Genomic DNA, 115343 nt, shown 5'->3' with positions numbered 1-115343 from the left:
GCCGAGTTGGCTCGCGGTCAGCTCGGTACGCTCCCCGGTCGCATCGTCGTAGTAGGTCAGCAGCGGACGGCCCGCCTCGGGGACAGCAGCTGCCGGGATCGGAGCAGGCACAGCCACGTTCGTATCCATCAGGCACCCCTCGGTACGGATCGTTCCACCCTACTGTCGGGGCTCGCCCGGTCTGGACCGCACGCGCGACCGGATGCCGGAGGCATCGACTTTGGTTCGTCGGCGTAGACCGACGGCCGTTACGTCGGCACCGGTCGACACCGGACAGTGACGTGAGTGGGGCCGGCACATGCCCGGGCTCGTGAGCTGGCCGACCAACCTGGGGGGGCACGTGGCCGTCGATCGAACTCCCGCCGTCGAGGGCGCCGCGGCACCCGACGCGCCGGCACCGCCCTCCCGCTGGCGACGGGTCGGACCCGTCCTCGCGCTCATGGCGCTCGCCCCGTGGACCGCCGAGTGCTCCTGGGGAGGTTTCACCGCCGTCGACGCCCTGGTGGTCGTGGTCGTCCTGGCCCCCATGTACGGGGGCGCCGCGGTGCTCATCAGGGAGACGGCCCGGCGTACCGGCGGCGGCTGGCCGGCGGTCGTCCTGCTCGCCGCGGCGTTCGGGTCGGTCCAAGCCGGCCTGGTCGACCAGTCCCTGTTCAATCCCGCCTTCCTGGCGGACACCGAGTTCGCCGACACGCAGGCCACCGCAAACGCGACCCTGGTGCCCGGTCTCGGGTTCAGCGCCCAGCAGGCGGTCGACTACATCGGCAACCACATCATGCTGAGCATCTGCGCCCCGATCGCGATCATCGAGTCGTTCCTGACACCGGGACACCGCAGGCAGCCCTGGCTCGGCCGGCTCGGCCTGGTGGTCGTGGGTGCCCTCTATCTGCTCGGCAGTCTGCTGGTCTTCTCCGACGACGGCGGCCGCAAGGGCTTCCTGGCCAGCCCGGTGCAACTGTCCTTCGCGGCGCTGCTGACCCTCGTCCTGATCGGCGCAGCCCTGCTGCCCCGATGGCGGCACCGACCGGAGCGCAGGCAAGGACCGGAGCGCGGGCGCGGACCGGCGGGTGCTCGGGCCCCGCGGCCGATCTGGCCGGCCCTGGTGGTGCTGGTCGCCTATCTCGGCACGGCCCTGGTGACGGGCTGGATCGGGGTCGGTTTCAAGGCCGCCGTGGCCGGGATGGCCGCTGCGGTCATCGTCGCCTGGTCGAGGCGCAGCGGCTGGCGTCAGCGCCATGTCCTGGCCGCCTGGGCGGCCGGCGTCGTCGGTGCCGCCGCGCTCGCGTACGCGGCCCCGAGCTACAAGCCCGCGTCGCCGGCCGAGGCGCTGATCGGCGACATCACCGTCAGCGTGATCACGATTGCCCTGGTCGGCGGCGCGTTCTGGCGCCTGCGCGGGCGACCCGGGCGCTGACCTCAGACCGGCAGTTCGGGACCGCCGTCGAGCAGCGGCGCCAGCAGGTCCCCCCACTTCTCCACCCGCTGCAACACCTCACTGGCGGTGTACGGCTTCACCGACGGCCGCTTCCCGGCCGCCCCGGCCCCAACCTCGTCCCACGTCAGCGGCGTCGACACCGACGGCACCGACTGGGCCCGCAGCGAGTACGGCGCCACCGTCGTCTTCGCCGCGTTGTTCTGGCTCCAGTCGATGAAGACCTTCCCCGGCCGCAGGTTCTTCGCCATCCTCGACACGATCAGCTTCGGGTGCGCCTTCTCCAACTCCTGCGCGATCCGCTTCGCGTAGTCGGACACCACGTCGGAGGACTGCGTCCCGGCGATCGGGCAGCAGAGCTGCATCCCCTTCTTGCCTGACGTCTTCGGGTACGCCTCGATCCCGTCAAGAGCCAGCCGGTCCCGCATCAGCAGCGCCACCTGGCAGCACTGCTTCAACGCCGCCGGCGCGCCCGGGTCCAGGTCGACCACCATCATGTCCGGGTGCGCGCCGATCTTCCACTGCGGCGTGTGCAGCTCCAGCGCGGCGAGGTTGGCCAGCCAGACCAGGGTGGGCAGGTCGTCGGCGACCACGTAGTCGATGGTCTCCCGCCCCTTGCTCGACCCGGGCGCGGGCAGCGTCTCAGTGCGTACCCAGTCGGGGGTCGCGGCCGGGGCGTTCTTCTCGAAGAACGAGCCGCCGGTGACCCCGTTGGGGAAGCGGATCCGGGTCAGCGCGCGGTCGGCCAGGTGCGGCAGCAGCACCGGGGCGATCCGGGTGAAGTAGTCGATCACCTCGCTCTTGGTGAACCCGGCCTCAGGAAAGAGCACCTTGTCCAGGTTGGACAGTTCCAGCGTCCGCCCCTCGACCTCCACCCGGAACCGCTCAGCCGGCATCCTCGACCTCCTCCGGTGGCTTGTCCGGCCGCAGCCGCAGCACCCGGGGGAACCGCAGCCGCCCGTCCGGGGTGCGCTGGCCGTACTTCACCTCCACCACGACCTGCGGTGTCACCCAGATCGCACCCCGGGCATCCTCGCGCGGCATGTCCCCGGCGAACGGCGATTCCGCCCCGCGCAGCGGCTCCAGCTCGCGCAGCAGCTCCCGCTCCAGCGCCGCGCCGATCCCGCCGCCGACCCGTCCCCGGTAGGTGAGCCGCCCGTCCGGCCGGGGCACCCCGACCAGCAGCCCGCCGATCTTCCGCGCGCCGGGCCGCCAGCCGCCGATGACGAAGTCGCCGGTCACCTCCAGCTTGACCTTCACCCAGTCCGGCGCGCGCACCCCGGGCCGGTAGACCGAGTCGACCCGCTTGGCCATCACCCCCTCCAGCCCGTGCTCGCCGGCCGCCTCGTAGGTGGCCGCGCCGTCGGGGAAGGCCGGGGGCACCGTCCACCGGGCCGCGCCGAGCCCGAGCGCCTCCAGGGCCGACCGCCGCTCGCGGTAGGAGCGCCCGGTCAGGTCATCGCCGCGCAGCCGCAACAGGTCGAAGATCATGTACGTCACCGGGGCCGCCGCCGCGAGCCGGGCCGCCTTGGCCCGGTCCCGGACGTGCATCCGCTCGGCCAGCGCGGTGAACGAGGGCTGCCCGGTCTGGTTGAGCAGCACCACCTCGCCGTCGAGCAGCGCGTCGTCGACCTGCTCGGCCAGGGTGATCAGCTCGGGGTACGCGACGGTGATCTCCACGCCGCTGCGCGCGTACAGGTGCTGGCGGCCGCCGGTGATGTCGGCCAGCGCGCGCACCCCGTCCCACTTGAACTCGTACGCCCAGCCGTCACCCACCGGGAGCTGCCCGGTCATCGCGAGCATCGGCTTCAGCGGCGCGCCGGGCACCTTTCGACTGTAGTTGCACAGCGAAGAGCGTGCGCCCCGTTCGATCGTTTGCCATCCTGGGCAGAACCGGGGAGAGGAGCGCGGCATGCGGGCGATCTGGAAAGGGGCGGTGTCGTTCGGGCTGGTCTCGATCGGGGTGAAGCTCTACTCGGCCACCGAGGAGAAGGACATCCGCTTCCACCAGGTGCACCGGGACGACGGTGGCCGGATCCGCTACAAGCGCACCTGCTCGGTCTGCGGCGAGGAGGTGACCTACGACGACATCGCCAAGGGGTACGACCTCGGCGGCGGCGAGATGGTGATCCTGACCGACGAGGACTTCGCCGAGCTGCCGCTGACCACCTCGCACGCGATCGACGTGCTGGAGTTCGTCCCCGCCGAGCAGGTCGACCCGATCCTCTACAACAAGGCGTACTTCCTGGAGCCGGAGGGCGCGGCGACCAAGCCGTACGTGCTGCTGCGGGACGCGCTCGCCGACTCCGAACGGGTGGCGATCGTCAAGGTGGCGCTGCGCCAGCGCGAGCAGCTGGCCACCCTGCGGGTCCGCGAAGGCGTGCTGCTGCTCAACACCATGCTCTGGCCGGACGAGGTGCGTACCCCCGACTTCGGCTTCCTGGACGAGGACCTGAAGGTCCGTCCCCCGGAGCTGGCCATGGCCAGCTCCCTGATCGACTCGATGGCCGGCGAGTTCCAGCCGGACGCCTTCACCGACGACTACCGGGCGGCGTTGCAGGAGGTCATCGACGCCAAGGTCGAGGGCCGCGAGGTGGTGCAGCCGGAGGAGGTGGAGGCCGCGCCGGCCGCCGCGGTGGACCTGATGGCCGCGCTGAAAGCCTCCGTCGAGCGGGCCCGGACGGCCCGGGGCGAGCAGCCGGCCGGCGGCGCGGGCGAGCCCACGCCGATCTCCGCGGCCCGTTCGGCACAGAAGGCGGCGAAGAAGGCCGCCAAGGCACCGGCGAAGAAGGCGGCCGAGAAGAAGGCCGCCGCCAAGAAGGCGGAGCCGGCGAAGAAGGCCGCCGCCAAGAAGACCGCGGAGAAGAAGGCCGCCAAGGCACCGGCGAAGAAGGCCGCCCCCCGCAAGACGGCCTGAGCACTTCGCGCGGGCCCTGCCGTACGCCCGGGGCGCCTCCCAGGTCAGCCGCGGGCGAGCTTCTGCGTCGGGGTGATCCGGACGATCACCCGCTCCTCGCCCGGCTGCCGGAACGGGTAGGTGTCCTGCCCGAGGTACTTCTTGGCCATCCGGTCGATGTGCTCGTCGGCACCCTCGATGACCAACTCGGCGGTGCCCTTCACCCACAGCGTGCGGAAGTCGTCGGCCTTGTCGACCACCGAGACCGCCACCGCCGGGTTGCGTTCGATGTTGGTGTACTTCTGCCGCCCCTTGGCGGTGTTGAACACGATGTGCTCGCCGTCGGTGTCCACCCAGACCGGGGTGACGTGCGGGGTGCCGTCGGCCTCCACGGTGGCCACGTGGGCCAGCTGGGCCTCGGAGAGCAGGGCCAGGTCTTCATCGGTGAGGATCGCCATGGTCCAGAACCTACCGCCGGACGGTCCACTGCGGCACCCCCTCCACACAAGGCCCACTGCCGCAGGCGCGGAATGGGGGCGGTGGCCGTCGCCGGCCGCCGCCCCCATTCCGCGATTCCTCGTTCAGCCGTTCATCGTCGCGCGATGTCCGGCTTCGGCATGTCACCCGGGGTGGGCTCCGCGGGCGGAGCGCCCGTGGTGAGGCCACGTACGGTGGTGCTTGAGGTACCCGGGTAGAGCCAGAAGGTGCCGACGACGTCGGCGACCACGCCCGTGGTGCCCGAGTTGTTGTAGACGTTGAACCGGTCGGTCGGGCCGATCAGGGTGACCGCCGCGTTGGCCACCGTCTGCCCGGCCGCGGCGTTCAGGTTGCTGACGTCCGGCCGGTCGATGCCCTGGATGCCGTTCGGCCACACCTTCAGGAAGGTGCTGGCGGTGGGGGCCACCGCCGTGACGTTGAGCGCCAGCGCACGGGTGTCGGTCGTCGCCACCGCGGCGGGCGTGGTGACCACGCCGGTCTTGCCGGCACCGAGGTTGGCCGGCAGGCCCTGGCCCACGCGGCTGTCCACGATCCGGGTCGGCGTCCGCGGGTTGAAGCGCAGACCGTTGCGCAGGCCGGAGTCGTCGATGAAGCCGACGATGTCCACGACGACGTGGGTGTCCTTCAGCGTGTAGACGCCGAAGGTCGGGTACTCCGAACCCCACGGGCAGTCGTAGCAGTGCCGGACCGGCACGACCGCCAGGTTGGGGGTGATGGACTTGGCCCCGTAGTTGACGGTGGACGTCTTCGGCTCCGGCCATGCGCCGTTCCATGCGGTCAGGAAGCCGGCGGACGTCGGCGACACCGCGGTGATGTTGACGACCACGGCCCGCATCCGCCAGTTGGCGTCGGAGCCGTAGTTCACTGCCAGCCGCACCTGGTTGTCGGCCGGCAGCTTCTGCTTCCAGTCGCTACGGCTGTCGAAGAGCCGTCGCGGGACCACCGGCAGGAACTGCCCACCGAGGCCACGGTTGGTGGACATGAAGCTGTTGTCGCTGGCGTAGAAGCCGACCACATCGACGATCGCGTGGGTGTAGCCGGAACTGTTGTTGATCGCCACCTTGCCGCCCGAGCCGACGGCCACCGTCACCGAGTTGGACCTGATCCAACCCTTCTTGAAGTTCAGCGACGAGGCGTTCGGCTTCGCCTTCCCCGACGGGTACACCGTCAGGAAGCTCGACGCCGTCGGCTCGGTGACGGTCACGTTGAGCACCACCGCGGACACGCCGGTGGACGGGACGCCGCCGCGCCCGGTCACCTGGAGGTTGACCGTGCCGTTCGGGCCCAGCTTCGCCTTCGCGGCGCCGTTGCCGGTACGCGTGTCCATGATCCGCGCCGGCGACACCGGGTAGTAGGTACCGCGGGAGCCGACCACGCCGTTGACGGTCAACGGCACCGTGCGCGGGGTACTGAGGCTGTTGTTCGGCAGTTCCAGGACCGCGGTCCGGATGCCCGCGCCGGCCGGCGTCGGCGCGACATCCACCCGGCAGGTCTGACCCTTGGCCAGCGTCGCGCCCTTGCAGGTGTCGGCAGTGACGACGAACGACGCAGTGTCGGTGCCGGTGATCCTGGCCGCCCCGAAGGTGGTCGGCTCCACGCTGGTGCCGGTCACGGTGACGGTGTTCGCCGGGCCCCGGTCGGCGATGTACTGGTCGCCGAAGGAGAGCGAGGCCGGGGAGACGCCGACCGTACGCGGGTCCAGGCCGTTGACGCCGAGCTGCACGTACCGCTTGCCGAGCACCGTGTTGTCGGGGAGCTGGAGCCACGTCCAGTCGCCACCCAGCTTGGTCGGCGCGGCGCTGATCGTGATGGTGCAGGTGTCGCCCTGGGCCCGGGTGGTGCCCGAGCAGGTGTCGCCGGTGATCGAGAAGGCGGTCGTCGGGGAGAAGAAGCCGGCCGTGCCGAACACCGCCGCCGCCGACCCGGTCGACGTCACCGTGATCGTCCGGGTCACCGGCGGGCTGCCCACCAGCCGGTCACCGAAGTTGTGCGACATGACGTCCGTCGCGGCGGCGGCGTAGTCGACGGACGAGTTCCACCGGATCTCGCCGTGCAGGTCGTTGTAACTGGAATAGCAGGAGATGACGTACGACGCCGCGAAGGCGGTCAACGCGCCCGTCTCCGGGTCGGTGGTGGCCTCCCGGACGGTGAGCGTGCCTGGGGCCTCGTCACAGGTCGCCCCGGCGTGCTGCACGTCGGCGAGGGCGTAGTCGGCGCTGGGATAACCGGCCAACTGGTAGGTGGTTCCGGCGGTCCAGGACGCGCCGGTCGGCGGGGCCAGTCGCCACGTCCAGTTGTCGCCGCCTCGGTCGGCGCGAAGGTCGAGCTCGCCACCGGCGGCCGCGCCGACGGTGAAGGTGGCGCCGTCGGCCTGGTCGAACACCCGGGATCCCTGGTACCACCAGGAGTTGGGGTGGCCGTCGACGGACAGAGCGGTGTGGGGAGCGGTCGCTGTCGGGGCCGCGCTGGCGGGACCCGACACCGCCGTCGTCGCGACCACCGTGGCGATGACGCCCGAGAGGACGCCACGGATGTTGGGCAAGAAAGACCCCCGTAACTCTGGAAGAGTGAATGCCAGCGGACCATAGGCGGGGGATCCATCGACAGGCAACACAGTATCCGCACAACTGACCGAAAAGATCATCCGAGTCGGTCCGGTCGTGTCACCACAGCCTCGACCCGCCCGGGATCCGAGTGTTGGAAAGCGGGTCCTGCTCACCGCGACCACTGGCGTCGCATCGGCGTGGAGCCACGTTCGCCACCCGGACGAACCGGGATGACGGTGAGCCGCCGGACGGCGGGTGGGAGAGCGGGCGGGCGCGGGGACCCCGGCGGCATTGATCCGGGTACCGTGTGCGCTGGCCACGGCACCGGGTCGACGGGCCGGTCACCCACACCAGCAGGGAGTCGAGGACGTGAGCGAGCGTACGCAGAACCGGTCGACGGGCCAGGGCCCGGAGACGAAGGCGCAGCGGCGGCTGGCCGCCCAACTGGCGGCGCAGAAGGCCGCCGAGGCGAAGAAGCGCCGGCAGGCCTGGCTGGGGGCGCTCGCCGGCCTCGCCGTCATCGCGGTGATCGTCGGGGTCTTCGTGGTGACCCGGAGCGGTGATGAGAAGCCGAAGACCGCCGCCGCGCCCGCCGGCTGCCCGGGCGGCTACCCGACCCTGCCCGACGGCGCCGACCGGGCGCTGTGCACCAAGCCGCAGGCCGGCAAGGGCGAGGGCGAGCTGACCGGCCTGAAGGCCACCCCGCTGATCCGGGGCAACGGCGCCGCCGCCCAGAGCGGCCAGCAGATCACGGTCAACTACGTCGGGGTGTCGTACCGGACGGGCGAGGAGTTCGACGCCTCCTGGAAGCGGTCCGAGCCGTTCTCCTTCGGGCTCGGCCAGGGCAACGTGATCCCGGGCTGGGACCAGGGCCTGCAGGGGCAGACCGTGGGCAGCCGGGTGCAGCTGGACATCCCGGCCGACCTCGCGTACGGCGACAAGCCGCAGCGCCCGGGTGCGCCGTCCGGCCCGCTGCGCTTCGTCGTCGACGTGCTCGCGGTGCAGTAGCCCACAGGGGTCTTCCCGGCCGTCACCTACGCCCAGTAGGTTCGGGGTCACCGTGGGCGGTTGCCGCCGCGCCACGGTGACCCCTCACCATCGCGGAGGTGCGCGTGCCGGCGCTGGACGACCCCGGGCGGACCGCCCGGCTGATGTGGACGCACGTCGAACCCGTACACGCGGTCACCTACTTCCATCCGCGTGCCCGCGCCGCGTACGAGGCGGTCGGGCTGCGCGGCTACTGGCGGGGCTACTTCGCCGGCCGGGCCGCCCCGCTCGGGCCCACCGAGGCCGCCCCGGTGATCGCGGCGTTCTTCAACTTCGCCCCGCCGATGGTGACCCGGGCGCTGCCGGCGGTCTGGCGGCTGGCCACCCCGCAGGAGGCGCTGCGGGCCCGGCTCACCGGCGCCGTGCAGGCCCTGGCCGAGCTGACCTACGAGCTGCCCGAGGCACACCTGGCCGAGGCGGCGGAGCTGCTGGAGGAGGCGGCCGGGGCGGTCGAACCCGCCGGCCGGGTGCTCGGCGCCGCCAACGCCGCCCTGCCGCGTGGTGAATATCCCCTGGCCAGGCTCTGGCAGGCGGCCACCACGCTGCGCGAACACCGGGGCGACGGGCACGTCGCCGCCCTGGTCGCCGCCGGCCTCGATCCGGTGGAGACGCTCGCCTGGCGGGTCGCGGTGGACATGCCCCGGCAGAACCTGCTCGGGCGGGGCTGGTCCGAGGAGCAGTGGCACGCGGCCCGGGGCCGGCTGGCCGAGTGCGGCTGGCTCGGCTCCGACGGTGAGCCGACCGACCTCGGGCGGGCCGGTTTCCAGGCCGTCGAGGACGCCACCGACCTCGCCGCCGCCCGTCCCTGGCAGGCGCTCGGCCCGGACCGCACCGACCGCCTCCGCGAACTGCTCGAACCGATGGCCCGCGCCTGCCACACGGTGATCCCGGAGAACAGCCCCATCGGCCTGCCCGCCCTGCGGAGCTGACGCCCCGACCTGGGTCGGGGAGCAGGGTGCGCCGGTGGGAGGTGGAGGGTCGGATCACGGCCCGTCGTCTGCCGTCCGGGCAGCGGTATTTCGACGATTCGGATGTGCGCAGGGTGCTTCAGTCGGGCTTTGACGCCGGGCGGCGGAGGGTTGTGGTGTACTGCCGTGTCTCGTTGCCGGGTCAGAAGTCCGAGTTGGTCTCGCAGGTGGCGGCGATGCAACAGTTCTGTCTCGCTCGTGGTCTGGCCGTGGATGAGTGGATCAGCGAGGTCGGCGGCGGGATGAACCTTCGCCGCAAGAAGTTCCTGGCGTTGATGGACGCCGTCGACCGGGGTGAGGTCGCCACTCTGGTGGTGGCGCACCAGGACCGGTTGGCCCGGTTCGGGTTCGACTTGCTGGAGCATCTGGCGGCGCGCGGCGGCTGCGAGATCGTGGTGGCCAACCAGGAGTCCCTGTCCCCGCAGCAGGAGCTGGTCGAGGACCTTTTGGCCGTCGTGCACACCTTCTCGTGCCGGCTGGACGGTCTGCGCCGCTACGAGAAGGAGTTGAAAAGGGCGGACTTGACCATGGAGGGTGACCGGTGAAGGTCACCCGGATCGCCTACTCGGCCCGACTGAATTCGGGCAAGTACGCCGCCCTGGTGGAGCAGGCCTGTCGGTTGGGTCGGGTGCGTAGCGAGGTGTGGCAGCGTTACGGCTCGGTCCTCGGAGTCGGGTCCGGGTTGAGAGACCGGCAGGTGCGGGACCGGTGGCTGGCCGACGGCACACACGCGTTGTTTGGTGTGCTGGCGAATGCGTGGAAGGAAACCGTCCGCGACGCCATGGCCGACATCGCAGCGAACCTGGAGGCGGCCAAGGTCGACGTCCGGCGGGCGATCAGCCGAGGCACCAACGATCCGGCCGAGCGTAAGCGGATGTTCACCGCGCTGAAGGCGGACCAGTGGGCCAGTGACCCGTTTCTGGCCCGGCAGATGCGTAAGCATTGGAAGCGGGGCCGCAACCGCACACACGATCAGATCGTGGTGCGCGCCGACAAGTACAACACGCTCGTTGACGGGCGGGGCCGGTTGTGGCTGGCGATTGCCGGTCTCGAGCCCCGCAAGATGGTCAGGATCCCGTTGTCCACGACGGTCGCGCCGACGGGTACCTTGCGGCTGATCCTGCGCAGCGGCCGGGTCGAGGTGCACTACCAGATCGACGCGGCGCAGATGCGGTCGTCGCAGCGGCCGTGCGGCGACCGGACGTTGGGTGTGGACAAGGGCTACACCGAAGCCCTGACCGACTCCGACGGCCAGCCCCACGGTGTAGGGCTCGGCGTGCTGCTGACCGCCCAGTCGGATCGGTTGAAGGAACGTAACCGGCGTCGGGCGAAGCTGCGCTCGATCGCGAACACCGCCGCCCTGCGTGGTGACCACGCGAAAGCGCACCGGATCAAGGCCGACAATCTCGGCACGGTGAAGCGGGATCGGCAGGCGGCCCGGCATCGAGCGCGGGTGCGTACGGAGGTCTTCACCGCCGTACACGAGGTCGTCGACGAGGCCGTCACCGTGATCGCCGAAGATCTCACCAAACGCTTCACCGGACGCAAGAAGCTTCCTAAGAACATCAACCGGCGTCTCGCCGCATGGACCAAAGGAGTCACCGCCGAGGCCCTGAAAAGCGTGTCGGAGCGTAGAGGTTCTACGCTCGTTCCCGTCAACGCCGCCTACACCTCACAAACCTGTCACCGCTGCGGCGCCTTCGGCCGACGTAGCGGGGACCGGTTTCACTGCACCCGCTGCGGGGTGGTGTGGCAGGCCGACGTGAACGCCGCGATCAACATCCTGCACCGAGCCGGCGACCCCGACATCGCCCTGCACACCCCACACCACACGGTGAAGCAGATCCTGCAGGACAGGACCGATCGCCACCGGACCAGACTGCCGGTCCAGGACTCCAGCCCAGCCACCGCTGGGCGGAGAGCGAATCATCCGAACCGCTCAACTATGAGCAACGAGTAGGAAGCAGGATGGGCGGGTGACGGTGGATGCGGTGGTGTTCGACCTCGACGGCGTGATCATGGACTCCGAGCCGGTCTGGGAGGAGGTCCGGCGGGCGTACGTGGCCGCGCACGGGGGCACCTGGCAGCCGGACACCCAGCGCCGGCTGATGGGGATGAGCACCGCCGAGTGGGCCGACCACCTCAGCGGCGAGCTGGGCGTCGACCGCGACGCCGGGCAGGTCGCCACCGAGGTGGTCGAGGAGATGACCCGGCGGTACGCGCGGCACGTACCGCTGATCGACGACGCCGACCGGGTCGTGCGCCGGCTGGCCGGGCGGTGGCCGCTGGGGCTGGCCAGCTCGTCGCCGACCCGGCTGATCGCCGCGGCGCTGGCCGCCGCCGACCTGGCCGGCGCCTTCCGGGTCACCCTCTCCACCGAGGAGACCGCGCGCGGCAAGCCCGCGCCGGACGTCTACCTGGCCGTCGCCGACCGGCTCGGCGTCGACCCGGCCCGCTGCGTCGCGGTGGAGGATTCCTCCAACGGGGTACGCTCCGCGGCCGCCGCCGGCATGCGGGTGGTGGTGGTCCCGCACGGGTCGTACCCGCTGGACCCGGACGCCCAGGCGCTCGCCGCCGTGGTGCTGCCGGCGGTGCACGACCTCAACCCTGACCTGGTGGACCGGCTCGGCTGATCCGCCCCCGCAACGCCGTCGACGAAACTCACCGGGACACCTCCGGGGCGTGGACGCCGCCGGACACGCCGCCCGGGCCCGGGCGGGATCGGCGAAGATGGGGACGCGACTGTCGGAGGGAGACGGGGATGAAGGCGATCGTGTACGAGCAGACCGGTGACCCCTCGGTGCTGAAGCTGGTCGACCGGCCGGTGCCGGAGCCCGGGCGCGGCGAGGTGCTGGTCCGGGTGGCCGTCTCCGGGGTGAACCCGACGGACTGGAAGGGCCGCCGGCAGTGGCCGCTGCCGGCCGGCTGGCAGACCCCCGGCCAGGACGGCGCCGGGGTGGTCGAGGCGGTCGGCGAGGGCGTCGACCAGGGCTTGATCGGCGAACGGGTGTGGATCTGGGAGGCCGCCTGGCAGCGCCCCTGGGGCACCGCCGCCGAGTACACCGTGGTCCCGGTCCGCCAGGCGGTACGCCTCGGCTCCGCCTCCTTCGACCTGGGCGCCTGCCTCGGCATCCCGTTCCTCACCGCGCACCGCTGCCTCACCGCCGGGGAGTACATGCCGGACTCGCTGCACGTCGGCGCGCTCAGCGGCCACGTGGTGCTGGTGCAGGGCGGCGCGGGGGCGGTGGGCAACGCGGCGATCCAGCTCGCGCGCTGGGCGGACGCGTGCGTGATCACAACGGTGAGCACCCCGGAGAAGGGGCAGCTCGCGGCGGCGGCCGGGGCGTCCTTCGTGGTCAACTACCGGGAACAGGACGTGGTCGAGGAGGTCCGCAAGATCGCGCCGGACGGGGTGCACACCATCGTCGAGGTGTCCGCCGCGCGCAACGCCGCCACCGACGTCCAGCTGCTCCGTCCCGGCGGCGCGGTCTGCGTGTACGCCGACGACGGCGGGGACGAGGTGACCCTGCCGATCCGGCCGCTCATGGTGCCGAACGCCCGCTGGCAGTTCGTGCTGGTCTACACCGAGCCCAAGGCGGCCAAGGCGCAGGCGGTCACCGACGTGACGGCGGCGGTGACCCGGGGCGGCGTACGGGTGGGCGCGGAGGTCGGCCTGCCGCTGCACCGCTACCCGCTGGCCGAGACCGCCGCGGCCCACCAGGCGGTGGAGGACTCGGTGGTCGGGAAGGTGCTGGTCAGCACCGCCGAGGAGTAGTTCGTGAGCCCATTTCGCGATCACCCGGACAGAGGTGAGCAATTTTCGCGACAATGACGGTGCGGGTCGCCCCGCAGGAACGGGCGGCCCCGGCGCGGTGCGAACGCCGGGGCCGCCCCTGGGGAGCGATGCTCCAGGAGCCGTCCCTACCCGCTAGGGCGACGGGTCGCCGGAAAACGTTACGGCCCGGTCAGCTCCCGGACCTCCAGGCCGCCCTCGGCGTACCGGGACCGGACCACCTTCTTGTCGAACTTGCCGACGCTGGTCTTCGGCACCGCGTCGATGAACGCCCACCGCTCGGGCAGCTGCCAGTGCGCCACCGACTTCGCCAGGAACGCCCGCAGCTCCTCCGCGGTCACCGAGGCCCCCTCGCGGACCACCACGGTGGCCAGCGGACGCTCGTCCCAACGCGGATCGGGCACCCCGACGACGCAGGCCTCCTGCACGTCCGGGTGGGCCATCAGCGCGTTCTCCAGCTCCACCGAGGAGATCCACTCCCCACCCGACTTGATCACATCCTTGGCGCGGTCGGTGAGGGTGATGTAGCCGTCCGGCGAGAGCGTGCCGACGTCCCCGGTCCGCAACCAGCCGTCGCGGAACTTCTCCTCGTCCGGGGTCTCGTCGCCGACGTACCGGGCGGTCACCCACGGCCCCTGGACCTCCAGCTCGCCGACGGCCGTCCCGTCGGCGGGCAGCGGCTCGCCCAGCGGGCCGACGATCCGCGCGGCGACCCCGGCCGGGACCCGGCCCTGGGTGTAGCGGTAACGCCAGGCGTCGTCGCCGGTGGCCCCGGCCGGGGACCGGGCCACCGAGCCCAGCGGCGACGTCTCGGTCATCCCCCAGGCGTGGATCACGTCGATGCCGTGCCGCTCGGCGAAGGCGTGCATCAGCGCGGGCGGGCAGGCCGACCCGCCGACGATCACCTCCTGCACCGAGGAGGTGTCCACGTCGTGGCTGTCCAGGTAGGCCAGCAGGTCGTTCCAGATGGTCGGCACCGCGCCGGCCAGGGTCGGCCGCTCGGCGGCGATCATCTCGGCGATCGGCGCGGCCTGGAGGAAGCGGTCCGGCATGACCAGCGACGCGCCGGAGAGGAAGGCCGCGTACGGCAGCCCCCAGGACATCGCGTGGAACATCGGCACGATGGCCAGCTCCCGGTCGACCGGCCCGAGACCGAAGCCCTCCGGCATGCAGACCTGCAACGAGTGCAGATAGATCGACCGGTGCGAGTACGCCACGCCCTTGGGGTTGCCGGTGGTCCCGGAGGTGTAGCAGAGCGCGGCGGCGTCCCGCTCGTCCACCTCCGGCCACGGGTAGCTGTCGGGGCGGCCGGCCAGCAGCTCGTCCCAGTGGTGCAGGGTGATCCGGTCGCCGGCCGCCGCGACCAGCGGGGCGGGGTCGCCGCCGCCGACCACCACCACGTGCCGCACCGTCGTCATCTCGCCGATCACCCGGGCCAGCAGCGGGATCAGCGTCGCGTCCACCAGCACCACCCGGTCCTCGGCGTGGTTGGCGATGTAGGCGACCTGGTCCGGGAAGAGCCGGATGTTCAGGGTGTGCAGCACCGCGCCCATGCTGGGCACCGCGAAGTACGCCACCAGGTGCTCGTTGTTGTTCCACATGAAGGTGGCGACCCGTTCGTCGCCGGTCACCCCGCACTCGTCGCGCAGGGCGTGGGCCAGCCGGGCGGCGGTGCGGCCGACCTCGGCATACGACATCCGGCGGGGCTCGGCGCCGGTCCAGGTGACGACCTCGGCCGCGCCGTGCACGGTGGAGCCGTGTTCGAGGATCCGGGAGACCTGGAGAGGGGCGTCCATCATCGTGCTACGCATGGGTAACAAGCTAGTGTCGCCAGTCACAGGTTGGGAACCCCCGGAACGCCGGAGGAGCCCAGGGGAAGCTGCGTAAATTGTCGAGGGTGAGCATCTCATGGGCCGACTCGTACGTGGGGCAGCTGCGCGCCCTGGCCGGTGACCGGACGCTGATGTTCGTCGGGGCCCGCGCCGTGGTCCGCGACAACGCGGGGCGGGTGCTGCTGATCCAGCGCTCCGACAACGGCCACTGGGCGCTGCCGGCGGGCGCGATGGAGTTGGGCGAGTCGATCGCCGACTGCGCGGTACGCGAGGTCCGCGAGGAGACCGGCCTGCGCGCGTTGCGGGTCAGCGCCTTCGCCCTCTACACCGGCCCGGACCGCACCCACACCAACATGTACGGCCACACCTACCAGATCTTCACCACCGCGTTCCGGGCCGAGGACTGGGACGGCGACCTGATTCGGGTCACCGACGAGACCACCGACGCCGGCTTCTTCCCCCGCGACGCGTTCCCGTCCCCGCTGTCGGCCTCGGTGCCGGAGACCCTCGCCGACCTCGACGTCTTCGAGCAGACCAACCGGCTCATCCTCAAGTAGTCCCGACCGCGGCCGGCTCCGGCCGACGCGCCGCGACCGGCTCGGACCGCGCGCCGGTGCGTTCGGCTCCGATGCCGGCGGCCACCACGAAGGCGATCCCGACCACCGCCCCGACGCCCGGCACCTGATGCAGCGCGACCAGGCCGATGACCAGCGCGATCGCCGGCTCCAGGCTCATCAGCGTGCCGAAGGCGGCGGTGGTGAGCCGCCGCAGGGCCAACAGCTCCAGCACGAACGGCACCACGGGCAGGAGCACGGCCAGCCCCAGCCCGGCCAGCAGCACCCGCCAGGTGAGGTCGCCGAGGACGGCCGGCCCGACGACGACGGTGGCGACCACGGCGGCCACCGGCATCGACACCGCGAGCCCCCGGATGCCGGAGACCTCGTCGCCCACCCGCTGGGTGAGCAGGATGTACGCCGCCCAGCAGACGCCCGCGGCCAGGGCAAAGCCGACGCCCACCAGGTCCGCCCCGCCCCGCCACGGCTCGGTGAGCAGCAGCACGCCCACGGCGGCCAGCGCCGGCCAGAGCTTCGTCCCGCCCCGCCCCCGGGCCACCGCCACGCCGAGCGGGCCGAGGAACTCCAGCGCGCTCGCCGTGCCCAGCGGCAGGCGGGCCACCGCGGCCATGAACAGGATGGTGACCCCGGCGGTCACCACGCCGAGCGCGACGCAGGCCAGCAGGGCGCGCCGGGTGAAGCCGGACGGGCGGGGGCGGACCAGGACCGCCAGCAGCACGCCGGCCCAGGCCAGCCGCAGCCAGGCGGCCCCCTCGGGCCCCACCTCGTCGAAGAGGGAGACCGAGGCGGCCAGGCCGAGCTGGACGAACATCATCGACGCGACGGCCATCACCGCGCCGGTACGGGTGGGAGCCATGCCCCCAGTAGAGCGACTGCGCACCGTTCACGTCCACGTGTAATTACTGGACGAACCGTTCGGCGATCCTGAACAATCACGGGCATGGACCTCCGCCGCCTGCGACTGCTGCACGAGCTGGCCCGGCTCGGCTCGATGCGCGAGGTCGCCGACGAGCTGGGCGTCACCACGTCGACGGTGTCGCAGCAGCTCGCCACGCTCTCCCGCGAGGTCGGCGCCGCGCTGGTCGAACCGCAGGGCCGCCGGGTGCGGCTCACCCCCGCCGGCCGGCGGCTGGCCGAGCACGCGGTGACCATCCTCGCCGCCGTCGAGGCGGCCCGGCTGGACCTCGACCCGCACGCCGAGCCGGCCGGCACCGTCCGGGTCGCCGGCTTCGCGACCGCCGTCCGCCGGTCGTTGCTGCCGGTCACCGCCGACCTCGCGGCGCGCCACCCGGCCGTCCGGCTGCGCATCCACGAACACGAGCCGGCCGAGGCCTTCGCGCTGCTCGCGACCGACGACGTCGACCTCGCCCTGACCTACGACTACAACCTCGCGCCGGCGCCCTTCGACCGCACGGTCGAGGCGACCCCGCTCTGGTCGGCCCCGTGGAGCCTCGGCGTACCGGCCGACGCCGCCACGGGCCGGCCCGCTCCGGCCACCGCCCCGAAGGTTTTCGCCCGCTTCCGGGAGCACGACTGGATCGTGAACTCCCGCAACACCGCCGACGAGGTGGTCGTCCGGGCGATCGGGGCGATGGCCGACTTCGAGCCCCGGATCGCGCACCGGGCGGACAGCCTGGACCTCGTCCAGGACCTGATCGTCGCCGGCCTCGGCGTCGGGCTGCTCCCGGCCGACCAGCCGACCGTCCCCGGCGTACGGCTGCTCCCGCTCACCGACCCGGAGGCCCGGCTGCGGTCGTACGCGGTCACCCGCCGGGGCCGCGCCGCCTGGCCCCCGCTGGCCCTGATCCTCGCCCTCCTCACGGCGCCCGGTGCCGTGCCCCCGCGCTGATCGATTCCACGTCGAAGACCTGGCGGGGGCCGACACCGCCGGACGCCACCAGGTCGCCGAGTCGATCAGCCGGCGGTCAGAGCATGGTCTGGGACTTGGCCTCCATGTCGGCGGCGGCCTCCTCCTTCGACTCCTTCGACAGGGGCTTGCCGCCGGGGGCGGCAGCCTTGCCGCCGAGCGGGTCGGCGCCGCCGACGGCACCCTGCGGGCCGGCGCCGCGCAGCTGGTGGTCGGGCAGGGCCAGGGTGACCAGCACCGCCAGGATGGCGATCAGGCCGGTGGTCAGGAAGACCATGTGCAGCGACTCGACGAAGGCGGCCTGGATCGCGGCCCGCACCGGCCCCGGCAGGGCCAGGATCGTCGCCGGGTCGTTGATCGAGATTTTCGCCCCGCCCCTGGCCACGACGGCGGCCCGCTCCTGCGGGGGCAGCTGGGCGATGGCGGCCGGCAGCCGGTCGGCGAGCTGCGCGGTGAGCCGGGTGGAGAGCACCGTGCCGAGGATCGCCACCCCGAACGAGCCGCCCAGCGAGCGGAAGAACGTCGCCGAGGAGGTGCCCGCACCCAGGTCGCGCACGTCGACCGCGTTCTGCACCGCGAGGATCAGCGACTGCATGCTCAGGCCCAGCCCGACGCCGATCACCACCATGAAGCCGAAGGCGATCCAGAGCGAGGTGCCCACCTGGAGCCGGGTGAAGAGCAGCATGCCGGCCAGCAGCACCACCGAGCCGGCCACCGGGAACCACTTGTACCGGCCGATCCGGCTCATCGCCCGGCCGGTGAGGACCGAGGTGACGATAATGCCGGCCATCATCGGCAGCATCAGCAGACCGCTGCGGGTCGGCGAGGCGCCCTTGACGATCTGGAGGTAGAGCGGGATGAAGATGATCGACCCGAACATCACCAGACCGAGCACGAAGCCGGCCGAGTTGGCCAGCGCGAAGGTGGCGCTGCGGAACAGCCGCAGCGGCAGGATCGGCTCGGCGACCCGGGCCTCCTGGACCACGAAGAGCACCCCGAGCACCACCCCTGCGACCAGGAGCCCGACAATCACCCCGGAGCCCCAGGCGTACTCGCTGCCGCCCCAGCTCAGCGCGAGCAGCAGGGCGCTCACCCCGGCGACCAGCAGCCCGGCCCCGGCCCAGTCGATGGCGTGCTGGCGCCGGGTGAACGGGATCAGCCGCATGACGTGATAGCAGACGACGATCGCCAGGATCGCCAGCGGCACGTTGATGTAGAAGATCCACCGCCAGTTCGTCTCGGCGAAATAGCCGCCGACCAGCGGCCCGGCCACCGACGAGAGCCCGAAGACCGCACCGAAGAGCCCCTGGTAGCGGCCACGCTCCCGGGGCGAGACCACGTCGGAGATGATGGTGAACGCCAGCGTCATCAGGCCACCCGCGCCGAGTCCCTGGATGCCCCGGGTGACGATCAGCTGGGTCATGTTCTGCGACAGGCCGGCCAGCAGCGAGCCGAGCAGGAACGTGCCGATCGAGAAGAGGAAGACCGGGCGGCGTCCGTACAGGTCGGCCATCTTGCCGTACAACGGGGTGGAGGCGGTGGAGGCGAGCAGGTAGGCGGTCACCACCCACGAGTAGTGGTTGATACCGCCCAACTCGCCGACGATGGTCGGCAGCGCCGTACCGACGATGGTCTGGTCGAGCGCGGCCAGCAGCATCCCGGTCATCAGGCCGAACATGAGCAGGCGGATCTGACGGGCGTTGAGCAGCGGACGGCCCTGGGCTTCCGTGGTCATCCCGCCTTCTATCCCGGACCGTGCGGAACATGCGCCCCGAGCCGGAAAACCCGCCGACAGGACGATCGACCCTCGGCCACCATGCCGGCCGTGACCCTGCTCCGCCGCCGGAGATGTTTGGCCCGGGACCCGCGGGGGAGTCGGCAAGGCATGGCAGGAGCAGCAGCGGAACAGCGCCGGCTCGCCACCGTCGTGGAGAGCTGGCTCGGGCGTCCCGTCCTGGTCGTCGGGGACGCCATGCTCGACGAGTGGCGCTTCGCCGAGTCCGACCGGCTGTGCCGCGAGGCGCCCGCCCCGGTCCTCACCCTGCGCCGGCGCATCTCCGCGGCCGGCGGCGCCGCGAACACGGCGGTCAACGTCGCCACCCTCGGCGGCCGGGCGCTGCTGGTCGCCCCGGTCGGGGCCGACGTGGCCGGCGACGAACTGCACGACTGCCTGGACCGCGCCGGGGTCTGGGACCGTACGGTCAGCCAGCCCCACCGGCCGACCCCCGTGAAGCGGCGGATGCTCGCCGGCAACCAGATCCTGCTCCGGGAGGACTCCGGTGACCTGGAGGACCCGCTCGACGCCGACGGGGTGCGGCGGCTGCTCACCGCACTGGACTGCGCGACCGAGGAGCTGAAGGCCGCCGCCGCCGGCGCGACGCCCACCCTGGTGGTCTGCGACTACGGCCTGGGCGCGCTGCCCGCGCCGGTGCGCGCCTGGCTGGTCGCCAACCGGGAGCGCTACACCACCGTCGCCCTGGACGCGCACGACCTGGCCGACTGGCGGGGCCTCGCCCCGACCGTGGTGACCCCGAGCTTCGCCGAGGCGACCCGGCTGCTGGCCCGGGCCGCCGCCGGCTTCGGCGCCGCACCCCGCCCCGCCGGACGGGGCGCCACCAGCCCGGACCTGCACCTCGACCACCCGCCGGTCGACCCGGCCGACGGCCCGTCCGAGCTGAGCGTCGGCGCGGCCCCGGGCGGCGCCGGCGAACGGAGCACCGGCACCGTCGGCACCGGCCCGACCGGGGAGCCCACGCCCGGCGAGGACCGGGTGGCGATGACCGGCGACGGGTTGAGCGTCACCGGGACCGGGGTCGCGGTGAACACCGCCACCGGCGAGGGCGTCGACCGGGCCGTGCTGGCCGAGTCGCGGCTGGAGGAGCTGCGCGCACACACCGGCGCGGACGTGGTGGCGGTGACCCTGGACACCGAGGGGGCGGTGGTCGGCGGGGCCGACGGCGAGCCCCGACGCAGCCACAGCACCCCCGTACCGGCCAGCCACGCGGTCGGCGCCGGCGACGCGTACCTGGCGGCAATGACCCTCGCGCTGGCGGCCGACGCGCCGCTGCCGACCGCCGCCCAGCTGGCCCAGCTCGCCGCTACCATCACCGTGGGCGACACCGGCACCTGCGTCTGCCGTCGGGAGGACCTGCTCGCCGCGCTCGGCACCACCCCGGACGGTACGGCCCACCCGACGCTGGTCGGCCCGGCCGAGCTGGACGCGATCGCCACCGACCACCGGCGCGCCGGCCGCTCGATCGTCTTCACCAACGGCTGCTTCGACGTGCTGCACCCGGGGCACGTGCGCTACCTGGAGCAGGCCCGGGCGCTGGGCGACCTGCTGGTGGTGGCGGTGAACTCCGACGGCAGCGTCCGCCGGCTCAAGGGCCCGGACCGGCCGGTCAACCCGGTCGAGGACCGGATCACCCTGCTCGCCGCGCTCTCCTGCGTGGACCACGTGGTGGTCTTCGAGGAGGACTCACCGGCCGCGTTGATCGAGACCGTCCGGCCCGACGTGTACGTCAAGGGCGGCGACTACCCGCCGGAGATGGTGCCGGAGGCACCGCTGGTCCGCCGGCTCGGTGGCCAGGTCCGCACCCTCGGGTACGTGCCCGACCGCTCCACCTCGGCGATCATCGACCGGATCCGCGCCCAGGCGGCCCCGTCGCCGCAGCCGCCGCAGCCGACCCGGTCGCCGCAGTCCGGGAGCTCCGTGACCCCGCAGCGCATGGGCAGGTCGGCGTGAACCGACCGCTCGACCTCGGCAGCGCCGAGGAGTTCCGTCAGCCCCGGCAGCTCGACGTGCTGATCCCGACCTGCAACCGCCCCGCCGAACTGGCGGTCACCCTCTCCGGGCTGGCCGCCCAGCAGGGCGTACCGGGGTTCGGGGTGGTGGTCAGCGACCAGTCCGACGGCGAGCCGGCGTACGCACACCCGGCGGCGGCCACCATGGCCCGGGCGCTGCGCCACCGGGGGCACCCGGTGCTGCTGACCCGCCGGCTGCCCCGGCGCGGGCTCGCCGAACACCGCGCGTACCTGCTGGCACGGTCGGCGGCCCGCTACGTGCTCTGCCTCGACGACGACGTCTGGCTGGAGCCGGGCACCCTGCACCGGCTGGTCACCGCGATCGGCGAGCTGGGCTGCGGTTTCGTCGGCAACGCGGTGCACGGCCTGTCGTACGCCGACGACGTGCGCCCGGAGACCCACGGCCACTACGAGGAGTGGGACGGACCCGTCGTCCCCGAGCGGATCCGCCCGGACACCCCGCAGTGGCACCGGGCGTCGATCCATCCGGCGGCGAACCTGCTGCACGTGACGCGGAAGCTGAATCTGCCGCCGGGCGCCTGGCGGGCGTACAAGGTCTCCTGGATCGGCGGTTGCGTGCTCTACGACCGGGCGGCGCTGGTCGACTCCGGTGGCTTCGACTTCTGGCGGCGGTTGCACGAAAAGCACCAGGGCGAGGACGTCGCCGCGCAGCTCGCGGTGATGGCGCGCCACGGCGGCGCCGGCGTGCTGCCCAGCGGGGCGTACCACCTGGAGTCGCCGACCACGGTCACCGAGCGGGAGGTGGAGGCCTGGGAGGTCGTGCTCGCCCAGTCCGACACCCCACAGCCGGCCTGAACTCCGCGGTCCGTGGCTCAGCGCGGCGCGCCCGGCTCCGGGCGGAGCAGTTCGGCGGCGGCCTCCAGCACCTCCACCGCCGGCACATCGGTGACGAACGAGTCCCGGTGCGGGCAGTCCCCGTCGCCGGGCCGGTGCGGGTAGATCCCCGGGGTGCAGTCGACGCCGCACACCGGGCAGTGCGTCGTCCAGGAGGCGATCGGCCGGTGCCGGGCGCGCAGCGGCGTCGCCCCGTTGATCAGGTTGCCCAGCCAGTAGATGCCGACCGTCGAGGTGCCGACCGCGCCGGCCAGGTGCAGCGGGCCGGTGTCGTTGGAGACGACCAGCTCGCAGCCCTGGTACGCGGCGGCCAACCCACCGAGGCTGAGCGTGCCGACCTGCGGGCGCACCGGCACGCCGGCCGCCACGACCACCGCGTCGACCAGTTCCCGCTCGGCGGGGGTGCCGGTGACCAGCACCTCGTACCCGTCGCCGTGCAGCGACCGGGCGACCTCGCCGAAGCGTCCGGCGGGCCAGCGGCGGCGGGTGTCGGTGGCCCCCGGGTGCAGCGCCACCCGCGGCCGGTCCGGCTCGCCGAGCACCGCCAGCGCCTCGGCCCGGTCGGCGTCGGTGACCGCCAGCGCCGGGATGATGGTGGTCGCCGGGGCGCCGACCAGGGCGACGACCTCCAGGTAGCGGATCACCTCGTGCTGGTAGTAGACGTACCGGATCCAGCGGTCCAGCGGCGGCGCGTCCTCGGCGCGCAGCCCGGCGGTGACCCGGGCGCCGAGCCGGCTCATCAGCGGGTTGGAGTTCGCCCCGCCGCCGTGCACCTGCAACGCCAGGTCGATGCCCTCCTTGGCGGTCCGCTCCAGGAATTCGTCCAAGGAAGCGGGCGTCTCGCCCGGGCCGAGGTCGCGGATGCCGGGGGCGGGCGGCACCACCAGCACCCGGTCCACCGGGCCGGGCCGGTCGCGCCAGAGCTCCGCGTGCCATGGCGCGCCGAGCAGCACGATCTCCGCCTCCGGGTACGCGGCCCGCAGCGACTCCAACGCGGGCAGCGCGAAGATGAAGTCGCCGAGCGCGTTGGCGCGCAGCACGGCGATGCGCCGCACGTCGGGCACGCGCTCGCCGACCGGACCGAGCAGGGACGCGGGTGCCACCGGAGAGCTACGGCCGGTCGATCTCGTCGGCGGTGGTGTCCGGGTGGTGCAGTTCCCGGTCCGCCGCCGGATCGACCAGGCTGCTCGTACCACCGGCGGCCGGACCGCCGCGGTAGCCGCCACGGCAGACGGTGATGGTCCGCAGGCCGGGGCGCTTCGCCCGCGGCAGGCGGACCCGCAGCAGGCCGTGGTCCATCACCGCGTCGATGGCGTCCGGGTCCACCCGGGACGGCAGGTCGACCCGGTACTCGAAGCCGCGGGTCTCGACACCGCCGGGGATGCCCTGGTCGGCGTTGACCTCGGCCTCGGAACGGGCCCGGACGCAGAGCTCCCGGTCGTCCAGCTCGACGGCGACCTCCTCCGGCGCCACCCCGGGCAGCCGGACGATCACCTCCCAGCCGTCGGCGACCTCGGTCAGCTCGACGTCCGGCGAGCCGCCCCGGCCGCCGACCAGCCGGCTCAGCTCCGAACGCAGCGACTGGAGCTCTCCCATCAGGTCCCAGCCGTGCTGCCGGCCCCGCCAGCCCCGGCCGAGCCCGCCGGCTTGTTCCGTCATCGCGTGTCTCCGATCCGCTGGGTGGCCGCCGGGGGGCGCAGTGAGCTGGGGGCGTCGAGGCCGGCCTCCCGGTCCACGCCGACGCCGAGCCGGTCGACCAGCTCACCGCCGAGCCAGGCGCTGACGCCGAGGATGGCGACACCGACCACCTCGATGGCGATGAGCGCGCCACCGGCCGCCCGGGAGGGGGCGTTGAGCCGGACCACCCAGACGGCCGCGAAGAGCAGGATGACCGCCACGTTCGCTGCGGCGTGGGTGAGCGCCACCCGCTTCGCGCGGGTGCCGGCCGGGATGGCGAGCAGGTCGAACGACCCGGCCGCGGCGGCCAGCAGACCGCCGATCAGGCCGACCGAGATGTTCCAGTACGCCACCTCGCCGAGGAAGTCGGGGCCACCGACCGCGTCGATGATGTCGAAGAGCGTGCCGACGACCAGGAGCGCCACCGGGAACATCACCAGCATCGGATGCACGGGGTGACCCAGCGCCTTCAGACGGCTCTCCATGGTGGGCCTCCACTGCTCGCATCGGGGGCTGGGTGAGCCGTACCCGCCGCTCCGGTGGGCAAACCTCACGCGCGCCACGCCCGCATAGGCTGACGGACGGCGGTCGGCGTCCTGCCCGGCCACCAAGAAGGTCAACGGACGGGGGAGACGGACGTGACGGTGGAGATCACCTCGCACCAGGAGCTGCGTGACCTGCTGGGGGCGCCGATGCCCCGGGCGGTCGCCAAGGAACGCGTCGTGCTGCACGAGCGGGACCGGCAGTGGCTGGCCGCGTCCCCGTTCTGCCTGATCGCCACGGCCGGGGCGGACGGCAGCTGCGACGTCTCCCCCAAGGGTGACCCGGCCGGCTTCGCGATGGTGCTGGACGAGACGACCATCGCCATCCCCGAGCGGCCGGGCAACCGGCGGGCCGACGGCTACCGCAACATCCTGGACAACCCGCACGTCGGGCTGATCTTCCTGATCCCGGGGCGCACCGACACGTTGCGGATCAACGGCCGGGCGCGGCTGCTGCGGGACGCGCCGTACTTCGACGACATGGTGGTCAAGGGGCACCGGCCGGTCCTGGCGGTGGAGGTGGCGGTCGAGCAGATCTTCTACCACTGCTCCAAGGCGTTCCTCCGCTCCGAGCTGTGGCAACCGGAGACCTGGCGGCCGGACGCGCTGCCGCCCCGGCCCCGGCTGATCAAGGAGGTGGAGGCGGTGTCGGAAAGCCTGGCCAACCTGGAGCGCCGCTACGGCCCGGAGTACCTCGACTCGTTGTACCGGGGGTAGCGGCGACCGCCCGACAGGGTCAGCCGAGCCACTCCTTCCTGCGTGCTGATCCAGACGCAGGTCTCCCGGTTGTCGAGCAGCCAGCCGACGGGACGGCAGCTCCGGCCGCCGTCGGCGGCCGACCAGCCCTGACCGGCCAGGTGCTCCCACATCCGCCCGGCCACCTGCTCCGCCGGCTCGCCGGCCGGCTGCTGCGACCGTCGGTGGCCTGCGCGGGGTCGCCGTGGGTGAGCCGGCGGCGCTGGACTTCCCGCGCGACCAGCAGCGTGGCGACGACCCCGAGGAAGAGCAGGACGCACGGCTCCGCGGCCGCCCGGAGCTGGGCGGCGGCGAGGGCAACGGTGCCGACCGCGACCGCGAGCAACGCCGCCAACACCACCGCGCTGAGCCGGCGGTTACGGGCGACGGTCAGCCAGGCGAGGAACGCCGCCGCTACGGCGACCGAGGCGAGGAGCAAGGGTAGATAATCGACTGTTCCGGGAAATGGCGCGACCCCGTTCCTGCCGCCGCGTCCCGTCGCTGAGGTGCCACGACCTCCCGGGCCCCCGGGCAGGGCGGTGTCCCGTGCGGCGCTGTCGAGCTGATGTCGTTAACGGATCACGCTCCCGGGCGCCTGTGGGGACGGCGCGACGGCGGCTGGTCGGATCAGCGGGTGGGGAGAACAATGCGAAACGACCGCTGACCTGCGGCGGCGAACTCCGGCCAGTCGTCGGGCTCGTCCGAGGCGATGTGCTCCGGATTGGGCACCCGCAACTGGACCCGCACCGTGGGGACGAAATCGTGCAGCGATGTGCTCAGTCTCGTCTCCGGCGGCGCGCCGTCGAGCTCCGCCGCCCGCTCGTCCTCGTGCCCCTCGACGACCCGGAGCAACGCCCAGGAATGGCGTACGACCATCCGGGCCGCGCGTTGCACCCGCTCGTCGCCGACGAGCCAAATCTGCTCCAGCAGGGTCGGGTAGGGCGCCGATCCATGGCCCGGGCACTGGCTGATCGCCAGCTCGCCGCCATCGGCGAGACCGTAGCGCTGGCGCAGCACCTTGGAGTGCAGGTCTGGCTGCGCGGCGGCTGGGCGATGGACTGCGGGACATTGACCGCGACTTCGACCCGATGGCCGACGAGCAACTGTTGCTGGCTGTAGAGGTGTGCTGCAACCCTGCCTGAGGATTGCGCGTCCAAGCAGAGATGGAAACCTCGATCAACCGCCCAACCGAGTGCGATGGGCTGATGCCGCCGCTGTTGTCGCCGTCATTGTCACGCTGATCCTGACTGCCCGCCAGCTACGTCCGCTCGCCGAGGCGGCGGCCTTCCTCGCTCGTACGGGCGAAACGGTGACCGCCGTGCCGGCGGCGACCTGGCCCCGCGCTGCCGCGTGGGTCGCGATCAGCATTGCCGTCTTCGCGCGGTGGCGGACCGCTGCCGCCCTGGGCGCATGGTCGGCCGTGTTGTACGAAATCGTCGTGGTGGCAACGCGCATCAACGGCGACCCGGGCTACGTTGCGCCGCTTCACCTGCTGGTATGGCCACTGCTGCTGGCGGTCGCGGCAGCAGTGTCGTTGAGCGTGTCCGCTCCGGTCGGCCGCGGCCTGGACCTGCTGGTGCGCCGTGGGCGTTGGCTGCTCGCAGTCGTCGCCGCGTTCACCACCCTCACGGCGACGGCGATTCCTCTACTCGGGGAGTACATCGGACCGTCACAAGCAGACTCCATCGATCCGGGGTTCCACCCCGTGTTCGTCGTCTCCTCTCGGCTCGGCGGCGCTGTTGTCGGCCTGACGTTCGCGGTCGTGCTGGCTCTGGCCCTGGCCACCGTCCTGGGCGTCGATCGGGCCCTGCGCAGTCGAGTCGTTACGCTGATGGGTGCGGGCGCCGCCGGAATCGTTGCGATCCACCTGGGCCTGCCAAGGCCATTCGGTGTGTGGGACGTGCCGGTGGCGTCGGGACCGACGCAGGCCGTGCTGCTCGTGATGGGACCGGGGCTCGTCCTCAGCGCTGGCCTGTTGTTGATCCGGTCTGGCGAGCGGCCCGCACAGCAGCGCCCGGACAAGACCTGAGAGTCTCCTCGTCGAGCAGTCGTGGGCCGTCCAGGCTCCCGGGCGGGGATCCCACCGACCATCACGCCGTGCTGACGACGCGTACCGCCGAGCGCGCCATGAGTCAGGGAAGTTGATACTGGGGACATGGCTGAGCTGGCACTGCCGATCCGTACCGAGCGACTGCTACTTCGTCAGTACCGAATCGATGACGTGGATGCCCTGCTCGCCTACTACAGCGACCCGCTCGTTGCTCGCTACATCCCGTGGGAGCCGTGGTCGCGCGAGTTCGCGGCCAAGGTGGTCGCCAGGCGCATCCACAGCTCGGGCATCACCGGGGCCGAGTCCCGTCTGGCGCTGGTGGTGGAGCACGAGGGCGAAGTCGTCGGCGATGTCATTCTGTGGCCGGCCGACGAGACGCTGTCTCGCGGGGAGATGGGCTGGGCTTTCCACCCGTCGGTGGCGGGCCGGGGATTTGCCACCGAGGCAGTTGGCGCGCTCATCGGCGCGGCCTTCGATCACTGCGGCATGCACCGTGTCATCGCTCACGTCGATGCCCGGAACGAGGCATCGGCGCGCCTGTGCGAACGGGTGGGCATGGTCAAGGAAGCGCACCTGCGCCAGGACCACTGGACGAAAGGCGAGTGGACGGACAACGTGATCTACGGACTGCTCGCCGAGCAGTGGCACGGTTAGCTCTGCGGGTCAGACGGGAGAGGGCGGCATGGTCGCCCTCGGACGGTCGAACCGTCGACCTGAGCATTACGAGACCAAGTTGCCCACCACGGTCTACCTGGCGTGGCCTGGCCGGGACCTGTGAAACGCCTCTCGGCAACTCCTTGATCTCGTCGCTCAGGCAGTGTGGCGGCCGCGGCTACCCTTCACGCGTGGTGATCACAGACGAAGGCGTGGCTGTTACGGCAGCGCAAGCGGGAGCTGCAGTCGTGCGGGCCATGTACGGGGCGTCTCTGACGCGCTTGGAGAAGTCCGGGGGTGACTTCGCCACTGCCGCCGACATCGAAGCGGAGAATGCCATCCTCGACGTTCTTCGCTCCGCGCGGCCGGAGGATGCCGTGACGGGTGAGGAAAGTGGACGCACGGGTGCCAGCGTCACGGAGCGCATGTGGCTGGTCGATCCCTTGTGCGGCACGCTGAACTATGCCGTCCGTAACATGCTGGTCGCGGTGAACGTCGCGCTGCGGATCGGTTCGAACGTCACCGTGGCGGCCTCAGCCGACCCGTTCGCCGATGAGGTGTTCTGGACGGACGGCACTCGCGCATACGTGCGCCGCGACGGTGTGGACGAGCAGCTCAGGCCATCGGCCGAGTCGCGGTTGGTGGATATCAACCTCGATCCGCCGTTTCCGAACGCTCCCGGCTTCCGGGCTGTGCGGCTGCTCGCCGAGCCGGGGTTCGTCGAACGGTTCCGCCCACGCGTGGTCTCCACCACCCTCGCAGTGGCCTGGGTGGCAGCCGGCCGACGAGCCGCATACGTCACCGATGGCCACCTGCGGGACAGCGTGCACTTCGCTAGTGGGATCGCCTTGTGCCAGGCCGCGGGATGCGTGGTGACCGGTATTCAGGGGCAACCGCTGCACACCGGCGCGGGCGGGCTCGTCGTGGCGGCGGACCATGAGACGCACGCCGACCTGGTAGCACTTGTCGGCAAGCAACTTCCACCTGGTCGTTGATCAGCGGTTCGGCAGGTAAGAAGCGCTGGACCGGTGGGAGCGCGTATTCGGGCCGGGGCTCGGGGTGACCATCAACGATTGGCGCCATCTTTCCGTCGGGCAACAGCAGAAGGGACGTGACCGACCTGGGAAAACGGCGAAGCCCAGGCCGATGACCTGGGCTTCTGTACCGAGCCGCCTGACGGAATCGAACCGTCGACCTACGCATTACGAGTGCGTCGCTCTAGCCGACTGAGCTAAGGCGGCAACGATCGTCAAGTGTACGGCACCCTCCGCCCACCGGCCGAGGGGGTTCCCCACCCGACACCCGGGGACCCGGACACCGCGATCGGTCGTTCGCCGGACAGCGATGGCGGCGCGTCGGCGCTACGCTCCGGCGCGTGACCGACGATCACCCCACGTCCGGGCCCGACGTTCCCGCCGAGCACGCCCTCGGCGAGCGGGCCGCTCGCCGGCCGCGCAGCCTCGATCCGGTGGAGTTGGGCTTCACCCCGCGCAAGCCGGTCCCGTGGCTGGCGCCGTTCCTGCTGATCAGCACCGGTATCCGTACGCTGCTGGCGATGCTGTTCGGGGCGTACCTGGACAAGCGGGAGCTCCAGAACGCGCTGGATTCGAAGATCGCGAAGCAGGTCGGGCCGGACGGCGGGCTCTGGCTGGACTACGTGGCCGACCTGGGCGACGGCTTCAACGCCACCTACTCGGTGGCGTACCTGCTCGCGCAGCCGGAACTGGAGGTGGACGGGCACCGGCTGCCCCGGGCGCAGACCCTGGTGATGGGGGGCGACCAGGTCTACCCGTCGGCGGCGTACGAGGCGTACGAGGACCGGTGCAAGGGGCCGTACCAGGCCGCGCTGCCCGTGACGCCGCCCGCGCGGCCGACGCTCTTCGCCGTGCCCGGCAACCACGACTGGTACGACGGCCTGACCGCCTTCCTGCGGCTGTTCGTCCGCTCCCGGGACCGGCATTTCGGCGGCTGGGGCACCGGGCAGTCCCGGTCGTACTTCGCGGTGGAGCTGCCGGCCAACTGGTGGCTGCTCGGCCTGGACGACCAGTCCGGGTCGTACCTCGACGACCCGCAGCTGGCCTACTTCGACGAGGTGGCCCGCCGGTTGGGGCCGCAGAGCCGGGTGATCCTGGCGGTGCCGGCGCCGACGTGGGCCAAGTCCGTCGACCATCCCACCGCGTACGACTCGATCGACTACTTCGTGCGTACCATCATCGCCCCCACCGGCGCGCACGTGCGCCTGCTGGTCTCCGGCGACCTGCATCACTACGCCCGGTACGCGGGCCCGGAGCGGCAGCTGATCACCTGCGGGGGCGGCGGGGCGTACCTCTACCCGACACACAAGCTCCCGGAGCGGATCGAGGTGCCGCCGAAGGACACCCTGTCCCGGCGGGCCAGCGCCACCCGCCCGTACGACCTGGTCGCACGCTATCCGGACGCGGCCCGCTCCCGGCGGTACGGCTGGGGGATCTTCCCCCGGCTGCCGTTCCGCAACCCGGGCTTCACCACCCTGCTCGGCACCCTGCACACGCTGCTGATGCTGGCCATGGCCGGGGTGGCGGCGAACCGGACGGACAGCACCGAGCAGCGGCTGTTCAGCGTCCCGCTGGTGATCATGCTTGGGGTGACGCTCGGCGCGGGCCTCTTCGCCAAGCCGCCGAGCGCCGGCGGCAAACGGCACGCCCGGCACTGGATCCTGGGGGTCACCCACGGGCTGGCGCACGTCGGGCTGGCCGCCGCCGGCACCTGGGCCTGGCTGGCGCTGCCCTTCTACGACTGGCCGTGGCCGCTGCCGGTGGTCGCCGCGGCGGCCGTCTACGGCCCGGTGATCGGTCTGGTGTCGAGTCAGGTGGTGGCGGCGTACCTGCTGGTGGCGGGATCGTTCGGGGTGAACCTCAACGAACTCTTCGCCGGCCAGGGCATCGAGGACTCGAAGTCCTTCCTCCGGATGCGCATCACACCCGACGGCACCCTGACCATCTACCCGATCGCCGTCGACCGGGTGTCCCGCGACTGGCAGTTGAACCCCGACCAGTCCCCCACCGCCTCCTGGCTCACCCCGAAGACCACCCTCACCCCCCGCCTGGCCGAACCCCCCATCACCCTCACCTGACCCGAACACCCGCGGTCATGGCGCACGCCGACTGGATCATCGACCTCGGGCCCTGCGCGTCGATCATGAAATTAGCGGCAGCGGGAGCGATCAACATCGCCGCCAACTTCATGATCGACGTCGGGAGGTGGGGCCCCACGGGAGGGCAGGGCTGGCGGGGCTGGCGGGGGGTGCGGCTGCCTCGTATCAATTGGCGAGCGCACGCTACATCGAGGGCTGGTCCTCGTAGGCTCGGCGCGATCCGCAGACATCGGACAGGGCGCATCGCTTCAAGGACCCGTCGGAGATCTGCCGGACAGTGACCGTCTCGCTCGGGGGATGACGGGATACGACCTTTGCTGTCCCCTCCGGCGTCTCGACCCGCTGGCCAGATACGGGGTAATTGCTGCTCTCACCATAAAGAGGATGCTCATACTTCAAGCAGCACATCAGCCGGCCGCAGGCGCCGGAGATCCGCAGCGGGTTGAGCGGCAGATCCTGGTCCTTCGCCATCCGGATGGTCACCGGCTCGAAGTCGTTGAGGAAGGTCGCGCAGCACAGGTCGCGGCCGCAGGAGCCGATGCCGCCCTGCACCCGCGCCGAGTCCCGGGCGGAGAGCTGGCGCAGCTCGACCCGGCACCGCAGGGTCGCGCCCAGGTCGCGGACCAGTGAGCGGAAGTCCACCCGGTGCGGGGCGGTGAAGTAGACGGTGGTGCGGTCGGCCGCCCCGTCGCCGTCGCCCAGGACGTGGTCCACGGCGACCACCTTCATCGGCAGCCCGTGCTCCCGGATCAGCCGCTTCGCGGCCACCTTCGCCTCGGCCTTGCGCCGGCGCAGCAGCTCGTCGCGGCGCAGGTCCTCCTCCTGGGCGAGCCCGGCCAGCTTCGGGAAGCCGTCGGTGTCCTCCGACACCCACTGCGCCGCCCAGACGCACTCGGCCACCTCGGGACCGTCGTCGGTGGGGACCAGCACCCGGTCGCCGACCTGCGGCCGCAGCTCACCGGGATCGAGGTAGTAGAGGCGCCCGTACCGGTTGAAGCTGACCGCGCAGAGCATGCCCATGTGCTCCACCCTACGACGGACATTCGGCGTCGGCCCGGCCACCCGTCGCCGGACGGTTACCCCGTGCAGCCATTTACAATCGTCGACTCGCTTGGTTGGGCCTCGCCCGGACGGCTGATTCGGGCCCGGCGGCGAGACAAACGCCCGGCGGGGGCGTTGAGTGGAGGCAGACCTGCGGGGGGTGCAGGAAATGGCCACGGCGCCGCCGCCGGGCCCGGCCCAGGCCGGGCGTGGGCAGGCGGCGCCGTGGGCCATTCACCTCTCAGCGGCCCACCCGGGTGGTGGTGTCGTAGCGGACCGGGCCAGCCGTTGGCGCCCGCCAGGTCGACTCGGTCAGGCTCGGCGACCACTGGAGCAGCAGCGTCTCCGCTCCGTCGTACGCCACGCCCAGCACCGACAGCACCCGGGTGGCGATCTCCGCCGCCGCGCCGGTGCCGGTGCCGGACTCCCCGCCCGCCGCGGTCGCGGCGAGCACGCGTACCGCCTCGGTGGAGCCGAGCACCTCGGCGAGCATCCGGGCCACCGCCAGCCGGCTGCCCTCCACCCAGTGGGCGAGCGCGTCGGCGTACCCGGCGGTCGACTCGATCCGCCCGACCAGGCTCTCCGGCCCCTCGTCGAGGTGGCGCAGCAGCGCCGAGCGGGCCTCGTCGTACGTGGACGCGGCCGGACCGGACCACAGGCCCGGATCGGTGAGGGCGGCGCACGCGTCGTCGTACCCCCCGACGAGCCGGCGCACGGCGTGCCCGGCGGTCGCCAGCGGTGCCGGCTGCAGGTCGAGGAAGGCGCGCAGCGCGTCGCCGGGCAGCACCTGCATGCGGCGCAGCAGCGGCCACAGCCGGTGCCCCTCGGGAGCGCCGGCGGCGAGCAGCTGGTCGACCCGGCGGAGCAGGTCCAGGCCGGGCTCGGCGAGCCGGTCCAGGGCGTCCATCAGTGCTCCCCGGACAGCCGCCGGCGGGCAGTGTCGTCGACGCTCGCGTAGCGGTCGGCGGCGCTGCGCACGGCGGCGGCCGCGGCGGCGAGCCGGGCGGAGGCCGCGCCGGCCTCCCGGGCCCGGTCGCCGGTGGCGGCGGTCCACTGCTGGTGCAGTGCCCGGCCGACCTCGCCGGGCCGGCCCGGGGCGTCCGCGCCGAACGCCGGGTGGGCCGGGTCGGTGGCGGTCACCGTGCGGGCGAGCACGGCCAGCGTGGCGCTCGCCTCCTCCAAGCGGGCGGCGAGGGCGCGCAGCGCGTCCATCTCAGGCCCCCGCCAGCGGCCGGTACGCCGCGAAGGTCTCGTTGTGCAGCTTCTCCCGGGCCCACTGCGCGGCGTCCGCCGCGGCGGTGACGGCGGCCCGCACCGAGGTGGCGACGTCGCGCGGGTGGCGGGCGTGCAGCGGCCCGAGGAAGCGGACGTCGGTGATCCGGCCGCCGGCGGTCACCACCACCTCGACCAGCCCGTCCGGCGAGCGGACGGTGACCTCGACCGTGTTGACCGCCTGGTCGAACTCGGACTGCAGGGACTCGATACGGCGGTAGCGCCGCACCGCCTCCTCGATCCACGCCTCGTCGATCTCGCGCGGCATCGGTTCTCCCCCCGGCCGACATTCACCCTGCGTGCCGTCACCGTCACCGTCACCACGGCACACCGGACCGTACCGCACGCCCCCGACGCGTGTCGATGCCTGTGGACGAGGGGACTATCCCTTCCAGAGGGCGAGCATCATCGCCTCGACGGCGATCCGGGGCTTGACGTTCGCCTCGATCGCCGCCCGGCACTCCAGCACGGCCTCCAGCCGCCGCAGCGCACCCTCGGCGTCCCACTTCTGCGCGCCGGCCTCGGCCATGGCGGCGGTGTCGGTGTGCACCGGGGCGACCGGGGCGCGCAGCGCCATGGTGAGCGCGTCGCGGTAGAAGCCGGCCAGGTCGACCAGGGCGCGGTCCAGCGCGTCCCGCTGGGCGCGGGTGGCCCGCGACTTCTGCCGCTTCTCCAGGTCCTTGAGCTGCCCGGCGGCGCCGCGTATGGCGCCGGCCGCGCCCCGGCCGGTGCCGCCCGCGCCGAGCGCGGTCTGCAGCGCGGCCCGCTCGGCCGCGTCGGCCTCGGCCACGGACGCCTCCGCCTCCGCCTCGGCCGCCTCGATCAGGGCGGACGCCGCGTCGAGCGCGGTGCCGACGCCGGTCAGCCGGCGCGGCACCGCCAGCACCGCGTCCCGGCGTCGCCGCGCCTCGGGGTCGCGGGCCAGCCGTCGGGCCCGCCCGACGTGCCCCTGCGCGGCCGCCGCCGCCCAGTGCGCCACGTCGGGCGCGATGCTGTCGCGGCGCACCAGCACCTCGGCCACCGCGGCGGCCGGCGGCTGCCGCAGCGGCACGACCCGGCAGCGCGACCGGATGGTCACCGACACGTCGTCCGGGTGGGTGGACGGGGCACAGAGCAGGAAGACGGTACGCGGCGGCGGTTCCTCGATCGCCTTGAGCAGCGCGTTGCCGGCAGCCTCGGTGAGCCGGTCGGCGTCCTCGATGATCACTATCTGCCAGCGCCCGCCGGACGGGGTGCTGGCCGCCCGGAGCACCAGCGCGCGCATCTCGCCGACCCCGATGGAGAGCCCCTCGGGCACCACCAGGCGCACGTCGGCGTGGGTGCCGGCCATCGTGGTGTGGCAGCCGGGGCACTCGCCGCAACCGGTGCCGTACGCGCACTGGAGCGCGGCGGCGAAGGCCCGCGCGGCCACCGACCGGCCGGAGCCGGGCGGGCCGGTGAAGATCCAGGCGTGGGTCATCCCCCCGCCCGGGTCGACCGCCGGGTTGGCCGGCGGCCCCTCAGTCTCGGCCTCCTCGGCGAACGCGTCCAGGTCGGCTCCGGTGGTGGCGGCTGGGCGGCCCGCCCCGACACCGGCCGGGTGCGCGGCGGCACGCAGCACGGCGGCGGCCGCCGCGGCGGCGCGGCGCAGGGTGCCGACCGCCTCGTCCTGGCCGACCAGGTCGGCGAAGACGTCGGGCATCAGGTCCGGTGCTCCATCGTCACCAGCTCCGCGTCGGATAACTCGGGCTGCACCGAGGTGTCCGGCCCGTGGGCGGGGCGCGGGTGCACGATGCCGGCCGGATCCACCAGGAACTCCTCGACCCGGCGGGCGACCAGGCCGGAGATCTCCTCGGCCGGCCGGGAGGCGTCCAGCACCAGGTAGCGCTTCGGGTCGTTGGCGGCGAGGTCGAGGAAGGCGTAGCGGACCCGCTCGTGGAAGGCGAGCGACTCGGCCTCCAGCCGGTCGGTGCCCTGGTTGCGGGAGGCCACCCGGGACAGGCCGGTGTGCGGGTCGACGTCGAGCAGCACCACCAGGTCGGGCTTGAGCCCGCCGGTGGCCCACGAGGAGAGCCAGGAGACCTCCTCGACCGGCAGCGTACGGCCGGCGCCCTGGTACGCCAGGGAAGAGTCGACGTACCGGTCGCTGATCACCACCGCGCCCCGGACCAGCGCCGGACGGACCACGGTGGCGACGTGGTGTGCCCGGTCGGCGGCGTAGAGCAGCGCCTCGGCGCGCGGCGAGGGCGGTTCGGCGCCGGCGTTGTCGAGCAGCATGGAGCGGATCCGCTCGCCCACCCCGGTGGCGCCCGGCTCGCGGGTGACCACCACGTCCCGGCCCTGGCCGCGCAGCCGCTCGGCGAGCCTGTCGAGCTGGGTGGACTTGCCGGCGCCCTCGCCGCCCTCGAAGACCACGAAGAGGCCGCTGGAGACGAAGTGCTCGGCGGGCATCAGGGGGCGACCCCGGATCGAGCCCCAGAGGTCGGCGAGGACCGGCACGCCCTTCTTGTCGTCCATCTGCCCGAACGCGCTGATCCCGGCGAAGATGCCGGCGGCGCCGGCGGCGAGCAGCAGCAGCCGGGTGGACGAGACGGAGATGCCGAGGTCGGCGATGGGCAGCTTGCGGGAACCGCCGACGCCGACCAGGAGGCTGCTCAGCGCGATGGCCAGGATCAGCACCAGCCGGGTGCCGATCTGCACCACCGCGAAGACCCGGCCGCGCACCTCGTCGGCGACCTCACCGCCGAGCAGCGTGGTGCCGGCGAGGAAGGCCATCCCGGCCCCGGCGCCGACCAGGATCGCGCCGAGCATGGCCATCGACAGGTGGATGGCGAAGGCGAGCACCAGCACGGAGGCGCTGGCCAGCACGATGCTCATGCCGAACCAGCGGCGGCGGGACATGTCCCGGACGACCATCGGGCCGAGCCCGATGCCGAGGGCCAGGCCGATGAAGATGGCCCCGAAGAGCATGTAGAAGGCGGCGTCGCCGGCGCCGAGCGAGGCGGCGAAGAACTTGGCCGTGCCGATCACGATGCCGCCGCCGGCGAACGCGCCGAAGATGCCGAGCACCAGGCCGCGTACCAGCGGGGTCTGCCTGATGAACTGCCAGCCCTCGGTGAACTGACGCAGCACGCTCTGCTCGGTGCGTTCCCGCTCGTCGACCCGCGCCTGGCTGATCTCCTTGATGCCGAAGGCCACCACCAGCGCGGTGGCCAGCCGGGAGAGGGAGTTGAACCAGAGGGCGAGCTGGGCCGGCTCGGCCCAGCCCGGCATCTCGCCGCCGGTCACCGCCCGGACGCTGCGGTCGAGCACCGCCAGGGCGATCGCGGCGGCCACCGGGGTCAGGCCGTACGTGGTGATCAGCGTGAGCTGGTTGGCGGTCTCCAGCCGGGCACGCGGGATCAGGTTGGGGACCGCGGCCTCCTTGGCCGGGATCCAGAGCAGGGTGAGCGTCTCGATCAGGAAGGTGGCGACCGCCGCCCAGCTGACCACCACGCCACCCCTGGCCCCGGTGAGCGCGAGCAGCGGGATCGAGGCGAAGAGCAGGAAGCGCAGCAGGTCACAGATGACCATCGTCCAGCGCCGGTCGAAGCGGTCGGCGAGCACGCCGGCCACCGGGCCGAGCACCAGCGCCGGCAGCAGCCGGACCGCGATCAGCGTGCCGAAGGCAGCACCCTTGGCGGTGCTCCCGGAGACCTGGGCGGCGGCGAAGACGGAGGTGGCGAGCAGGCCGAGCCAGTCACCGAAGGAGGCCGCGCCGAGCACGATCCACAGCCGGCGGAACGGCCGGATACGCAGCACCGAACGGATCGCGGCCGCGCCGGACCGGTCGGTCTGGGCTCCGGGCTGCGCACCGGACGACGACACGCCGGGCGACTCGCCGTTCTTCTGGCTTTCGATGGCCGTACCTCCACGTGCCGGCCCAACGCTGGGCAGTCCCGGTGGAACACTCTAGTCCCGGTGGGGGGCCTTCCCCGCCGGCGACATTCTCCTGCTCGCCGAGCCTAGGCTGCCGCGACCAGCAACCGCAGCCCGGCGGTACACGAGGGTATTTCGCGTTACTATCCCGGACAGTTAGCGTGCAACCGTGGCCATCGACAGTGACATCCTGCGCGAGCGCCTCGACCTGGCGACCGCCCACCTCGACCCGCCGTACGCCGTGGTCGACCTCACGGCCTTCGACGCCAACGCCACCGCGCTGGCCGACCGGGCGGGCGGCAAGCCGGTCCGCGCCGCCAGCAAGTCGATCCGCTGCCGGGAGCTGACCGCCCGGGTGCTGGGTCGGCCGGGCTGGGCCGGCGTGCTGGCGTTCACCCTGTCCGAGGCGATCTGGCTGGTCCGCGCCGGGGTGATCGACGACGCGCTGGTCGCGTATCCGACAGCGGAGCGGGCGGCGCTCGCCGAGCTGGCCGCCGACCCCGCGCTGGCCGCGGCGGTCACCCTGATGGTCGACGGCACCGAACAGCTCGACCTGGTCGACGCCGTCCGCGCTCCCGGCAGCCGGCCGGAGCTGCGGGTCTGCCTCGACCTGGACGCCTCCTGGCGACCGCTGGGCGGGCGGGTCCACGTCGGGGTGCGCCGCTCACCCGTGCACAGCGCCCGGGCCGCCGGCGCGCTCGCCGCCGCCATCGCCGCCCGGCCAGGCTTCCGGCTGGTCGGGCTGATGGCGTACGAGGCGCAGATTGCCGGCCTCGGCGACGCGCCACCGGGACGGGCGGTGCTGGGCGCCGCGATCCGGGTGGCGCAGCGCGGGTCGTACCGGGAACTGCTGGCCCGCCGGGGCGCGGCGGTCGCGGCGGTACGCGAACACGCCGACCTGGAGTTCGTCAACGGCGGCGGCACCGGCAGCGTGGCCGCCACCAGCGCCGATCCCGCGGTCACCGAGGTCACCGCGGGATCAGGCCTGTACGGGCCGACGCTCTTTGACGCGTACCGTGCCTGGCGGCCGACCCCGGCGGCGTTCTTCGCCTGCGCGGTGGTCCGCCGGCCGGCGCCCGGACTGGCCACCGTGCTCGGTGGCGGCTGGATCGCCTCCGGCCCGGCCGAGCGGAGCAGGCTGCCCCGGCCCTGGCTGCCGGCCGGCCTGACGCTGGTCGGCACGGAGGGGGCCGGTGAGGTGCAGACCCCGCTGGCCGGCGCGGCGGCGGCCGGGCTGCGGGTCGGCGACCGGGTCTGGTTCCGGCACGCCAAGGCGGGCGAGCTCTGCGAGCACGTCAACGAGCTGCACCTGGTCTCCGGTGACGAGGTGGTGGCCACCGTCCCCACCTACCGCGGCGAGGGGCACGCCTTCCTCTGACCGGGGCCGCCCGGCCCGGCTGTCAGCCGGGCTGGACGGGTTCAGCCGCGTCCACCTGGCGGTGCAGGTACTCGCGGACCAGGGCCTTGGCCTCGGCGAGGACCCGCTCGTCGCCCTCGGGCCGACGGTGGAACGCCAGCTTGATCAGGGCGTCCGCGGCCTCGACCGCGATCTCCAGGCAGAACCGCAGCCGCGGCTCGTCGGTCATGCCGAACCGCTCGGTCAGCACCCGGGCCAACTGGTCGGCGATCACGCCGTTGTTGTCCCGCTGCTCATCGAGCAGGTGCAGGTCGACCACGTCGCCGAAGTGCAGGGTACGGAACCCCGGAACGATGCGGTGCATCGTGATGTACTCGTCGATCCCCGCGTCGACACCGTCCCACCAGTGGGTCAGGTCGTCCGAGGCGCACCGCTCGTCGAGTCGCTGCAGGTAGGACTCCATCGTGCGCAGGGTCAGCGCCTGCACGATCGCCCGCTTGTCCGGAAAGAACTGGTAGACCGACCCGATCGCCACATCGGCGCGCTCGGCGAGCAGCGTGGTGGTCAGCCCTTCGTACCCCACTTCGTCGACGAGTTCGGCACAGGCATCCAACATCCGCTGGACCCGCGCGACACTTCGACCCTGCACCGGAACGCGGCGCAGCGGCCCGGTCGTGGCGGCTGGTGTGGACACTCGGCGCCACCCCCCTTCGACGGAAGAAACATATCCACATGTCACGAATCCGTGACTACCGGTACAACGAGCGGACCTCGATTGCGGTATTTACCAGGGACAACGTTCCTGATATGAAGTCAGTTCACATTCATGTCGAGGAGCGCCGATGGCCGGTACCGCCACCACATGGTCCAACTGGGCCGGCAACCAGCACAGCATCGCCACCGCCATCCTGCGCCCCACCACGCTCGACGGCGTCACCGAGGCCGTCCGGGACGCCGCCGCCGCGGGCGAACGGATCCGGGTGGTCGGCAGCGGCCACTCCTTCACTCCGATCGCCGTCACCGACGGGCGACGGATCGAACTGACCACACTGGAGACCGATGTCCGGGTGGACCGCGACGACCGCCTCGTCACCGTGCCCGCCGGGATGACCCTGCGCGCGCTCAACGCGCTGCTCGCCACGCACGGGCTGGCGCTGCCGAACCTGGGCGACATCGACGCCCAGACGGTCGCCGGCGCGATCTCCACCGGGACCCACGGCACCGGAGCCCGGTACGGCTGCCTGTCCACCTTCGTCGCCGCGCTGACCCTGGTCACCGGCACCGGCGAGGTGCTGCGCTGCTCCGCCGACGAGCGGCCGGACGTCTTCGCCGCCGCCCGGGTGGGGCTGGGCGCGCTCGGCGTGCTGGTCGAGGTGACCCTGCGCTGCGTCGACGCCTTCGTGCTGCGGGCCCACGAGCGCCCGGCCCCGCTGGACTCCGTGCTCGCCGAACTGCCGACGCTGGTCGACACCCACGACCACGCCGAGTTCTACTGGTTCCCCTACACCACGCGGGTGCAGGTCAAGACCAACGACCGGGTGCCCGCCGACGACCGCCCGCTGCCCCGGTGGCGGGGCTGGCTGGACGACGACTTCCTCGCCAACACCGTCTTCGCCGGGGCCTGCCGGCTGGGCCGCGCCGTGCCGGCGCTGGCCCCGGCCATCAGCGCGGTCTCCGCCCGGGCGCTCACCGAACGCACCTACACCGGCCGCTCCGACACGGTCTTCTGCACCCCGCGCCGGGTCCGCTTCATGGAGATGGAGTACGCCCTGCCGCGCGCCGCCCTGCCGTCCGCGCTCGACGCGCTCCGGCGGATCGTCGACGGGCTGCCGTTCAAGGTGCTCTTCCCGGTCGAGGTGCGGTTCACCGCCGCCGACGACATCTGGCTGTCGCACGGGTACGGCCGGGAGTCCGCGTACGTGGCGATCCACCAGTACGTCGGCATGCCGTACGAGCCGTACTTCCGGGCCTTCGAGGAGGTGGCGACCGACCTCGGCGGCCGACCTCACTGGGGCAAGCTACACAACCGGGACGCGGCGTCACTCGCCCCCGCGTACCCCCGCTTCGGCGACTTCCTGGCGGTCCGCGACCGGCTGGACCCCGACCGTCTCTTCACCAACCCCCACCTGGACCGCGTCCTCGGCTGAATGCCCCGACGCGCTCGACGGCTTCCGGTCCGACTGACCCCGTGGTGCCTTGGTCGGGTCCTCTGGAGCTGATGACGCAGACGACTCACCCTCGGCCGGTGGGACACCGTCGCCGCGACGCCCCCTCACCGGGGCCGCGCGCCGCAGCGCCTGACTCGTCTACGACATCAGCTCTACAGGGCCGCGACACCCGGGCACGAGCACAGGGCCGCGACACCCGGGCCGTGACAGCAGCCCGGGGTCGGGCGTCACTCCGTGGGGCTGGCCGCCTTCTTCGGGGCGGCCTTCTTCGCCGGGGCCTTCTTCGCCGCCGTCGCCTTGGCGGTGGTGGCCTTCTTGGCCGCGGTGGACTTGGCTGCGGCGGTCTTCTTCGCCGCCGTCGCCTTCTTCGCCGGGGCCTTCTTGGCGGCCGCCTTCTTCGGCGCCGGGCCCTTGGCCCGCTTCTCGGCCAGCATCTCGGAGGCCTGCTCGATGGTCAGCTCGTCCGGGGTCTGGCCCCGGCGCAGCGACGCGTTGACCTCGCCGTCGGTCACATACGGCCCGAACCGGCCGTCCTTGATGATCAGCGGCTTCTCGGTCAGCGGGTCGACGCCCATCTCCCGCAGCGGCGGCGCGGCGGCACGACGCTGGCGGGCCTTCGGGGCGGCCAGCAGCGCGAGCGCCTCGTCCAGCGTGACGGTGAACATCTTGTCTTCCGAGTCCAGCGAGCGGAACTCGTCACCACGCTTGACGTACGGGCCGTAGCGGCCATTGCTGGCGAAGACCTCGACGCCGTCGGGGGCCAGCCCGATCAGGCGGGGCAGGCTGAGCAGCTTCAACGCCTCGTCGAAGGTGAGCGAGTCTGGCGTCTGCGAGCGCAGCAGCGAGGACTTCCGCTCGCCGCTGGCCACGTACGGGCCGAAACGGCCGGACTTGAGCAGGATCGGTTCGCCCGTGGCCGGGTCGTCGCCGAGCTTGCGCTCGCCCCCGCCGCCCAGGAAGAGCTCGTGCACCTTTTCCGGGGTCAGCTCGTCGGGCGCCAGCCCCTCGGGAATCGGTGCCCGGTCGCCCGGGGCGCCGCCCTCCTCGCCCTCCGCCTTCGGCGCGGGCTGCTCGCCCGGCACCGCCCGCTGGAGGTACGGCCCGAACCGGCCGACCCGGACGACGACCTCACGGCCCTCGTCGTCGGTGAAGAGTGGAATCGAGTTGACGCTGCGCGCGTCGATCTCGCTGAGGTTCTCGGTGACCAGCTTCTTCAGCCCGCCGGCGTGGGCGATGGCCTGGTCGCCGGTGCCGTTGGCGCTGCCGAAGTAGAAGGAGGTGAGGAAGTCGACCGCCGCGTGGTCACCACCGGCGATCTCGTCCAGCTCGTTCTCCATGCTGGCGGTGAAGTCGTAGTCGATCAGGCGCGGGTAGTGCCGCTCCATCAGCCCGATCACCGCGAACGCCAGGAAGGACGGGATCATCGCCTGGCCGCGCTTGACCACGTACCCGCGGTCCTGGATGGTCTGCATGATCGACGCGTACGTCGACGGGCGGCCGATGCCCAGCTCTTCGAGGGCCTTGACCAGGGACGCCTCGGTGTAGCGCGACGGCGGCTGGGTGTGGTGGCCCTGCGCGGCCAGCTCGTCGGCGGTCAGCGGCTGGTCCTTGACCAGGGTGGGCAGGCGCCGCTCGGCGTCCTCGGCCTCGGCGTTCTCGTCGTCGCTCGACTCGACGTACGCCCGCAGGAAGCCCGGGTCGGTGATGGTCTTGCCGGTCGCGCCGAAGTCCGCCTCCTCCTGGGCGGAGGAGACCGCGCGGATGCGCACCGAGACGCTGGAGCCGACCGCGTCGGTCATCTGCGAGGCGATGGTGCGCCGCCAGATCAGCTCGTAGAGCTTGAACTCCTCGGCCGAGAGCTCCTTGGCCACCTCGCCCGGGGTGCGGAAGTTGTCCCCCGCCGGGCGGATCGCCTCGTGTGCCTCCTGCGCGTTCTTCACCTTGCCGGTATAGCGGCGCGGCTCCGGCGGCACGCTGCGCTCGCCGTACAGCTCGACGATCTGCCGACGGGCCGCCGAGATGGCGGTCTCCGACAGGTTCACCGAGTCGGTACGCATGTAGGTGATGTAGCCGTTCTCGTAGAGGCGCTGCGCGGTGCGCATCGTCTGCTGCGACGATAACCGCAGCTTGCGGGCCGCCTCCTGCTGGAGGGTGGAGGTGATGAACGGCGCGTACGGGCGGCGGCGGTAGGGCTTCTCCTCGACCCGGGTGACGGTGAACGGCCGCCCCTCCAGCCGGGCCGCCAGGCCCCGGGCACCACCGGAGTCCAGGTGCACCACACCGGCGCCGGCCCTGACCCGACCCGTGGTGGGCTCGAAGTCCTTGCCGGTGGCGATCCGGTCGCCGTTCAGCGCGACCAGGGTGGCGTTGAAGGTGCGCGGGCCCTCGCCGGCGTTCGCCACCGCCAGGGTGGCCAGGATGTCCCAGTACTCGGCGGTGCGGAACGCCATCCGCTGGCGCTCCCGCTCGACCACGATCCGGGTCGCCACGGACTGCACCCGGCCCGCCGAGAGCTTCGGCATGACCTTCTTCCACAGCACCGGGGAGACCTCGTAGCCGTACAGCCGGTCGAGGATGCGGCGCGCCTCCTGGGCATCGACCAGGTCGCGGTCGATCTCGCGCGGGTTGGCCACCGCCGCCTGGATCGCCGGCTTGGTGATCTCGTGGAAGACCATCCGCTTGACCGGCACCTTGGGCTTGAGCGTCTCCACCAGGTGCCAGGCGATCGCCTCGCCCTCGCGGTCCTCGTCCGTCGCCAGGAAGATCTCGTCGACCTCCTTGGCCAGCTTCACCAGCTTGCTGATCTGCTGCTTCCGGTCGGCGGAGACCACGTAGAGGGCGTGGAAGCCGTTGTCGACGTCCACCCCGAGCCGGGCCCACGGCTCACCCTTGTACTTGGCCGGCACGTCGGCGGCGTTGCGCGGGAGGTCCCGGACGTGGCCGAAGCTGGCCTCCACGACGTATCCCGGGCCGAGGTAGCCCGAGATCGTCTTGGCCTTCGCCGGTGACTCGACGATGACCAGACGGGTGGTTCCAGCGTTGCTCGGCACGTCTCTCCCCGACCTCACTCCTGCTCCATGCCCGATTCCCGGCCGTGTTGCACCCCACCCGACCACCGCCGGTCCGGATGTCCAACGTAACGCGCCGCCGGGGTTTCGGGTTTCGCGGGCGGCAAACTGCGTCCGCGCGGCGTGCGCCACCGGCGCCGCGGGGCTCCACGGGCCGGACGGCGCCACCGTACACCGTGGGTAGGGCACAAGGCGGGCCACTGTGATGATGGCGGGCCCTCGGCCGAGGGCCACCGGGCCGTTCTACCGGGCGAGCCGCCGCCCGGCTGTCCCCGATCGGACACCTCGGCGCCGCGCCCACCGGCCGGGGCGCGGGGCCTGCTTGCGCCCACGGGCGGGGTCAGGGCGGGCGGGCCGTCAGGCGGGCAGCGCAGGCCAGTCGGCCGGGGGCGCGGCCTGCGGGCGGTCACCGACCAGCTCGGCCAGCCGGGTCAGCCGGCGCCGCCCGGTGATCCGGTACGCCGGGCCGCCCTCGCCCGCGTCGAGCAGGGCCGCCGGCAGCCCCACCGCGGCCAGCGCCGCCCGCACCACCGGCCACCACTCCTGGTCACCATCTCCGAGCCGGAGCAGGAAGCCCGCCGGGTCGGCGGCGCCGGCGGCGGCCAGCCAGAGCCGCAGCCGCCGCCCGTTGAGGTGGAAGCCCTCGGGCGGGCGCTTGCGGCCGGCGTCGGCCAGCCAGGCCGCGGCCAGCGGGGCCAGCGTCCGCGTGTACGAGGTGCGCACGGCGTACCGCTGATCTTCGGTCGCCTCCCAGCTCGCGGCGAGCCCGCGCAGCGCCAGCTCGGCGACGAGCACGTGCACCCGCCAGGCGGCGTCGACCACGATCGACAGCCGGGCGGTACGGCCCATCCGGACCACGCCACCGGGGCCGGCGAGCAGGCCGGCCAGGTCGGCGACGGACGGGTCCGCCGCCTCGGTGCCGAACAGCGAAAGCTGGCGCACCGGTTCGGGGGGTGAGTCGGGAGGGGTCAGCGACACTCCGGGACCTCTGCGAAGGCCTGTTTGAGCTCTTGTGAGTTGAGCCGGCTGGCGTCCAGCGCGCTCGCGTCGTACTCCTTCGTGAGCGTCTCGACCGTGGCCCGGACGCCGTCGTAGAAGACGGTGGGTGCGCCGGTGCCGAGCCCGTCGATGGTGTCGCGGGCCCGGCCGTACGCGTCCCGGACCTTCTCCAGGGTGGTCCGGAACCCCCGCGAGACCTCCTCGCCGTGCTCGGTCTCGGGAACGCCGGCGTCGGCGACCTTGCGCCGGGCGGTCTCGCTTGCCTCCTCCGCGCCGGCGAAGAGCCGCACCAGGTTCTCCTTCGCCTGCGCCGGGGTGGTCTGCGCGGTCATCTGCTGGTCGGTGCTGCTGGTCAGCTTGCTGATCTCGGCCCGCCAGGGGGTGAGCGCCTCGCAGACCGAGGCGGCCCAGGCGCGCGGACTGGGCCCGCCCCCGCAGCCGGCGACGGCGAGCACGAGCGTGGCCAGGACCACCGTGAGCTTTCCGGCGGCTGTCGCCCGGCACGTACGCATGCGTTGCAGCGTACGGCCTCCGCACGGATGCGCCACCGCTCAGGTTTGCCGCTGCGGGCGCGACGGACGGGCTCCCGGCCGGCGGTGGGCCGACCGGGAACCCGCGGTGCCGTCGGTCAGGCGCTGACCGTCTCCGCCCGCTCGGGGCTACCCGCACCGGAGTCGCCGTCGGAGGAGTCCATCGCCACGCCCTTGCGCTTGCTGAACACCACCGCGGCCACCACGATCAGAGTCGCGACCAGCGCGATCGCCACCCGCAGCGGGGTGTTGCGGTCGGTGCCCACGCTCCAGGCCACCACGGCCGGCGCGATCAGCAGCGAGACCAGGTTCATCACCTTGATCAGCGGGTTGATCGCCGGGCCGGCGGTGTCCTTGAACGGGTCGCCGACGGTGTCGCCGATGACCGTCGCGGAGTGCGACTCGGAACCCTTGCCGCCGTACGCGCCGTCCTCGACCAGCTTCTTGGCGTTGTCCCAGGCGCCACCGGAGTTGGCCAGGAAGACCGCCATCAGCGTGCCGGCCCCGATCGCGCCGGCCAGGTACGACGCCAGCGCGCCCGGACCGAGGCCGAAGCCGACCGCGATCGGCGCGAGGATGGCCAGCAGACCGGGGGTCATCAGCTCGCGCTGCGCGTCCCGGGTGCAGATGTCGACCACCTTGCCGTACTCGGGGCGCTGGGTGCGGTCCATGATGCCGGGCAGCTCGCGGAACTGCCGGCGGACCTCCATCACCACGGCGCCGGCCGAGCGGGACACCGCGTTGATGGCCAGCCCGGAGAAGAGGAAGACCACCGCCGCGCCGATGATCAGGCCGACCAGGTTGCGCGGGTTGGCCACGTTCAGCGCGTTGAGGATCTCGGTCCCGACGTCCCCGACCCCGGCGTCGGAGTACGAGGTGCGCAGGGTGTCGGTGTACGAGCCGAACAGCGCGGTGGCGGCGAGCACCGCGGTGGCGATCGCGATGCCCTTGGTGATCGCCTTGGTGGTGTTGCCGACCGCGTCCAGCTCGGTGAGGATCCGGGCGCCGTTCTCGTCGATGTCGCCGGACATCTCGGCGACGCCCTGGGCGTTGTCGGAGATCGGGCCGAAGGTGTCCATCGCGACGATCACGCCGACGGTGGTGAGCAGGCCGGTGCCGGCCAGCGCGACCGCGAAGAGCGAGAGCGTGATGGAGCTGCCACCGAGCAGGAACGCGCCGAAGACGCCGGCGCCGATCAGCAGCGCCGAGTAGACCGCCGACTCCAGGCCGATGCTGATGCCCGCGAGGATGACGGTGGCCGCGCCGGTCTGCGAACTCTTGCCGATGTCCTGCACCGGGCGCCGGTTGGTCTCGGTGAAGTAGCCGGTCAGCGCCTGGATGGCGGCGGCCAGCACGATGCCGATCACGACCGCGCCGATGGCCACCAGCCGGGGATTCTGGTCGACGCCGGTGAGGCCGCCCTCCAACTCGCCGAAGGTGGCCGGCAGGTAGGCGTAGGCGGCGACCGCCACCAGCACCGCGGAGATCACCGCGGAGAGGTAGAAGGCCCGGTTGATGGCGGTCAGGCCGTTGCGGTCGGACGTGCGCAGCCGGGTGATGAAGACACCGACGATGGCGACCAGCACCCCGATGGTGGAGATGATCAACGGGAAGACCAGCCCGTCCCCGCCGAACGCGGCCCGGCCGAGGATCAGCGCGGCGACCAGGGTGACCGCGTACGACTCGAACAGGTCGGCGGCCATGCCGGCGCAGTCGCCGACGTTGTCACCCACGTTGTCGGCGATGGTGGCGGCGTTGCGCGGATCGTCCTCGGGGATGCCCTGCTCGACCTTGCCGACCAGGTCGGCGCCGACGTCGGCGGCCTTGGTGAAGATGCCGCCGCCGACCCGCATGAACATGGCCAGCAGGGCGGCGCCGAAGCCGAAGCCCTCCAGCACGGTGGGGGCGTCGCCCTTGTAGATGAGGACGACCATCGCGGCGCCGAAGAGGCCGAGGCCGACGGTGAGGAAGCCGACCACGCCACCGGTCCGGAAGGCGATCTTCATGGCGGCCTCGCGGCCGCCCTGGGCCTCGCGGGCGGCGGCGGCGACCCGCAGGTTGGCGCGGGTGGCCAGCCACATGCCGGCGCCGCCGATGGACGCGCTGAACAGGGCCCCCACCACGAAGAACGCCGACCGGCCGAGCTTCACCGCGAGCTGGCTGCCGTCGGTGTCGTGCACCGGCAGCAGGAACAGCAGCACGACGGCGACGACGACGAAGATCGCCAGCGTCCTGAACTGCCGGAGCAGGTACGCCGAGGCGCCCTCCTGCACCGCTCCGGAGATCTCCTGCATGTTGGTGGTGCCCTTACCGGCTGCCAGCACGGCCTTGGTCAAGGCGGCGGCGAAGACGAGTGCCACCAGCGCGATCACCGCGGCGATGACGACGTACGTCAGGTTTCCTCCGGAAAGGGACAGCGCGCCGCCTTCGGCGGTCAAGGTCCCGGACATCTATGTCCTCCTGTACCGAACACTGTCGCGCCGGCCAGCGGACGTACTGACCCGACGCCTGGATGCGGTTGCGCAAGCGCCCCAACCCACCCCACCGGACCAGCGATGAACGCACATACCCGCTGGTTGCGGGAAGGATCACTTGCTGACAACCCCGGTACTGTAGCCCCGCCGAGTGTCGGAGGTCACATCTGGGGGACACCGTGTCTGGATGATCTTCGTAACTGTGTTAGGAGGAAGAATCTGATATAGGAGCCCATCAGCACGTCGAGGCCGCGACCCACGCGGGGTCACGGCCTCGACGGCGGAAAGTAAGGTCAGCGGCCGATCGGCCACACCATCCGGACCTCGGTCCCGACCCCCTCGTCGACCGGGCGGACCTGCAGGTCCTCCACGAAGCCGGCGAGCAGGGCGAAGCCGACGCCCGTGGTCAACGCCTCGTCGGTGAGCGACTCGTTGGCCAGGTCGTCGGCGTTCAGCGCGGCCAGCCCGATGCCGGCCTCGATCGGCGCGCGGTCCACCACCCGCACCGAGTACGCCCCGGAGTCGGACATCTCCACCAGCACCGGGTCGGGCAGCCCGTACTGCTGGTGCAGGGCGACCGCGCGGGTGCACGCCTCACCGATGGCCAGGCGGACCTCGTCGAGCAGGTTCTCGCGTACCCCGGCCCGGCGGGCCACCGCCACCCCGACCAGGCGGGCGGTGCGCACGTGCACCGGAGCCGGCGAGAAGGAGAGCCGGACCGTCGCCATCACGCGCCGGCGCCGGTGGGATCCGCCGCGATCGCCGCCTCGACCGTGGGGTGCAGCGGGAACACCTGGTCCAGCGCGGTGATCCGGAAGATCTTGAGCAGTGGCTCCTTGTCGGAGACCAGGGCGAAGGAGCCACCGGCCGAGCGGAGCCGCTTGAGGGCGCCGACCAGCACACCCAGGCCGGTCGAGTCGAGGAAGTCCACCCGGCCGAGGTCGACGACCACCCGTCGGGCGCCACCGTCGATCAGATCGAGGAGCCGTTCGCGCAGTCGGGGGGCGGTGTAGACGTCCACCTCACCGCCGACCTCGAGCACCGTGTGCTCCCCCACGGTGCGGGTCGCCAGCGACAGCTCCATCAGCCCCTCCTCGCAAGAGTCGTAAACTCTCCTGGGCATCTAACCATCCCCGCCGGATAACCATCCCCGCCGAACAGCCTCTGGTCACCGGCGGAGGCCCCTCCTCACCCACACCCCCGGTTGAACACCTCGAACACCAGTGCGAGAGTGCATGACGTGAACCCCGCAGCCACCGTATCCGCAGGTCCCGGCCCCGGGCGACCGCCGACGGCGGCGCCGGGCGACCTGCTGCGCCGGCTGCGCGCCCGCCACGACGCCGACCCGGTCACCCACGTCGAGCGGGTCCCGGCCCGGCCCGGCGAGCCGGCGCCCTGGCCGGACTGGGCCCCCGAAGAACTGCGGGCGGCCCTCGCCCGGCGCGGCGTGGTCGCGCCCTGGCGGCACCAGGCCGAGGCCGCCGAGCTGGCGTACGCCGGGCAGCACGTGGTGGTGGCCACCGGCACGGCATCCGGCAAGTCGCTGGCCTACCAGCTGCCCGCGCTGGCCACCCTGCTCGCCGACCCCCGGGCCACCGTGCTCTACCTGGCGCCGACCAAGGCACTCGCCGCCGACCAGCTCCGCGCCGTCGCCGGCCTGGAACTCGACGGGGTACGCCCCGCCACCTACGACGGGGACACCCCGCGCGCCGAGCGGGAGTGGATCCGCCGGCACTCCCGGTTCGTGCTGACCAACCCGGACATGCTGCACCACGGCATCCTCCCCGGGCATGCGCACTGGTCCGGTTTCCTGCGCCGGCTGGCGTACGTGGTGATCGACGAGTGCCACACCTACCGGGGCGTGTTCGGCTCACACGTCGCCCACGTGCTGCGCCGGCTGCGCAGACAAAGCGGAAGTCCGGGCCGCGCTTCCTCTTCCGCGCTCGCGGGCTCGCGCAAGGCCCCCGTCTTCGTGCTGGCCTCGGCGACGTCGGGCGACCCGGCGACGGCGGCCGGGCGGCTCACCGGCCTGCCGGTGGCGGCCGTCACCGAGGACACCTCGCCGCGCGGCGGGGTGACCTTCGCGCTCTGGGAGCCGCCGCTGCTGCCCCGTGATCCCGCCGCCGAGGCCGTGGACCTCGCGCCGATGCGCCGGTCGGCGCTGCGGGAGACCGCCGACCTGCTCGCCGACACGGTCGCCGAGGGGGTACGCACGCTCGCCTTCGTCCGCTCCCGCAAGGGCGCCGAGGTGGTGGCCGCGAACGCGCGGCGCGCACTCGACGAGGCGGTGCCCGGGCTCGGCGACCGGGTGGCCGCCTACCGGGCCGGCTACCTGCGCGAGGAGCGGCGCGAGCTGGAACGGGCCCTGCTCCACGGCGACCTGCTCGGCCTCGCCTCCACCAACGCGCTCGAACTCGGCGTCGACCTGGTCGGCCTGGACGCCGTGCTGATCTGCGGCTGGCCGGGCACGAGGGCGTCCCTCTGGCAGCAGGCCGGTCGGGCCGGCCGCTCCGGCGACGAGGCCCTGGCGGTGCTGGTGGCCCGGGACGACCCGCTCGACACCTACCTGGTGCACCACCCCGAGGCGCTCTTCGGGCGGCCGGTCGAGGCAACCGTGCTGGACCCGGCCAACCCGTACGTGCTCGCCCCGCAGCTGGCCTGCGCGGCGGCCGAGGCCCCGCTCACCCCGGCCGACCTGGACCTCTTCGGCGACGGCGCGAAAGAGGCGGTCGCGGAGCTGGTCGCGACGGGGGCGCTGCGGCAGCGGCCGACCGGCTGGTACTGGCGGCACCGGGAGCGGCCCGAGGTGGACCTGCGCGGCTCCGACGGCGCGCCGGTCTGCGTGGTGGAGGCCTCGACCGGGCGGCTGCTCGGCACCGTCGACGGCGGATCCTCGCACTTCCTCATCCACCCCGGCGCGGTCTACCTGCACCAGGGCGTCTCGTACGTGGTCGACTCACTGGACCTCTCCGACGGGTGCGCGCTGGTGCACGCCGAGGAGCCCGACTGGTCCACCCACGCCCGCGACGTCACCTCGCTGTCGGTGGTGTCCGTGCGGTCGTACGTCGACGCCGGGCCGGTCGGGCTCTTCCTCGGCGAAGTGGACGTGACCAGCCAGGTGGTGTCGTACCAGCGGCGGCGGATCGCCTCCGGCGAGGTGATCGACACCCGGCCGCTGGACCTGCCGGCACGGGAACTGCGCACCGTCGCGGTCTGGTTCACCCTCTCCCCGCAGTCGCTGGCTCTTGCCGGGGTGGAGGCCGCCGACATCCCGGGCGCGCTGCACGCCGCCGAACACGCCGCGATCGGGCTGCTGCCGCTGATGGCCACCTGCGACCGCTGGGACATCGGCGGTCTCTCCACCGCCGTGCACCCGGACACCGAGGCCCCGACCGTCTTCGTGTACGACGGGCACCCTGGCGGGGCGGGCTTCGCCGAGCGGGCGTACGGGACGGCGGCGGCCTGGCTGCGCGCCACCCGGGACGCGATCGCCGAGTGCGGCTGCGAGGCGGGTTGCCCGTCGTGCGTGCAGTCGCCGAAATGCGGCAACGGCAACAATCCGCTCTCCAAGCCGGACGCCGTCCGGGTCCTCGACGTGGTGCTCGCCAACCTGCCGGGTGACGCCTCACCGTCGCCGGCCCTGCCGCCCGACGCCTCACCGTCGCCGGCCCTGCCGCGTGACACCTCACCGCCGCCGGCCCTGCCGGGTGACGACTCTCCCACGCCGGCCGATCTGCCGGCTGCCTCGCCTGCGGCTGCCGGTTCGCCGGGTGCCGGCTCGCCCGCGCCGGTCCTGCCGCGTCAGGACGACCGGGCGGCCGAGCGGCCGAGCACGGACGCCGACGTCGGCGGGACCGGCTGATCCTCCTCCCTTCCGGGATGCGTGCATGAGCTGCACGGCGGTGGGGCATTGACAGATGGCAGCTCTTCCATAGACCGGCGTCCGGCCCTTCGACGGCGCTCACCCATCAGCCGACCCTGCTCAAGGCGACCGCCGAGGGCGGACGCTGAGCCGCAGGTTGTGCGAGACTCCGGCGCACCCTTCGAAGGAGATCTACATGCAGCTCGACAGTTTGCAGACGCAGCACCAGTTCCACGTCCGGCAGCGGATCCGGATGATGGTCAACCAGTACGAGGTCCGGGCCGTGGCCCCGGACGGCAGCGAGGGAGAGCTGCTGGCGTTCGCGCAGCAGAAGCGGCTCGCCTTCAAGGAGCAGGTCACGATCTACACGGACGACTCCAAGCAGCAGCCCCTGCTCGGCTTCAAGGCGCGGCAGCGGCTCGACCTCGGCGCCACCTACGACGTGACCGACCAGGCCGGCACCCCGATCGGGCTGTTCCGCAAGGACTTCGCCCAGTCGCTGCTGCGCTCCACCTGGCGCGTCGAGCAGCCCGGCCTGCCGCAGATCACCGGTCAGGAGCGCAGCATGCCGGTGGCGCTGCTGCGCCGGTTCGTGGACTCGCTCTCCTGGCTGCCGTACCACTTCGACTTCGTCGCCGAGGGCCAGCCGGTCTTCTCGGTGGTCAAGAAGTGGGGCCTGCGCGACAAGTACGTCGTCGAGGTGCAGAACCCGCAGGTGGACCGCCGCCTGGTGATCGCGATGGCGATCGGCCTGGACGCGCTCCAGAGCCGCTGAGCCGCCCGACCGGCCGGGGCGCGCATCCTGCGGGCGCTCGCCCGGCCGGCTTGCCGCGGCACGGCGGCACGCCCAGGCCGGAGTGTCGCCGCCCAGCAGGGCGCTCCGGCCGGGTTGTCGCCGCACGGCCCGCTCCGGCCGGTCGCCGCACGGCGCATTCCGGCCGGGCCGGTCAGTCGCGGATCGGGCCGGCGCGGGAGGTCGCCGTGGCGACCCGCCGGAACCCCGGCAGTGGAGTCACCGGCACCTCCACCGTCACCAGCACGTCGAGGCCGTCCAGGAGACAGCCGGTCAGCCGGGCCCGGTTGGCCCGGGCCAGCTCCGCCGCCGTGGCGCAGGCCACCCCGTCACCGTCCAGCGCCCGACCCGCCCCGGCGAGCGCCGCGAAGTCGGCCCCGACCCGGGCCTGGTGCCGGGCCGTCCGGGCGGTGCCGATCGCGGCGCCGAAGACACCGACCAGGACGAACACCAGGCCGACGACGAGCAGGCACACCGTCGCCCCGCCCCGGTCGGCGGCAGCGGCACCGGACGGCCCCGCCGTCACGGCTGCGCCGCCGGAGAACCCGGCTCGACGGCGGCGACCGTGGTGGCCGCCACGGTGATCCGGGGCAGTCGGGCGCCGAGCGCCCGGACCGGTGCCCGGACCGTCGCGGTGACCCGGTCACCGTCCACCGACACCGAGACGACCGCGGCTGGGGGCGCGATCCGCGTCCCGGCCGCCGTGCCGCTCTCGCCCCGGGAGGCGGCGAGCGCCGCCTCCCGGGCCGCGTCCAGGCAGGCGGCCTTCGTGGTTACCGCGTCGACCGCGGTCAGGCCGGCGAGCAGGAGCAGGAGCAGCGCCGGCAGGCCGGCCGCCAGCTCGGCGGTGAACGAACCCCGGTCACGACCGGCCGGCCGGCGCCGGCTCACTTCAGCGCCCGGTCGATGACCGCGGTCAGGGCGGACTGCACGTTGCCGGACGTGAGCACCTTGAGCAGGATGCCCGCGAAGGCGACCGCGGCGAGGGTGCCGACGGCGTACTCGGCGGTGTTCATCCCGGCGTCCCCGCGGAGCCGGGCGAGGAGTCTGCGCACTGGCGTGTCCCTTCTCGATGTTCGTCAGAGCACGTCGCCGAGGACGGCGACGATCACCGGCACCAGACCGGCGAGAATGAAGGCCGGCAGGAAGCAGAGCCCCAGCGGCAGCACGATGAGCACGCCCGCCCGACGGGCCGACGCCTCGGCGGCGGTGGACCGGTCCGCCCGCAGGTCGTCGGCGACCCGGGTCAGCGCCCCGGCGAGCGCGGCCCCGCTGCGCGAGGACCGCAGCGCGGCGGCGACCAGGCGGTCCGCCCCAGGTACCGGGCCCAGGTGGGCCCAGGCCTCGTCGGGGGCACCGCCGAGCAGCAGCGTCCGGCCGACCCGGTGGAGCCGCTCGGCCAGCGGCCCGCCGAGCGCGTCGGCCACCGCCAGCACCGAGCGGTCCACCGGCGCACCGGCGCGCAACGCCGCCGCCAGCAGGTCGGCGACCAGGGGAAGGTCGGCGGCCTCCCGCAGCCGGCGGTCCCGGGCGGCCCGGGGTTCGATCCGCCGGAGCAGGCGGTCCGCCACCAGGGCGGCCACCACCCCGGCGAGGCAACCGGGCGCGCCTCCGAGCAGTACCGCCACCGCCACTCCGGCCAGCCCGGCACCGAGCCGTACGCCGTCCGGCCACCACGGTGGGCGGCGGTTCCCTGCTGTCCGCCCCGGGCCGCCCAGTCCCCGCAGCCGTCGGGACGGGCGGATCCCGGGCGCGCGGACCGCCACCACCAGCGCCGCCGCGACGACCAGACAGCTCGCGGTCCACTCCTGCCGGTTCACCGGTCGCTCACGTCCGGCGCGCTGCCCAGCCGCTCGGCCCAGAGCAGCCCACCGATCTGCAACCCCATGGCGGTGACCGCGCTGACCGCCCCGACCGGGGTGTGCAGCAGCACCGCCACCGGGTCGGCACCGATGCCGTAGCCGAGGCCGATCCCGCCGAGCGGGAGGGCGGCGAGCAGCAGGGCGGTGGCCCGGGCACCGGCGGCCTGGGCCGAGGCGGCAGCCAGCCCCCGGTCCAGCGCCCGGGCATCCGCCTCGACGCGTTCGAGGAGTTCGGCCAGCGGCGCACCGGTCCGGTCGGCGAGCCGTACCGCGGCCCGGGTCAAACTCCCGAGGCGGTCCCCGTCGTCGTCCGGCGTCGGGACGGGCAGTCCGGCCCGCAGGTCGGCAGCGAGCCCGCAGAGCTGGTCCAACCGGCGGCGGCGCTCGCCCACCGCGTGCCGGGCGGTCCGGTGCCGGAGCACGGCCCGGACGCCGAGCACGCCGTACCCGCCGAGCAGGACCCCGGCGACGGGACCGGCGGCGAGCCCGCCCAGTCCCGCTGCCACGAGCCCGACCAGGAGCAACGTCCGGCGCGGGCGAACCGCCAGTGGTGCGACGAGCGACGACCACCGGGCGGCGGTGCCGGCCGTCGCGGCGCCGTCGGGCCGGTGGCCGTCCGGGGCCGCGGTGACAGGCCCGTCCTGATCGAGGCGGCGGATCTCCCCGGCGCCGATCCGCAGCGGCTCGGGTGGTCGGCGGGAATCCCGCCGGCCGGGTGGGCGGAACGACGGTGGCCTGGCGGGAGCGGCGGCCGACGGAGACGACGAGGTGCCGCCCGGTGCGACCGCGGAACCAGTCGACCACGAGCCATTCGGATCAACGGCCGCCGCGGCCGACGGCGAGCGGGCCGGAGCGCGGGCTGAGGGCGCGGACGCCAGGAAGGCGGACGAGGCGGTACGGAATGGCCCGGCGTCGTGAGACGTGACCGCGGGCTGGCCGGGTGCGCCGGCGCAGAGCAGGGCCCGGCGTCGCCGCCGGCTGCTCCGGGCCGGCCAGGCCATCACCACCGCCGCACCGACCAGGAGCACCGCCACCGACCAGATCGGGAGACTCATGCCGGCCCCGCCGAGCCGGGCCACGGCGCGCACAGGATCGGCGGCACCGTCACGCCCCGGTCCTGCAACAGCGCGGCGAGGGCCCGGCCGGCGAGACCCAGCCCGCGCCCACGGATCCAGGCGGGCACGACGGTGACCAGGCGATCGGTTCCCTCCGGGAGCAGGAGACAGATCGACTCGAGCACCCGGCCGCGCGGCCCGCGGCGGACCTGGAGCACCACCTGGAGCGCGGCGGTCACCTGGGCGTGCAACGCGGCCCTGGGGAGACCGCCGAGCAACCCGAGCGCCTCCAGTCGGGCCGGCACGTCGGCTGGCGTGTTCGCGTGCAGCGTCCCGGCGCCGCCGTCGTGGCCCGTGTTGAGGGCGGCGAGCAGGTCGACCACCTCGCCGCCCCGGCACTCCCCGACCACCAGCCGGTCGGGGCGCATCCGCAGCGCCTGCCGGACCAGCTCGCTGAGCCCGACCACGCCGGTGCCCTCCACGTTGGCGGTGCGGGCCTGGAGCCCCACCACGTGCGGGTGCACCGGGTGCAGTTCGGCGGCGTCCTCCACCAGCACGATCCGCTCGGTCGACGGCACCAGCCCGAGCAGCGTGTTGAGCAGGGTGGTCTTGCCCGAGCCGGTGCCGCCGGTGACCAGGTACGCCAGCCGGGCGGCCACCACGGCCGCCAGGACCGGGGCGACCGGTCGCGGGACGGTGCCCTGGCGTACCAGCTCGTCGAGCGTGAACGGCCGCTGCCGGAAGGTCCGCAGCGACAGATAGGGGCCGTCGGTCGCCACCGGGGGCAGTACGGCGTGCAGCCGGGTGCCGTCGGGCAGCCGCGCGTCCGCGTACGGGGAGCCGTCGTCCAGCCGGCGGCCGGCGGCCGCGGTGAGCCGCTGCGCCAACCGTCGTACGTCGTCGACGGAGCCGAGCGGCACCGCCACCTGGCGCAGGCCCTCGCCCCGGTCGACCCAGACCCGGGTGCCGTTGACCAGCACGTCGGTGACCTGTGGATCGGCCAGCAGAGGGGCGAGCGGTCCGGCACCGACCAGGTCGTCGCGGACCCGGTCGGCCATCCGCAGCACGGCGGTGTCCCCGAGGACGGCGGCGGTGGGCTCGGCGCGTACGGCGGAGACGATCGCGGCCGGGGTCACCGGAGTGCCCTCACCGGCCATCCGCTGCCGGACCCGGGCCGACAGGTCGTCGGGACGGCCGGTCATGCCGCACCCGGCACGGGCAGGCCGGTCAGCTCGGTGACGATCCGCCGGCAGAGCGCGGCGAGCGGGCCGCGCCCGGCACCGGCCGGCGCCTCGCCGCGTTCCAGCCCCCGGCACAGCGCCGGCTCGGGGCGCAGCGTGCCGGCGAGCGGAAGGCCGAGGGCGCGCGCCACCTCGGTCGCCTTCAACCGGCCGGGCGCCGGCCCGCGCACGATCACGCCGAGCGCGGCGCAGTTCGGGGCGGCCGCGGCGACCACCCGGGCCGCCGCCGCGGTCGCCCGCAGCTCCGCCGGTACGACCAGGTACGCCTGGTCGGCCGCCTGCAACGCGACCACGGCCGCGTCGTCGAGCTGGCGGGGCACGTCGACCACCACGAAGTCCCGGCCCCGGCGGGCGGCGTCGACCGTGGCGGCCATCGCCTGGGCGGGTAGGGCCAACAGGTCTCCCCGGTCCCAGGAGAGCACCACCAGGTCGCCTCGGCTGGGCAGCGCCCGGACCAATGCCGGCGCGTCCACCCGACCGTCCGCGTCGGTGAGCGCCGGCCAACGGAGGCCGTCCAGCTCCTCCCAGCCGAGGACGAGGTCGAGGCCACCGCCGAGCGGGTCGGCGTCGACCAGGAGGGTGCGCAGGCGGGCCCGGGCGGCGGTGACCGCGAGGGCACCGGCGAAGACGCTGGCCCCGGCACCGCCCCGCCCGCCGAGCACCGCGACCGTCCGCGCCGGCCCGCCGAACGGGCGTTCGGACCCGCACTCGGTGAACCGGTCAACCAGCCAGGGCTCGGCTGTGGGAAGGGTGGCGACGTGTTCGGCGCCGATCAGTTCGGCGATCTCCCACCCCGGGTCGAGTTCTCCGGCGCGGCCGACCAGGACCGTGCGGGGCCGCCGGGGCAGCCGTGCCCGCAGGCACGCCTGCGCCTGGTCACGGCCGACCAGCACCAGCGGCGCCGGCAGCCACCGGGCCCGGGCGGCGGCGGGATCGGCGGCCAACTCGACCTCGGTGCCGCCCGCTGCAGCGAGCCGGAGCAGCTCGTCGAGGAGGTCGCCGTCCGAGGTCACCAGGAGCGGTAGCCGCCGGTGCGGCGGCAGTGAGGTACGGGGTGGCATCGCGGCCTCCAGCGGTCCGGCTCGGGGGTGCTGGCCCAGACCCTGCTCCGACCACCGACCCGTCCACCGGCCTCGACCGCTCGTCTGTGGACAACCGGCGCCCCTGTGGACAACACCCGCGCAGCCGGTGAATCTGCTAAGGCGACGAGGGCTCGAGAGCCTTGACGAGGGTCGAGCAGAGCCGTCGGGCGCGGAACGCCGACCGGGCCCCTCCCGAAGGAGCGGGCCCGGGCGCCGGCGGATCAGCCGAGTCGATCGGTCCAGCCAGCATCGAGGATCACCTGGTACGCGCTGATCCGAACGGGCGAGAGCGTGAGCCGCTCGTGGGCGAGCAGCTCACCCGTGTTCGGGTCGAAGATCAGCAGAGATTGCGCGTCGTGCTCGCGGTCGTCGAAGGTGACGGCTACGCCCTTCCGTCCGGCACGGTCCGTCACCTGCCCTCGCCACAGGAATCCGGGAACGTCGGCGAGGACGCGCAGGATCTCCGCACGGGTCTGGCGCGGCACGATGTACCGCCCGTAGACGGTGCTGACCTCCTTGCTCGCGGCGCCCGCCCCATATCTGGCCTTGAGCAGTTCGCTCAACTGCACCCTGTCGGACGGCAGCGGAGCACGATCCAACGGTGGCAGCGGAACACTGGCGGGGGCGGGGGTGGTGGAGACAGCAGGACCGGCCTTGAGTTCGCGCTGCCAGTAGTTCCGGGACTCCTGGTCAGGGAACTGCGGTTCGAGTTGGGTGGTGACCTGGTTACCGGACCCGTCGGCGGCCTGCCAGACCTTCGTCTCGTCGGCGAAAGCGACGTGGTGCCGGCCGTCGGCGGACGTCATCACCGGGTCGCCCCACACCTTCGTGTGGTGGTACGTGTATCGCCCGCTGTGGTTGTCGTACTCGGCGTCGATGAGCTTGCCGGCCAGGGCGCGCAGGTGCGGGCGGGCCGCTGACGCGTTGGAGTTGAGCTGGTATGCGACCGGCACGAGCACCACCCCCGGTTCGACACCCGGCGGGTCGGCGATATCTGACGCGTTCGGGGTGGCGGGGTCGAACCGGTGGATCACTCCTGCGGTGCCAGCCGCGGCCGGTGGTCGCCAGCAGCAGGCCGGCGTGGTCAGCGTGGCGGTAAAGACGGGGGGTGGCGATCAAGCTTGTGCAGCGGCTGACGGTCGCGAGCAGGCGTCCACCACGCTCGACCGCTACCCGCACGATGGCTCTGAGCATGGCGGGAGTGCTTCTCTGAAAAGGGACGACCCCCGTCGGGGGGAGACGGGGGTCGTCGGGAGGTTCGGCTCCGGGGGGGTTGAGCCGAACCACTCAGCGGTCACGGGGGGTGCAACCGCCGAGGGCCTGCGAGTTGTCCGAGATATGAATACTCGTCGTGAGGACAAGCATGCCCGAGCAGACTGTTCACGTCGAGTGGTGTCGACCCCACCCAGGGCGAAAATGTGACCACAGCGTGTGATAGCCATCACGTTGAGCAGGGGTTGCCACAGCTGGCCCGCAGGTCGGAGGGGCTGGTGACCCCGGGCACCCGCCGACCATAGACCATCGGGCTAGACTTTCGCGCCGTGGGCCGAAGTGCCGCTTTCTTCGATCTGGACAAGACCGTCATCGCCAAGTCGAGCGCCCTGGCGTTCGGTCGGCCGTTCTACCGGGACGGGCTGATCACTCGGCGTGACGTCGTCAAGTCGGCGTACGCGCAGCTGATGTTCCGGCTGGGCGGCACCGACGAGCAGACCATGGCCCGGACCCGGGACTACCTCGCCACGCTCTGCAAGGGCTGGCAGGTGGAACAGGTCCGCCTGATCGTCGCGGAGACGCTGCACGAGCTGATCAACCCCTACGTGTACGCCGAGGCCGCCGCCCTCATCGAGGAGCACCAGGCCGCCGGCCGGGACGTCGTGCTGGTCTCCGCCTCCGGCGAGGAGATGGTCCGCCCGATCGGGAGGCTGCTGGGCGTGACCGACGTGATCGCCACCCGGATGGCGGTCGAGGACGGCCGCTACAGCGGCGAGGTGGAGTTCTACGCCGCCGGCCCGAGCAAGGTCGACGCGGTCAGCGAGCTGGCCACCGCCCGCGGGTACGACCTCGCCGACTCGTACGCCTACTCCGACTCGTACAGCGACCGACCGCTGTTGGAGTGCGTCGGCCATCCCAGCGTGGTCAACCCGGACCGGGCGCTACGCAAGCTCGCGGTGGAGAACGCCTGGCCGGTGCTGGAGTTCCGGCACCCGATCCCGCTGGGCCGGCGGCTGCGGGAACGCCCCGCCGTGCCGGTGGCCGCGGCGGCGCTCGGCGTCGGCGTGGGGGTGGCCATCGGCATCGCCTGGTACGGCCGGCATCGCCGCGCCAAGGCCACCCCGGTCGCCTGACCCCGGACAGGCACGGGGCGCGGGTAGGCACGCGCCCGTGCAGGCACGGGGCGCGGGTAGGCACGGGCCCGTGCAGGCGCAGGGCACGCCAGCACGGGACGTCGGTGCCGAGACCGCGTGACGGTCAGGAGGCGGCGAGGACCTCGTCGCCGATGACGGTGAGCTGGTCGGCACCCACCTCGACGGCCGACATGTAGTGCCGCAGCCAGGAGCGCAGGCCGTCCGGGGTGCCGGTGGCGAAGGCGCCGGCCGAGCCGACGTACTCCGGCTCCCGCTCCCGGTGCCCGACGTCGACGGCGACCAGGCCACGCGGGTCGAAGCCGCTGGACATCAGCACGAGCCGGGCGGCGGCGCGGGCCACCACGCCGGACGGGCCGGCGAACGGCCGCAGGTTCAGCAGCTCGCCGTGCACGACGGCGGCCAGCACCAGCGGGGGGACCTTGGTGCCGCCGGCGATCAGCCCGGCGAGGCCGTCCAGCCGCGCGCCGACCACCGGGTCGGCCACCGGGCGGCCCAGTTCGTCCTCGGTCACCACGTTGCGGGCGGCGAGCACGTGCAGCTTGGCGAGCGCCTGCCGGGGGGCCTTCGGCCAGAGCTCGGTCAGCCCGGGCAGCGCCCCGGCGACCCGCAGCGCACCCTGGAGCACCGGCTCGGTGACCGTGCCGGCGCGGACTGTCTCGCGCTCGTGGGCGTACCCCTCGAGGGCGGCGCTGGCCACCGCGGACCGGAGGCTGACCTCGGCCGCGACCTGGCCACCGTGCCGGCGCAGCGCGCGGTGCCGCAGCGCGTCGTCGACCCGCTCGCGGGCCTGCTCGACGGCGGGGGCGATGTCGGCGAGCGCGAGCAGCGGGGCGAGCGGGTCCGTGGTCACCTCGCCACGCTAGCGACCCGGCCGCCCCCCACTGGCCGCACCCGCCGGGAAGGCGACCCTGGCCACCTCCGGCGGTCGTGATCGACGCGGGTTGCGGGATGTCGCGGTGTTCCGGCGGCGGGACACCGCGACACGCCGCAAACCGTGTTCGATCACGCCGCCACGGCGCCGGGCGGACCGGCGCGGCGCCGGGGGCGGGGACCGGCGGGAGGCCGCCGGGCGCGCGGTGCCGGCCGCTCGGCGCGTACCGGCCGGCCGAGTTGTCGCGGCCGTCCCGCCCCCCGACTACCCTCACCCGGGTAGGAGACGCAGGTCACCCGACGAAGGAGTCACCGCATGAGCGAGGCATTGGCCAACCTGCTGAACGAGACGCGCCAGTTCCCGCCGCCGGCCGCACTCGCCGCGGAGGCCAACGTCACCGCCGACGCGTACGCGGAGGCCGCCGAGGACCGGCTGGCCTTCTGGGCGCGCCAGGCCGGGCGGCTGGCCTGGGCGAAGCAGTGGGACCAGGTGCTCGACTGGTCGAACCCGCCGTTCGCGAAGTGGTTCGTCGGCGGCCGGCTCAACGTGGCGTACAACTGCCTGGACCGGCACGTGGAGGCCGGTCGCGGTGACAGGGTGGCGATCCACTGGGAGGGCGAGCCGGGCGACACCCGCACGCTCACCTACGCCGACCTGCACAGGCTGACCTGCCAGGCGGCGAACGCGCTGACCGAGCTGGGCGTGACCGCCGGCGACCGGGTGGCGATCTACCTGCCGATGATCCCGGAGGCCGCGGTCGCGATGCTGGCCTGCGCCCGGATCGGCGCGACGCACAGCGTGGTCTTCGGCGGCTTCTCCGCCGACGCGCTGACCAACCGGATCCAGGACGCCAGCGCCAAGGTGGTGATCACCGCGGACGGCGGGTACCGGCGGGGCAAGCCCTCGGCGCTGAAGCCGACGGTGGACGAGGCGGTGGCGAACTGCCCGTCGGTCGAGCACGTGCTGGTGGTCCGCCGCACCGGCGAGGACGTCGCCTGGTCGCCGAAGGACCGCTGGTGGCACGAGACGGTGGAGACGGCCGCGGCCGAGCACACCGCGCAGGCGTTCGACGCCGAGCACCCGCTGTTCATCCTCTACACCAGCGGCACCACGGCCCGGCCGAAGGGCATCCTGCACACCACCGGCGGCTACCTGACCCAGACGTCCTGGACGGCGCACGCCGTGTTCGACCTGAAGCCGGAGACGGACGTCTACTGGTGCACCGCCGACATCGGCTGGGTCACCGGGCACTCCTACATCGTGTACGGCCCGCTGGCCAACGGCGCCACCCAGATCATGTACGAGGGCACCCCGGACACCCCGCACAAGGGCCGGTTCTGGGAGATCGTCGACAAGTACAAGGTCACCATCCTGTACACCGCGCCGACGCTGATCCGCACCATGATGAAGTGGGGCGAGGACATCCCGGCCGGCTTCGACCTGTCCTCGCTGCGCCTGCTCGGCAGCGTCGGCGAGCCGATCAACCCCGAGGCCTGGATGTGGTACAGGCAGCACGTCGGCAGGGGCGAGCTGCCCATCGTGGACACCTGGTGGCAGACCGAGACCGGCGCGATCATGATCTCGCCGCTGCCCGGCGTCACCGAGACCAAGCCGGGCTCCGCAATGACCTCGCTGCCGGGCATCAGCGCCGACGTGGTGGACGACCAGGGCCACCCCGTGCCGAACGGCGGCGGTGGCTACCTGGTGCTGCGCGAGCCGTGGCCGTCGATGCTGCGCACCATCTGGGGCGACGACAACCGCTTCATCGAGACGTACTGGAGCCGGTTCGCGGGCATGTACTTCGCCGGTGACGGGGCGAAGAAGGACGACGACGGGCACATCTGGCTGCTCGGCCGGGTCGACGACGTGATGCTGGTGTCCGGGCACAACATCTCCACCACCGAGGTGGAGTCGGCACTGGTGTCGCACCCGTCGGTGGCCGAGGCGGCGGTCGTCGGCGCCACCGACCCGACCACCGGCCAGGCGATCGTCGCGTTCGCCATTCCGCGCGGCACCGTGGACACCACCGGGGAGGCCGGCGAGAGGCTCATCACCGAGCTGCGCGGCCATGTGGCGAAGACGCTCGGCCCGATCGCCAAGCCCCGGCAGATCATGCTGGTGCCGGAGCTGCCGAAGACCCGCTCCGGCAAGATCATGCGACGGCTGCTGCGGGACGTGGCGGAGAACCGGTCGCTGGGCGACGTCAGCACGCTCCAGGACTCCTCGGTGATGGAGCTGATCTCCTCCGGGCTCGGTGGCGGCAGGTCCGACGAGGACTGACCACAGGCGTACCCCGTTCGGTGGGTGACGGTCCGCACGGACCGTCACCCACCGTCGTTTTCTGACGGGTACGCCCCGGAGCTCGCGGCCGCCGTCACATCGGTCGGTCGGGGGAGGCTGGGAAAGCTGAACGGCCACAGGAGACGCCGGCCCCTGTCGATCATTCCCTTCTTGATTTAGGTTCACGCGGGTCGAACCGGTTCGATGGACATCGCATCGACAGGGTGCCCGGGTCGACTTCTCCCTCTCCATGCCCGAGAAACGGAGCGGCATGAACACATTCCCGCAATCCGGGTCGCGCCGACGCCTACTCGTCGCGCTACCCGCCATCGCCCTCGCCGCCACGTCACTGACCGTGACGGGCAGCGCGGCCGCCCAGACCTCCGGCCCGGCCCGGGCGACAATCGGGGCGGACAACTTCTACATCAACTACGCCGAGCCGGAGGTGCAACCGGACACGGCCGGCAAGGAGGTCAAGGGCAAGGACGGAGTCTTCACGTCGGCGGCGGACGAGGCCCAGGCGTACGACCGCAAGTTCGCCGGGGGCAACCCGGTGGCCGCGCGGGAGCTGGCCAAGCTGGAGGCCAAGTCGATCAAGACCGGGAAGAGCCCGCGTCAGATCAAGCAGGCCAAGGGCACCCAGACCGCCAAGCTGCTGACCCTGCTGGTGGAGTTCAACGACCAGGCAAACGACGACTTCACCAACGTGATGGTCCCCAAGACGGTCTTCGAGGACCGGAGCTGTGTCCCCGGCACCGTGCAGAACGGACCGAAGCACAACAACCTCCCCGACCCGGGGACCCTGCCCCGCGAGGACAACAACTCGATGTGGGTGCCGGACTTCTCGCCGGAGCACTTCGACAAGATGCTCTACACCAAGGAGGGCATCACCGAGCGGGTCCGCAAGGACCTGACCGGGCCGGACGGCAAGCCGGGCATCAGCCTGGCCGGCCGGACCATGCACAACATGTACCTGGAGATGTCCAAGGGTGCGTACACGGTGGACGGGCAGGCCAGCCCGTGGATCACCGTGCCGCACTCGGAGGGCTGGTACGCCGCCTCTCGCTGCGTCCAGGACGAGAACGGCAACTGGGTGGCCGGGCGCCAGCAGTCGATGAACGGCCACCCGGACAACCCGCTGGGCGCCGGCCGGCTGGCCACCGACGCGATTGACTCGCTGGCCGCGATGGACCCGAACTTTCCCTGGTCCGACTACGACATCGAGGACCAGGGTGACCGGGACGGCGACGGCAACTACAACGAGCCGGACGGCGTGATCGACCACCTGGTGCTGGTGCACGCCGGCCAGGGCAAGTCCCGCGGTGGCGGCGACCAGGGCGTGTACGCGGTCTGGGCGCACTCCTCGGCGGTGGCCGGCGGCTACACCATCCCGGGCACCAACCTGAAGGTGTCGAACTACATCGTGCAGCCGGAGGACGCCGGCGTCGGTGTCTTCGCCCACGAGTTCGGCCACGACCTCGGTCTGCCGGACCTCTACGACACCTCCGGCAACGCCGACTCGGACGTCGACTTCTGGGACCTGATGGCCTCGGGCTCGCACTCCGGTGAGATCTTCCAGGCGCTGCCGACCCACATGGGCATCTGGGACAAGTGGGTGCTCGGCTGGGCCGACCCGCTGACCTTCAACCCCGGCGGCAACGGGCACGCGGTGCAGCTCGGTCAGACCTCGCGGACGCCGGTCGGCACCAAGGACGGCATCAAGATCAACCTGCCGAACAAGGTGATCACCCTGGCCGAACCGCACAGCGGGGCCAACATGTGGTACAGCGGCGCCGACCAGGACTGGGCCGACGTCAAGCTGAGCCGCGAGGTGGCCGTCCCGGCCGCCGCCGACGCGAAGTTCTGGATGTGGAACAACTACGTCATCGAGGCGGACTGGGACTTCGGCTTCGTCGAGGTCTCCACCGACGGCGGGGCCAGCTGGGCGGAGCAGAAGGTCTACGACGCCACCGGCAAGCTGGTCTCGACCAACGACGGCTACGCCGACCCGAACGGCCGGATGGCCGACTACGGCAATAAGAAGTACGGCCTGAGCGGCGACACCCACGGCTGGCGCCATGACTACGTCGATCTGTCGGCGTACGCCGGGAAGACCGTGCAGGTGCGGCTCCGCTACGCCACCGACGCGGCGTTCGTGGAGCGGGGCTGGTTCGCCGACGACCTGTCGGTCACCGGCGGCGGCGCCACCACCTGGAGCGACGACGTCGAGAGCGGCACCAACGGCTGGACCCTCACCGGCGGCACCTTCACCGACACCACGGGCGCGGGCTGGCACGTCGACGCCGGCACCCAGGTCAAGGCGCAGTACTACCTGGCCGAGTGGCGCAACTTCGACGGCTTCGACGCCGGCCTGAAGTACACCTACGACACGGTCTACTCGCACGAGGCGTGGAAGGTCGACCGGGTCTCCTACAATGCCCCGGGCATGCTGGTCTGGTACCGGGACACCGTGCTGGGCAACGTCAACCACGTGACCGCGCAGATGACCGCGCTGCCGAGCTACGGCGCCAAGGGTGGCCTGCTCATCGTCGACTCGCACTTCGACCCGCTGCGGCGGCAGGGTGAGGCGGCCGTCAAGGACCCGTCGGTGCTGGACAACCTGCCCAGCCGCCCGCAGTCCTCGAACGCGGCCTTCTCGCTGAACCGGACGTACCCGTTCAAGGAATGCCTGGAGGCGGCGGACGAGCCGTACAGCGAGTACTGCACCAACTTCGCCGCCGAGGCTCCGGTGCCGGCCTTCACCGACGCCAAGGGCTGGTACCCGGGCATCGAGATCCGCAACGGTTCGGCGTACGCCCGGGACAACGACGCCTCGGTGGTGCTCCCGTCCAGGGACAACGCGAAGTACACCACTCGTGTGGTGAACCCCAACGGCACCCCGGCGACGGAGTACTACGGGGCAACCCTGGGCGGTGGGGCCATCGTGCTCGGCACCGGCAACCCGGGTGACACGGGCGTCGCCTACGGCGTCTCGATCACGATCATGGGCACCGCCAAGGACAACTCATACGCCACGGTCTACGTGACGCCGGCGACGAACTGATCCGTCCGGTTTCGTCCGACGGAACACACGGCGGGGCCCGCCCGGAGCACACTGCTCCGGACGGGCCCCGCCCGATTACGCCCATCCACACTTCCCTGCCGGACGATGTGACATTTTCGCGGGTGCCAGCGCTCCCCTTTGGGGACTTCATAATCATCATCACGACAAGTGATCGCGGCGGAGCCGTAACGTGAATCGGCCGCAAACTTACCGCGCCGATTTGGGCCGATTTGGGCCGAAATGATGCGCGCTTCTCGGCGCAATTGACCCGTGACAACCGTCTGAACCTCTGCCATTGTGAGTGACGCATGACATGACAGAGACGGTCATGGCTGCCTCCGTCATGTAACAGATCCACAAAGGAGGAGGACCTTTGAGGAGACGAGTCACAGCCGGTCTGGCTTCGGCCGCGGCCGCGCTGCTGGCGGCCGGTGTCGTCACGGCGCCGGCGTCCGCCGCCCCGGCGGCGGAGCCCACCCCCGGCGCCGACAAGGCGAAGCACGGCAAGGACAGCCTCCCGGACCCGAAGTCGGATCAGCAGCGGGAGGTCCGCAAGCAGGCCATCGCCGACCTGCTCCAGGGCAAGGCCAAGCTTCAGACGCGCAACGGCTCGAAGGTCATCCAGGTCAAGGACGACCTGTTCGTCGAGTACCAGCAGGCGCCGAAGACCGACCCCATCTTCACGATGCTGGTCAACTTCGGTGACAGGACCGACCCGCGCACCGGTGGAGCTGCCGGCCCGCAGGTCAACCAGATCCCGGAGCCGGACCGCAACTGGGACGGCAACTCCACCGACGACAACAGCACCCTGTGGCGCTCCGACTTCAACCGGCAGCACTACATGGACATGTTCTACGGTGCGGGCGAGTCGTTCCGGGACTTCTACCTGAAGCAGTCCGGTGGCCGGTACACCGTCGGCGGCGACGTCAGCGACTGGATCACCGTGCCGTACAACGAGGCCCGGTACGGCAGCAACGCCATCTCCGACGCCGACGGTTCCTGGAACTTCGTCAAGGACAGCGCCACGTCCTGGTACGACGCCCAGATCAAGGCCGGCAAGACGCCGCAGCAGGTCAAGGACTACCTGGCCCAGTTCGACATCTGGGACCGGTACGACTTCGACGGCGACGGCAACTTCAACGAGCCCGACGGCTACATCGACCACTTCCAGGCGGTGCACGCCGGTGAGGGCGAGGAGGCCGGTGGCGGTGCCCAGGGCGAGGACGCCATCTGGTCGCACCGGTGGGCCGCCTTCCCGAACCTCGCGGGCTCCGCGGGTCCGGCGGGCAACCTCTCAGGCGGTGTGCAGATCGGTGACACCGGCATGTGGATCCGGGACTACACCACCGAGCCGGAGAACGGCGGTCTGGGCGTGTTCGCCCACGAGTACGGCCACGACCTCGGTCTGCCGGACCTGTACGACACCGCCGGCGGCGACAACGGCGTCGGCTTCTGGAGCCTGATGTCCTCCGGTTCGTGGCTGAGCCACGGCACCGACGACATCGGGTCGACCCCGGGCTACATGGACCCGTGGTCGAAGCTGTTCCTCGGCTGGCTGAACCACACCACCATCGAGTACGGCAAGGGCAGCACCCAGGTGACGCTCGGGCCGGCCGGCGACAGCGACGGGCCGAAGGCCCAGGCGGTGGTGGTCAACCTGCCGTCGCAGACCCAGACCACCTCGTACAACACCCCGTTCGCGGGTGCGAACGAGTGGTGGGGCGGCAGCGCGGACGACCTGAACACCACGCTGACCCGCCCGTTGGACCTGACCGGGGCGACGTCCGCGTCGATCACCGCGAAGGCCTGGTACGACATCGAAGAGGACTACGACTACCTCTACGCCGAGGTGTCCACCAACGGTGGCGCCAGCTGGGCCCCGCTCAGCAACTCGCTGATCGATTCCGGTGAGACCGGGGTCGACGGCTCCAGCAGCGGCAACTGGGTCGACCTGACCTACGACCTGTCGGCGTACGCCGGGCAGACCGTGCAGTTCCGTTACCGCTACCAGACCGATGGCGGCGTGCACCTCGCCGGCGCGTTCCTGGACAACGTGTCGCTGGTCAAGAACGGCTCCGCCGTCTGGACCGACGACGCGGAGACGCTGGACGCGGCGTGGACCGCGAAGGGCTTCACCCGGATGACCGGCTCGGTCACCGACTCGTACCCCCGCTTCTACATCGCGGAGAACCGGACCTACGTCGGCTACGACGACGCCCTGCGGACCGGCGGGTACAACTTCGGCTGGGCCAACACCCGGCCGAACTTCGTGGAGCGCTTCTCCAACCGGCCGGGCATGCTGGTCTGGTACGTGAACTACGCGTACGGCGACAACAACACGTCGCAGCACCCGGGCTACGGCCTCAACCTGCCGGTGGACGTCCGGCCTGGCCAGATCAGGGTCGGCGGCCAGGGCAACATCAGCAACCGGCGCAACGGGTACGACGCCACGTTCAGCCTGTACGCCAAGCCGGCCCAGACCTTCCATAAGAACGGTGTGGCGGTCACGGTCCCGGCGCTCGACCCGAACCCGCTCTTCACCGACAGCGGGTCGAACAAGTACTGGAACAACAGCAACCCGTGGAACTCCGTCAAGGTGGCCGGCACCGGCACCAAGATTGAGATCCTGAAGCAGGGCACCAACCCCACCGACGACATGGTGGTGAAGGTCAGCAACTGACCGATCGGTCGACAGGCGGGGCCGGTGGCGGAGAAGCCACCGGCCCCACCTGTTTGCGCCCCACCGCAATCTGATCGAAATTTGTCACTATGATCGGCGCCACGCGGATCACCCCTGCTCACCGCCATTGATGAACCGCACGGGTGTGACGGTGAAAAGCATTCCCAACAAGAATTGGCAACAAATCGACGACCGTGCCTTCACAGCCGTCCCGGGAGTGTCTATCTTCACCATCAGTCCCACTAGTGGGACGACTTCACCGGCCCGTACCCCCGTTGGGCCGGTTCCCTCACACCGGAGGTACCACGTGCGCAAAGTCGCAGTGGGTCTGCTCGGGCTTTCACTGACGGCGACAGGTCTGGTGGCGGGCACGTCCGCCAGCGCCGCGCCGCAGCCGAAACTCCCGGCGGCCGCCCCATCGGCTGCCGAGAAGACGGCCCCGGCAGATCATGATCTGCCGGACCGGCTCGAAGAGAAGCGCCGCGCGCTTCGCCAGGAGGGACTGAGCGAGGTCCTGTCCGGCCGGGCCAAGCCGCAGAAAATCAACGGCAGCACGGTCGTCAAGGTCGGCGAGACCGCCGGCGGCGCGACGGCCGGGGCCAACGCCCGGACGGCGGCACCGGGCAAGGCCGGCAAGAAGGAGCAGTACGTCGAGCTGGCGCGGGAGCGGACCGACCGCATCTTCGTGATCCTCGCCGAGTTCGGCGACGAGCGGGACCCGGCCTACCCGGACAAGGACGAGAACCCGGACATCCCCGGCCCGACCCGCTTCGACGGGCCGCGGCACAACGAGATCCCGGCCCCGAACCGGGCCGTGGACAACTCGACCGTCTGGCAGGCGAACTACAGCCCGGAATACTTCCGGCAGCTGTACTTCGGCACCAAGCAGGGCGCCGAGTCGCTCAAGCAGTACTACGAGGCCCAGTCGTCCGGGCGCTACACCGTGGACGGCGAGGTCACCGACTGGGTGAAGGTCCAGTACAACGCCGCGCGGTACGGCCGTTCGGACGACCCGATCGCGGACGACTCGGAGGACCCGGCCAACGACCCGGCGGTCTGCGAGAGCAGCGTCTGCCAGAACACCTGGGACCTGGTCCGCGACGCGGCCAACCAGTGGGTCGCCGACCAGAAGGCCAAGGGCCGCACCGCCGCCCAGATCAAGGCCGACATGCAGTCCTTCGACCAGTGGGACCGGTTCGACTACGACAACGACGGCAACTTCAACGAGCCGGACGGTTACATCGACCACTTCCAGATCGTCCACTCCGGCGGCGACCAGGCCGACGGCGACCCGATCCAGGGTGAGGACGCCATCTGGAGCCACCGCTGGTCGGCGTACAACACCTCCGTGGTCGGCCCGGCCGACAACAAGAACGGTGGCACCGAGATCGGTGACACCGGTGTCTGGATCCGGGACTACACGATCCAGCCGGAGAACGGCGGCCGCAGCGTCTTCTACCACGAGTACGGCCACGACCTCGGGCTGCCGGACGACTACAACATCGTCAGCGGTGGGGACAACAACAACGAGCACTGGACCCTGATGGCCCAGAGCCGGCTCAGCGCCAAGAACGACGGCGGCATCGGCGAGCGTGGTGGCGACCTGGGTGCGTGGAACAAGCTCCAGCTCGGCTGGCTCGACTACGAGGTGGTCAAGGCCGGGCAGAAGCGCACCCTGGACCTCGGCCCGCAGGAGTACCACTCCAAGAAGGCCCAGGCCGCGGTGGTGGTGCTCCCGCAGCGGGAGTACACCTTCAGCAACGGCAAGCCGTTCGAGGGCACCAAGCAGTACTTCTCCGGCAACGACGACGACCTGAACAACACCATGACCAGGACGTTGGACTTCACCGGGAAGTCGACGGCCGCGCTGTCGATGAAGGGTCGCTACAGCATCGAGGCGGGCTTCGACTACCTCTTCTTCGAGGCGTCGCTGGACGGCGGCACGACCTGGACGGCACTGCCGGCCACGGTCGACGGCAAGGCGCTCCCGCCGGTCTCGAAGAACGACCCGCGGCCGGCCCTCTCCGGCAGCAGCGCCGGCAAGTGGGTCGACATCAACATCCCGATGGACATCGCCGCCGGCAAGACGGCGCAGTTCCGGTTCCACTACCTCACCGACGGCGGGCTCTCCGCGGGCGGCTTCTACGGTGACAACATCACCGTGACCGCCGACGGGCAGACCCTGCTCAGCGACGGTGCCGAGGCCGGTGCCGGGGACTGGGCGCTGAAGGGCTTCAGCATCGTCGAGGAGACCTACAAGCGGAAGTTCGACAACTACTACATCGCCGGCAACCGCTCGTACGTCTCGTACGACCAGTACCTGAAGACCGGCCCGTACTACTTCGGGTACGCCAACACCCGCCCGGACCACGTGGACCACTACGCGTACCAGACGGGTCTGCTGATCTCCTACTGGAACCTCCGGTGGGCCGACAACGACACCGGCGCCTTCGGGCACCCGGGTGAGGGTCGCAACCTGATCATCGACGCGCACCCACGGCCGATCTACAACCTGACCGGCAACCCCTGGCGGGCCCGGGTCCAGGTCTACGACGCGCCGTTCAGCCTGAAGAAGGCGGACTCGTTCACGCTGCACATCAACAGCCAGCCGCAGTACATCCGTGGCCAGGCCGCGCAGCCGCTGTTCGACGACACCAAGCAGTACTGGTACCCGGAGCTGCCGAACCACGGCGTGAAGCTCCCGGCCACCGGCACCAAGATCAAGGTCCTGGAGCAGAACGGCACCGCGCTGAAGGTCCGCTTCTCCTGAGCCACTGATCAGCACCGCACGCAACACCCGATGCCCGGGCAGGTCTCCTGCCCGGGCATCGCCCCCTCCAGCCACCGCGCCGACAACCGGCATTCGCGCGGAACACCACCACGAACGCGGGCAACCAATCCGGCGTACGACTGGGGGCCGGGCACCCCCGCGGGCATCGTGAAAGTCAGCCCGGTCGGCCGACCGACAGGGCGGTCCCGGCCACCCCACGGGGTGTCACGAGGCGCGCGGCAGCGCGAGCCAGTCCTGCCAGGTCATGTCGCGGCCCAGATAGCGGGGCTGCTGGAAGGGCCAGTCGGCGGCGATCCACTGCGGCACCAGCGCGTCGAGCGCGCGCTCCGCCTCGCCGCCGACGAGGTCGTCCACCACCCACCAGGAGACCTCTCCGTCGGAGCCGGTGCGCTCGGGCGGGTCGATGTAGACGCAGCCGAGGATCGCCGTCTCCTCCTCGTCCAGCAGCGCGTAGTTGAACGACTGGTGCGCGGCTATCTCCTTCTCGTGCCGCAGCAGGTCGATGCGGTCCTCTTCATAGGTCATCGTCTCCTTGGGCCAAGCCCAGGCCGGGCCGAAGATCTCCCACAAGCGCTCTCGGGAGCCCATCACGGCGGGGTAGTCGAGCGCGGTGTCCGCCTCCCGGATCGGCCGCAGGTGCAGCGCGGTGTTGGGCACGGGCACGTGGACGGGGTGGACGAAGTCGTCAGGCAGCCAACTCATGAGGACCGAGGCTACAACCGGCCGGCGCGGGATGATCCAGGCGGCGCGGGCGTCACGGCGGACGACCACCGGGCTTCGACAAGACCGCCCACAAGCAGCGCAACACCGTCGAGCGCCGCTTCAATCGGCTGAAGCAGTGGATCGGCATCGCCACCCGATACGACAAGTCCGCCCGCATCTACCAAGCCGCCCGGTACATCGCAGCAGGCTTCCTGTGGACCAAGTGATCCAACAGACAGGCCCTAGGCTGTGGCACATGACCGAGCAGCGTGGCGGACCCGTCGACGAGTCGTGCGTCCTGACCGAGGGGCCGTGGACGCACCGCTTCGTCGGCGCGAACGGCAGCCGGTTCCACGTCGTCGAGGCCGGGACCGGCCCGATGGTGCTGCTCCTGCACGGCTTCCCCGAATACTGGTGGGCCTGGCACCAGGTGCTGCCGGCGGTCGCCGACGCCGGCTTCCGGGCGGTCGCCGTGGACCTGCGCGGCTACGGCGCCAGCGACAAGCCACCCCGGGGGTACGACGGCTACACCCTCGCCGCCGACGTCGCCGGGCTGATCCGGGCGCTCGGCGAGCGCAGCGCGACCGTGGTCGGCACCGGCGCGGGCGGTCTGATCGGCTGGACGGCGGCCTCGTTCCATCCGACCCTGGTCCGCCGGCTGGTGGTGATCGGCGCGCCGCATCCACTGCGGCTGCGGGCCGCCATCTTCGCCGACCCGCGTGGGCAGTTCGCCGCCTCCACACCCACCCTGAAGTTCCAGCTGCCCCGCTACGAGCACGTGCTGACCCGGGACGGCGGCGCCGCCGTGGAGGAGATGCTGCGCCGCTGGGGCGGGCCGCACTGGGTACGGGGGCCGGAGTTCGACGCGTACGTGCGGCGCTGCCGGGAGGCGATCCAGATCCCGCAGGCCGCGTTCTGTGCGCTGGAGGGCTACCGCTGGGCGTTCCGTTCGGTGCTGCGGCTGCACGGCTACCGGTTCGTCCGGCTGATGCAGCGGCCGCTGGTGACTCCGACCCTGCAACTGCACGGAGCGCTGGACGCCGCCTCGCTGCCGCGTACCGCCCAGGGCTCCGGCCGGTACGTCACCGCCCCCTACGAGTGGCGGCTGCTCGACGGGGTGGGGCACTTCCCGCACGTCGAGGCCCCGGAGACGGTGCTCGGCGAGATCCTGCGCTGGTCGAAGACCTGACCCGGGACGGCCGTCAGACCCGCTGCTCGCGCAGGTCCGCCACCTCGGTGGCGGGCGCCCAGCCCTGGTAGACGCCGAAGTCGAAGACCTCCAGGCGCATCGCCCGGGCCACCGGCCAACGCCCCCCGGTGTACTCCACCCGCAGCCAGCCGTCGTGCTCGCCGAGCACGACGAACGGCTGCCCCTGCCAGGTGCAGGTGGTCCGCACGTACGCCAGGTCCTCGACCTCGCCGGCCGGGACCACCCGGACGTGCCGGCCGGGGCGTACCTCCTCGAAGCCGTCACCCGGTTCGGGCTGGTAGATGCGGACGTCATCGCCGTCCGGGCTGGCCTGGTATTCCCGCCCGCGCCACCGGGCCACGTACCCGTCCCGCATCACGGCTCACCCACCTGTCGCCAGAGCAGCGCGTCGGTGTCGAGGAGGGCGATCACCCGCTCGCTACCGTCCGCACCGACCCGCCAGAGCTGCGCGCCGTGCGGCAGCCGGGCGCTGTCCACCTTGAACTCGGCCACCACCTCGGTGCTGTCGCCGGGGGCGAAGCCGTTGCCCCGGAACGGTGGACGTTCGATGACCCAGCCCTCCATCGCCCGCATGGCGGCCTCGTTCTGCCCGCCGTACGGGATGCGGTAGAGGCTCGGCCGGTAGGCCGGCCAGCGCAGCACGTAGATCCGGTCGGCGTCCCGGGCGAAGGGCGAGTCCGGGTAGCCGAGACCGAGCGCGTCGTGCAACTGGGCCGGGGTGTTGAGGTGCGCCAGTTCGTTGGCCCGGTGCACGAAACCGGAGACCCGGTCGTACCCGCGCTCCAGGTAGTAGGCGAGCTGGGTCGGGGCCACCGCCTTCTGCATGCTCACCGGCCGGGACGGGTCGGTGACCTGCGGGGCGTAGCGGGTCCGTTCGGCCGGTTCCTCGACCACGACCGTCGCCGGCTCGGCCTCCATGTCGTCCCCGAGCCCCACCTCGGCCGCCCAGTTGGCCAGGCCGACAATCTGCTCACCCGGCAGCTTCGCCCCGATCGGGCTGCCCGGGTTGACCGCGAAGGACCACACCTCGTCCGGCCAGCGTCGGATCAGCTGCACGAACCGGACCTCGACCGTCTCCACCGGCTCCGGGCAGTGGTCGGCCAGCCGCTCGGGCGAGGTGTGCACCACCACGTACGTCTCGTCGTCGAGTTCCTCGGTACGCCAGACGAAACCGGGATCGCCGGGACGGCTGCCGGGCGCCGAGTCCGGTGCCACCGGAAGGAGCACCCTGGCCAGCAGGAGAGTGGAGAGGAAGGTGTCGGTGCTGCCGGAGCCGGCCGCGTCCAGCAGATCCTCCTCGACCGCGTTGGCGGGCTGGAACGCCCCGACCGCACCGGCCGGCGCGTCGGCCGGAGCGACCGGGTCGGCGCCGCCGGCGGCCGGGGAGGTCTGGTGCGGCGGGGTGCGGTCGGGAACGGAAGGACCGGCGAGGGTCGGCGTGGGCTGCTCGGGCTCGGACGGCGGCGTTTCCTCCGCCGAGCCGCCGACCGCCGGCGGGACGGGAGCGGCCGGGGCCGGGGCCGCGAAGGGCGACTCCGGCCGGTCGTCGGGGACCGGGGCGAGCGGCTCGGTGGGTTCCTCCGCGCCCGGGGCGACCTCCACCGTGGGTCCGCCGGCCACCGGGGCGAGCGGCTCGGTGCGCTGCTCGGGGACCGGGAAGACCGGTGCCGTGCGCTGCGGGGAGGTCGGAGAGGCCGGCTCGGTGCGCTGCTCGGGGGCGGGGGAGATCGGCTGGGTGCGGTCGTCGGCGAACGGGGTGGACGGTCCGGTGGCGAAGGCCGGGTTGGGGAAGGTCGTCCCCGCCGCGCCGGAGGCGGCGAACTGGCCGCCACCGGCGGAGCCGTTCCTGCTGGCACTGTCGTCCGAGCCGGTGGCCGGCGCGGCCCGGCCCGGCTCGGGGGTGGCGGGCAGGTCCCGGGACTCGATGACGGTGCCCTCGATGACGATGGGCGTGAAGCCGCGACGCGGGGCGGGCGGCCCGGAGACCGGCTCGGCGATCGACACCGGCAGCTCCTCCGCCTGCGGGGGCGGGGGCCCGGGCCGTACGGACGGGTCGGGCAGGCGCTGGGTCTGCTCCTCGGCGGGCGGCGTCGCGGGCGCGGGGTGCCGTCGCGGCAGCGCCTGGGTGGTCTCGGCGTCCGGTGCCGTCGCCCGGAACGCCCGGGTGGGCTCCTCCGCCAACGGGTCGGGCCGGCGGTCCGCCGCGGGGGCGGGGATGGGCTGCGTCGCCTGCCCGCCGGAACCGTCGAACTGGAACGCCCTGGTCGGTTCCTCCCCCGGCTGGCCGGTCGCCGGGCGGCGGCGGGGGAACGCCTGGCCGCCGAGCCCGGGCCGCAGCGGCGGTGCGACGCGCTCGCCGGCACGCAACGGGTCCCGCGATGCCCGGGCTGCGGCGCCGCGCTCCGAGGCCGGCTCGAAGAAGGAGCTCCGGCCGTTGGACGGGCCGCCCTCCCCGGAGAGACGGGCGCCCATCCCCTCCCCGAGGAGCCGACGCCGGGGCGAGGCCAGCCAGGGCGCGCCGGGCTGCCGGGCCGCACCGTCGGGATCGGACGGCGACGTGGCGGCCGGCCGGCCGTTCACCGGGTCCGCCGCAGGTCGGGGCTCGCCGCCCAGCCGCGTCCCGCCGTCGACCGGCACGGCTTCCGGGTATGCGGCGGCAGCCGGCACGACCGGCTCCGCACCGCTCGGGCGCGGCCCGTCCAGCCCCGGCCGGTACAGCGTGGCCGAGGGGCGGGCCGGATGCGGCACCCGCGCCGGGGCCGGCCCGGGGGCGCCGGGGCGGGCGGCCGAGGCGTCCGGGCCCGCGCCGATGGCGGGGGTGGGGGTCGGCGGCAACCCGGGGCGCGGCAGCGACCGGGCGGCGGTGGAGGGGTCACCCGCGTCCGTCGCCGGCTCGGGGCCGGTGGCGTCGGCCCGGCTGCGGGCGAGCGACTCCGCCCGTTCCAGCCGAGCGCGGGTGCCCATGGTGCGACCGGGCAGGCGGACGTCCCCACGGGAGAGCTGCGAGACGAACCAGGCCGGCAGGTAGCCCTCGATGGGCAGGCCCGGGTTGACGGCCAGCCACCACTCGTGGTTGGGCCAGGTGGCGGCGAGGTCGGCGTACGGGACACGGCGGCTGGGGCCGGCGGTGGCGCCGAGGCAGGCGCGCAGCGTGGCCGGGGAGGTGAAGGCCAGCACGTGCGTCCGGCCGCCGGTTGTCCAGGTGCCCCAGCCCATCGGGGCCTCGCCGGCGAGCGCCTGCGCGGAGACCGGCAGGAGCAGTTCGGTGCCGGCGACGATGCGGAAGTAGAGTTCCTGGTCGTTGGCGTGCAGCGCGTCGCGCAGGGCCGCCTCGGCCTCGGTAGCCGGCTCCCAGTCGGTCACGGCCACCTCTCCTCCCGCTAACAGGCCATAGGCATCGCGTACAACCTACAAGGTACGAACAAGATCACAATGGGCTGGCCGCAGGCGGTAACATCGCGTTCCGGAGTCGACACGATACGGAGGCGGTCGATGTACCGGCCCAGCGCGAGACCGACCCTCGCCGGTCTGGCGGCGATCCTGCTGACCGGCCTGCCGGCGCTCGGCGTGTCGTCGGCCGCCCCCGCCCGGGCCGCCGCGCCGGCCTGCTCCGCCCCGCTCGCCCCGGCCCGGTCGGTCGCCACCATGCCCTGGGCCCAGCGCCGGTACGCCCCGGAACGGCTGGCCCCGCTGGCCACCGGCTCGGGCGTCACCGTGGCGGTGATCGACTCGGGGGTCGACCGGCAGCACCCGCAACTGCGCGGCCGGGTGCTCGACGGCACCGACTTCCTCGACCCGGGCGGCGACGGCACCCGCGACTGCGCCGGTCACGGCACCGGGGTGGCCAGCATCATCGCGGCCGCGTCCGCCGACGGCGTCGCCTTCCACGGGCTGGCGCCCCGGGCCCGCATCCTGCCGGTACGGGTGAGCGAGCAGCAGGTGGTCCAGGGGCGCGAGTCGGGGCGCACGGTCAGCGCGGCGGACTTCGCCCGGGCCATCCGGTGGGCGGTGGACCACGACGCCGACGTGCTGAACCTCTCCGTCGTGCTGTACGCCGACAACCCGGCCGTCCGGGAGGCGGTGGCGTACGCGGTGCGCCGGGACGTGCTGGTGGTGGCCGCCGCCGGCAACCTGCACGACAGCGGTGACCCCCGCCCGTACCCGGCCTCGTACGAGGGGGTGCTGGGGGTGGGCGGGATCTCCCCGGACGGCACCCGCGCCGCCTTCTCCCAGGCCGGCTCCTACGTCGACCTGGTGGCGCCCGGCAGCGACGTACTGATGGCCGCGCCGGAGCAGGGGCACCACCGGGCCGAGGGCACCAGCTACGCCACGCCCTTCGTGGCCGCCACCGCGGCGCTGGTCCGGCAGTACCGGCCCGACCTGACCGCGGCGCAGGTGGCACAGCGGATCATCGGCGCCACCGACCCGGCGCCGGGCGACGGTCGGGGCGGGTACGGCACGGGCGTGCTAAACCCGTACCGGGCGGTCACCGACACCGGGGCCGCCGTGACGGCGGGCCCACGCGCGGCGGCCGCCCTGCCGGCGGACCGGCCCGACCCGGCGCTGCTGGCCCAGCGGGCGCGACGCGCGGCGGCGCGGGACCGGGCCCTGCTGGTCGCTGGCGGCGGCGGTGCGGCAGTGGCGGCGGCGGTGCTGCTGGCCCTGGTGCTGCCGCGCGGCAGCGGGCGCGGCTGGCGCCCGGCCGGGCCGGCCTGAACCGGCGCGAGCCGCACCGGCCGCCCGGCCCCGCCGTCGGGTAGGACCATCCGGTGTTCGGCACGGCGACGGCGGCGCCGACGGGGTGGTCGGGCGCCGCCGCGCGGCCGGGCTCACTGGAACAGGCCGACGTTCTTCTTCTCCGTGTCGAGGTAGTCGGTGGCGGAGTCGTCCACCGCGAGCTTGATGTCGCGCAGCATGGCCTGGAGGTCCTGCGAGGCGGACCGCCACCGCGCCTGCCGCTGCTCGTACGCCTGCTGCGCCTCGCCGGCCCAGCCGGCCACCAGCGGGGCGGCGTCCCGCTCCAGCTGGCCGAGCTGCGAGTCGAGCGTGTTCAACGCCTTCTGGATGTCCGCGCTGGCCTGCTGGAGCGCGGCGAAGTTGACGACCAGGACACCGTGGTCCATCGGATGTTCCTCCCCTGGGTGTGGTTACAGCGGCAGCTGGATGCCGCGGTTGGCGCCGGAGACCCGGCTGGCCGCCTCGTCGTCGGAGACGTCGTACTGCTGGCCGGCGGTGCGGATCGCCGACGCGGTCTCCCGCAGGGCCCGTTGCAACGCCGCCTGGTCCTGCGACCACTGCTGCTTGACCTGCTCGAACGAGCGGCCACCGGCGCCGCGCCAGGCCTGCTGCAACACCTCCAGCTCGGCCATCAGGCCGCTGAGCATGCTCTGCAGCGACTGGTCCACCTGCTCGAACTTCGCGGCGGTCTGCTGCATCACCGCGGCCTCTGCCTGGGTCTGGGCCACCCGGACGTCACCTCGTCTCTCGATCGTGGCTGCCGTCGGACGATCCATGGACGCCTCGGGACGGGGCCCACGGCATTGACGGTCAGCCGAACTCGTCGCTGACGGTAGCGGCCCGGTCGCGGTTGTGCTACCCCCTTGCCCTCCCCTGTGGACAACGGCCGCCGGAGCGGCCCCTTACCATGGGTCACGTCGCCGTCGCGGTACGGTGCGCGCCGGGAAGTGCGGCGGCGCCGTGGCGGTGCGACACGTCGAGCGGAGGAGACGCGGTGACGGCGAGCACGACGGGACGGCCGGCCCGGGCGGTCCATCGCCAGCCCCTCCCGCCACAGTGGATCGCGGGTGCCCTCCGACCGTCGACCGCCGTCCGCGCCGGTCAGGTCGTCGCCGCGCAGGTCGCGGTGGCGCTGCCGGTCGCGGCCCTCGGCCGGGGCCCGGCGGCGACCGCGCTCGCCCTGCTCGCCGCTGGGCTGCTGCTCACCACGGCCTGGGTGCGCTGGCGGGGACGGTGGCTGTTCGAGTGGCTGGGCACCGGCCTCGGGTACGCCACCCGGCGGCGCCTGCTCGCCCCGCCCGCCGGCCCGGCCGCGCTGCTGGATCTGGTGCTCCCCGGCGCCGCGGTGCGGTCGGTGGAGCTGGCCGGCGGCCCCGCCGCCGCGGTCGACGACGCTACCGGGCTGACCGCCCTGATCGAGCTGGGCGACCCCGGCGACCTGCTCGGCGACGGCCCCCACGCGCTGCCCGGGCCCGCCGCGCTGCTGCCGCCCGCGGCGACCGAGCACCCGCCGGTGCGGATCCAGCTCCTGCTGCACGCCGTTGCGGCGCCCGCGCCCAGCGCGGCGGGCGGGACGGCGGGGACCTCGTACCGGCAGCTGACCGAGAGGCGGCTGCCCGGCCAGGAGCGGGCCCTGATCGCCGTCCGGGCGCTGCGGGTGGACGGCTGGTCGGACGAGGAACTGCGCCGGGCCCTCTCCGGCACCGTACGCCGGATCGTCCGCCGGCTCGGGCCGGTCGGCGCCCGATCGCTCGGCGAGCACGCGGCGCTGCGCGTCCTCGGGGAACTGGCCCACCACGAGGGCGGCCGGCCGACCCGGGAGACCTGGCCGGCGGTGCGCTCGGGCGACCTGCTCCAGGCTGGTTTCCGGCTGATCCGGTGGCCCGACCCGCGCACCGAGCTGGGTCGGCGGCTGGTGCCCCGGCTGCTGGCGTTGCCGACCACGGCGACCAGCGTGTCGCTCTGCGCCGGCCCGCGCACCGGCGCCGACACCGCGCCGGTGCCGGCCGAGCTGACGGTACGCCTGACCGCCCGGACGCCCGACGAGCTCGCCCTGGCCGGCCGGGCGCTGCACCGGCTCGTCGCCGACGCCGGCGGTGAGGTACGCCGGCTCGACGGCGAGCAGCTCGACGGCCTGGCCGCCACGCTGCCGCTGGCGGTGGCCGGCGCCCCGCTGCCGCCCGGCCCGGATTCCGAGCCGCTGGAGCTGTCCCTCGGCGACGCCGGGCTGATGGTGGGCGCCAACCGGCACGGCGGCGCGGTGACGGTACGGCTGTTCCGCGCCGAGGGCACCCGGCTGGTGCTCGTCGGCGGGGTCCGCGCGGCGCAGTTGCTGGTGCTGCGGGCGATGGCGCTGGGCGCCCGGGTGGCGGTGCGCACCGGCCGGCCCTGGATCTGGGAACCGTTCGTGCGGGGCGTCGGCAGCACCGGGGGCGGCATCGCGGTGGTCCCGCCGGGCCGGCCGGTGGGTGGGGCGCCGGGTTCGCCGATGTGTCCCCTGCTGCTGGTGGTCGACGCGGGCGCGGTGGCCGACGACCCCGGGCCCGGGCCGGCCTGGCGGGCCACCCTGGTGGTCCGGGACGAGCTGACCGCGGCCGACGCGGACACCCTGGGCCGGGCGGACCTGGCGGTGCTGCAACCGCTGGACCAGCGGGAGGCCACGCTGGCCGGGGCGGCCCTCGGGCTCGGCGGGTCGGCGGAGTGGCTGACCCGGATCCGGGACGACATGGTGGCGGTGGTCAACCGTCGGGCGCTGCGCTGGGCGCTGCTCTCCCCGACCCCGATCGAGTCGCAGCTGATCGGCCGGCCGGCCCGCCGCTGAAGCCGGGGTACGCGGAGGCTTCCCCGGGTTGATCCCGCATGGCACTATCCCCGCCATGGGTTTCATGAAGGGCCTTCTCATCCGGTTGGGCTCCACGGCGGTCGCCTTCTGGCTGGCCACGCTGCTCATCCCGGGCATCACGCTGAACACCGACTCGGCCGTCGAGGCGGTCACCACGCTGCTGCTGGTGGCGGTGATCTTCGGCGTGGTCAACGCGGTGCTCCAGCCGATCATCAAGACCGTCGGCTGCGGCTTCTACCTGCTGACCCTCGGGCTGATCGCGCTGGTGGTCAACGGCCTGCTGTTCCTTCTGACGAGCTGGATCGCCGACCAGGCCGGGCTGCCCTTCCACGTCGAGAGCTTCTGGCCCGAGGCGGTGCTCGGCGCGCTCTTCGTCGGCATCGTGACCTGGATCCTCGGCGCCATTCTCGACCGCGACTGACCCGGCGGCCGCGCCCGGCGGGAGGGACCCGCCGGGCGGTGCCACGGCCGACCCGGCGCAGCAGCGGCCAGCGGGCGGGAATTGGCCCGCGCGGGCCGGGGTCGTCCCGGCTAGCGTGGCCGGCGTGTTCACCCTGATCCGTGACGACGGCTACCAGCTCAGCACCGACCCCGACCGGATCGACCTGGACCGGGTGCACCGCTGGCTCTCCACCGACGCGTACTGGGCGCTCGGGCGGAGCCGGGAGACGGTGGCGCGCGCCTTCGCCGGGTCGGTCCCCTACGGCGTCTACCGCGACGGCGGGCAGGTGGCGGTGGCCCGGGTCGTCACAGACCGGGCCACCTTCGCCTGGCTCTGCGACGTCTACGTGATGCCGGAGGAGCGCGGTCGCGGGCTGGGCACCTGGCTGGCCACCGCCGTCCGCGACCACCTGGCCGGGCTGGGTGTGCGGCGGATCCTGCTGGCCACCCACGACGCCCACGAGGTGTACGCGAAGATCGGCTTCACCCCGGTCCAGCCGGGCCGCTGGATGGAGCTGGACCACCGCCCGGTGAACCCGGCCACCGGAAAGGAACCCACCCCCGCTGCACCCCTTACGGTGGAGGGGTGAATCCGGTCCGGCTCGGCTACCTGTACGGCTTCGGCGCGTACCTGCTCTGGGGCTTCTTCCCGATCTACCTGAAGCTGCTGCGCCCGGCCGGGCCGGTGGAGATCCTGGCCCACCGGATCGTCTGGTCGGTGGTCTTCGTCGCGCTGGTGCTGGCCGCGATGCGCAACATCGGCTTTCTGCGCACGCTGGCCCGCCGGCCTCGGACGCTGGCCGGCATCGCCGTCGCGGCGACGCTGATCGCGGTCAACTGGGGCACCTACATCCACGGGGTCAACTCCGACCGGGTGGTGGAGACCGCGCTCGGATACTTCATCAACCCGCTGGTGTCGGTGCTGCTGGGCGTCTTCGTGCTGCGCGAGCGGCTGCGCCCGGCGCAGTGGGCCGCGCTCGGCGTCGGCGCGGCGGCCGTCGCCGTGCTCACCGTCGACTACGGCCGGCTGCCGTACCTGGCGCTGACGCTGGCGTTCAGCTTCGCCGGGTACGGGCTGGTGAAAAAGCGGCTCGGGCTGCCCGCCGCGGAGGGGCTCTTCGTCGAGTCTGCGGTGCTGGCGCTGCCCGCCGTGGCGTACCTGGGATGGCTGGCGCAGCGCGGGGAGTCGACCTTCGGGCAGGTCTCGGTCGGGCACACCCTGCTGCTGGTGCTGGCCGGCGCGGCCACCGCGATCCCGCTGCTGCTCTTCGCCGGCGCGGCCAACCGGCTGCCGCTGTCGGCCCTGGGCATGTTGCAGTACCTCGCCCCGATCCTCCAGCTCGGCTGTGGCGTGCTGATCTTCCATGAGCCGATGCCGCCGGCCCGGCTGGCCGGCTTCGCCCTGGTCTGGGTCGCGCTGATCGTCTTCACCGGCGACGCGCTGCGACACACCCGCCGCGCCCGCGCCGCCGCCCGCACCCCGGTCCCGGTCACCGCCGCCACGCGGTGACCGGGGATCAGCGCACGTCGTAGCCGAGGACGGCGGTGCCGTCGGCGCGGACCAGCTCCAGCCGGACCAGCTCCGCGTCGGTGAAGCGGGTCGCGCCGGTGAGGCGCACGTCGTCGCCGGGCGCGGCCAGCCAGGAGCCGATCTGCTCCGTCGCGCCGTCCGGGCCGTGCGCCACCAGCCGGAACGTGTACGCCTTGCCGTAGCCGGCGGTCTCGTCGTACCCGCAGCGCATGGTGACCTCGGTGCCCCAGCCGGTGCCGGTCAGCCCGATCTCGGCATGCACCGGCGTCTTCGCCGCCACCGGCTGCATGGCGACCATCCGCACCGCCCGGACGGTCGGCTCGGGCGGCGGGGCGAAGCGCAGCACGGTCGCGCCGCCGACGCCCACGACCAGGGCGAGCACGGCGGCGGCGAGGGCGGTCAGCGCGTACCGTCGGCGCGCGCCGGACCGCTCGCGGCGCCGGCGCTCCCGCACGGCGGCGAGCAGCGCGGGCACCCGGTTCGGCTCGGGCGGCGGGGGCAGGAACTCGTCCAGCGCGGCCGGGTCGAGCCGGCCCAGCAGCCCGGGCAGCACGGCAATCTCGGCGACCGCCTCCCGGCAGGCCGCGCAGCCGGCCAGGTGCCGCTCGTACCCGGCGCGGTCGGCGGGAGCGAGGGCGCCCAGCACGTACGCGCCGTCGTCGTGCGCGAACTCGCAGCGGGTCATCCGGTCACCCCCATCTCGGCCAGGGCCAACCGTAGTGAGCGCAGCGCGTAGTGCGTGCGGGACTTGACCGTGCCCGGCGGCACGCCCAGCCTGGCGGCGGCCTCAGCCACCGAGCGGCCCTGGTAGAAGCACTCGACCAGCACCTCCCGGTGGGTGGGGCTGAGCCGGTTCAGCGCCTCGGCGACGGTCCACGCCTCCACCGCGCGCTCCGCTTCGTCCACCGCCTCCGGCGGCTCGGGCAGGTCGTCGGTGAACACCTCACCGACCCGGGTGGACCGGCGCCGCCAGGCGTCGATCGCCAGGTTCCGCGCCGTGGTGAAGAGCCAGGCGCGGACGGAGCCGCGCCGCGGGTCGAGCGACTCGGGGTGGCGCCAGGCCCGCAGCAGGGTCTCCTGCACCAGGTCCTCGGCCCGCGTCCGGTCGCCGTTGACCAGCCGGAGCGCGTGCGCGAACAGCGCCTCCGCGTGCTCGTCGTGCAACGCGCGCAGCAGTTGGGCGTCGTGGTCGCTGATGGTGATCCCCTCGCTCTCTGCGGCGAGTGTGGCGAATGCGTTCGCCCGTGGATACGCGCGCCCACGCCGATCGGTTCACCTGCGACCGGTGTTCACATCCGGTTCACATCGAGTCCGGCGACCGCTCACCGTGCCCTGGCAGCGTCCGGCCCGTACGCACGTCGGTCGGGTGATCCGACGTGCCACCGACCTGCTTCCAGGAGGCTCCTCCATGAGCGACCGACCCCGGCTGCTCCCGTTGCTGGGCACCACCCGCCACGGCAGCCGCGATGCGATGACCTGTCTGTACCGGTGCGGCAACGCCTGCGACCACCCGGTGCCCAACTCCTCCGACAACGCGTACTTCGGTGACCTCGTCGAGGCCGAGGTGTCCCGGCGCGGCGTGGTCCGGGCCGGCGCCATCGGCGCGCTGGTGCTCGGCTTCGGGGGCGCCGCCGCCGGCGCCCTCGCCGGGGCCGCCCCGGCCGCCGCCGCCCCCGGCACGCCGGTCGTGCCCGAGGTGACCGACTTCGGCCACCCGCAGCCGTCCACCGGCTCCGGCGCGCTGACCTTCAAGCCGATCCCGCCGAACCAGCTCGACGCCCTGGTCGTCCCCAACGGGTACGACCACGCCGTGGTCATCCGCTGGGGCGACGCGGTGGTCCCCGGCGCCCCGAAGTTCGACCTGCACGGGCAGAACGCCGCCGCGCAGGCGAAGCAGTTCGGCTACAACACCGACTTCGTCGGGGTGCTGCCGCTGGACCGGCAGGGCAAGCGGGCGCTGCTCGTGGTCAACCACGAGTACACCAACGAGGACCTGATGTTCCCCGGCTTCACCGGTCTCGACGCGCTGACCGTGGAGCAGCTGCGCACCGCGATGGCCGCGCACGGCATGTCCGTGGTGGAGCTGGAGCGGGTCGACGGCACCGGGCAGTGGCATCCGGTCGAGGGCGGCCGCCGGCCGTACAACCGGCGGGTCACCGCGCTGGGCACGAAGTTCGACCTGACCGGCCCGGCCGCCGGCTCGGCCTGGCTGCAGACCGCCGCCGACCCGAAGGGTCGTACGGTGGTCGGCACGCTGAACAACTGCGCCGGCGGGATCACCCCGTGGGGCACCGTGCTCTCCGGCGAGGAGAACTTCAACCAGTACTTCGTCGGGGCGGACGCCGCCCCGGAGGAGCTGAAGCCGAAGCTGGCCCGCTACGGCATCACCACCACCGCCCGCTACCCCAGCGGCAGCCGCAAGTGGGATCGGGCCGACGAGCGCTTCGACCTGGCGAAGCACCCGAACGAGGCGCACCGCTTCGGGTGGATCGTGGAGATCGACCCGTTCGACCCGGAGAGCCGCCCGCGCAAGCACACCGCGCTGGGCCGGTTCAAGCACGAGGGCGCCAACGTCATCGTGGCCAAGAGCGGGCACGTGGTCGCGTACATGGGCGACGACGAGCGCTTCGACTACCTCTACAAGTTCGTCTCGGACAAGAAGTACCTGCCGGGCGACTCGTGGGTGGCCCGCAAGCACAACCTGACCCTGCTGGAGTCCGGCACGCTCTACGTGGCGCAGCTCGAGCAGACCAGCGCCGCCGAGATCGACGGCTCGGGCAAGCTCCCCGCCGACGGCGCGTTCAACGGCCGGGGCCGGTGGATCAAGCTGGTCAGCGGCAACCGCTCGTACGTCGACGGGATGACCGCCGCGGACGTGCTCACCTTCACCCGGCTCGCCGGCGACAAGGTCGGCGCGACCAAGATGGACCGGCCGGAGGACGTCGAGCCGAGCCTGCTCACCGGCAAGGTGTACGTGGCGCTGACCAACAACACCGACCGGGGCAAGCCGGGCAAGGCGCCGGCCGACGAGGCCAACCCGCGCAACCTCAACAAGCACGGCCAGATCCTGGAGCTGGTCGAGGATCGGAGCGACAACACGGCGGAGGCCTTCGCCTGGTCGCTGCCGATCGTCGCCGGCAACCCGGCCGACCCGTCGACCTACTTCGCCGGGTACGACAAGACCAAGGTCTCGCCGATCTCCTGCCCGGACAACGTCGCCTTCGACGCCGCCGGCAACCTCTGGATCGCCACCGACGGCAACGCGCTGGGCAGCAACGACGGCCTCTTCGCCACCGCGGTCGAGGGTCCGGAGCGGGGGCACCTGAAGCAGTTCCTCACCGTGCCGTTCGGCGCCGAGGCCTGCGGCCCGTTCATCACCGGCGACAACCGCTCGGTCTTCGTGGCCGTGCAGCACCCCGGTGAGATCACCGGCGCCTCGGTGGAGAAGCCGGCGTCCACCTGGCCGGACGGTGACTACGCCAAGCCGGGCGTGGTGGTCACCTGGCGTCTGGACGGCGGCCCGATCGGCAGCTGACCTCACCCGGCCGGTCCGGCGCTGGACCGGCCACGAAGGGCCCCTCCGGTACGGGAGGGGCCCTTCGTCGTCGGGGTCGGCGCTTGAGAGGCGGCGGTGCTCGCGGGCGGGGCGGGCCGGAGGGTCAGACCTCGGCGGCGATGCCGTCGGCGACGGCGCGGGCGACGATCAGCAGCTTGGCCCGGACCACCCGGGCGGAGGTCATCATCTCGCCGGCCGGCAGCGCGCAGGCCAGCACGACCCGGCGTTCCATGTCCTTGTCCGCGGTGACCAGCACGGAGGCGCAGGCCACCCCCTGCCGGAACTGCCCCAGCTCCAGTTGCATGCCGCGCCGGTCCCCGGCGGCCAGGTCCGCCTCGAAGGCCTCGACGCTGGTCAGGGTGGCCGTGGTGAACGGACGCATGCCGTACTCGCGCAGGTAGCGGAAGCGCTGCTCGGCGGTGAGGGTGGCCAGCAGGCTCTTGCCGAGCGCGGTGGCGTGCGCCCCCTCGTCGAAGCCGGGGACCAGGTCTTCCAGGTACGGCGAGCGCGGCCCCTCCGCGACCGCCGTGACCGCCACCTGGCCGCCGACGAAGCGGCCCAGGTAGTGGCTCCAGCCGGTGTCGGCGGCGGCCCGGCGCAGCGTCTCCCCGACCGCCGGCGGCCCCCGGAACGCGGTCACCAGCTCCCGGTACCGGTCGGCGACCTCCAGCCCCACGATGTACGTGCCGTCCTCGCGCCGGATCACGTAGCCCTCGTACGCGAGGGTGCGGACCAGGTGGTAGGTGGTGGCCACGGTCAGCTCGCACCGCCGGGCGATCTGCTTGACGGTCAGCCCCTTGGGGGCGCGGCCGACCGACTCAAGCACGCGTAGCGCGCGGGAGACGCTCCGGATGAGATCCGAAGGCTCCGCCAGGGGGTCGCGCACAACCACCTCCGTGGCCGGGGACTTACACCATATGAAAAACCGCCTGGGGACGGAACGCCCGTTCGGGTCGAGGATGCCAGATCAGTCCGCACGTGGCGTGTATCGCTCCGACACGCCGGGTCGTCGGGAATCGGACTCACGTAGGTTGGCCAGACCATGACCGACACCGCGCTCACCCCCTCGCCGAGCCGGCCGTCCGTACCCCCGCTTCGGGCCGGCGCCGGCGCCATCGCCACCACCATCGCCTCGGTCCTGCCGGTCTTCCTCCTCGGCGGCCTGGCCGTGCAGATGGGTGACGACCTCGACTTCTCCCCGGCCGGGCTGGGTCTGGCCGTCTCGGTCTACTTCGGCATCAGCGCGCTGGCCTCGGTGCCGTCGGGCCGGTTGGTCGAGCGGTACGGCCCGACGGTGGTGGCCCGCGTCGGCATCCTGCTGGCCGCCGGCTGCCTGCTCGCCATCGCGGTGTTCGCCCGGTCGTACCCGGTGCTGGTGGCCCTGCTCGGGTTGAGCGCCACGGCGAACGCGCTCGGGCAGCTCGCCAGCAACGCGGCGCTGGCCCGGCACGTCCCGGCCCGGCGGCAGGGCCTGTCGTTCGGGGTGAAGCAGGCGGCCATCCCGGTCTCCACCCTGCTGGCCGGCGCGGCGGTGCCCACCATCGCGCTCACCGCCGGCTGGCGCTGGGCGTTCGTGGCCGCCGCCGGGGTCGCGCTGGCCGCCCTGCCCGCCGTACCCGCCGGGGAGGCCGGACCGGCCGGGAAGGCCGCCGGGGCGCGCGGCGGGCGGGCGACCACGGCCCTGGTGGTGGTCGGCGTGGCCGCGACGCTGGCGGCGGCGGCCGCCAACGCGCTGGGCACCTTCGTGGTGGACTCGTCGGTGGCGCGCGGCCTCGGGCCGGGGCTGGCCGGGCTGACCCTCACCCTGGGCAGCGCGGTCTGCGTCACCGCCCGGGTCGGGGCGGGCTGGCTCGCCGACCGGCGGGCCGAGGGGCACGTGGCCGTGATCGCCGGGATGCTGGTGGTGGGCGCGGCCGGGCTGGGGCTGCTCGCCGTGGGCGGCGCGGTGCCGCTGGTGGTCGGCGTGGTGCTCGGCTTCGGCCTGGGCTGGGCCTGGCCGGGGCTGATGAACTTCGCCGTGGTCAAGCTGCACCCGCAGGCCCCGGCCGCCGCCACCTCGATCACCCAGACCGGGGTGTACGCGGGCGGCTGCCTCGGCCCGCTCGCCCTCGGCGCCACCGCCGCCGCGGCGGGCTACCCCGCGATGTGGCTGACCTCCGCCGTGGCCATGCTCGCCGCCGCCGCCCTGATGCTGCTCGGCAGCCGGATGCTGACTCGCCGGGGCTGAATCCTGTCGGTGCCGCCACGGTCGCCGTCCGCCGCGACAGCATCGCCGTGGGTTCCGCTCGGGGAGAGGTGCCCCGGTCAGCTGGTGCGGTCGGCGATGTAGTCGCAGAGGGATTCGAGGGCAGTGCGGGACGGGCTCTGCGGAAGCGGGGCGAGCTGCGACCGGGCTTCCTCGGCATAGCTGCGGACGGTCTCCCGCGCCCGCTTGAGCGCCGGGGACTCGCGGAGCAGGCCGAGCGCCTCGGCGTGCAGCGCGTCATCGACCAGCGGGCCGGTGGCCAGGATCTCCCGCAGCCGCACCGAGGCGGCGTCGGAGTCGTCCGCCGCCCGGGCGTAGAGCACCGGCAGCGTCGGCACGCCCTCGCGCAGGTCGGTGCCGGGCGTCTTGCCCGACTGCACCGACTCGCTGGCGATGTCGAGCAGGTCGTCGGAGAGCTGGAAGGCCACCCCGATGGTCTCGCCGTAGCCCCCCAGTGCCTCGGTGTGCTCTGCGGACGCACCGCTGAACATGCCGCCGATGCGGGCCGAGGTGGCGATCAGCGAACCGGTCTTCTCGGCGATGACGTGCAGGTAGTGCGCGACCGGGTCCTCGCCGGCCCGGGGGCCGACGGTCTCGGCGATCTGCCCGTGCACCAGCCGGGCGAAGGTGCGCGCCTGGAGACGGACGGCCTCGGGGCCCAGGTCGGCGGCGAGGTCCGCGGCACGGGCGAAGAGGTAGTCGCCGACCAGGATCGCCACCGAATTGGTCCAGCGGGAGTTGGCGCTCGGGCCGCCCCGCCGCACGGCCGCCTCGTCCATCACGTCGTCGTGGTAGAGCGTCGCCAGGTGGGTCAGCTCCATCACCACGGCGGCCGGGACGACCTGCGCCTTCGCCGGGTCGCCGAACTGCGCGCCCAGCGCCACCAGCACCGGCCGGAACCGCTTGCCGCCGGCCTCCACGAGGTGCCGGGCGGCCTCGGTGACGAACGGGTCGGCGCTGGCCACGCTGGCCCGCAGCTCGACCTCGACGGCGTCGAGTACGCCCAGCACGGAGGCCTCGACGCGCGGATCGGCGAGATGCACGCCGAGCGCGCCGAACTGACTCGTGCCCGCCCGGCTCCGACGACCGCCGGAGCCGACGGCACCTGAACGCTCGCCAGCCGGATTCACCACGCCATCAACCATGCCACACCCGTTCGACCTGCTCCGGGGCGGGGATACAGGCGCGGGGCCGGCGCGCCAAGCGCACCGGCCCCGCGTCCTTGGGGAATCGCCTCACCGTACGAACGTTGCGGCGTCCGTGGCCAGGTCGAGCAGCGGGGCCGGCGCCACGCCCAGGACCAGGGTGGCCACCACGCCGATCATGAGCGCGGTCGCGGTCAGCCCGCCCGGCACGGTGACGGTCGGGGTGCTCTCGCCCGGCTCGGAGAGCCACATCATCACCACGACCCGCAGGTACGGGAAGGCCAGCACCATGCTGGTCAGCACGCCCGCCACCACCAGCCAGGCGTGGCCGCTCTCCAGCGCCGGGCCGAAGACCGCGAACTTGCTGGTGAAGCCGCTGGTCAGCGGGATACCGGCGAAGGCCAGCAGGATGAAGGTGAAGATCCCGGCGTAGAACGGCGACCGGCGGCCCAGCCCGGCCCAGCGGGACAGGTGGGTGGCCTCCCCGTCCGCGTCCCGGACCAGGGTCACCACGGCGAACGCGGCGAGCACCGAGAAGCCGTACGCGGCCAGGTAGAACATCGTGCCGGAGACGCCCTCGCCGGTCGGCGCGAGCACGCCGACGAGCAGGTAGCCGGCGTTGGCGATCGAGGAGTACGCCAGCAGCCGCTTGATGTCGGTCTGGGTGACCGCCAGCACCGCGCCGACCAGCATGGTGAGCACCGCGACCACGCCGAGGACCGGGGTGAAGTCCCAGGCGGCGTCCGGGAACGCCACGTGGAACACCCGCAGCAGGGCGCCGAACGCGGCCACCTTGGTGCAGGCCGCCATGAAACCGGTGACCGGCGTCGGGGCCCCCTGGTAGACGTCCGGGGTCCAGACGTGGAACGGCGCCGCGGCGGCCTTGAAGAGCAGGCCGATGGCGAGCAGCGCCATGCCAGCGAAGAGCAGCACCTGGCTGGCGGGCGACTCCTTCACCGCGGCGTGCACGGTGGCGAAGTCGACGCCGGCCGACCGGCCCGGCATCCCGGCGGTGAAGCCGTAGATCAGCGCCACGCCGAACAGGAAGAACGCCGACGCGTACGCCCCGAGCAGGAAGTACTTCATCGCCGCCTCCTGGCTGAGCAGCCGCCGGCGACGGGCCAGCGCGCAGAGCAGGTAGAGCGGCAGTGAGAAGACCTCCAGCGCGATGAACATGGTCAGCAGGTCGTTCGCCGCCACGAAGATCAGCATGCCGCCGATCGCGAAGGCGGTCAGCGGGTAGACCTCGGTGGCGCCGTTGCTCCCCTCGGCCTGCCGCCGGTCGTCGGCCGACTCGGCGGTGACCGCGGCCTGGGCGACGAACGCCCCGCCGCGCTCCACCGTACGGTCGCCGATCAGCAGCAGCGCCATCGCGGCGAGCACCAGGATGGCGCCCTGGAGGAAGAGCGTGGGGCCGTCCACCGCGATCGCCCCACCGGCGGTGATCAGCCGGTTGTCGGCGTTGAGGACCACCATCACCAGCGCGGCGAGCACCGCCAGCAGGGCGAGCGACAGCTGCACGACATGCCGGCGGTGGCGCGGCACGAAGGCCTCCACCAGCACCCCGAGCAGGGCTACGCCGAGCATGATCAGGATCGGAGCGAGCGCCGCGTAGTCGATCGACGGCAACTTCAGCTCGGTCATTTTGCGGCCTCCTGGACGCTGCCGACCGTCGGGGCGGGATCGGTCCGGCCGACGTCGTTCATGGTCGCCTGGACGGCGGGGTTGATGACGTCGATGACCGGCTTGGGATAGAAGCCGAGCAGCACGATCAGGGCGATCAGCGGTGCGACCACGACCTTCTCGCGCAGGCTGAGGTCACGGCGCATGGCCTCGACCTCGGTCAGCTCCGGGTTGAGCGTGCCCTGCGTGGTGCGCTGCACCATCCAGAGCACGTACGCGGCGGCCAGGATGATGCCGAGCGTGGCGATCACCGCGACCGGCTTGTTCACCGTGAAGGTGCCGATCAGCACCAGGAACTCGGAGACGAACGGCGCGGTGCCGGGCAGCGCCAGCGAGGCCAGACCGGCGAAGAAGAGCACCCCGGCGAGCAGCGGCACCAGCTTGCCCGCCCCGCCGAAGTCCTTGATCAGGGCCGAGCCGCGGCGGGCGATCAGCATGCCCACCACCAGGAAGAGCAGGCCGGTGGCGAGCCCGTGGTTGAGCATGTAGAGCACCGCGCCGGTGCCGGCCTGGGTGGTGAAGGCGAAGATGCCGACGCCGATGAAGCCGAAGTGCGCGATCGACGTGTACGACACCAGCCGCTTGAGGTCGGACTGGCCGACCGCGAGCAGGGCCGCGTAGATGATGCCGATCAGGCCCAGCGCCAGCGCCCACGGGGCGAACCACTTCGACGCCTCGGGGAAGAGCGGCAGGCAGTACCGCAGGATGCCGAAGGTGCCGACCTTGTCGAGCACGCCGACCAGCAGGGCGGCGGCTCCGGCCGGGGCGGCGCCACCGGCGTCCGGCAGCCAGGTGTGGAACGGGAAGAACGGCGCCTTGATCGCGAAGGCGAGGAAGAAGCCGAGGAAGAGCCAGCGCTCGGTGCCGGTGGAGATGTCCACCTGGGTCAGCGCCTGCCAGTCGAAGGTCTTCCCGCCGACCACCCAGAGGCCGATCACCGCGGCGAGCATGAACAGACCGCCGACGAGCGAGTAGAGGAAGAACTTCACCGCCGCGTACTGCCGCTGGTGGCCGCCGTAGCTGCCGATCAGGAAGTACATCGGCACCAGCATGACCTCGAAGAACACGTAGAACAGGAAGACGTCGGCGGCGGCGAAGACGCCGATCATCGTGCACTCGAGGACGAGCAGCAGGGCGAAGTAGACCGGCACCGACCGCTTCGACGCCTCCGCGTCGTGCCAGGACGCCAGGATCACCAGCGGCACCAGCACCGCGATCAGCATCAGCATGACCAGCGCGATGCCATCGGCCGCGAAGGTGAAGCTGACGCCCCAGGTCGGGATCCACGGGTACGACTCACGGAACTGGAGCCGGTCGCCGTCCGCCTGGAACGTGAACCACATGACCACGGAGAGCGCCAGCACCAGCAGCGACCAGCCGAACGCCACCTGCTTGGCCAGCTCCGGCCGGCGGCGCGGCAGGAAGGCCACCACCAGGGCGCCGACCAGCGGTGCCACGGTCAGCACCGAGAGGAACGGGAAGTTGGACATTATTCGGCCTTACCTCCGTCGTCACTGCATGGTCCGCCGGCGGGGGCGGCCGGGAAGAGGTCGATCACGCCAGCCACCCCGCCTGCACGGCCAGAAACGCCGCCACCACGAGCAGCGCGCCGGTGAGGATGGACGTCGCGTACGACCGGACGAAACCGGTCTGCAGCCGCCGGAGCCGAGCCGAGCCACCGCCGACCGCCGCGGCGAGGCCGTTGACCAGCCCGTCGACACCCCGGTTGTCGAGGAATACCAGCGCCCGGGTGAGGAAGATGCCCGGCTTCTCGAAGACCGCCTCGTTGACGGCGTCCGTGTAGAGGTTGCGCCGGGCCGCGGTGACCAGCACGCCGGCCGGCTGAGGCGCGGTGGCCGTGCCGTTGCGGAACAGCACCCAGGCCAGCCCGGCGCCGCCCACGGTGACCAGGATCGACAGGATCGTGATCACGGAGTGGGAGAGCACCCCGTGCGCCTCGCCGCCGGCCTCTGCGCCGAGCACCGGGGTCAGCCAGGAGACCACCCCGTCGTTCCACGTCATCAGGCCACCGGCCAGCACCGAACCGGCCGCGAGCAGGATCAGCGGGATGGTCATCAGCTTCGGCGACTCGTGCGGGTGCGTGATGTCCTCGGTCCACCGCTTCGGCCCGTGGAAGGTGAGCACGAAGAGCCGGGTCATGTAGAACGCGGTCAGCCCGGCGCCGAGCAGTGCGGCGCCGCCGAAGAGCCAGGCGGTCCAGCCCTCCCGCTCGAACGCCGCCGCGATGATCGGCTCCTTGGAGAAGTAGCCGGAGAGCGGCGGAATACCGATGATCGCCAGCCAGCCCATGGCGAAGGTGATCCAGGTGATCTTCATGTGCTTCGACAGCCCACCGAAGCGGCGGATGTCCACCTGGTCGTTCATGCCGTGCATGACCGAGCCAGCGCCGAGGAACATGTTGGCCTTGAAGAAGCCGTGCGCCAGCAGGTGGATGATGGCCAGCGCGTAGGCGCCACCACCGAGGCCGACGCCGACGAACATGTAGCCGATCTGGCTCACCGTCGACCAGGCCAGCACCCGCTTGATGTCGTCCTTGGCGGCGCCGATGACGCAGCCGATCAGCAGGGTCAGCGCGCCGACGCTCACCACGACCAACTGGAGCGTCGAGTTGGCCGTGAAGATCGGGTTGGAGCGGGCGATCAGGTAGACGCCCGCGGTGACCATCGTGGCGGCGTGGATGAGCGCCGACACCGGGGTCGGGCCCTCCATCGCGTCCGGCAGCCACGCCTGGAGCGGGAACTGGCCGGACTTGCCGGTCGCGCCGAGCAGCAGCAGCAGGCCCAGTGCCAGCACCGTGCCGCTGGTCAACGCGCCGACGCCGGTGAAGACCTCGTCGTACTGGGTGGTGCCGAGGGTGGCGAACATGATGAAGATGCCGATCGCCAGGCCGGCGTCGCCGACCCGGTTCATCAGGAACGCCTTCTTGCCGGCGGTGGCCGCGCTCGGCCGCCCGTACCAGAAGGAGATCAGCAGGTACGACGCCAGGCCGACGCCCTCCCAGCCGAAGTAGAGCATCACGTAGTTGTTGCCGAGCACCAGCAGCAGCATCGCGGCGACGAAGAGGTTGAAGTACCCGAAGAACCGCCGCCGGCCCTCGTCGTGCGCCATGTACTCGACCGCGTAGAGGTGGATCAGGAAACCCACCCCGGTGATCAGCAGGACGAAGACCGCGGCCAGCGGGTCGAAGAGCAGACCGAAGTCCACCTTCAGGTTGCCCACCGTGATGAAGTCCCACAGGCTCAGCTCGACGGACTTGTTGTCCAGACCGCGGAGCTGGAAGAAGTAGCCGAGCCCGAGCACGAACGCGGCGCCGATGGCGGCCACGCCGAGCCAGTGCCCCCAGCGGTCGGCCCGCCGGCCGAGCAGCAGCAGGATCGCCGCGCTGACCAGCGGGATCGCCACCAGCAGCCAGACGCTGCCCAGCAGACCACTCGCCGAAGCGTAGGTGACGGCGCCAACCGGCTCTGCCTGGGCGTACGTCAGAATCTCATCCACCGGAGGGCCCCTCTAGTACTTGAGCAGGTTGGCGTCGTCGACGCTCGCGGAGCGCCGAGTCCGGAAGATCGACATGATGATCGCGAGCCCGACCACGACCTCGGCCGCGGCCACCACCATCACGAAGAACGCCATGATCTGGCCGTTGAGGTCACCGTTGATCCGGCTGAAGGTGACCAGCGTCAGGTTGGCCGCGTTGAGCATCAGCTCGACGCACATGAACAGCACGATCGCGTTGCGCCGGACGAGCACGCCGACGGCGCCGATGGTGAAGAGCACCGCGGCGAGGATCAGGTAGTAGTCCGGGGTCATGCCCGAGCCTGCCTTTCGTTCGCGACTGCGGGGCTCCGCTTCGCTGCACTCCTCGCGCTCACCGGTCTGTCCCCTTCAGTGAGGTCTCCTCGGCGGTCAGCTCGCGCTGCGAGAGGATCGCCGGGGTGCTCCGGTCGGTCAGCCGGCCGTCGGGCAGACGGGCCGGGGTGGCCACCGAGGAGGAGGTGGCGTAGACGCCGGGCCCGGGCTTCGGGCCGGGGTAGTTGCCGGGGCGGAACCGCGCCTTCATGGTGGCGACCTGGTCCATCTTGTCCTCCCGGCGCCGCTCGATGTGCGCCAGCACCATCGCGCCGACGGCCGCCGTGATCAGCAGCGCGGAGGCCAGCTCGAAGGCGAAGACGTACTTGGTGAACAGCAGCCGGGCGATGCCCTGGACGTTCCCCTCGGCGTTGGCCTGCTCCAGGCCGACCGCGGTGACCCCGTGCAGCGCCCGGTGGAGGCCGGTGCCGACCAGGCCGGCGAAGCCGAGCCCGAGCAGCACCGCGGCGACCCGCTGGCCGCGCAGCGTCTCGATCAGCGAGTCGGTGGCGTCCCGGCCGACCAGCATCAGCACGAAGAGGAAGAGCATCATGATCGCGCCGGTGTAGACGATGATCTGCACCATGCCGATGAACGGGCCCGCCTGGAGCACGTAGAACACGCCCAGGCAGAGCATGGTCAGCACCAGCCAGAGCGCCGAGTGCACGGCGCTGCGGGCCCAGACCATGCCGATCGCGCCGATCAGCGCCAGCGGGGCGAGGATCCAGAAGGTGACCTCCTCGCCGCCGGACACCTGGCCCGCCGCGGCGAGCACCGTCTGCGTGGTCATGCTCCCGCTCCCTTGCCCGCTGCGGACCCGTTGGCCCCGGCCCGCTGAGCCGCCTGCTCGGCGCCGGGGAGGGTCACACCGGGGTGCGCCTCCACCTGGTACCGGTCCGGGTTGTTGGCGGAGTGCTCGGCGCCGGCCGAGGTGCCCGGGTTCTCCAGCGCGCCGACGTAGTAGTCCTTCTCGCTGTCGCCCAGCCGCATCGGGTGCGGCGGCTGCTCCATCCCCGGCAGCAGCGGCGCGAGCAGCTGCTCCTTGGTGAAGATCAGGTCCTGCCGGTTGTCCCGGGCCAGCTCGTACTCGTTGCTCATGGTGAGCGAACGGGTCGGGCATGCCTCGATGCAGAGCCCGCAGAAGATGCACCGGGTGTAGTTGATCTGGTAGACGCTGGCGTACCGCTCACCCGGCGAGAAGCGCTGCTCGTCGGTGTTGTCGCCACCCTCGACGTAGATCGCGTCCGCCGGGCATGCCCAGGCGCACAGCTCGCAGCCGATGCACTTCTCCAGGCCGTCCGGGTGCCGGTTGAGGATGTGCCGCCCGTGGTAGCGCGGCGCCGAAACCGGCGGCTTGAACGGGTAGTCGGTGGTGACGACCTTCCTGAACATGTGCGAGAAGGTGACCCCGAAGCCCTTGAACGTTCCGGTGATCGCGCCCACGTCACACCTCCCTGGAGTCCGAGCCGGCGATGTTGGCCGGCTCCCGCTCGGCGACCACGCGCTTGGTGCGCGGGCTCGGTGGTACCTGAAGGTCCATCGGGGGCAGCGGGAAGCTGCCGTACGGCCGACTGTTGACCTGTTCCTGCACGGTCGGCTTCGGCTCCGGCCGGCGGCTCGGCCAGAAGAGCGTCACCAGCAGCAGCACGCCCGCGCCGATGGCGGTGGCGAACAGCCGGTCCCGCGACTGCCAGTCCTCGATCGAGCGCAGCCCGGCCAGGACCAGGATCCAGACCAGGTTGATCGGGAGCAGGACCTTCCAGCCGAAGCGCATGAACTGGTCGTAGCGGAGCCGGGGCAGGGTGCCCCGGAGCCAGACGAAGACGAAGACCAGGATCAGCACCTTGCCGAAGAACCAGAGCATCGGCCACCAGCCGGAGTTGGCGCCGGCCCAGAAGGTGGTGATCGGGGCGGGCGCCCGCCAGCCGCCGAGGAAGAGCGTCGTGGTGACCGCGGACATGGTCACCATCGCGACGTACTCGGAGAGCATGAAGAGCGCGAACTTCAGCGAGCTGTACTCCGTCATGTAGCCCGCGACCAGCTCGGACTCGGCCTCGGGCAGGTCGAACGGCGCCCGGTTGGTCTCACCGACGGTGGCGATGAAGAAGATGATGAAGCTGGGCAGCAGCAGGATCGCGTACCAGCCGGGGGCCGGGATCTCGGTACCGAAGACGGTCAGCTGGGTGCCGTGGCCCTGGGCGGCGACGATCCCGCTGGTCGACATCGTGCCGGCGGTCATGAACACCGCCACGATGCTCAGCCCCATCGCGACCTCGTACGAGATCATCTGGGCGGTGGAGCGCAGGCCGCCCAGCAGCGGGTACGTCGAGCCAGAGGCCCAGCCGCCGAGCACGATGCCGTAGATGCCCATCGAGGAGCAGGCCAACAGCACCAGCACCGCCACCGGCACGTCGGTGACCTGCAACGGCGTCCAGTGGCCGAAGATGCTGACCATCGGGCCGAAGGGCACCACCGACAGCGCGGTGACCGCGCAGATCACCGAGATGGTCGGCGCGAAGAAGTAGACGACCTTGTCGGCGGTCCGCGGCAGGATGTCCTCCTTGAAGGCCATCTTCATGCCGTCGGCGAGGGTCTGCAGCAGACCGAACGGGCCGACCTGGTTGGGGCCGGGCCGGACCTGCATGTAGCCGACGACCCGCCGCTCGAACCAGACGCCGAGCAGCGTGGCGAGCAGACCGAAGACGAACGCGAAGACGATCTTGCCGAGGACCAGCCACCACGGGTCATTGCCGAAGTCGGCCAGCGTCGGGTCCTGCGCCAGGTAGAGCGCGTTCACTCTGCCCACCTTTCGTTCGCGACTGCGGGGCTCACTCGCTGCGCTCGTTCACTCCTCGCGCTCACCCTTTACCCCCAGCGGTGTTGAGGAGGGGACCCGGGCCGCCCGCCGCGTCCGCGGCGACCGGAGCGGTCGAGCCCGGACCTGTCGGTCGGTGGGCAGCGATCCGTACCACCGTGCCGGACGTCGCGCCGAGGCTGCGCCGGACGGTCGAACCGGGTGAGTTGGTCGGCAGCCAGACGACGTCGTCCGGCATCTCGGTGATCTCCGCCGGCAGGGTCAGCGCCCCCCGGTCGGTGCCCACCGTCACCGGGTCGCCGTCGGCGACGCCGAGCGCCTCCGCGGTGCCCTTGCCCAGCCGGACCACCGGCGGGCGGGCGGTACCGGCGAGGTGCTCGTCGCCGTCGGTGAGGCTGCCCAGGTCGATCAGCTGGTGCCAGGTGGCCAGCACCGCCTCGCCGGCACCGGGCTGCGGCAACGCGGCCGGCGCGACGGACGGCGCGGCCGGACGCTGCACCCGGGTCGGCGGCAGCCCGCCCAGCTCGCGGCGGACGCTCGGCACGTCACCGGTGCCCAGCGGGACGTCGAGCTGCGCGGCGAGGGCGTCCAGCACCCGGCCGTCGGTCATCGCGGCGGTGTGCAGCACCGCCTCGAAGGTGCGCAGCCGGCCCTCCCAGTCCAGGAAGCTGCCGGCCTTCTCCACCACCGGGGCAACCGGGAACACCACGTCCGCCCGGCGGGCCACCGCCGAGTTACGCAGCTCCAGGCTGACCAGGAACGGCACCGCGTCCAGGGCCTGCTCGGCCAGGCGCGGGTCGGCCAGGTCGGCCGGGTCAACGCCGGCCACCACCAGGGCACCGAGCTGGCCGTTGGCGGCCGCCGCGATGATCTGGTCGGTGTCCCGCCCGGCCTGGCTGGGGATCACCCCGGCCGGGATGTCCCAGGTCTCGCCGAGCTCGGCGCGGGCGGCCGGCTCGATGACCGGACGCCCGCCGGGGAGCAGGTTGGGCAGGCAGCCCGCGTCGACCGCGCCGCGGTCACCCGCGCGCCGCGGCACCCAGGCCAGCTTCGCGCCGGTACGCCGGGCCACGTCCGCGGCGGCGGAGAGCGCGCCCGGCACGCTGGCCAACCGCTCGCCGACGAAGAGGATCGCCCCCTCGGCGCCGAGCGCCTCGGCCACCGTGTCGTGCTCGGCGAGCACGCTCGCCTCCTCGCCCGGCACCACCCGGGCCAGCTTGGCGCCGAGCTTCTCCAGGCCACGGGTGGCGAACGGGGCGATCGCGTAGACCGTCAGCTTCTTCTTCAGGTACGCCTTGCGCAGCCGCAGGAAGAGGATCGGGCACTCCTCCTCCGGCTCCAGACCGACCAGCACCACCGCGGACGCCTTCTCCACGTCGGCGTAGGTCACCTCGGTGGCCCCGGCGACCGTGCTGGCCAGGAAGTCGGCCTCCTCGCGGGAGACCGGCCGGGCCCGGAAGTCGATGTCGTTGGTGTGCAGCGCGATCCGGGCGAACTTCGCGTACGCGTAGGCGTCCTCGACGGTCAGCCGGCCGCCGGTCAGCACCGCGGTGCCCTCGCCGGAGTCCCGGGCGGCGCGCAGCCCGTCGGCGGCCCGGGTCAGCGCCTCGCTCCAGGACGCCTCGCGCAGCTCACCGGTGTGCTCGTCGCGGACCAGCGGGGTGGTGAGCCGGTCGAAGGCGCGGGTGTACTGGAAGCCCCACCGGCCCTTGTCGCAGTTCCACTCCTCGTTCACCGCCGGGTCGTCGCCGGCCAGCCGGCGCAGCACCTTGCCCCGCCGCCAGTCGGTGCGCTGGGCACAGCCGGCTGAGCAGTGCTCGCAGACGCTCGGGCTGGAGACCAGGTCGAACGGGCGGGCCCGGAACCGGTACTGCGCGCCGGTCAGCGCGCCCACCGGGCAGATCTGCACGGTGTTGCCGGAGAAGTAGGAGTTGAACGGCACGTCACCGGCGTCGCCTTCCTCGCCGTACGCGTCGTCCCGGTAGATGTTGATCTCCTCGGCGGACGACCGGCCCATCAGGTCGATGAACTTGTCGCCGGCGATCTCCTCAGAGAACCGGGTGCAGCGCTGGCAGAGCACGCAGCGCTCGCGATCGAGCAGCACCTGGGTGCTGATCGCCATCGGCTTCTCGTACTCCCGCTTGTGCTCGTGGAACCGGGAGTCGGTGCGGCCGGTCGACATGGCCTGGTTCTGCAGCGGGCACTCGCCGCCCTTGTCGCACATCGGGCAGTCGAGGGGGTGGTTGAGCAGCAGCAGCTCCATGACCCCCTCCTGCGCCTTCTTGGCGACCGGGGAGGTGAGCTGGGTGCGCACCACCATGCCGTCGGCGACGGTCTGGGTGCAGGAGGCGACCGGCTTGCGCTGCCCCTCCACCTCGACCAGGCACTGCCGGCAGGCGCCGGCCGGGGCCAGCAGCGGGTGGTCGCAGAAGCGCGGGATCTCGGTGCCCAGCTGCTCGGCGACCCGGATCAGCAGGGCGCCCTTGGGGGCGGTGACCTCGACGCCGTCGATGGTGAGCGTGACCGTCTCGGTCTGCTTGGCTACGTCAGTCATCAGTGGGCTCCCACGAGCTGCTTGTCCGACAGCTTCGGCGCGGTACGTCCCTCGATGTAGTCGAGGTAGTCCTGCTTGAAGTACTTCAGCGACGACGTCACCGAGCTGGTCGCACCGTCGCCCAGGCCGCAGAACGAGCGGCCCAGGATGTTGTCGCAGGTGTCGAGCAGGGTGTCCAGGTCCTCGTGGGTGCCCTGACCGGCCAGGATCCGCCGGTAGACCCGGACCATCCAGTAGTTGCCCTCGCGACACGGGGTGCACTTGCCGCACGACTCGTGGTGGTAGAACTCCAGCCACCGGTAGGTCGCATAGACCGGGCAGTCCTGGTCGGAGAAGATCTGGGTGGCCGTGGTGCCCAGGATCGAGCCGGCCGCCGCCACCCCCTCGAAGTCCAGCGGCACGTCCAGGTGCTCGGCGGTCAGCAGCGGCGTCGACGATCCGCCCGGCGTCCAGAACCGCAGGTTGTGCCCGGGCTGCATGCCGCCGGCCAGCTCGATCAGCTCGCGCAGGGTGATCCCCATCGAGCACTCGAACTGGCCCGGGTTGGCGATCCGGCCGGAGAGCGAGTAGATCATCGGGCCGGAGGACTTCTCCGTGCCCATGGTCTTCCACCAGTCCGCGCCGCCCAGCACGATGTACGGCACGCTGGCGATGGTGCCGACGTTGTTGACCACGGTCGGGCTGGCGTACAGGCCGTGGGTCGCCGGGAACGGCGGGCGCAGCCGGGGCTGGCCCCGGAAGCCCTCCAGCGAGTCCAGCAGCGCGGTCTCCTCACCGCAGATGTACGCCCCGGCGCCGGAGTGCACCACCAGGTCGAGGTCGAAGCCGCTGCCCTGGATGTTCCGGCCGAGGTAGCCCTGGGCGTACGCCTCCTGCACGGCGTTGCGCAGCCGGCGCGCGGCGTGCACCGCCTCGCCGCGGATGTAGATGTAGGCCAGGTTGGCCCGGATCGCGTACGACGCGATGATCACGCCCTCGACCAGCGAGTGCGGGTCGTGCGTCATCAGCGGCAGGTCCTTGCAGGTGCCCGGCTCGCCCTCGTCGGCGTTGACCACCAGGTAGTGCGGCTTGCCGTCACCCTGCGGGATGAACCCCCACTTGAGACCGGTGGGGAAGCCGGCGCCACCGCGACCGCGCAGGCCGGAGTCCTTGATCAGCTGGATCAGGTCGTCCGGGTGCGCCTTGAGCGCCTTGCGCAGCGCCGCGTAGCCGTCGAGCTTCTCGTAGGTGCCGATCCGCCAGGCGTCCGGCGACAGCCAGCGCTTGGCCAGCACCGGCGTGAGCTTGGCCAGCGTCTCCGGCCGAGGCGTGGTCACTTCTGGCCCCCCGTTTCGCTCACGACCGCCGGGCTCGCGCCAGCGGCGCCCGACGACGCTTCCTTGAGGTTGCGCTCCTGCGCACCGGCCTCGTCGCCGGCGGGCTTGCCGTCGCCGGCCGGCGGGTTGGCCGCCGCGCCGGCGGCCTCCGCCTCCCGCGCGCCGCGCGGCGCCGGGGCGGTGGTGTCCGCCGGGCCGGCGTTGCCGGGCGTACCCGGCTTGGCGGCGTTGCCGGGCGTACCCGGCTTGGCGCCGTTGCCGTTCGGGGCGGGCGCCGGCGCGGCCTTCGCCTTCGCCGCGGCCTGGTCGGCCTGCGCCGTGCTCTTGATCGGGGTGTTCGGGTCGAAGCCGGGTACCGAGATGCCGTGCTGCTCGGCCAGGCGCAGGCCGCGCAGGGTCGGCTCGCCCGGCCCACCGTCGGCGACCGCTCCCGCGCGCTCGTCGGCGAAGCCGGCGAGCTGCACCGACATCTCCTTCAGCGTGCAGAGCCGGGCGCCCCGGGTCGGCATCGGCCGGCCGCCGGCGCGCAGCTCCTCGACCACCCCGAGCGCGCCCTGCGGGTCGACGCCGTCGAAGAAGTCGTAGTTGACGGTCATCACCGGGCCGTAGTCGCAGGCCGCGAGGCACTCGGCGTGCTCCAGGGTGATCTTCCCGTCGGCGGTGGTCTCGTCGTGCCCGACGCCCAGATGCTCGGCGAGGGTGTCGTAGACCTCCTGGCCACCGAGCACGTTGCACATCGTGTTGGTGCAGACGCTGACCAGGTACTCGCCGGTCGGCTTGCGCTTGTACATGGTGTAGAAGGTCGCCACGGCGCCGACCTGGGCCTTGTTCAGCCCGAGCACCTCGGCGCAGAACTCGACGCCGGCCGGGGAGACGTAGCCCTCCTCGGACTGCACCAGGTGCAGCAGCGGCAGCAGCGCCGACCGGGACCGGTCGGCCGGGTAGCGGGCGATGATCTCCCGCGCCCGCTCGCGCGTCGCGTCAGTGAAAACACTCATCAGAGCCGCCTTCCGTTCGCGACTGTGGGGCTCGCAAGCTCACTCCTCGCGCTCACCTGTCACACCCCCCCATGACGGGGTCCAGCGAGGCGCCACCGGCGATCACGTCGGCGATCAGGCCGCCCTCGGCCATCGCCGGGAGGGCCTGGAGGTTGATGAAGCTCGGCTCCCGGTAGTGCACCCGGTAGGGCCGGGTGCCGCCGTCGGAGACCGCGTGCACGCCCAGCTCGCCGCGGGGCGCCTCGATGCCGACGTACACCTGGCCCGGCGGGACCCGGAAGCCCTCGGTCACGAGCTTGAAGTGGTGGATCAGCGACTCCATCGACTGACCCATGATCTTGGCGACGTGCTCCAGCGAGTTGCCCATGCCGTCCACACCGATGGCCAGCTGTGCCGGCCACGCGATCTTGCGGTCGGCCACCATCACCGGGCCCGGCTTCAGCCGGTCCAGCGCCTGCTCGACGAGCTTGAGCGACTCCCGGATCTCGGCGAGCCGGACCAGGTAGCGGCCCCAGACGTCGCCGTCCGGGTGGGTCGGGACGTCGAACTCGTACGTCTCGTACCCGCAGTACGGCATGGTCTTGCGCAGGTCCCAGGCCAGACCGGCGGAGCGGAGCACCGGGCCGGTGACGCCGAGCGCGACGCAGCCGGTCACGTCGAGCACCGCGACGCCCTTGGTCCGCTCGGTCCAGATCGGCTGGCCGGAGAGGAGGTCCTCGTACTCCTTGAGCTTCTTCGGCATCATCTTCAGGAAGTCGCGGATCTTGGCGACCGCCTCGTCCGGCACGTCCTGCGCCACGCCGCCCGGCCGGACGTACGCGTGGTTCATCCGCAGGCCGGTGATGGTCTCGAAGATGTCGAGGATGTACTCCCGCTCGCGGAAGCCGTAGAGCATGATCGAGATCGCGCCCAGTTCCATGCCGGTGGTGGCCAGCCAGACCAGGTGCGAGGAGATCCGGTTGAGCTCCATCATCAGGACCCGGATGGTGGTGGCCCGCTCGGTCACCTCGTCGGTGATGCCGAGCAGCTTCTCCACCGCCAGCGCGTACGCCGTCTCGTTGAACAGCGGGGCGAGGTAGTCCATCCGGGTCACGAAGGTCGAGCCCTGGACCCAGTTGCGGTATTCGAGGTTCTTCTCGATGCCGGTGTGCAGGTAGCCGACGACCGAGCGGGCCTCGCGGACCGTCTCGCCCTCCAGCTCCAGGATCAACCGGAGCACGCCGTGCGTGGACGGGTGCTGTGGACCCATGTTGACGACGATCCGCTCGTCGTTGATCGGGTCGGTGCCGGAGACGACCTGGTCCCAGTCCCCACCGGTGACGGTGAAGACCTTGCCCTCGGTGGTCTCGCGCTCGGTCGCGTAGTTGGACGTGGTCACTGGTAGGACCTCCTACGGTCCGGCGGTGGGATTTCCGCACCCTTGTACTCGACGGGCACGCCGCCGAGCGGGTAGTCCTTGCGCTGCGGATGCCCCTCCCAGTCGTCCGGCATGAGGATCCGGGTGAGGTTGGGGTGGCCGTCGAAGACGATGCCGAACATGTCGTACGCCTCCCGCTCCTGCCAGTCGGCGGTCGGGTAGACACCGGTGACGCTCGGCAGGTGCGGCTGCTCGGCGGAGACCGCGGCCTCCAGCCGGACCCAACGCCGGTAGGTCATCGAGGTGAGCTGGTAGACCACGTGCAGCCGCCGGTCGTCGGCGCCCAGGTAGTCCACGCCGGAGACCGAGGAGCAGAGCTCGAAGCGGAGCGCGAGGTCGTCCCGCATCACCTGGCAGACCTCGGCGATCCGCTCCGGACGGACGTGCAGGGTCAGCTCGCCGCGGTCGACGACGACCTTCTCGATCGCCTCGCCGAAGCCCGGGTACGCCTCCTCCAGCGCGTCGCGGACCTCGTCGAAGTAGCCGCCGTACGGCCGGGGGGTCTCCTCGATCGGCCGGCGCTGGCGGACCAGGCCGCCGAAGCCGGACACGTCACCACTGCCGTGGATGCCGAACATGCCATGGCCGGCGGGGCTGGACGGCGGGTGCTCCGCCGGGGTGCCGCTGCTGGCGCCGGCCGGCGTCACCGGCACCGGTACGCCGCCGTCGTTGGTCCTGTCGTTCGGTGCGGTCACTTCGGGCCCCCGTGGGCGTGGAGGTGGTTCTGGGCCTTCATCCAGTTCTCGATCCGCAGCTGCTCCTCGCGACCCTCGCGGACGGCCTGCGTCCACTCGGCACGCCGGGCCTTGTCGTTGCGGTACGACGAGGGCATCGAGCCGTACGGCACGACGGGCACGTCACCGCGCTCCTGGCGGGCCTGGAGCATCTTGCGGCCGTTCGGGCCCAGCGGCTCGTACATGATCTTCTCGCGGAGCTTGAGGATCGCGTCGATGAGCATCTCGGGCCGGGGCGGGCAGCCGGGGAGGTACATGTCCACCGGCACCACGTGGTCGACGCCCTGGACGATCGCGTAGTTGTTGAACATGCCGCCGCTGCTGGCGCAGACGCCCATGGAGAGCACCCAGCGGGGCTCCGCCATCTGGTCGTAGATCTGGCGCAGCACCGGAGCCATCTTCTGGCTCACCCGGCCGGCCACGATCATCAGGTCGGCCTGGCGCGGCGAGGCCCGGAAGACCTCCATGCCCCAGCGGCCCATGTCGTAGTGCGGACCACCGGCGGCCATCATCTCGATGGCGCAGCAGGCCAGGCCGAAGGTGGCGCCCCAGACGGACGACTTCCGCGACCAGTTGACCAGCTTCTCCACGGAGGTGAGCAGGACGCCGGCGGGGAGTTTCTCCTCGATGCCCATCTGACGTACCTCCCTCAGTCCCAGTCCAGGCCGCCGCGCCGCCACACATAGGCGTACGCGACGAAGACCGCGACGATGAACAGGACCATCTCCACGAAGCCGAAGATCGGCAGGGCGTCGAACGAGACCGCCCACGGGTAGAGGAAAATGATCTCGATGTCGAAGACGATGAAGAGCATCGCCGTCAGGTAGAACTTGATCGGGAACCGGCCGCCGCCGACCGGCTGCGGGCTCGGCTCGATGCCGCACTCGTACGCCTCGAGCTTGGCCTTGTTGAAGCGCCGGGGACCGGCGAAGCGGGCGGCGGCCACGGAGAACAGCGAGAACCCCGCGGCGAGGGCAAACAGCCCGATGATCGGTGCGTAAGGCGAGAGCGACATCTCTTCTCCTGCTCGTCCTTCCCCTGGCCCCTGGTGCTTGGCAAAATCACACTATTCACGTTCCCCGCCGGGCCCGCCAGCGGGGTCGATCCGGTCCCCGCCCGGGGCCGTCACCGGCCCGGGCGGATGGTCTAGACGGTTGGTGCCGCCTTCGTCATCGCGTTGATGACCCGGTCCATCGCGTCCCCGCCGCGCGGGTCGGTCAGGTTGGCCAGCAGCTTGAGGACGAAGCGCATCAGCGTCGGGTGCGGCATGCCGTGCTTGGTGGCGATCCGCATGATCTCCGGACGGCCGATCAGCTTCACGAAGATCCCGCCGAGCCGGTAGTAGCCGCCGAACCGCGCCTTCAGCTCCGTCGGGTACGCCGCCAGCGCGCGCTCCCGTTCCGGGCCGGCGGGCCGGGCCAGCGCCTGGACCGCGACCTCCGCGGCCAGCTCGCCCGACTCCATCGCGTACGCGATGCCCTCGCCGTTGAACGGGTTGACCATGCCGCCGGAGTCGCCGACCAGCAGCACGCCCCGAGTGTAGTGCGGGACCCGGTTGAAGCCCATCGGCAGCGCCGCGCCGAGGATCGGCCCCTCGGCGTTCGCCTCGTCGGTCATCCCCCAGTCCTCGGGGGTGTTGGCCAGCCAGTCGGTGAGCAGCCGACGGTAGTTGGTCTTGCCGAAGGCCGAGGAGGAGTTGAGCACTCCCAGGCCGACGTTGACCCGGCCGTCGCCGAGGCCGAAGATCCAGCCGTAGCCGGGCAGCAGGTTGTCGCCGCTGTCCTTGCTGCGCAGCTCCAGCCACGACTCCAGGTAGTTGTCGTCGTGCTTGGCCGGCGAGCGGTAGTAGCGCCGGACGGCCACGCCGATCGGCCGGTCCTCCCGCTTGGCCAGCCCGAGGGCGAGCGGGAATCGGCCGGAGACGCCGTCGGCGGCGACCACCAGCGGCGCGTGGAAGGTGGCCGGCTCCTTGTCCGGGCCGACCTCGGCCTGCACGCCGATCACCCGGTCGTCGGCGCCGAGCACCGGACCGACCACGTTCACGCTGGTGTGCAGCTTGGCGCCGGCGGCGACCGCGCGCTGGGCGAGGAGGTCGTCGAAGTCCAGCCGGGTGCGGACCAGACCGTAGTTGGGGAAGCTGGCCAGGTCGGGCCAGTCGAGTTCGAGGCGTACCCCGCCACCGATCACCCGCAGGCCCTTGTTGTGCAGCCAGCCCGCCTCGGGCGAGGTGTCCACGCCCATCCGGATGAGCTGCCGCACGGCGCGCGGGGTGAGCCCGTCGCCGCAGACCTTCTCCCGGGGAAACTCGGTCTTCTCGAGCAGCAGCACGCGTACGCCGTGCCGCGCCAGGTGGTACGCGGTCGCCGATCCTCCGGGACCGGCGCCCACGACGATCACGTCGGCGTCGTTCTCCACCGCGGTCATCTGCGCCTCCTCCCCGCATGCTCGTGAAATCGTTCACAAGCCGATCGGGTTGGAGTCTATGACCGGTGTTATGCGCGGGCCGGGTTAGGGGGGCCTAACTTGCCGAGGTAACAGCCGGTGAACGCCCATTTGGGGGGTCAGCCGTGACAGGGGTCACCACGTCCAGACCGGCGTCGATCCGGATCGCCTCCGGCAGGTGTGCCCGCAGCGCGCCGCCGGCCGCCCGGTCCAGCGCGGCCAGCACCTCGGCGACCACCTGCCGGACGTCCGCCGGGTCCGCGCCGGCCAACTCGCGGAGCTGGGCGATGAGTTCGGCGGCGTCCTCGTCCGTCGCGCCGGGCGCCTCGTCTGCTCGCGTCATGGGCAGAGCTTACGGTCACAAAGTGGACTATTCTGCCATATTCGGAAGTCTGGCAGGCAACTCTCAAGCGGCCGTACGGCGACCGGGCCCGAGCGTCAGTCGCGGACCGCGCGGTGCAGCGCCGCCAGCCCGCCGGTCAGGTTCCGCCAGGCCACCCGCCCCCAGCCGGCCTCCTGGATACGCGCCGCGAGCGCGGCCTGATCGGGCCAGGCCCGGATCGACTCGATGAGGTAGACGTACGCGTCGGGGTTGCTCGACACCACCCGCGCGGCGGCCGGCAGCCACCGCATCAGGTACGACAGGTACGCGGTGCGGAACACCAGGTTGGTCGGGTGGCTCAACTCACAGATCACCAGCCGGCCGCCCGGCCGGGTCACCCGGGCGAACTCGCGCAGTGCCGCCTCCGTGTCGACCACGTTACGCAGCGCGAACGAGATGGTCACCGCGTCGAAGGTGGCGTCCGGGAAGGGCAACCGCAGCGCGTCCCCGGCCACCAGCGGCACGTGCGGCCGGGCCCGGCGACCGGCCTGGAGCATGCCGAGGGAGAGGTCGGCGCCGACCGCGTACGCGCCGGAGCGGCTCAGCTCCTCGGTGGACACGCCGGTGCCCGCACCCACGTCCAGCACCCGCTCGCCCGGGCGCAGGCCGAGCGCCTCCCGGGTGGCCCGGCGCCACACCCGGTCCCGGCCGGCGGTCATCACGGTATTGGTCAGGTCGTAGCGAGCCGCCACGCCGTCGAACATCGCGGCGACCTCGTGCGGCTGCTTGTCCAGGCTGGCGCGCTGGCCCTGCGGGGTACGGCTCACCCCTCCACTCTGCCAGCCGGGCTCCGGCCGGCGGCCGCTGGGTCGGCCGGTCCCGGGTACGCGGCGAGCAGGGCCAGCGCGCCAGGGCCGATCGACGAGACAGTGGGGGCGGGATGGTCACCCATCCCGCCCCCACTGCCGTGCGTTATATATGAACGGCCCTCATGGGCCGATGGAGGACGTGCCTCCGGCTGACCGCTTCCCGCCGCCCGGAATCCCTGGAAAGTGCAGGTGCGCGGGCCGCACGTTAGCGGTCGCCGACGGGCCCCCGCCATCCCCCCGCGCCGATCGTTTCCGAGCTGTGCCCGCCGCCACCAGGAGATTGTCCAGTTTGCGGGGTCTTGTGCGGGGCGCTCGCCGGGCTGCCCCTCCGAACGATGGCGGTGAATGCCCTTCCGGTCGCCCTGAGCAGGACGTCCGGTCGGTCACCGGCCATGCCACCGATCTGGGCGGCGCGGTCAGTGGGCCTCGACCAGCGGCAGTGACTTCCCGGCGCCGCCGCCGGGCATGGCGATCGAGGAGAAGTGTGAGACCACCCGCTCGTCGGTCGGGTCGTCCGCCGGGGTGTGGTGCACCGCGAGGCGGTGGTAGAGGGTGTCCCGCTGCGCGGGGATCCGGCCCGCGGAGCGGATCATGCCGATCAGCTCGTGCAGGTTGGAGCGGTGCCGCGCGCCGGCCGAGGAGATGACGTTCTCCTCCAGCATGATCGAGCCCAGGTCGTCCACGCCCATGTGCAGCGCGAGCTGGCCGACGTCCTTGCCAGTGGTCAGCCAGGACGCCTGCAGGTGCGGCACGGTCTCGAAGAAGAGCCGGGAGACCGCGACCAGCCGCAGGTACTCCAGGGTGGTCGCCTGGGTGCGGCCCTTGAGGTGGTTGTTCTCCGGCTGGTACGTCCACGGGATGAACGCCCGGAAGCCCTGGGTGCGGTCCTGCACGTCGCGGATCATCCGCAGGTGATCGATCCGCTCGGCGTTGGTCTCGCCGGTGCCCATCATCATCGTCGCGGTCGACTCGACGCCCTGGCGGTGGGCCAGCTCCATGACCTCCAGCCAGCGCTCGCCGGACTCCTTGAGCGGCGCGATCGCCTTGCGCGGCCGCTCGGGCAGCATCTCCGCGCCGGCGCCGGCGATCGAGTCCAGCCCGGCCGCCTTGATCCGGGCGATGGCCTCGTCCAGGCTCACGCCGGAGACCTTCGCCATGTGCAGGATCTCGCTCGGCCCGATCGAGTGGATGGCGAGCTGCGGGTACGCCTTCTTGACCGAGGAGAAGAGCTCCTCGTAGTACTCGACGCCGTAGTCCGGGTGGTGGCCGCCCTGGAGCATCACCTGGGTGGCGCCCAACTCGACCGCCTCGCCGCAGCGGCGCAGGATCTCCTCGGTCGGGTGGGTCCAGCCCTCCTTGTGCTTGGGGGCCCGGTAGAACGCGCAGAACTTGCACGCCGTCACGCAGACGTTGGTGTAGTTGATGTTGCGGTCGATCAGGTACGTGACGATGTTGTCCGGGTAGCGCCGCCGGCGTACCGCGTCCGCCGCCTCGCCCAGCGCGTGGAAGGGCGCCTCGGTGTAGAGCAGCAGGGCCTCCTCGGGCGTGATCCGCCCGCCGTCCGCGCCGCGCTGCAGGATGTCGTCGATCTCCCGGCTCACCGTCACGCCCCCGAGAGTACGCCGTGCGCCGAGACACACGTTTGTCACGTCCATGCGCCGCGACGCCATGAGACGAGGTGATGGTCACCACCACAGAGCAACGCGGCATTGCCTCAATAATTTCGGCACTAGCCAGGAATCATTCTATGATTACTGCATGCTGTACTCGACCCCGGTCCTGACGAAAGACGACGAACGCGTGCTCTCCGAGTTGGAGAAGATGCGAGAAGCCTTGCGGTACCAGGTAGCTGAGCCACGTCGGTGGAGCGGGCAGCTTCGCAGAACTCTGATCGCCCATGCGATTCAGGGGTCCAACTCGATTGAGGGGTACCAGGTCGGGTTGGACGACGCCGTCGCCGCCGTGGCCGGGGAAGACCCGATGGACACGAGCCCGGGCACGTGGGAGGTCATCACCGGGTACCGGGATGCCCTCACCTACGTGCAGCAGCTCGGCCACTCCCGTGAGTTCGCCTGGCAGCACATGCTCCTCAATGCCCTGCACTTCATGATGATGCGGCACGAACTGGCCAAGTGGCCGGGACGGTACCGCCCCGGAGACATCTATGTCGACGAAGCCGATACCGGCCGCCGCGTCTACACGGGGCCAGACGCCGACGATGTCCCCTCCCTGGTATCCGATCTGATCGACTGGCTCGCCAACGGAGAGCCCGACAACCCCCTCCTCGTTCGTGCGTCGATGGCACACCTCAATCTGGTGAAAATCCATCCATGGCGCGACGGAAACGGACGGATGTCACGATGCCTGCACACTCTCGTCCTCGCCCGCGACGGTGTCCTCGCACCCGAGTTCTCCTCCATCGAGGAGTGGCTGGGCACCGGCCGGAACACCTACGCCTACTACGATGTGCTCGCCGAAGTCGGTGGCCCGAACTGGCAGCCGGAGAACGACACCAGGCCGTGGATCCGTTTCTGCCTGAGTGCCCACCACCAGCAGGCACAGCTGGTCCGACAGCGGATCGACCAAGCCGCCCGCCTGTGGGAACTGCTCGACGGCCGGGTGCGCCGGGACGGGCTTCCCGAGCGCGTGGTCAGCGCACTCCAGCTCGCGGCGACCGGCGGTAGGGTACGCCGGACGGTCTACCAGCGCGACGAGGGCCTTACCGACGACCAGGCCGTTCGAGACCTTCGGTCCCTGGTGAAGGCAGGGTTCCTCGAACAGCACGGCGAGACTCGAGGCAGGTACTACGTCGCCTCGGCCATGCTGCGCGAACTCGCCACTCCCGCGCTGCAACCGCGCCAGATCATCGACCCGTACCGGCGCTGACCGTCCTGTCTCCTTACAGTCAGGCCCGCTCGGCACGTCGGTCTTGGATCAATCGAGCGGCTACGTCGAGCGTCGGGTCGCCACAAGCCGGGGGCACAGGCAGGGGTGGCAACTGCTGACGTCTCAGTTTGCGGGGGCAGCGGATCGTGGTTCGTCGGAGCCGTCGCACGCGAGCCGGTAACCCAGCGTTCCAGTACCGGGTCGGCCGCCGACTCCGCGATCAAGACCGCTCCGGTACGCACCCGACGAAGGCAGACCAGGCCGCGCGATCGAAGGCCAGCACCGGCCCACCCGGATCCTTGGAATCCCGTACGGCGATCGCCCGGGTCAGCTCGGCGACCTCGACGCAGTCGGCGTTCGATCCGCTGCGCCTCGACTTGCGCCAGACCGCGTCCGACAGCTCGGCAACTTACTGGACCGCGCACGCCAACCGCCCCGTCTGATCGGCGATCATGAGGGCGCTGGCGGACGGCAGTCAGAGGAGGCCCGGCAGTAGTCGTAGCACGGCCAGTGCTCCCCAGGCCGGAAGTCCGTGTAGGTGCCCGTCGTGGCCCGAGAAACGCGAGACCCGACCCACCCACCGTCCGGAAGGCTGCCGGGTCCACTTCCAAGGAGCTAATGCTCCTGGCATCCCGCACGTTACCCCCGCCCCAGGCCGACCGCGCGCCGGTCAGGCGTCGTAGTCGACCGTGAGCTTGTCCGTGGTCGGGCTGGACTGGCAGGTGAGGACGTACCCGGCGGCGATCTCGTCGGGCTCCAGGGCGTAGTTGCGGGCCATCGTCACCGCCCCGTCGACGACCTTCGCCTTGCAGGTCGAGCAGACGCCGCCCTTGCAGGCGTACGGCAGCTCGCCGCGGACCTTGAGCGCCGCGTCCAGCACCCGCTCGTCGCGCCCCATGGTGAAGCGGGACGACCGGCCGTCCAGCACGATCGTCACCTCCGCCCCCGCGCCGGGCTCGTCGCTGGGACGGCGCACCGGCTCCGGCGGGGCGTCGACGTGGAACAGCTCGGTGTGCACCGCCGGCTCCGGCAGGCCACGGCCGGTCAGCAGCTCGCGGGCAGCCACCACCATGCCGTACGGGCCGCAGAGGAACCACTCCTCGATGGCGTCACCCGGCACGATAGTGTCCAGCAGCCGACGCAGCCGCTCGGCATCGAGCCGCCCCGACAGCAGCGGCGACTCACCCTGCTCGCGGGAGAGCACGTGCACCAGGTGCAGCCGGGTCGGGTAGCGGTCCTTCAGGTCGGCCAGCTCCTCGGCGAACATCACCGTGTTGGCCGTGCGGTTGCCGTACACCAGGGTGAAGGTGCTGGCCGGCTCGACGGCCAGCGCGGTCGCGACCAGCGAGAGCACCGGGGTGATGCCGGAACCGGCGACCACCGCGCCGTAGTGCCGGACCCGGTCCGGCGCGAACGCCGTGGTGAAGTGCCCCAGCGGGGGCAGCACCTCCACGGTGTCGCCGCCGCGCAGCGCGCCGCAGGCGAACGCGGAGAACGCGCCGCCGGGGATCTCCCGCACACCGACCCGCAACCGGCCGCGCCGGGCCAGGTCGTCGGGGGTGGAGCAGATCGAGTACGACCGCCGCACGTCCGCGCCGTCCGCACCCACACGGCGCACGGTGAGGTGCTGGCCGGCGGAGAACGCGAAGGTCTCCCGCAGCTCCTCGGGCACGGCGAAGGTGATCGCCACGGAATCGTCGGTGAGCCGGTCGACGGCGGCGACATCCAGCGGGTGGAAGGCCGGCCGGCGGCGGACCGGTCGGGTGATGGTGACAGTCACAGCGCCTTCAGGTGGTCGAAGGGTTCGGAGCAGGAACGGCAGCGCCAGAGGGCCTTGCACGCGGTGGAGCCGAAGCGGCTGAGCTGCTCGGTATCCGGGGAGCCGCAGCGCGGGCAGCGGACGGCGAGGGTCAGCGGCACCACGGTCGCGGTCCGGGCCGGGGCGGGCGGGGCGATGCCGGCGGCGGCCAGCTTGGCCCGCCCGCGCTCCGAGATCCAGTCGGTGCTCCAGGCCGGGCTGTAGACCGTGCGGACCTCGGTGTCGAGGTGGCCGGCGGCGGCGAGGGCCCGGCGGATGTCCGCCCGGATCACGTCCATCGCCGGGCAGCCGGTGTAGGTGGGGGTGATGGTGACGACGACCCGACCGCTGGCCGGGTCCTCGTCGACCGCCCGCAGGATGCCGAGCTCGTCGATGGTGATGACCCGGATCTCCGGATCCACCACCGCCGCCACGGCCTCCCTCGGACTCACCAGGTCGCCCCGGGGTGGGCGCGGTGCAGCACCTGCATCTCGGCGAGCAGGAACGACAGGTGCTCGGTGTGCACGCCGTCACGCCCGCCAGCCGGCGCCCAGCCGGTCTGCGGCCGGGTCAGCGTCGCCTCGTCGAGCACGGCGGAGACGCAGGTGTCGAAGTCGGCCCGCAGGGTGGCCGGGTCGACCGGCGCCGCCGGGTCCGCCGTGAAGAGCTCGTGGTGGTACGGCCAGACCTGCTCCAGCGCGGCCTGCGCCCGCCGGTGCGACTCCTCGGTGCCGTCGCCGAGCCGCTTCACCCAGAGCGAGCTGTGGTCCAGGTGGTACGCGGACTCCTTGCGCGCCTTGGCGCCGATCGCGGCCAGCCGCTCGTCGGCGCAACCGGCCAGCGCGGTGTAGAGCGGCAGCTGGTACGCCGAGAGCAGCAGCAGCTTCACCATGGTCACCGCGAAGTCGCCGTTGGGCAGCTCCACCAGGAGGCAGTTGCGGAACTCGCGGTCGTCGCGCAGGTACGCCAGCGCGTCCTCGTCCCGGCCGGCGCCCTCCAGCTCGCCCGCGTACGACAGCAGCAGGCGGGCCGCGCCGAGCTGGTCGAGGGCGATGTTGGCCAGCGCGATGTCCTCCTCCATCTCCGGCGCGCGGGTGGCCCACTCGCCGAGCCGCTGCGCGGCGACCAGCGCGTCGTCGGCGAGCGCGAGGACGAAATCGAAGGGGCCGTTCACAGGTGCGCCACCCCGTCCGGCACCTCGTAGAAGGTGGGATGGCGGTAGACCTTGTCGGCGGCCGGGTCGAAGAAGGCGTCCTTCTCGTCGGGGCTGGACGCGGTGATGGCGCTCGCCGGCACCACCCAGATCGACACCCCCTCCTGGCGGCGGGTGTAGAGGTCCCGGGCGTTGCGCAGGGCCAGCTCGGCGTCGGGGGCGTGCAGGCTGCCGACGTGGGTGTGCGACAGCCCGCGCCGGGCCCGGACGAAGACCTCCCACAGAGGCGATTGTTCCCTTGCGCCGGCCTTGCCGGTTCGCTCGCTGGGCTCGCTCATTGGTGCACCCTTGTCTCACTCGAGCTGATGTTGGTTCGAGTGCACCGGTGACCGTCGGGCCATCGCCCAGCTCGCTCGACCTTCG

At 72.4% G+C, this 115343-nt stretch carries 102 protein-coding genes, 1 tRNA gene and 1 pseudogene (1 of these 104 running past the window's edge); 36 read left to right on the top strand and 68 right to left on the bottom strand.

Going from position 1 to position 115343, the window contains the following annotated elements; genetic code table 11:
• Nucleotides 1–111 carry the 5' end (the start) of a TIGR03089 family protein gene (locus ABZ807_RS10165; protein ID WP_357154965.1) on the bottom strand. 633 nt of this gene lie to the left of the window's left edge, so only the first 111 of its 744 coding nucleotides appear in the window; it begins with the start codon at nt 109–111; its stop codon lies beyond the left edge, outside the window.
• A gap of 199 nt (nt 112–310) precedes the next feature.
• On the opposite strand from ABZ807_RS10165, the gene ABZ807_RS10160 reads away from it, so the two are divergent.
• Nucleotides 311–1414, top strand: a complete 1104-nt coding sequence (locus tag ABZ807_RS10160) for a hypothetical protein (RefSeq protein ID WP_357154964.1) — start codon at nt 311–313, stop codon at nt 1412–1414.
• Nucleotides 1415–1416: 2 nt separating this feature from the next.
• On the opposite strand, the gene ligD (ABZ807_RS10155) is transcribed toward ABZ807_RS10160, so the two are convergent.
• Nucleotides 1417–2328 carry a non-homologous end-joining DNA ligase gene (gene ligD / locus ABZ807_RS10155; protein ID WP_357154962.1) on the bottom strand — a complete coding sequence of 304 codons (912 nt, stop codon included), beginning with the start codon at nt 2326–2328 and terminating at the stop codon, nt 1417–1419.
• A complete protein-coding gene (gene ligD / locus ABZ807_RS10150; RefSeq protein ID WP_357154960.1) occupies nt 2318–3259 on the bottom strand; it encodes a non-homologous end-joining DNA ligase in 942 nt (313 codons plus the stop codon). The genes ligD (ABZ807_RS10155) and ligD (ABZ807_RS10150) overlap by 11 nt, the downstream gene beginning before the upstream one ends.
• An 85-nt stretch (nt 3260–3344) precedes the next feature.
• On the opposite strand from ligD (ABZ807_RS10150), the gene ABZ807_RS10145 reads away from it, so the two are divergent.
• Complete coding sequence (locus ABZ807_RS10145; protein WP_357154959.1) at nt 3345–4349, top strand: Ku protein; 1005 nt, start codon at nt 3345–3347, stop codon at nt 4347–4349.
• A 44-nt stretch (nt 4350–4393) separates the two neighbouring features.
• Here ABZ807_RS10145 and ABZ807_RS10140 read toward each other — a convergent pair whose 3' ends face one another.
• A complete protein-coding gene (locus ABZ807_RS10140) occupies nt 4394–4786 on the bottom strand; it encodes a PPOX class F420-dependent oxidoreductase (RefSeq protein ID WP_357154958.1) in 393 nt (130 codons plus the stop codon).
• A gap of 131 nt (nt 4787–4917) precedes the next feature.
• Nucleotides 4918–7368, bottom strand: a complete 2451-nt coding sequence (locus ABZ807_RS10135; protein ID WP_357154957.1) for a choice-of-anchor D domain-containing protein — start codon at nt 7366–7368, stop codon at nt 4918–4920.
• A gap of 373 nt (nt 7369–7741) precedes the next feature.
• On the opposite strand from ABZ807_RS10135, the gene ABZ807_RS10130 reads away from it, so the two are divergent.
• From ABZ807_RS10130 to ABZ807_RS10105, 6 genes are all read left to right on the top strand, one after another.
• Entirely contained in the window at nt 7742–8380 is a 639-nt protein-coding gene (locus tag ABZ807_RS10130; protein WP_357154956.1) for an FKBP-type peptidyl-prolyl cis-trans isomerase, read from the top strand.
• Nucleotides 8381–8523: 143 nt separating this feature from the next.
• Nucleotides 8524–9348 carry a hypothetical protein gene (locus ABZ807_RS10125; RefSeq protein WP_357155236.1) on the top strand — a complete coding sequence of 275 codons (825 nt, stop codon included), beginning with the start codon at nt 8524–8526 and terminating at the stop codon, nt 9346–9348.
• On the top strand, nt 9345–9932 hold the full coding sequence (locus tag ABZ807_RS10120; RefSeq protein WP_357155234.1) for an IS607 family transposase: 588 nt from the start codon (nt 9345–9347) through the stop codon (nt 9930–9932). Before ABZ807_RS10125 ends, ABZ807_RS10120 begins: the two co-directional genes overlap by 4 nt.
• Nucleotides 9929–11347, top strand: coding sequence for a transposase (locus tag ABZ807_RS10115; protein ID WP_357154954.1), 1419 nt, complete (start codon nt 9929–9931; stop codon nt 11345–11347). The genes ABZ807_RS10120 and ABZ807_RS10115 overlap by 4 nt, the downstream gene beginning before the upstream one ends.
• 16 nt (nt 11348–11363) lie before the next feature.
• Nucleotides 11364–12020 carry an HAD family phosphatase gene (locus ABZ807_RS10110; protein WP_357154953.1) on the top strand — a complete coding sequence of 219 codons (657 nt, stop codon included), beginning with the start codon at nt 11364–11366 and terminating at the stop codon, nt 12018–12020.
• 128 nt (nt 12021–12148) lie between these two features.
• Nucleotides 12149–13162, top strand: coding sequence for an NADPH:quinone reductase (locus tag ABZ807_RS10105; protein WP_357154951.1), 1014 nt, complete (start codon nt 12149–12151; stop codon nt 13160–13162).
• Nucleotides 13163–13341: 179 nt separating this feature from the next.
• Here the strand turns inward: ABZ807_RS10105 and ABZ807_RS10100 are convergent, their stop codons facing one another.
• Nucleotides 13342–14976, bottom strand: a complete 1635-nt coding sequence (locus ABZ807_RS10100; protein WP_357155233.1) for a fatty acid--CoA ligase — start codon at nt 14974–14976, stop codon at nt 13342–13344.
• Between the two features lie 101 nt (nt 14977–15077).
• Between ABZ807_RS10100 and ABZ807_RS10095 the strand changes: the two genes are divergently transcribed.
• Nucleotides 15078–15569, top strand: a complete 492-nt coding sequence (locus ABZ807_RS10095; RefSeq protein ID WP_357154949.1) for an NUDIX domain-containing protein — start codon at nt 15078–15080, stop codon at nt 15567–15569.
• On the opposite strand, the gene ABZ807_RS10090 is transcribed toward ABZ807_RS10095, so the two are convergent.
• Nucleotides 15562–16443 (bottom strand): EamA family transporter, encoded by an 882-nt coding sequence (locus tag ABZ807_RS10090; RefSeq protein WP_357154947.1) that lies wholly within the window; start codon nt 16441–16443, stop codon nt 15562–15564. The two genes, ABZ807_RS10095 and ABZ807_RS10090, sit on opposite strands and share 8 nt — an antisense overlap.
• 84 nt (nt 16444–16527) lie before the next feature.
• Between ABZ807_RS10090 and ABZ807_RS10085 the strand changes: the two genes are divergently transcribed.
• Nucleotides 16528–17436, top strand: a complete 909-nt coding sequence (locus ABZ807_RS10085; protein ID WP_357154945.1) for a LysR substrate-binding domain-containing protein — start codon at nt 16528–16530, stop codon at nt 17434–17436.
• Nucleotides 17437–17512: 76 nt separating this feature from the next.
• On the opposite strand, the gene ABZ807_RS10080 is transcribed toward ABZ807_RS10085, so the two are convergent.
• A complete protein-coding gene (locus tag ABZ807_RS10080; RefSeq protein WP_357154944.1) occupies nt 17513–19189 on the bottom strand; it encodes an MDR family MFS transporter in 1677 nt (558 codons plus the stop codon).
• 150 nt (nt 19190–19339) lie between these two features.
• On the opposite strand from ABZ807_RS10080, the gene rfaE2 reads away from it, so the two are divergent.
• Entirely contained in the window at nt 19340–21199 is a 1860-nt protein-coding gene (rfaE2, locus tag ABZ807_RS10075; protein WP_357154942.1) for a D-glycero-beta-D-manno-heptose 1-phosphate adenylyltransferase, read from the top strand.
• Nucleotides 21196–22074 (top strand): glycosyltransferase, encoded by an 879-nt coding sequence (locus tag ABZ807_RS10070; RefSeq protein ID WP_357154939.1) that lies wholly within the window; start codon nt 21196–21198, stop codon nt 22072–22074. The genes rfaE2 and ABZ807_RS10070 overlap by 4 nt, the downstream gene beginning before the upstream one ends.
• Nucleotides 22075–22091: 17 nt before the next feature.
• Here ABZ807_RS10070 and ABZ807_RS10065 read toward each other — a convergent pair whose 3' ends face one another.
• The 3 genes from ABZ807_RS10065 to ABZ807_RS10055 are packed head-to-tail and all read right to left on the bottom strand — an operon-like array spanning nt 22092 to nt 24275.
• Nucleotides 22092–23216 carry a glycosyltransferase family 9 protein gene (locus ABZ807_RS10065; RefSeq protein WP_357154937.1) on the bottom strand — a complete coding sequence of 375 codons (1125 nt, stop codon included), beginning with the start codon at nt 23214–23216 and terminating at the stop codon, nt 22092–22094.
• 7 nt (nt 23217–23223) lie between these two features.
• Nucleotides 23224–23772, bottom strand: a complete 549-nt coding sequence (locus ABZ807_RS10060; protein ID WP_357154935.1) for an Hsp20/alpha crystallin family protein — start codon at nt 23770–23772, stop codon at nt 23224–23226.
• Nucleotides 23769–24275: a DUF2231 domain-containing protein gene (locus ABZ807_RS10055; RefSeq protein WP_357154933.1), complete on the bottom strand. Its 507-nt coding sequence runs from the start codon at nt 24273–24275 to the stop codon at nt 23769–23771. The genes ABZ807_RS10060 and ABZ807_RS10055 overlap by 4 nt, the downstream gene beginning before the upstream one ends.
• Before the next feature lie 153 nt (nt 24276–24428).
• On the opposite strand from ABZ807_RS10055, the gene ABZ807_RS10050 reads away from it, so the two are divergent.
• Entirely contained in the window at nt 24429–25049 is a 621-nt protein-coding gene (locus tag ABZ807_RS10050) for a pyridoxamine 5'-phosphate oxidase family protein (protein WP_357154931.1), read from the top strand.
• A 19-nt stretch (nt 25050–25068) separates the two neighbouring features.
• Here ABZ807_RS10050 and ABZ807_RS10045 read toward each other — a convergent pair whose 3' ends face one another.
• Together ABZ807_RS10045 and ABZ807_RS10040 are read right to left on the bottom strand one after the other, a co-directional pair.
• Nucleotides 25069–25506, bottom strand: coding sequence for a hypothetical protein (locus ABZ807_RS10045; protein ID WP_357154929.1), 438 nt, complete (start codon nt 25504–25506; stop codon nt 25069–25071).
• 188 nt (nt 25507–25694) lie between these two features.
• A complete protein-coding gene (locus tag ABZ807_RS10040) occupies nt 25695–26084 on the bottom strand; it encodes a hypothetical protein (RefSeq protein ID WP_357154927.1) in 390 nt (129 codons plus the stop codon).
• 175 nt (nt 26085–26259) lie between these two features.
• Here ABZ807_RS10040 and ABZ807_RS10035 point away from each other — a divergent pair, with 175 nt between their 5' ends.
• The 3 genes from ABZ807_RS10035 (at nt 26260) to ABZ807_RS10025 (ending at nt 28766) form a co-directional block, all read left to right on the top strand.
• On the top strand, nt 26260–27096 hold the full coding sequence (locus ABZ807_RS10035; protein WP_357154925.1) for a hypothetical protein: 837 nt from the start codon (nt 26260–26262) through the stop codon (nt 27094–27096).
• 126 nt (nt 27097–27222) lie between these two features.
• Nucleotides 27223–27771, top strand: a complete 549-nt coding sequence (locus tag ABZ807_RS10030) for a GNAT family protein (RefSeq protein WP_357154923.1) — start codon at nt 27223–27225, stop codon at nt 27769–27771.
• A gap of 191 nt (nt 27772–27962) precedes the next feature.
• Nucleotides 27963–28766 carry an inositol monophosphatase family protein gene (locus tag ABZ807_RS10025; protein ID WP_357154922.1) on the top strand — a complete coding sequence of 268 codons (804 nt, stop codon included), beginning with the start codon at nt 27963–27965 and terminating at the stop codon, nt 28764–28766.
• A gap of 172 nt (nt 28767–28938) precedes the next feature.
• Here ABZ807_RS10025 and ABZ807_RS10020 read toward each other — a convergent pair.
• A tRNA-Thr gene (locus ABZ807_RS10020) sits at nt 28939–29012 on the bottom strand.
• 134 nt (nt 29013–29146) lie between these two features.
• Between ABZ807_RS10020 and ABZ807_RS10015 the strand changes: the two genes are divergently transcribed.
• Nucleotides 29147–30883: a metallophosphoesterase gene (locus tag ABZ807_RS10015; protein WP_357154920.1), complete on the top strand. Its 1737-nt coding sequence runs from the start codon at nt 29147–29149 to the stop codon at nt 30881–30883.
• A 204-nt stretch (nt 30884–31087) separates the two neighbouring features.
• Here ABZ807_RS10015 and ricT read toward each other — a convergent pair whose 3' ends face one another.
• The 6 genes from ricT to tmk form a co-directional block, all read right to left on the bottom strand.
• Nucleotides 31088–31924, bottom strand: coding sequence for a regulatory iron-sulfur-containing complex subunit RicT (ricT, locus tag ABZ807_RS10010; protein ID WP_357154918.1), 837 nt, complete (start codon nt 31922–31924; stop codon nt 31088–31090).
• 262 nt (nt 31925–32186) lie between these two features.
• On the bottom strand, nt 32187–32852 hold the full coding sequence (locus tag ABZ807_RS10005) for a hypothetical protein (protein WP_357154916.1): 666 nt from the start codon (nt 32850–32852) through the stop codon (nt 32187–32189).
• Nucleotides 32852–33157, bottom strand: coding sequence for a hypothetical protein (locus ABZ807_RS10000; RefSeq protein ID WP_357154914.1), 306 nt, complete (start codon nt 33155–33157; stop codon nt 32852–32854). Before ABZ807_RS10000 ends, ABZ807_RS10005 begins: the two co-directional genes overlap by 1 nt.
• Before the next feature lies 1 nt (nt 33158).
• Nucleotides 33159–33485, bottom strand: a complete 327-nt coding sequence (locus tag ABZ807_RS09995; protein ID WP_357154912.1) for a YbaB/EbfC family nucleoid-associated protein — start codon at nt 33483–33485, stop codon at nt 33159–33161.
• Nucleotides 33486–33599: 114 nt separating this feature from the next.
• Complete coding sequence (locus ABZ807_RS09990) at nt 33600–34898, bottom strand: DNA polymerase III subunit delta' (RefSeq protein ID WP_357154910.1); 1299 nt, start codon at nt 34896–34898, stop codon at nt 33600–33602.
• Entirely contained in the window at nt 34898–36997 is a 2100-nt protein-coding gene (gene tmk / locus ABZ807_RS09985) for a dTMP kinase (RefSeq protein WP_357155231.1), read from the bottom strand. Before tmk ends, ABZ807_RS09990 begins: the two co-directional genes overlap by 1 nt.
• Nucleotides 36998–37283: 286 nt before the next feature.
• On the opposite strand from tmk, the gene ABZ807_RS09980 reads away from it, so the two are divergent.
• Entirely contained in the window at nt 37284–38492 is a 1209-nt protein-coding gene (locus ABZ807_RS09980; RefSeq protein WP_357154908.1) for an amino acid deaminase/aldolase, read from the top strand.
• 22 nt (nt 38493–38514) lie between these two features.
• On the opposite strand, the gene ABZ807_RS09975 is transcribed toward ABZ807_RS09980, so the two are convergent.
• On the bottom strand, nt 38515–39087 hold the full coding sequence (locus ABZ807_RS09975) for a TetR/AcrR family transcriptional regulator (protein WP_357155229.1): 573 nt from the start codon (nt 39085–39087) through the stop codon (nt 38515–38517).
• 226 nt (nt 39088–39313) lie between these two features.
• On the opposite strand from ABZ807_RS09975, the gene ABZ807_RS09970 reads away from it, so the two are divergent.
• Nucleotides 39314–40618 (top strand): D-arabinono-1,4-lactone oxidase, encoded by a 1305-nt coding sequence (locus tag ABZ807_RS09970; RefSeq protein ID WP_357154906.1) that lies wholly within the window; start codon nt 39314–39316, stop codon nt 40616–40618.
• A 248-nt stretch (nt 40619–40866) separates the two neighbouring features.
• On the opposite strand, the gene topA is transcribed toward ABZ807_RS09970, so the two are convergent.
• The 6 genes from topA to ABZ807_RS09940 form a co-directional block, all read right to left on the bottom strand.
• Entirely contained in the window at nt 40867–43689 is a 2823-nt protein-coding gene (gene topA, locus ABZ807_RS09965) for a type I DNA topoisomerase (RefSeq protein ID WP_357154904.1), read from the bottom strand.
• A 375-nt stretch (nt 43690–44064) separates the two neighbouring features.
• Nucleotides 44065–44685 (bottom strand): hypothetical protein, encoded by a 621-nt coding sequence (locus ABZ807_RS09960; protein ID WP_357154902.1) that lies wholly within the window; start codon nt 44683–44685, stop codon nt 44065–44067.
• A complete protein-coding gene (locus tag ABZ807_RS09955; RefSeq protein WP_357154900.1) occupies nt 44676–45218 on the bottom strand; it encodes a hypothetical protein in 543 nt (180 codons plus the stop codon). The genes ABZ807_RS09960 and ABZ807_RS09955 overlap by 10 nt, the downstream gene beginning before the upstream one ends.
• 116 nt (nt 45219–45334) lie before the next feature.
• Nucleotides 45335–47686 (bottom strand): sodium-translocating pyrophosphatase, encoded by a 2352-nt coding sequence (locus ABZ807_RS09950; protein WP_357154898.1) that lies wholly within the window; start codon nt 47684–47686, stop codon nt 45335–45337.
• Between the two features lie 317 nt (nt 47687–48003).
• Complete coding sequence (locus tag ABZ807_RS09945) at nt 48004–48441, bottom strand: ATP-binding protein (RefSeq protein WP_357154896.1); 438 nt, start codon at nt 48439–48441, stop codon at nt 48004–48006.
• Nucleotides 48438–48794 (bottom strand): STAS domain-containing protein, encoded by a 357-nt coding sequence (locus ABZ807_RS09940; protein WP_357154894.1) that lies wholly within the window; start codon nt 48792–48794, stop codon nt 48438–48440. Before ABZ807_RS09940 ends, ABZ807_RS09945 begins: the two co-directional genes overlap by 4 nt.
• Nucleotides 48795–48950: 156 nt before the next feature.
• Here ABZ807_RS09940 and ABZ807_RS09935 point away from each other — a divergent pair, with 156 nt between their 5' ends.
• Both ABZ807_RS09935 and ABZ807_RS09930 read left to right on the top strand, forming a co-directional pair.
• On the top strand, nt 48951–51572 hold the full coding sequence (locus ABZ807_RS09935) for a DEAD/DEAH box helicase (protein ID WP_357154892.1): 2622 nt from the start codon (nt 48951–48953) through the stop codon (nt 51570–51572).
• A 196-nt stretch (nt 51573–51768) separates the two neighbouring features.
• Nucleotides 51769–52347, top strand: coding sequence for a hypothetical protein (locus ABZ807_RS09930; RefSeq protein ID WP_357154890.1), 579 nt, complete (start codon nt 51769–51771; stop codon nt 52345–52347).
• Nucleotides 52348–52519: 172 nt separating this feature from the next.
• Here ABZ807_RS09930 and ABZ807_RS09925 read toward each other — a convergent pair whose 3' ends face one another.
• From ABZ807_RS09925 to ABZ807_RS09890, 8 genes are all read right to left on the bottom strand, one after another.
• Nucleotides 52520–52891 (bottom strand): Rv3654c family TadE-like protein, encoded by a 372-nt coding sequence (locus ABZ807_RS09925; protein WP_357154888.1) that lies wholly within the window; start codon nt 52889–52891, stop codon nt 52520–52522.
• On the bottom strand, nt 52888–53256 hold the full coding sequence (locus tag ABZ807_RS09920; RefSeq protein WP_357154887.1) for a TadE family type IV pilus minor pilin: 369 nt from the start codon (nt 53254–53256) through the stop codon (nt 52888–52890). Before ABZ807_RS09920 ends, ABZ807_RS09925 begins: the two co-directional genes overlap by 4 nt.
• Entirely contained in the window at nt 53253–53381 is a 129-nt protein-coding gene (locus tag ABZ807_RS09915; protein WP_208418639.1) for a DUF4244 domain-containing protein, read from the bottom strand. The genes ABZ807_RS09920 and ABZ807_RS09915 overlap by 4 nt, the downstream gene beginning before the upstream one ends.
• A 63-nt stretch (nt 53382–53444) precedes the next feature.
• Nucleotides 53445–54083: a type II secretion system F family protein gene (locus ABZ807_RS09910; RefSeq protein WP_357155227.1), complete on the bottom strand. Its 639-nt coding sequence runs from the start codon at nt 54081–54083 to the stop codon at nt 53445–53447.
• Between the two features lie 98 nt (nt 54084–54181).
• Nucleotides 54182–55282, bottom strand: coding sequence for a hypothetical protein (locus tag ABZ807_RS09905; RefSeq protein ID WP_357154886.1), 1101 nt, complete (start codon nt 55280–55282; stop codon nt 54182–54184).
• Nucleotides 55279–56484, bottom strand: a complete 1206-nt coding sequence (locus tag ABZ807_RS09900; protein ID WP_357154884.1) for a TadA family conjugal transfer-associated ATPase — start codon at nt 56482–56484, stop codon at nt 55279–55281. Before ABZ807_RS09900 ends, ABZ807_RS09905 begins: the two co-directional genes overlap by 4 nt.
• On the bottom strand, nt 56481–57536 hold the full coding sequence (gene ssd, locus ABZ807_RS09895; protein WP_357155225.1) for a septum site-determining protein Ssd: 1056 nt from the start codon (nt 57534–57536) through the stop codon (nt 56481–56483). The genes ABZ807_RS09900 and ssd overlap by 4 nt, the downstream gene beginning before the upstream one ends.
• 290 nt (nt 57537–57826) lie before the next feature.
• Nucleotides 57827–58693 (bottom strand): CU044_5270 family protein, encoded by an 867-nt coding sequence (locus ABZ807_RS09890; protein WP_357155223.1) that lies wholly within the window; start codon nt 58691–58693, stop codon nt 57827–57829.
• Nucleotides 58694–59146: 453 nt separating this feature from the next.
• Here ABZ807_RS09890 and ABZ807_RS09885 point away from each other — a divergent pair, with 453 nt between their 5' ends.
• Nucleotides 59147–59950: an HAD-IB family hydrolase gene (locus ABZ807_RS09885; RefSeq protein ID WP_357154882.1), complete on the top strand. Its 804-nt coding sequence runs from the start codon at nt 59147–59149 to the stop codon at nt 59948–59950.
• A 124-nt stretch (nt 59951–60074) separates the two neighbouring features.
• Here the strand turns inward: ABZ807_RS09885 and ABZ807_RS09880 are convergent, their stop codons facing one another.
• Nucleotides 60075–60821, bottom strand: coding sequence for an oxidoreductase (locus ABZ807_RS09880; RefSeq protein WP_357154880.1), 747 nt, complete (start codon nt 60819–60821; stop codon nt 60075–60077).
• A 336-nt stretch (nt 60822–61157) separates the two neighbouring features.
• Between ABZ807_RS09880 and acs the strand changes: the two genes are divergently transcribed.
• From acs to ABZ807_RS09860, 4 genes are all read left to right on the top strand, one after another.
• Entirely contained in the window at nt 61158–63122 is a 1965-nt protein-coding gene (gene acs / locus ABZ807_RS09875) for an acetate--CoA ligase (protein ID WP_357154879.1), read from the top strand.
• A gap of 271 nt (nt 63123–63393) precedes the next feature.
• Nucleotides 63394–66186 carry an immune inhibitor A domain-containing protein gene (locus ABZ807_RS09870; protein WP_357154877.1) on the top strand — a complete coding sequence of 931 codons (2793 nt, stop codon included), beginning with the start codon at nt 63394–63396 and terminating at the stop codon, nt 66184–66186.
• Nucleotides 66187–66559: 373 nt separating this feature from the next.
• Nucleotides 66560–68866, top strand: a complete 2307-nt coding sequence (locus ABZ807_RS09865) for an immune inhibitor A domain-containing protein (RefSeq protein ID WP_357154875.1) — start codon at nt 66560–66562, stop codon at nt 68864–68866.
• A gap of 322 nt (nt 68867–69188) precedes the next feature.
• Nucleotides 69189–71636: an immune inhibitor A domain-containing protein gene (locus ABZ807_RS09860; RefSeq protein ID WP_357155221.1), complete on the top strand. Its 2448-nt coding sequence runs from the start codon at nt 69189–69191 to the stop codon at nt 71634–71636.
• A 225-nt stretch (nt 71637–71861) separates the two neighbouring features.
• Here the strand turns inward: ABZ807_RS09860 and ABZ807_RS09855 are convergent, their stop codons facing one another.
• The gene (locus tag ABZ807_RS09855; RefSeq protein WP_357154873.1) at nt 71862–72359 is read right to left on the bottom strand and encodes a GNAT family N-acetyltransferase; all 498 of its coding nucleotides are present in this window, start codon (nt 72357–72359) and stop codon (nt 71862–71864) included.
• A 38-nt stretch (nt 72360–72397) separates the two neighbouring features.
• Between ABZ807_RS09855 and ABZ807_RS09850 the strand changes: the two are divergent.
• A pseudogene (locus ABZ807_RS09850) lies at nt 72398–72586 on the top strand (IS5/IS1182 family transposase); the annotation flags it as partial.
• Between the two features lie 29 nt (nt 72587–72615).
• On the top strand, nt 72616–73548 hold the full coding sequence (locus ABZ807_RS09845; RefSeq protein ID WP_357154871.1) for an alpha/beta hydrolase: 933 nt from the start codon (nt 72616–72618) through the stop codon (nt 73546–73548).
• A gap of 13 nt (nt 73549–73561) precedes the next feature.
• Here ABZ807_RS09845 and ABZ807_RS09840 read toward each other — a convergent pair whose 3' ends face one another.
• Together ABZ807_RS09840 and ABZ807_RS09835 are read right to left on the bottom strand one after the other, a co-directional pair.
• On the bottom strand, nt 73562–73927 hold the full coding sequence (locus ABZ807_RS09840) for a hypothetical protein (RefSeq protein ID WP_357154869.1): 366 nt from the start codon (nt 73925–73927) through the stop codon (nt 73562–73564).
• Entirely contained in the window at nt 73924–76932 is a 3009-nt protein-coding gene (locus tag ABZ807_RS09835; protein WP_357154867.1) for an SseB family protein, read from the bottom strand. Before ABZ807_RS09835 ends, ABZ807_RS09840 begins: the two co-directional genes overlap by 4 nt.
• A 129-nt stretch (nt 76933–77061) precedes the next feature.
• Between ABZ807_RS09835 and mycP the strand changes: the two genes are divergently transcribed.
• A complete protein-coding gene (gene mycP / locus ABZ807_RS09830) occupies nt 77062–78285 on the top strand; it encodes a type VII secretion-associated serine protease mycosin (RefSeq protein WP_357154866.1) in 1224 nt (407 codons plus the stop codon).
• Nucleotides 78286–78398: 113 nt separating this feature from the next.
• Here the strand turns inward: mycP and ABZ807_RS09825 are convergent, their stop codons facing one another.
• Nucleotides 78399–78692, bottom strand: coding sequence for a WXG100 family type VII secretion target (locus ABZ807_RS09825; protein WP_210776137.1), 294 nt, complete (start codon nt 78690–78692; stop codon nt 78399–78401).
• Between the two features lie 24 nt (nt 78693–78716).
• A complete protein-coding gene (locus ABZ807_RS09820; protein ID WP_357154865.1) occupies nt 78717–79034 on the bottom strand; it encodes a WXG100 family type VII secretion target in 318 nt (105 codons plus the stop codon).
• 332 nt (nt 79035–79366) lie between these two features.
• Between ABZ807_RS09820 and eccE the strand changes: the two genes are divergently transcribed.
• From eccE to rarD, 4 genes are all read left to right on the top strand, one after another.
• A complete protein-coding gene (eccE, locus tag ABZ807_RS09815) occupies nt 79367–81127 on the top strand; it encodes a type VII secretion protein EccE (protein WP_357155219.1) in 1761 nt (586 codons plus the stop codon).
• A gap of 55 nt (nt 81128–81182) precedes the next feature.
• Entirely contained in the window at nt 81183–81569 is a 387-nt protein-coding gene (locus tag ABZ807_RS09810) for a phage holin family protein (protein WP_357154863.1), read from the top strand.
• 124 nt (nt 81570–81693) lie between these two features.
• Nucleotides 81694–82179, top strand: a complete 486-nt coding sequence (locus ABZ807_RS09805) for a GNAT family N-acetyltransferase (protein ID WP_357154861.1) — start codon at nt 81694–81696, stop codon at nt 82177–82179.
• On the top strand, nt 82176–83099 hold the full coding sequence (rarD, locus tag ABZ807_RS09800) for an EamA family transporter RarD (protein ID WP_357154860.1): 924 nt from the start codon (nt 82176–82178) through the stop codon (nt 83097–83099). Before ABZ807_RS09805 ends, rarD begins: the two co-directional genes overlap by 4 nt.
• A 7-nt stretch (nt 83100–83106) precedes the next feature.
• On the opposite strand, the gene ABZ807_RS09795 is transcribed toward rarD, so the two are convergent.
• Complete coding sequence (locus tag ABZ807_RS09795; RefSeq protein WP_357154858.1) at nt 83107–83805, bottom strand: zf-HC2 domain-containing protein; 699 nt, start codon at nt 83803–83805, stop codon at nt 83107–83109.
• Entirely contained in the window at nt 83802–84296 is a 495-nt protein-coding gene (locus ABZ807_RS09790; protein WP_357155217.1) for a sigma-70 family RNA polymerase sigma factor, read from the bottom strand. Before ABZ807_RS09790 ends, ABZ807_RS09795 begins: the two co-directional genes overlap by 4 nt.
• A gap of 232 nt (nt 84297–84528) precedes the next feature.
• Between ABZ807_RS09790 and ABZ807_RS09785 the strand changes: the two genes are divergently transcribed.
• Nucleotides 84529–86655: a PhoX family phosphatase gene (locus ABZ807_RS09785; protein WP_357154857.1), complete on the top strand. Its 2127-nt coding sequence runs from the start codon at nt 84529–84531 to the stop codon at nt 86653–86655.
• A gap of 124 nt (nt 86656–86779) precedes the next feature.
• Here ABZ807_RS09785 and ABZ807_RS09780 read toward each other — a convergent pair whose 3' ends face one another.
• A complete protein-coding gene (locus ABZ807_RS09780) occupies nt 86780–87562 on the bottom strand; it encodes a helix-turn-helix domain-containing protein (RefSeq protein WP_357154856.1) in 783 nt (260 codons plus the stop codon).
• Nucleotides 87563–87718: 156 nt separating this feature from the next.
• Between ABZ807_RS09780 and ABZ807_RS09775 the strand changes: the two genes are divergently transcribed.
• The gene (locus ABZ807_RS09775) at nt 87719–88903 is read left to right on the top strand and encodes an MFS transporter (RefSeq protein ID WP_357154854.1); all 1185 of its coding nucleotides are present in this window, start codon (nt 87719–87721) and stop codon (nt 88901–88903) included.
• Between the two features lie 77 nt (nt 88904–88980).
• On the opposite strand, the gene ABZ807_RS09770 is transcribed toward ABZ807_RS09775, so the two are convergent.
• From ABZ807_RS09770 to mqnC, 19 genes are all read right to left on the bottom strand, one after another.
• Entirely contained in the window at nt 88981–90066 is a 1086-nt protein-coding gene (locus ABZ807_RS09770; protein ID WP_357154851.1) for a polyprenyl synthetase family protein, read from the bottom strand.
• 90 nt (nt 90067–90156) lie between these two features.
• Nucleotides 90157–91710, bottom strand: coding sequence for an NADH-quinone oxidoreductase subunit NuoN (gene nuoN, locus ABZ807_RS09765; protein WP_357154849.1), 1554 nt, complete (start codon nt 91708–91710; stop codon nt 90157–90159).
• Nucleotides 91707–93239, bottom strand: a complete 1533-nt coding sequence (locus tag ABZ807_RS09760; RefSeq protein WP_357154847.1) for an NADH-quinone oxidoreductase subunit M — start codon at nt 93237–93239, stop codon at nt 91707–91709. Before ABZ807_RS09760 ends, nuoN begins: the two co-directional genes overlap by 4 nt.
• Nucleotides 93240–93303: 64 nt before the next feature.
• Complete coding sequence (gene nuoL / locus ABZ807_RS09755; protein WP_357154844.1) at nt 93304–95265, bottom strand: NADH-quinone oxidoreductase subunit L; 1962 nt, start codon at nt 95263–95265, stop codon at nt 93304–93306.
• A 12-nt stretch (nt 95266–95277) separates the two neighbouring features.
• Nucleotides 95278–95577: an NADH-quinone oxidoreductase subunit NuoK gene (nuoK, locus tag ABZ807_RS09750; RefSeq protein ID WP_088959269.1), complete on the bottom strand. Its 300-nt coding sequence runs from the start codon at nt 95575–95577 to the stop codon at nt 95278–95280.
• A gap of 58 nt (nt 95578–95635) precedes the next feature.
• Complete coding sequence (locus tag ABZ807_RS09745; protein WP_357154842.1) at nt 95636–96406, bottom strand: NADH-quinone oxidoreductase subunit J; 771 nt, start codon at nt 96404–96406, stop codon at nt 95636–95638.
• The gene (gene nuoI / locus ABZ807_RS09740; protein ID WP_357154841.1) at nt 96403–97059 is read right to left on the bottom strand and encodes an NADH-quinone oxidoreductase subunit NuoI; all 657 of its coding nucleotides are present in this window, start codon (nt 97057–97059) and stop codon (nt 96403–96405) included. The genes ABZ807_RS09745 and nuoI overlap by 4 nt, the downstream gene beginning before the upstream one ends.
• A gap of 1 nt (nt 97060) precedes the next feature.
• Nucleotides 97061–98413: an NADH-quinone oxidoreductase subunit NuoH gene (gene nuoH / locus ABZ807_RS09735; RefSeq protein ID WP_357154839.1), complete on the bottom strand. Its 1353-nt coding sequence runs from the start codon at nt 98411–98413 to the stop codon at nt 97061–97063.
• A gap of 61 nt (nt 98414–98474) precedes the next feature.
• Nucleotides 98475–100985, bottom strand: a complete 2511-nt coding sequence (locus tag ABZ807_RS09730) for an NADH-quinone oxidoreductase subunit G (protein WP_357154837.1) — start codon at nt 100983–100985, stop codon at nt 98475–98477.
• On the bottom strand, nt 100985–102301 hold the full coding sequence (gene nuoF, locus ABZ807_RS09725) for an NADH-quinone oxidoreductase subunit NuoF (protein WP_357154835.1): 1317 nt from the start codon (nt 102299–102301) through the stop codon (nt 100985–100987). Before nuoF ends, ABZ807_RS09730 begins: the two co-directional genes overlap by 1 nt.
• Nucleotides 102298–103299, bottom strand: coding sequence for an NADH-quinone oxidoreductase subunit NuoE (nuoE, locus tag ABZ807_RS09720; RefSeq protein ID WP_357154833.1), 1002 nt, complete (start codon nt 103297–103299; stop codon nt 102298–102300). The genes nuoF and nuoE overlap by 4 nt, the downstream gene beginning before the upstream one ends.
• A 52-nt stretch (nt 103300–103351) precedes the next feature.
• On the bottom strand, nt 103352–104677 hold the full coding sequence (locus ABZ807_RS09715; RefSeq protein ID WP_357154831.1) for an NADH-quinone oxidoreductase subunit D: 1326 nt from the start codon (nt 104675–104677) through the stop codon (nt 103352–103354).
• Nucleotides 104674–105411, bottom strand: a complete 738-nt coding sequence (locus ABZ807_RS09710) for an NADH-quinone oxidoreductase subunit C (protein WP_357154829.1) — start codon at nt 105409–105411, stop codon at nt 104674–104676. Before ABZ807_RS09710 ends, ABZ807_RS09715 begins: the two co-directional genes overlap by 4 nt.
• Nucleotides 105408–106085, bottom strand: a complete 678-nt coding sequence (locus ABZ807_RS09705; RefSeq protein ID WP_357154827.1) for an NADH-quinone oxidoreductase subunit B family protein — start codon at nt 106083–106085, stop codon at nt 105408–105410. Before ABZ807_RS09705 ends, ABZ807_RS09710 begins: the two co-directional genes overlap by 4 nt.
• Before the next feature lie 14 nt (nt 106086–106099).
• Nucleotides 106100–106465 (bottom strand): NADH-quinone oxidoreductase subunit A, encoded by a 366-nt coding sequence (locus tag ABZ807_RS09700; RefSeq protein WP_088977004.1) that lies wholly within the window; start codon nt 106463–106465, stop codon nt 106100–106102.
• A gap of 131 nt (nt 106466–106596) precedes the next feature.
• Nucleotides 106597–107874 carry a geranylgeranyl reductase family protein gene (locus ABZ807_RS09695; protein WP_357154825.1) on the bottom strand — a complete coding sequence of 426 codons (1278 nt, stop codon included), beginning with the start codon at nt 107872–107874 and terminating at the stop codon, nt 106597–106599.
• A gap of 94 nt (nt 107875–107968) precedes the next feature.
• Nucleotides 107969–108235, bottom strand: coding sequence for a hypothetical protein (locus ABZ807_RS09690; protein ID WP_357154824.1), 267 nt, complete (start codon nt 108233–108235; stop codon nt 107969–107971).
• 95 nt (nt 108236–108330) lie between these two features.
• Complete coding sequence (locus tag ABZ807_RS09685) at nt 108331–109041, bottom strand: demethylmenaquinone methyltransferase (protein WP_357154822.1); 711 nt, start codon at nt 109039–109041, stop codon at nt 108331–108333.
• A 458-nt stretch (nt 109042–109499) separates the two neighbouring features.
• On the bottom strand, nt 109500–110690 hold the full coding sequence (gene mqnC, locus ABZ807_RS09680; RefSeq protein WP_357154821.1) for a cyclic dehypoxanthinyl futalosine synthase: 1191 nt from the start codon (nt 110688–110690) through the stop codon (nt 109500–109502).
• Between the two features lie 151 nt (nt 110691–110841).
• Between mqnC and ABZ807_RS09675 the strand changes: the two genes are divergently transcribed.
• Entirely contained in the window at nt 110842–111969 is a 1128-nt protein-coding gene (locus ABZ807_RS09675) for a Fic family protein (RefSeq protein ID WP_357154819.1), read from the top strand.
• A gap of 220 nt (nt 111970–112189) precedes the next feature.
• Here ABZ807_RS09675 and ABZ807_RS09670 read toward each other — a convergent pair whose 3' ends face one another.
• The 5 genes from ABZ807_RS09670 to paaB all read right to left on the bottom strand — a co-directional run bounded on the left by ABZ807_RS09670 (nt 112190) and on the right by paaB (nt 115258).
• Nucleotides 112190–112369, bottom strand: coding sequence for a DUF397 domain-containing protein (locus tag ABZ807_RS09670; protein ID WP_357155215.1), 180 nt, complete (start codon nt 112367–112369; stop codon nt 112190–112192).
• Between the two features lie 270 nt (nt 112370–112639).
• A complete protein-coding gene (gene paaE / locus ABZ807_RS09665) occupies nt 112640–113749 on the bottom strand; it encodes a 1,2-phenylacetyl-CoA epoxidase subunit PaaE (protein WP_357154818.1) in 1110 nt (369 codons plus the stop codon).
• Nucleotides 113746–114222 (bottom strand): 1,2-phenylacetyl-CoA epoxidase subunit PaaD, encoded by a 477-nt coding sequence (gene paaD, locus ABZ807_RS09660; protein WP_357155213.1) that lies wholly within the window; start codon nt 114220–114222, stop codon nt 113746–113748. Before paaD ends, paaE begins: the two co-directional genes overlap by 4 nt.
• Nucleotides 114216–114941 (bottom strand): 1,2-phenylacetyl-CoA epoxidase subunit PaaC, encoded by a 726-nt coding sequence (paaC, locus tag ABZ807_RS09655; RefSeq protein ID WP_357154816.1) that lies wholly within the window; start codon nt 114939–114941, stop codon nt 114216–114218. The genes paaD and paaC overlap by 7 nt, the downstream gene beginning before the upstream one ends.
• Nucleotides 114938–115258 carry a 1,2-phenylacetyl-CoA epoxidase subunit PaaB gene (paaB, locus tag ABZ807_RS09650; protein ID WP_357154814.1) on the bottom strand — a complete coding sequence of 107 codons (321 nt, stop codon included), beginning with the start codon at nt 115256–115258 and terminating at the stop codon, nt 114938–114940. Before paaB ends, paaC begins: the two co-directional genes overlap by 4 nt.
• Between the last annotated feature and the right edge of the window lie 85 nt (nt 115259–115343).

The sequence above is a fragment of the Micromonospora sp. NPDC047548 genome (assembly GCF_040642975.1).
Taxonomy (GTDB): domain Bacteria; phylum Actinomycetota; class Actinomycetes; order Mycobacteriales; family Micromonosporaceae; genus Micromonospora.
The sequence above is the reverse complement of the archived record's forward strand: the minus strand, read 5'-3'. Positions and strand labels throughout refer to the sequence as shown.

Excerpts from the sequence above, each read along its gene's own strand:
- ABZ807_RS09785 (WP_357154857.1), top strand. The coding sequence starts at position 84,529 with ATGAGCGACCGACCCCGGCTGCTCCCGTTGCTGGGCACCACCCGCCAC.
- ABZ807_RS09870 (WP_357154877.1), top strand. The coding sequence starts at position 63,394 with ATGAACACATTCCCGCAATCCGGGTCGCGCCGACGCCTACTCGTCGCG.
- ABZ807_RS10060 (WP_357154935.1), bottom strand. The coding sequence starts at position 23,772 with ATGACGGAACAAGCCGGCGGGCTCGGCCGGGGCTGGCGGGGCCGGCAG.
- paaB (WP_357154814.1), bottom strand. The coding sequence starts at position 115,258 with ATGAGCGAGCCCAGCGAGCGAACCGGCAAGGCCGGCGCAAGGGAACAA.
- ABZ807_RS10005 (WP_357154916.1), bottom strand. The coding sequence starts at position 32,852 with ATGGACGCCCTGGACCGGCTCGCCGAGCCCGGCCTGGACCTGCTCCGC.
- ABZ807_RS09760 (WP_357154847.1), bottom strand. The coding sequence starts at position 93,239 with ATGTCCAACTTCCCGTTCCTCTCGGTGCTGACCGTGGCACCGCTGGTC.
- ABZ807_RS09810 (WP_357154863.1), top strand. The coding sequence starts at position 81,183 with ATGGGTTTCATGAAGGGCCTTCTCATCCGGTTGGGCTCCACGGCGGTC.
- ABZ807_RS09975 (WP_357155229.1), bottom strand. The coding sequence starts at position 39,087 with ATGTTGGATGCCTGTGCCGAACTCGTCGACGAAGTGGGGTACGAAGGG.
- nuoK (WP_088959269.1), bottom strand. The coding sequence starts at position 95,577 with ATGACCCCGGACTACTACCTGATCCTCGCCGCGGTGCTCTTCACCATC.
- ABZ807_RS09940 (WP_357154894.1), bottom strand. The coding sequence starts at position 48,794 with ATGGAGCTGTCGCTGGCGACCCGCACCGTGGGGGAGCACACGGTGCTC.
- ABZ807_RS10100 (WP_357155233.1), bottom strand. The coding sequence starts at position 14,976 with ATGGACGCCCCTCTCCAGGTCTCCCGGATCCTCGAACACGGCTCCACC.
- ABZ807_RS09675 (WP_357154819.1), top strand. The coding sequence starts at position 110,842 with ATGCTGTACTCGACCCCGGTCCTGACGAAAGACGACGAACGCGTGCTC.
- ABZ807_RS09905 (WP_357154886.1), bottom strand. The coding sequence starts at position 55,282 with ATGAGTCTCCCGATCTGGTCGGTGGCGGTGCTCCTGGTCGGTGCGGCG.
- ABZ807_RS10055 (WP_357154933.1), bottom strand. The coding sequence starts at position 24,275 with ATGGAGAGCCGTCTGAAGGCGCTGGGTCACCCCGTGCATCCGATGCTG.
- ABZ807_RS10090 (WP_357154947.1), bottom strand. The coding sequence starts at position 16,443 with ATGGCTCCCACCCGTACCGGCGCGGTGATGGCCGTCGCGTCGATGATG.
- ABZ807_RS10030 (WP_357154923.1), top strand. The coding sequence starts at position 27,223 with ATGGCTGAGCTGGCACTGCCGATCCGTACCGAGCGACTGCTACTTCGT.
- nuoN (WP_357154849.1), bottom strand. The coding sequence starts at position 91,710 with ATGACCGAGCTGAAGTTGCCGTCGATCGACTACGCGGCGCTCGCTCCG.
- mycP (WP_357154866.1), top strand. The coding sequence starts at position 77,062 with ATGTACCGGCCCAGCGCGAGACCGACCCTCGCCGGTCTGGCGGCGATC.
- ABZ807_RS09995 (WP_357154912.1), bottom strand. The coding sequence starts at position 33,485 with ATGCCGCGCGAGATCGACGAGGCGTGGATCGAGGAGGCGGTGCGGCGC.
- ABZ807_RS09955 (WP_357154900.1), bottom strand. The coding sequence starts at position 45,218 with ATGCGTACGTGCCGGGCGACAGCCGCCGGAAAGCTCACGGTGGTCCTG.
- ABZ807_RS09950 (WP_357154898.1), bottom strand. The coding sequence starts at position 47,686 with ATGTCCGGGACCTTGACCGCCGAAGGCGGCGCGCTGTCCCTTTCCGGA.
- ABZ807_RS09900 (WP_357154884.1), bottom strand. The coding sequence starts at position 56,484 with ATGACCGGCCGTCCCGACGACCTGTCGGCCCGGGTCCGGCAGCGGATG.
- rfaE2 (WP_357154942.1), top strand. The coding sequence starts at position 19,340 with ATGGCAGGAGCAGCAGCGGAACAGCGCCGGCTCGCCACCGTCGTGGAG.
- ABZ807_RS10140 (WP_357154958.1), bottom strand. The coding sequence starts at position 4,786 with ATGGCGATCCTCACCGATGAAGACCTGGCCCTGCTCTCCGAGGCCCAG.
- ABZ807_RS09845 (WP_357154871.1), top strand. The coding sequence starts at position 72,616 with ATGACCGAGCAGCGTGGCGGACCCGTCGACGAGTCGTGCGTCCTGACC.
- ABZ807_RS10125 (WP_357155236.1), top strand. The coding sequence starts at position 8,524 with ATGTGGACGCACGTCGAACCCGTACACGCGGTCACCTACTTCCATCCG.
- ABZ807_RS10080 (WP_357154944.1), bottom strand. The coding sequence starts at position 19,189 with ATGACCACGGAAGCCCAGGGCCGTCCGCTGCTCAACGCCCGTCAGATC.
- ABZ807_RS09730 (WP_357154837.1), bottom strand. The coding sequence starts at position 100,985 with ATGACTGACGTAGCCAAGCAGACCGAGACGGTCACGCTCACCATCGAC.
- ricT (WP_357154918.1), bottom strand. The coding sequence starts at position 31,924 with ATGGGCATGCTCTGCGCGGTCAGCTTCAACCGGTACGGGCGCCTCTAC.
- ABZ807_RS09775 (WP_357154854.1), top strand. The coding sequence starts at position 87,719 with ATGACCGACACCGCGCTCACCCCCTCGCCGAGCCGGCCGTCCGTACCC.
- ABZ807_RS09795 (WP_357154858.1), bottom strand. The coding sequence starts at position 83,805 with ATGACCCGCTGCGAGTTCGCGCACGACGACGGCGCGTACGTGCTGGGC.
- ABZ807_RS09695 (WP_357154825.1), bottom strand. The coding sequence starts at position 107,874 with ATGACCGCGGTGGAGAACGACGCCGACGTGATCGTCGTGGGCGCCGGT.
- acs (WP_357154879.1), top strand. The coding sequence starts at position 61,158 with ATGAGCGAGGCATTGGCCAACCTGCTGAACGAGACGCGCCAGTTCCCG.
- ABZ807_RS09825 (WP_210776137.1), bottom strand. The coding sequence starts at position 78,692 with ATGGACCACGGTGTCCTGGTCGTCAACTTCGCCGCGCTCCAGCAGGCC.
- ABZ807_RS10085 (WP_357154945.1), top strand. The coding sequence starts at position 16,528 with ATGGACCTCCGCCGCCTGCGACTGCTGCACGAGCTGGCCCGGCTCGGC.
- ABZ807_RS09930 (WP_357154890.1), top strand. The coding sequence starts at position 51,769 with ATGCAGCTCGACAGTTTGCAGACGCAGCACCAGTTCCACGTCCGGCAG.
- ABZ807_RS09745 (WP_357154842.1), bottom strand. The coding sequence starts at position 96,406 with ATGACCACGCAGACGGTGCTCGCCGCGGCGGGCCAGGTGTCCGGCGGC.
- ligD (WP_357154962.1), bottom strand. The coding sequence starts at position 2,328 with ATGCCGGCTGAGCGGTTCCGGGTGGAGGTCGAGGGGCGGACGCTGGAA.
- ABZ807_RS09990 (WP_357154910.1), bottom strand. The coding sequence starts at position 34,898 with ATGCCCGACGTCTTCGCCGACCTGGTCGGCCAGGACGAGGCGGTCGGC.
- ABZ807_RS09915 (WP_208418639.1), bottom strand. The coding sequence starts at position 53,381 with ATGAACACCGCCGAGTACGCCGTCGGCACCCTCGCCGCGGTCGCCTTC.
- nuoE (WP_357154833.1), bottom strand. The coding sequence starts at position 103,299 with ATGAGTGTTTTCACTGACGCGACGCGCGAGCGGGCGCGGGAGATCATC.
- ABZ807_RS09970 (WP_357154906.1), top strand. The coding sequence starts at position 39,314 with ATGGCCGGTACCGCCACCACATGGTCCAACTGGGCCGGCAACCAGCAC.
- ABZ807_RS09690 (WP_357154824.1), bottom strand. The coding sequence starts at position 108,235 with ATGACGCGAGCAGACGAGGCGCCCGGCGCGACGGACGAGGACGCCGCC.
- ABZ807_RS09855 (WP_357154873.1), bottom strand. The coding sequence starts at position 72,359 with ATGAGTTGGCTGCCTGACGACTTCGTCCACCCCGTCCACGTGCCCGTG.
- ABZ807_RS09700 (WP_088977004.1), bottom strand. The coding sequence starts at position 106,465 with ATGTCGCTCTCGCCTTACGCACCGATCATCGGGCTGTTTGCCCTCGCC.
- ABZ807_RS10000 (WP_357154914.1), bottom strand. The coding sequence starts at position 33,157 with ATGGACGCGCTGCGCGCCCTCGCCGCCCGCTTGGAGGAGGCGAGCGCC.
- ABZ807_RS09705 (WP_357154827.1), bottom strand. The coding sequence starts at position 106,085 with ATGGGCATCGAGGAGAAACTCCCCGCCGGCGTCCTGCTCACCTCCGTG.
- ABZ807_RS10145 (WP_357154959.1), top strand. The coding sequence starts at position 3,345 with ATGCGGGCGATCTGGAAAGGGGCGGTGTCGTTCGGGCTGGTCTCGATC.
- ABZ807_RS09770 (WP_357154851.1), bottom strand. The coding sequence starts at position 90,066 with ATGGTTGATGGCGTGGTGAATCCGGCTGGCGAGCGTTCAGGTGCCGTC.
- ABZ807_RS10105 (WP_357154951.1), top strand. The coding sequence starts at position 12,149 with ATGAAGGCGATCGTGTACGAGCAGACCGGTGACCCCTCGGTGCTGAAG.